This is a genomic window from Sinimarinibacterium thermocellulolyticum (genome assembly GCF_040327995.1).
In the GTDB taxonomy this organism is placed as follows: Bacteria; Pseudomonadota; Gammaproteobacteria; order Nevskiales; family Nevskiaceae; genus Solimonas; species Solimonas thermocellulolyticum.
On the sequence record NZ_JBEPIJ010000003.1, the window covers coordinates 1 to 114121 of the forward strand.

At 67.8% G+C, this 114121-nt stretch carries 100 protein-coding genes and 1 tRNA gene (1 of these 101 cut by a window edge); 58 read left to right on the forward strand and 43 right to left on the reverse strand.

Annotation, left to right across the window (positions count from 1 at the left end):
- From ABSH63_RS03245 to ABSH63_RS03280, 8 genes are all read left to right on the forward strand, one after another.
- On the forward strand, positions 1-1745 hold a 1745-nt coding region (locus ABSH63_RS03245), incomplete at its 5' end, for a c-type cytochrome (RefSeq protein WP_352887380.1).
- Positions 1746-2603 carry a DUF4334 domain-containing protein gene (locus ABSH63_RS03250; protein WP_352887381.1) on the forward strand — a complete coding sequence of 286 codons (858 nt, stop codon included), beginning with the start codon at positions 1746-1748 and terminating at the stop codon, positions 2601-2603.
- A gap of 20 nt (positions 2604-2623) precedes the next feature.
- Entirely contained in the window at positions 2624-5233 is a 2610-nt protein-coding gene (locus ABSH63_RS03255; protein ID WP_352887805.1) for a DUF1302 domain-containing protein, read from the forward strand.
- Positions 5233-6135, forward strand: a complete 903-nt coding sequence (locus tag ABSH63_RS03260) for an alpha/beta fold hydrolase (protein WP_352887383.1) — start codon at positions 5233-5235, stop codon at positions 6133-6135. The genes ABSH63_RS03255 and ABSH63_RS03260 overlap by 1 nt, the downstream gene beginning before the upstream one ends.
- A gap of 1 nt (position 6136) precedes the next feature.
- Entirely contained in the window at positions 6137-7585 is a 1449-nt protein-coding gene (locus tag ABSH63_RS03265; RefSeq protein WP_352887384.1) for a WS/DGAT/MGAT family O-acyltransferase, read from the forward strand.
- Entirely contained in the window at positions 7582-8769 is a 1188-nt protein-coding gene (locus ABSH63_RS03270) for an acyl-CoA dehydrogenase family protein (protein ID WP_352887386.1), read from the forward strand. The genes ABSH63_RS03265 and ABSH63_RS03270 overlap by 4 nt, the downstream gene beginning before the upstream one ends.
- A 16-nt stretch (positions 8770-8785) precedes the next feature.
- Positions 8786-9580: an SDR family NAD(P)-dependent oxidoreductase gene (locus ABSH63_RS03275; protein WP_352887389.1), complete on the forward strand. Its 795-nt coding sequence runs from the start codon at positions 8786-8788 to the stop codon at positions 9578-9580.
- A 50-nt stretch (positions 9581-9630) separates the two neighbouring features.
- Positions 9631-10770, forward strand: a complete 1140-nt coding sequence (locus ABSH63_RS03280) for an acyl-CoA dehydrogenase family protein (protein ID WP_352887390.1) — start codon at positions 9631-9633, stop codon at positions 10768-10770.
- A gap of 103 nt (positions 10771-10873) precedes the next feature.
- On the opposite strand, the gene ABSH63_RS03285 is transcribed toward ABSH63_RS03280, so the two are convergent.
- The 5 genes from ABSH63_RS03285 to yihA form a co-directional block, all read right to left on the reverse strand.
- On the reverse strand, positions 10874-11827 hold the full coding sequence (locus tag ABSH63_RS03285) for an alpha-L-glutamate ligase-like protein (RefSeq protein WP_352887391.1): 954 nt from the start codon (positions 11825-11827) through the stop codon (positions 10874-10876).
- Positions 11828-11834: 7 nt separating this feature from the next.
- Positions 11835-13364, reverse strand: a complete 1530-nt coding sequence (locus tag ABSH63_RS03290; protein WP_352887392.1) for an inactive transglutaminase family protein — start codon at positions 13362-13364, stop codon at positions 11835-11837.
- On the reverse strand, positions 13361-13972 hold the full coding sequence (locus ABSH63_RS03295) for an ATP-dependent zinc protease family protein (RefSeq protein ID WP_352887394.1): 612 nt from the start codon (positions 13970-13972) through the stop codon (positions 13361-13363). Before ABSH63_RS03295 ends, ABSH63_RS03290 begins: the two co-directional genes overlap by 4 nt.
- An 87-nt stretch (positions 13973-14059) precedes the next feature.
- Positions 14060-16156: an EAL domain-containing protein gene (locus ABSH63_RS03300; protein WP_352887395.1), complete on the reverse strand. Its 2097-nt coding sequence runs from the start codon at positions 16154-16156 to the stop codon at positions 14060-14062.
- Between the two features lie 2 nt (positions 16157-16158).
- Positions 16159-16794, reverse strand: coding sequence for a ribosome biogenesis GTP-binding protein YihA/YsxC (gene yihA, locus ABSH63_RS03305; protein ID WP_352887807.1), 636 nt, complete (start codon positions 16792-16794; stop codon positions 16159-16161).
- A gap of 168 nt (positions 16795-16962) precedes the next feature.
- On the opposite strand from yihA, the gene ABSH63_RS03310 reads away from it, so the two are divergent.
- The 3 genes from ABSH63_RS03310 to ABSH63_RS03320 all read left to right on the forward strand — a co-directional run bounded on the left by ABSH63_RS03310 (position 16963) and on the right by ABSH63_RS03320 (position 19229).
- On the forward strand, positions 16963-17613 hold the full coding sequence (locus ABSH63_RS03310; protein WP_352887397.1) for a c-type cytochrome: 651 nt from the start codon (positions 16963-16965) through the stop codon (positions 17611-17613).
- A 28-nt stretch (positions 17614-17641) separates the two neighbouring features.
- Positions 17642-18298, forward strand: coding sequence for a thiol:disulfide interchange protein DsbA/DsbL (locus ABSH63_RS03315; protein WP_352887399.1), 657 nt, complete (start codon positions 17642-17644; stop codon positions 18296-18298).
- Between the two features lie 91 nt (positions 18299-18389).
- Positions 18390-19229: a M14 family murein peptide amidase A gene (locus ABSH63_RS03320; protein WP_352887401.1), complete on the forward strand. Its 840-nt coding sequence runs from the start codon at positions 18390-18392 to the stop codon at positions 19227-19229.
- Between the two features lie 95 nt (positions 19230-19324).
- Here ABSH63_RS03320 and ABSH63_RS03325 read toward each other — a convergent pair whose 3' ends face one another.
- The 10 genes from ABSH63_RS03325 to ABSH63_RS03370 form a co-directional block, all read right to left on the reverse strand.
- Complete coding sequence (locus ABSH63_RS03325) at positions 19325-20506, reverse strand: L,D-transpeptidase family protein (protein ID WP_352887403.1); 1182 nt, start codon at positions 20504-20506, stop codon at positions 19325-19327.
- A gap of 22 nt (positions 20507-20528) precedes the next feature.
- Positions 20529-21536 carry a YybH family protein gene (locus ABSH63_RS03330; protein ID WP_352887405.1) on the reverse strand — a complete coding sequence of 336 codons (1008 nt, stop codon included), beginning with the start codon at positions 21534-21536 and terminating at the stop codon, positions 20529-20531.
- A gap of 78 nt (positions 21537-21614) precedes the next feature.
- Positions 21615-22544 (reverse strand): LpxL/LpxP family Kdo(2)-lipid IV(A) lauroyl/palmitoleoyl acyltransferase, encoded by a 930-nt coding sequence (lpxL, locus tag ABSH63_RS03335; RefSeq protein WP_352887407.1) that lies wholly within the window; start codon positions 22542-22544, stop codon positions 21615-21617.
- A gap of 163 nt (positions 22545-22707) precedes the next feature.
- Positions 22708-24045 carry a short-chain fatty acid transporter gene (locus tag ABSH63_RS03340; protein WP_352887410.1) on the reverse strand — a complete coding sequence of 446 codons (1338 nt, stop codon included), beginning with the start codon at positions 24043-24045 and terminating at the stop codon, positions 22708-22710.
- Positions 24042-24791 (reverse strand): queuosine precursor transporter, encoded by a 750-nt coding sequence (locus tag ABSH63_RS03345; protein WP_352887412.1) that lies wholly within the window; start codon positions 24789-24791, stop codon positions 24042-24044. The genes ABSH63_RS03340 and ABSH63_RS03345 overlap by 4 nt, the downstream gene beginning before the upstream one ends.
- A gap of 324 nt (positions 24792-25115) precedes the next feature.
- Positions 25116-25973, reverse strand: a complete 858-nt coding sequence (traT, locus tag ABSH63_RS03350) for a complement resistance protein TraT (RefSeq protein ID WP_352887415.1) — start codon at positions 25971-25973, stop codon at positions 25116-25118.
- A gap of 127 nt (positions 25974-26100) precedes the next feature.
- The gene (locus ABSH63_RS03355) at positions 26101-27261 is read right to left on the reverse strand and encodes an osmoprotectant NAGGN system M42 family peptidase (RefSeq protein ID WP_352887417.1); all 1161 of its coding nucleotides are present in this window, start codon (positions 27259-27261) and stop codon (positions 26101-26103) included.
- The gene (gene ngg, locus ABSH63_RS03360; RefSeq protein ID WP_352887418.1) at positions 27261-29042 is read right to left on the reverse strand and encodes an N-acetylglutaminylglutamine synthetase; all 1782 of its coding nucleotides are present in this window, start codon (positions 29040-29042) and stop codon (positions 27261-27263) included. The genes ABSH63_RS03355 and ngg overlap by 1 nt, the downstream gene beginning before the upstream one ends.
- An 11-nt stretch (positions 29043-29053) precedes the next feature.
- The gene (locus ABSH63_RS03365) at positions 29054-30823 is read right to left on the reverse strand and encodes an N-acetylglutaminylglutamine amidotransferase (protein ID WP_352887421.1); all 1770 of its coding nucleotides are present in this window, start codon (positions 30821-30823) and stop codon (positions 29054-29056) included.
- A gap of 29 nt (positions 30824-30852) precedes the next feature.
- Positions 30853-31326, reverse strand: a complete 474-nt coding sequence (locus ABSH63_RS03370) for a MarR family winged helix-turn-helix transcriptional regulator (protein WP_352887423.1) — start codon at positions 31324-31326, stop codon at positions 30853-30855.
- A 239-nt stretch (positions 31327-31565) separates the two neighbouring features.
- Between ABSH63_RS03370 and ABSH63_RS03375 the strand changes: the two genes are divergently transcribed.
- Complete coding sequence (locus ABSH63_RS03375) at positions 31566-31991, forward strand: hypothetical protein (protein WP_352887424.1); 426 nt, start codon at positions 31566-31568, stop codon at positions 31989-31991.
- Positions 31992-32003: 12 nt separating this feature from the next.
- Here the strand turns inward: ABSH63_RS03375 and ABSH63_RS03380 are convergent, their stop codons facing one another.
- The 4 genes from ABSH63_RS03380 to ABSH63_RS03395 all read right to left on the reverse strand — a co-directional run bounded on the left by ABSH63_RS03380 (position 32004) and on the right by ABSH63_RS03395 (position 35423).
- Complete coding sequence (locus ABSH63_RS03380; RefSeq protein WP_352887427.1) at positions 32004-32441, reverse strand: cyclic nucleotide-binding domain-containing protein; 438 nt, start codon at positions 32439-32441, stop codon at positions 32004-32006.
- Positions 32442-32530: 89 nt separating this feature from the next.
- Positions 32531-33952 (reverse strand): NAD(P)(+) transhydrogenase (Re/Si-specific) subunit beta, encoded by a 1422-nt coding sequence (locus ABSH63_RS03385; protein WP_352887429.1) that lies wholly within the window; start codon positions 33950-33952, stop codon positions 32531-32533.
- 3 nt (positions 33953-33955) lie between these two features.
- A complete protein-coding gene (locus tag ABSH63_RS03390) occupies positions 33956-34264 on the reverse strand; it encodes an NAD(P) transhydrogenase subunit alpha part 2 (protein ID WP_110266595.1) in 309 nt (102 codons plus the stop codon).
- A 31-nt stretch (positions 34265-34295) separates the two neighbouring features.
- Positions 34296-35423, reverse strand: coding sequence for an NAD(P) transhydrogenase subunit alpha (locus ABSH63_RS03395; protein WP_352887431.1), 1128 nt, complete (start codon positions 35421-35423; stop codon positions 34296-34298).
- Positions 35424-35600: 177 nt separating this feature from the next.
- Between ABSH63_RS03395 and ABSH63_RS03400 the strand changes: the two genes are divergently transcribed.
- Together ABSH63_RS03400 and ABSH63_RS03405 are read left to right on the forward strand one after the other, a co-directional pair.
- On the forward strand, positions 35601-37673 hold the full coding sequence (locus tag ABSH63_RS03400) for an adenosylcobalamin-dependent ribonucleoside-diphosphate reductase (RefSeq protein ID WP_352887434.1): 2073 nt from the start codon (positions 35601-35603) through the stop codon (positions 37671-37673).
- A gap of 49 nt (positions 37674-37722) precedes the next feature.
- A complete protein-coding gene (locus ABSH63_RS03405; protein ID WP_352887436.1) occupies positions 37723-38481 on the forward strand; it encodes a ribonucleoside-diphosphate reductase in 759 nt (252 codons plus the stop codon).
- A 44-nt stretch (positions 38482-38525) separates the two neighbouring features.
- Here the strand turns inward: ABSH63_RS03405 and ABSH63_RS03410 are convergent, their stop codons facing one another.
- Complete coding sequence (locus ABSH63_RS03410) at positions 38526-39818, reverse strand: MFS transporter (protein ID WP_352887438.1); 1293 nt, start codon at positions 39816-39818, stop codon at positions 38526-38528.
- Positions 39819-39939: 121 nt separating this feature from the next.
- Here ABSH63_RS03410 and ABSH63_RS03415 point away from each other — a divergent pair, with 121 nt between their 5' ends.
- Positions 39940-40185 carry a hypothetical protein gene (locus ABSH63_RS03415; RefSeq protein ID WP_352887440.1) on the forward strand — a complete coding sequence of 82 codons (246 nt, stop codon included), beginning with the start codon at positions 39940-39942 and terminating at the stop codon, positions 40183-40185.
- Between the two features lie 55 nt (positions 40186-40240).
- Here ABSH63_RS03415 and ABSH63_RS03420 read toward each other — a convergent pair whose 3' ends face one another.
- The 5 genes from ABSH63_RS03420 to ABSH63_RS03440 all read right to left on the reverse strand — a co-directional run bounded on the left by ABSH63_RS03420 (position 40241) and on the right by ABSH63_RS03440 (position 46893).
- Positions 40241-41131, reverse strand: a complete 891-nt coding sequence (locus ABSH63_RS03420; protein ID WP_352887808.1) for an OmpA family protein — start codon at positions 41129-41131, stop codon at positions 40241-40243.
- Positions 41132-41871: 740 nt separating this feature from the next.
- Entirely contained in the window at positions 41872-42813 is a 942-nt protein-coding gene (locus ABSH63_RS03425) for a homoserine kinase (protein ID WP_352887442.1), read from the reverse strand.
- A 164-nt stretch (positions 42814-42977) separates the two neighbouring features.
- Complete coding sequence (locus ABSH63_RS03430) at positions 42978-44468, reverse strand: TrkH family potassium uptake protein (protein WP_352887444.1); 1491 nt, start codon at positions 44466-44468, stop codon at positions 42978-42980.
- A gap of 13 nt (positions 44469-44481) precedes the next feature.
- Positions 44482-45858, reverse strand: a complete 1377-nt coding sequence (gene trkA, locus ABSH63_RS03435) for a Trk system potassium transporter TrkA (protein ID WP_352887446.1) — start codon at positions 45856-45858, stop codon at positions 44482-44484.
- Between the two features lie 51 nt (positions 45859-45909).
- On the reverse strand, positions 45910-46893 hold the full coding sequence (locus ABSH63_RS03440; RefSeq protein ID WP_352887447.1) for an AraC family transcriptional regulator: 984 nt from the start codon (positions 46891-46893) through the stop codon (positions 45910-45912).
- 348 nt (positions 46894-47241) lie between these two features.
- On the opposite strand from ABSH63_RS03440, the gene ABSH63_RS03445 reads away from it, so the two are divergent.
- Genes ABSH63_RS03445 through ABSH63_RS03455 form a run of 3 tightly spaced genes read left to right on the forward strand, consistent with a single transcriptional unit; the run spans position 47242 to position 54586 of the window.
- Positions 47242-49095, forward strand: coding sequence for a hypothetical protein (locus tag ABSH63_RS03445; RefSeq protein ID WP_352887449.1), 1854 nt, complete (start codon positions 47242-47244; stop codon positions 49093-49095).
- Positions 49092-51671, forward strand: a complete 2580-nt coding sequence (locus tag ABSH63_RS03450; RefSeq protein WP_352887452.1) for a hypothetical protein — start codon at positions 49092-49094, stop codon at positions 51669-51671. Before ABSH63_RS03445 ends, ABSH63_RS03450 begins: the two co-directional genes overlap by 4 nt.
- Positions 51668-54586 (forward strand): neutral/alkaline non-lysosomal ceramidase N-terminal domain-containing protein, encoded by a 2919-nt coding sequence (locus ABSH63_RS03455; RefSeq protein WP_352887455.1) that lies wholly within the window; start codon positions 51668-51670, stop codon positions 54584-54586. Before ABSH63_RS03450 ends, ABSH63_RS03455 begins: the two co-directional genes overlap by 4 nt.
- A gap of 355 nt (positions 54587-54941) precedes the next feature.
- Here the strand turns inward: ABSH63_RS03455 and fmt are convergent, their stop codons facing one another.
- A complete protein-coding gene (gene fmt / locus ABSH63_RS03460) occupies positions 54942-55856 on the reverse strand; it encodes a methionyl-tRNA formyltransferase (RefSeq protein WP_352887457.1) in 915 nt (304 codons plus the stop codon).
- A 10-nt stretch (positions 55857-55866) separates the two neighbouring features.
- On the reverse strand, positions 55867-56370 hold the full coding sequence (gene def, locus ABSH63_RS03465; protein WP_352887460.1) for a peptide deformylase: 504 nt from the start codon (positions 56368-56370) through the stop codon (positions 55867-55869).
- Between the two features lie 106 nt (positions 56371-56476).
- Between def and ABSH63_RS03470 the strand changes: the two genes are divergently transcribed.
- The 7 genes from ABSH63_RS03470 (at position 56477) to ABSH63_RS03500 (ending at position 64447) form a co-directional block, all read left to right on the forward strand.
- On the forward strand, positions 56477-57652 hold the full coding sequence (locus tag ABSH63_RS03470; protein ID WP_352887463.1) for a LysM peptidoglycan-binding domain-containing protein: 1176 nt from the start codon (positions 56477-56479) through the stop codon (positions 57650-57652).
- 40 nt (positions 57653-57692) lie between these two features.
- Complete coding sequence (gene dprA, locus ABSH63_RS03475) at positions 57693-58865, forward strand: DNA-processing protein DprA (protein ID WP_352887466.1); 1173 nt, start codon at positions 57693-57695, stop codon at positions 58863-58865.
- Positions 58862-59329, forward strand: a complete 468-nt coding sequence (locus ABSH63_RS03480; protein WP_352887468.1) for a Smg family protein — start codon at positions 58862-58864, stop codon at positions 59327-59329. The genes dprA and ABSH63_RS03480 overlap by 4 nt, the downstream gene beginning before the upstream one ends.
- Before the next feature lie 143 nt (positions 59330-59472).
- Positions 59473-61938: a DNA topoisomerase I gene (locus ABSH63_RS03485; RefSeq protein ID WP_352887471.1), complete on the forward strand. Its 2466-nt coding sequence runs from the start codon at positions 59473-59475 to the stop codon at positions 61936-61938.
- Between the two features lie 2 nt (positions 61939-61940).
- Entirely contained in the window at positions 61941-62504 is a 564-nt protein-coding gene (gene tsaC, locus ABSH63_RS03490; RefSeq protein WP_352887473.1) for an L-threonylcarbamoyladenylate synthase type 1 TsaC, read from the forward strand.
- Positions 62501-63418 carry an oxygen-dependent coproporphyrinogen oxidase gene (hemF, locus tag ABSH63_RS03495; protein ID WP_352887475.1) on the forward strand — a complete coding sequence of 306 codons (918 nt, stop codon included), beginning with the start codon at positions 62501-62503 and terminating at the stop codon, positions 63416-63418. Before tsaC ends, hemF begins: the two co-directional genes overlap by 4 nt.
- Positions 63419-63511: 93 nt before the next feature.
- On the forward strand, positions 63512-64447 hold the full coding sequence (locus tag ABSH63_RS03500) for a hydrogen peroxide-inducible genes activator (RefSeq protein ID WP_352887477.1): 936 nt from the start codon (positions 63512-63514) through the stop codon (positions 64445-64447).
- Between the two features lie 9 nt (positions 64448-64456).
- Here the strand turns inward: ABSH63_RS03500 and ABSH63_RS03505 are convergent, their stop codons facing one another.
- Positions 64457-65251, reverse strand: a complete 795-nt coding sequence (locus tag ABSH63_RS03505; RefSeq protein ID WP_352887480.1) for a sulfite exporter TauE/SafE family protein — start codon at positions 65249-65251, stop codon at positions 64457-64459.
- 72 nt (positions 65252-65323) lie between these two features.
- On the opposite strand from ABSH63_RS03505, the gene ABSH63_RS03510 reads away from it, so the two are divergent.
- Genes ABSH63_RS03510 through corA form a run of 3 tightly spaced genes read left to right on the forward strand, consistent with a single transcriptional unit; the run spans position 65324 to position 69496 of the window.
- The gene (locus ABSH63_RS03510) at positions 65324-67255 is read left to right on the forward strand and encodes a lytic transglycosylase domain-containing protein (RefSeq protein ID WP_352887482.1); all 1932 of its coding nucleotides are present in this window, start codon (positions 65324-65326) and stop codon (positions 67253-67255) included.
- Positions 67255-68526 carry a multifunctional CCA addition/repair protein gene (locus tag ABSH63_RS03515; RefSeq protein WP_352887809.1) on the forward strand — a complete coding sequence of 424 codons (1272 nt, stop codon included), beginning with the start codon at positions 67255-67257 and terminating at the stop codon, positions 68524-68526. Before ABSH63_RS03510 ends, ABSH63_RS03515 begins: the two co-directional genes overlap by 1 nt.
- 4 nt (positions 68527-68530) lie before the next feature.
- Positions 68531-69496 (forward strand): magnesium/cobalt transporter CorA, encoded by a 966-nt coding sequence (gene corA, locus ABSH63_RS03520; RefSeq protein WP_352887483.1) that lies wholly within the window; start codon positions 68531-68533, stop codon positions 69494-69496.
- Between the two features lie 97 nt (positions 69497-69593).
- Here corA and ABSH63_RS03525 read toward each other — a convergent pair.
- A tRNA-Ile gene (locus tag ABSH63_RS03525) sits at positions 69594-69670 on the reverse strand.
- A gap of 162 nt (positions 69671-69832) precedes the next feature.
- On the opposite strand from ABSH63_RS03525, the gene ABSH63_RS03530 reads away from it, so the two are divergent.
- The 7 genes from ABSH63_RS03530 (at position 69833) to ABSH63_RS03560 (ending at position 78120) form a co-directional block, all read left to right on the forward strand.
- Positions 69833-71896 (forward strand): putative bifunctional diguanylate cyclase/phosphodiesterase, encoded by a 2064-nt coding sequence (locus tag ABSH63_RS03530; RefSeq protein WP_352887485.1) that lies wholly within the window; start codon positions 69833-69835, stop codon positions 71894-71896.
- Positions 71897-72091: 195 nt separating this feature from the next.
- Positions 72092-72394, forward strand: coding sequence for an HvfA family oxazolone/thioamide-modified RiPP metallophore (locus ABSH63_RS03535; RefSeq protein WP_352887488.1), 303 nt, complete (start codon positions 72092-72094; stop codon positions 72392-72394).
- Between the two features lie 11 nt (positions 72395-72405).
- Positions 72406-73236 (forward strand): HvfB family MNIO-type RiPP peptide maturase, encoded by an 831-nt coding sequence (locus ABSH63_RS03540; RefSeq protein ID WP_352887489.1) that lies wholly within the window; start codon positions 72406-72408, stop codon positions 73234-73236.
- Entirely contained in the window at positions 73229-74005 is a 777-nt protein-coding gene (locus tag ABSH63_RS03545; RefSeq protein WP_352887491.1) for an HvfC family RiPP maturation protein, read from the forward strand. The genes ABSH63_RS03540 and ABSH63_RS03545 overlap by 8 nt, the downstream gene beginning before the upstream one ends.
- 65 nt (positions 74006-74070) lie before the next feature.
- Complete coding sequence (locus ABSH63_RS03550; protein ID WP_352887493.1) at positions 74071-75669, forward strand: peptide chain release factor 3; 1599 nt, start codon at positions 74071-74073, stop codon at positions 75667-75669.
- A gap of 20 nt (positions 75670-75689) precedes the next feature.
- On the forward strand, positions 75690-76859 hold the full coding sequence (locus tag ABSH63_RS03555) for an acyl-CoA desaturase (protein ID WP_352887496.1): 1170 nt from the start codon (positions 75690-75692) through the stop codon (positions 76857-76859).
- A gap of 10 nt (positions 76860-76869) precedes the next feature.
- A complete protein-coding gene (locus tag ABSH63_RS03560; RefSeq protein ID WP_352887499.1) occupies positions 76870-78120 on the forward strand; it encodes an MFS transporter in 1251 nt (416 codons plus the stop codon).
- Between the two features lie 138 nt (positions 78121-78258).
- On the opposite strand, the gene ABSH63_RS03565 is transcribed toward ABSH63_RS03560, so the two are convergent.
- Positions 78259-78939, reverse strand: coding sequence for a hypothetical protein (locus ABSH63_RS03565; protein WP_352887501.1), 681 nt, complete (start codon positions 78937-78939; stop codon positions 78259-78261).
- Positions 78940-78970: 31 nt separating this feature from the next.
- On the opposite strand from ABSH63_RS03565, the gene ABSH63_RS03570 reads away from it, so the two are divergent.
- Complete coding sequence (locus ABSH63_RS03570) at positions 78971-79246, forward strand: acylphosphatase (RefSeq protein WP_352887503.1); 276 nt, start codon at positions 78971-78973, stop codon at positions 79244-79246.
- Here ABSH63_RS03570 and ABSH63_RS03575 read toward each other — a convergent pair.
- Positions 79243-80238, reverse strand: a complete 996-nt coding sequence (locus ABSH63_RS03575; RefSeq protein ID WP_352887506.1) for an acyl-ACP desaturase — start codon at positions 80236-80238, stop codon at positions 79243-79245. The two genes, ABSH63_RS03570 and ABSH63_RS03575, sit on opposite strands and share 4 nt — an antisense overlap.
- 85 nt (positions 80239-80323) lie before the next feature.
- Positions 80324-80875 (reverse strand): GTP cyclohydrolase I FolE, encoded by a 552-nt coding sequence (gene folE, locus ABSH63_RS03580; protein ID WP_352887508.1) that lies wholly within the window; start codon positions 80873-80875, stop codon positions 80324-80326.
- Positions 80876-80937: 62 nt separating this feature from the next.
- On the opposite strand from folE, the gene ABSH63_RS03585 reads away from it, so the two are divergent.
- A complete protein-coding gene (locus tag ABSH63_RS03585) occupies positions 80938-81741 on the forward strand; it encodes a ParB/RepB/Spo0J family partition protein (RefSeq protein ID WP_352887511.1) in 804 nt (267 codons plus the stop codon).
- Positions 81742-81884: 143 nt separating this feature from the next.
- The gene (locus ABSH63_RS03590; protein ID WP_352887514.1) at positions 81885-82679 is read left to right on the forward strand and encodes a M48 family metallopeptidase; all 795 of its coding nucleotides are present in this window, start codon (positions 81885-81887) and stop codon (positions 82677-82679) included.
- Between the two features lie 179 nt (positions 82680-82858).
- Here the strand turns inward: ABSH63_RS03590 and mnmG are convergent, their stop codons facing one another.
- Positions 82859-84745: a tRNA uridine-5-carboxymethylaminomethyl(34) synthesis enzyme MnmG gene (gene mnmG / locus ABSH63_RS03595; protein WP_352887517.1), complete on the reverse strand. Its 1887-nt coding sequence runs from the start codon at positions 84743-84745 to the stop codon at positions 82859-82861.
- A gap of 45 nt (positions 84746-84790) precedes the next feature.
- Positions 84791-85099 (reverse strand): Mpo1-like protein, encoded by a 309-nt coding sequence (locus ABSH63_RS03600; RefSeq protein WP_352887519.1) that lies wholly within the window; start codon positions 85097-85099, stop codon positions 84791-84793.
- A 55-nt stretch (positions 85100-85154) separates the two neighbouring features.
- Here ABSH63_RS03600 and rimK point away from each other — a divergent pair, with 55 nt between their 5' ends.
- The gene (rimK, locus tag ABSH63_RS03605; protein WP_352887522.1) at positions 85155-86060 is read left to right on the forward strand and encodes a 30S ribosomal protein S6--L-glutamate ligase; all 906 of its coding nucleotides are present in this window, start codon (positions 85155-85157) and stop codon (positions 86058-86060) included.
- 286 nt (positions 86061-86346) lie between these two features.
- Here the strand turns inward: rimK and ABSH63_RS03610 are convergent, their stop codons facing one another.
- From ABSH63_RS03610 to ABSH63_RS03650, 9 genes are read right to left on the reverse strand one after another with little or no spacing between them, the layout of a single operon-like run.
- A complete protein-coding gene (locus ABSH63_RS03610) occupies positions 86347-88044 on the reverse strand; it encodes a Na(+)/H(+) antiporter subunit D (RefSeq protein ID WP_352887523.1) in 1698 nt (565 codons plus the stop codon).
- Positions 88037-88297, reverse strand: coding sequence for a hypothetical protein (locus tag ABSH63_RS03615; protein ID WP_352887525.1), 261 nt, complete (start codon positions 88295-88297; stop codon positions 88037-88039). Before ABSH63_RS03615 ends, ABSH63_RS03610 begins: the two co-directional genes overlap by 8 nt.
- A complete protein-coding gene (locus tag ABSH63_RS03620; RefSeq protein WP_434223242.1) occupies positions 88294-89805 on the reverse strand; it encodes a complex I subunit 5 family protein in 1512 nt (503 codons plus the stop codon). The genes ABSH63_RS03615 and ABSH63_RS03620 overlap by 4 nt, the downstream gene beginning before the upstream one ends.
- The gene (locus tag ABSH63_RS03625; protein ID WP_352887531.1) at positions 89799-91271 is read right to left on the reverse strand and encodes a monovalent cation/H+ antiporter subunit D family protein; all 1473 of its coding nucleotides are present in this window, start codon (positions 91269-91271) and stop codon (positions 89799-89801) included. The genes ABSH63_RS03620 and ABSH63_RS03625 overlap by 7 nt, the downstream gene beginning before the upstream one ends.
- Positions 91268-91633 carry a cation:proton antiporter subunit C gene (locus tag ABSH63_RS03630; protein WP_352887534.1) on the reverse strand — a complete coding sequence of 122 codons (366 nt, stop codon included), beginning with the start codon at positions 91631-91633 and terminating at the stop codon, positions 91268-91270. The genes ABSH63_RS03625 and ABSH63_RS03630 overlap by 4 nt, the downstream gene beginning before the upstream one ends.
- Positions 91630-92634 carry a Na(+)/H(+) antiporter subunit B gene (locus tag ABSH63_RS03635; RefSeq protein WP_352887537.1) on the reverse strand — a complete coding sequence of 335 codons (1005 nt, stop codon included), beginning with the start codon at positions 92632-92634 and terminating at the stop codon, positions 91630-91632. The genes ABSH63_RS03630 and ABSH63_RS03635 overlap by 4 nt, the downstream gene beginning before the upstream one ends.
- Positions 92631-92975 (reverse strand): monovalent cation/H(+) antiporter subunit G, encoded by a 345-nt coding sequence (gene mnhG / locus ABSH63_RS03640; protein WP_352887540.1) that lies wholly within the window; start codon positions 92973-92975, stop codon positions 92631-92633. The genes ABSH63_RS03635 and mnhG overlap by 4 nt, the downstream gene beginning before the upstream one ends.
- Entirely contained in the window at positions 92972-93259 is a 288-nt protein-coding gene (locus tag ABSH63_RS03645; RefSeq protein WP_352887543.1) for an MrpF/PhaF family protein, read from the reverse strand. The genes mnhG and ABSH63_RS03645 overlap by 4 nt, the downstream gene beginning before the upstream one ends.
- Positions 93259-93732, reverse strand: a complete 474-nt coding sequence (locus ABSH63_RS03650) for a Na+/H+ antiporter subunit E (protein WP_352887545.1) — start codon at positions 93730-93732, stop codon at positions 93259-93261. The genes ABSH63_RS03645 and ABSH63_RS03650 overlap by 1 nt, the downstream gene beginning before the upstream one ends.
- A 217-nt stretch (positions 93733-93949) precedes the next feature.
- On the opposite strand from ABSH63_RS03650, the gene ndhC reads away from it, so the two are divergent.
- From ndhC to nqrF, 19 genes are all read left to right on the forward strand, one after another.
- Entirely contained in the window at positions 93950-94336 is a 387-nt protein-coding gene (gene ndhC / locus ABSH63_RS03655; protein WP_352887547.1) for an NADH-quinone oxidoreductase subunit A, read from the forward strand.
- A gap of 10 nt (positions 94337-94346) precedes the next feature.
- Positions 94347-94985, forward strand: a complete 639-nt coding sequence (locus ABSH63_RS03660; RefSeq protein ID WP_352887549.1) for a NuoB/complex I 20 kDa subunit family protein — start codon at positions 94347-94349, stop codon at positions 94983-94985.
- Entirely contained in the window at positions 94978-96747 is a 1770-nt protein-coding gene (gene nuoC / locus ABSH63_RS03665) for an NADH-quinone oxidoreductase subunit C/D (protein ID WP_352887550.1), read from the forward strand. The genes ABSH63_RS03660 and nuoC overlap by 8 nt, the downstream gene beginning before the upstream one ends.
- Positions 96719-97222: an NADH-quinone oxidoreductase subunit NuoE gene (gene nuoE / locus ABSH63_RS03670; RefSeq protein WP_434223243.1), complete on the forward strand. Its 504-nt coding sequence runs from the start codon at positions 96719-96721 to the stop codon at positions 97220-97222. Before nuoC ends, nuoE begins: the two co-directional genes overlap by 29 nt.
- Positions 97219-98532, forward strand: a complete 1314-nt coding sequence (gene nuoF / locus ABSH63_RS03675) for an NADH-quinone oxidoreductase subunit NuoF (RefSeq protein WP_352887552.1) — start codon at positions 97219-97221, stop codon at positions 98530-98532. The genes nuoE and nuoF overlap by 4 nt, the downstream gene beginning before the upstream one ends.
- Positions 98529-101213, forward strand: a complete 2685-nt coding sequence (gene nuoG / locus ABSH63_RS03680) for an NADH-quinone oxidoreductase subunit NuoG (protein ID WP_352887554.1) — start codon at positions 98529-98531, stop codon at positions 101211-101213. The genes nuoF and nuoG overlap by 4 nt, the downstream gene beginning before the upstream one ends.
- Positions 101210-102193: an NADH-quinone oxidoreductase subunit NuoH gene (nuoH, locus tag ABSH63_RS03685; RefSeq protein WP_352887556.1), complete on the forward strand. Its 984-nt coding sequence runs from the start codon at positions 101210-101212 to the stop codon at positions 102191-102193. The genes nuoG and nuoH overlap by 4 nt, the downstream gene beginning before the upstream one ends.
- Entirely contained in the window at positions 102193-102756 is a 564-nt protein-coding gene (gene nuoI / locus ABSH63_RS03690; protein ID WP_352887557.1) for an NADH-quinone oxidoreductase subunit NuoI, read from the forward strand. Before nuoH ends, nuoI begins: the two co-directional genes overlap by 1 nt.
- Positions 102753-103259, forward strand: coding sequence for an NADH-quinone oxidoreductase subunit J (nuoJ, locus tag ABSH63_RS03695; protein WP_352887558.1), 507 nt, complete (start codon positions 102753-102755; stop codon positions 103257-103259). Before nuoI ends, nuoJ begins: the two co-directional genes overlap by 4 nt.
- Positions 103256-103564, forward strand: coding sequence for an NADH-quinone oxidoreductase subunit NuoK (gene nuoK, locus ABSH63_RS03700; protein ID WP_352887560.1), 309 nt, complete (start codon positions 103256-103258; stop codon positions 103562-103564). Before nuoJ ends, nuoK begins: the two co-directional genes overlap by 4 nt.
- Positions 103561-105375, forward strand: a complete 1815-nt coding sequence (nuoL, locus tag ABSH63_RS03705; RefSeq protein ID WP_352887562.1) for an NADH-quinone oxidoreductase subunit L — start codon at positions 103561-103563, stop codon at positions 105373-105375. Before nuoK ends, nuoL begins: the two co-directional genes overlap by 4 nt.
- On the forward strand, positions 105372-106910 hold the full coding sequence (nuoM, locus tag ABSH63_RS03710; protein WP_352887810.1) for an NADH-quinone oxidoreductase subunit M: 1539 nt from the start codon (positions 105372-105374) through the stop codon (positions 106908-106910). Before nuoL ends, nuoM begins: the two co-directional genes overlap by 4 nt.
- 47 nt (positions 106911-106957) lie before the next feature.
- Positions 106958-108361: an NADH-quinone oxidoreductase subunit N gene (locus ABSH63_RS03715; RefSeq protein WP_352887812.1), complete on the forward strand. Its 1404-nt coding sequence runs from the start codon at positions 106958-106960 to the stop codon at positions 108359-108361.
- A gap of 125 nt (positions 108362-108486) precedes the next feature.
- Entirely contained in the window at positions 108487-109842 is a 1356-nt protein-coding gene (locus tag ABSH63_RS03720) for a Na(+)-translocating NADH-quinone reductase subunit A (protein WP_352887563.1), read from the forward strand.
- Between the two features lie 188 nt (positions 109843-110030).
- Entirely contained in the window at positions 110031-111248 is a 1218-nt protein-coding gene (locus ABSH63_RS03725; RefSeq protein WP_352887565.1) for an NADH:ubiquinone reductase (Na(+)-transporting) subunit B, read from the forward strand.
- Between the two features lie 11 nt (positions 111249-111259).
- Positions 111260-112063, forward strand: coding sequence for a Na(+)-translocating NADH-quinone reductase subunit C (locus ABSH63_RS03730; RefSeq protein WP_352887566.1), 804 nt, complete (start codon positions 111260-111262; stop codon positions 112061-112063).
- A 10-nt stretch (positions 112064-112073) separates the two neighbouring features.
- On the forward strand, positions 112074-112745 hold the full coding sequence (locus ABSH63_RS03735) for an NADH:ubiquinone reductase (Na(+)-transporting) subunit D (RefSeq protein WP_352887567.1): 672 nt from the start codon (positions 112074-112076) through the stop codon (positions 112743-112745).
- A gap of 11 nt (positions 112746-112756) precedes the next feature.
- Positions 112757-113365, forward strand: a complete 609-nt coding sequence (gene nqrE, locus ABSH63_RS03740) for an NADH:ubiquinone reductase (Na(+)-transporting) subunit E (protein ID WP_352887568.1) — start codon at positions 112757-112759, stop codon at positions 113363-113365.
- A gap of 12 nt (positions 113366-113377) precedes the next feature.
- Positions 113378-114121, forward strand: partial view of an NADH:ubiquinone reductase (Na(+)-transporting) subunit F gene (gene nqrF, locus ABSH63_RS03745; protein ID WP_352887570.1) — the 5' portion only. It continues 480 nt past the right edge of the window; 744 of the gene's 1224 nt are visible here — the first part of the coding sequence; it begins with the start codon at positions 113378-113380; its stop codon lies off the right edge, out of view.

Here is a 114121-nt window from a genome sequence, read left to right on the forward strand (position 1 = left end):
ACCCCGAGCTCGTCGGCGAGCGGGCGCATCCGAAGACCTGCGGCGAGCTGCGCGCGAGCTGGGAGAAGGGCCGGGTGCTGATGGAAGGCCACGGCGCGCAAGGTGCAGGCAACTTCTTCGGCGGTGCCGATACCGTCGGCCAGTTCTCGATCAGTGCGGATCAGTACAACGGCCTGTGGCGGCTCTGGGGTCTGTCCGAGCGCCCGGACAACTTCGACGAGCTGATGGCCGAGCGTTACGGACTGCCGAAGACGCAGCGCCGCAATCCCTATCCGCTGCCGGGCGAGGATCCGAACGCGACCAACGGGGGCAGCGGCCAGCTTTCGGCCTTCTTCACCCAGATCCGCACGCCCGATGGCGGCTGGACCGGCGAGATCGGCCTGACCTGCCATGGCTGTCACAGCAGCCACATCGGCGATCCGGCCGACGGCAGCGGACCGGGCTTGCTGTACGGCCTGGGCAATGCGCTCGCGGATACCGGTCTGACCGGTCGCGACCTCGGTCTTGCCGGCTACTCGCCGATCGCCGTGTTCAGCCTGTTCGGCACCAGCCGCGGTACCAACAACGCGAGCGACGTCAACCTGTTCTTCCTGCTGAGTCAGGACGACGGCGTGCGCCTGGACGCGTATACGCTCGGCGTGCTGCTGTCCGGCATGACCGGGTCCGGCGATACGCCGCAGTGGTGGAACCTCGGCAGCCGGGTGCTCAAGTTCCAGGACGGCTTCTTCGCCGCGGATGCAAGCCGCGTCGACCTGATCTTCTACAACCCGCTCGGCGACGCCAATCGCAACGCCTGGATACGCGAGCACGCACCGGCCGCGAACGACTGGATTCTGTCGCTCAAGGCGCCGGAGTATCCGCTGCCGATCGACACCGCGCTCGCCGAGCAGGGCGCGATCCTGTTCCACAGCAAGGATCTGTGGGCCGAGGGCCTCGACAACCCGGCGCCGCGTCCGGCCGGCGGCAATGGATCATGCGCAAGCTGTCACGGCGCCTACTCGCCGCGCTACATCAATGATCCGAACTTCCTCGCCGATCCCACGCTCGAAGGTGTGGCCAGCTACGTCGTGCCGCTGTCGGTGATCCGCACCGACAGCGCGCGCGTCGATACCAACAACGAGGCGGTCAATCAGTACGGTTCGACCAGCTTCCTCGGTTACTCGGAAACCGTCGGCACCGCGCAGGATTGCGGGCCGCAGCAGCGTGCCGAGATCCGCGGCGAGCGCGAGTTCGGCTATCTGGCGCCGCCGTTGTACGGCGTCTGGGCGAGCGCGCCGTATCTGCACAACGGCTCGATACCGGACTTGTGGTCGCTGCTCAAGCCGGATGAACGCCCGGCGCTGTGGCGGCGCGTGTCGACGCCCGCGCGTGCCGATCAGCAGGGCCGGGTCGTCATGGGCTTCGACACACATTTGCTGCGCGCCTACGACCCCGAGCGCGGCGGCTGGCGCTACGAGACCCTGAGCTGCGGCACCGGCACGCTGCCGTTCATCGACTGCGATCCGCTCGGCGGCGACAGCGATCCGCTGGTGCAGCAGTTTTTGGCGGCGCTCTACGGCAACGTCCTGGTCGCCTGGAACATCGGCAACCTGCCGGTGCTGACGCAGTGGACGCCGCAACAGATCGAGAACCGCAAGATCTATAACACGCATCTGTTCAGTCAGGGCAACGAAGGCCACGACTTCACCGCCGTGCTCACCGACGCCGAACGGCGCGCGCTGATCGAGTATATGAAGACGCTCTAGATGACGACCAATCCACCCGTCAGCGCGGGTCACGCGCGCGCCCGTCGCCTACCGCGACAGCCGCAGCCCAGCGACCGCCTGCTCGCCGTCGGCGCCGCGATCATGCAGGACTTGTACGAACGCGGCACCGCGTCACCCGAAACGACGGCGGCGCGCTTGGCGATGCCGGGTGAGGCATTGCTGAGCTATCTGCGCTCGCAGAAGCTGCGCTTCGCCGGCGCAACCAGGGATGTGCGCCTGATCCGCGCCTTCGCCCAGCTCGGCGTCGGCGGTGCCGATGCCGAGCGACTCGCCCTCGAACTTGGTTATCGCAACGCCGAGTCGCTGCTGCGCGCCCTTCAGCGGCGCTTCGGTTGTCTGCCATCGAGGGCCAGCGGGGCGCCGCGGGCAGCCGAGCGCGCCGCACGACGCATCCGCCACTGGCGTGATCGAGCCGGCGTCGTTACCGCGAACGAGCTGCAGGCAGCGTTCGATGCACTCGATACGGTGCCGCGCGAGGCACTGATCGGCGCCTGGCGCGGCGGCGGCTTCGATACCGGGCATCCGGTGCTGCGCCAGTTGCACCGGTTGCGCTGGGTGGGCAAGACCTTCCACAGCATCGACAAGGTCGATCCGCTGATCTGCCGCGCAGGCGACGGCAGCCACTATGCCGACGACAAGACCATGGGCGGCGGCGCGAGCCTGCAGATGATCGAGTACCGCGGCAAGGTCTCCGCGGCGATGGTCTACGACGCGCGGCCGGTGATCGATCACTTCCGCCGCGTCGACGAGGCGACGCTGCTCGGCGTGATGACCGGCCGCAACACGCTGTACCAGGGGCAGCCGTTCTACTTCTACCTGGAACGCGACCGCGCTTAAAGGGGCTTTTCTTGAACGCAATGAATACGCAGCGCCGGTTGCGACGCGTGGCGGCTGCTGCGCTGATTCTGGTTGGCGCGGATGCCTCCGCACTCAGCTTCGAATTCGGCGACTTAGACGGCTCGCCGGTCGAGGGGGTGCTCAACACGACGATGACGCTTGGCGCGGCAATGCGCATGCAGGACCGCAGCCGGTCGCTGGTCGGCAAGGTGAACCTCGATCCCGACGCCTGCGGCCGGCTTGCGGACGGCACGCTGTTCTACCAGAGCTGCCAGGGCCTGTTCCGCACGCAGACGCATCCCGCGCAGAAGCTGGTCGCCGCGCCCGGCCAGTTCACGATGAACGCCGACGACGGCAACCTCAACTACGACTGCCACGATCTCACGCAGGCGCCGTTCAAGATCACGCAGGACCTGACGCTCACCTGGGGCAGTTACGGCTTCTTCGCCAAGGGCCTGTACTTCTACGACTTCGTCAACGAAGACTTCATCGAGTACCACCCCAACCGGATCACGCCGGAGAACCTGCTCGAAGTCGGCAATGTCTCCACCGTCGGCACCGAGCTGGTGCCGCTGCCGCTGCCGGTGCTCGGCGTGCGCAATGACTCGCGCGCCTGTCCGCCGCAGCGGCGTCCGGGCGCCGGCCCCTGCGGTCTGGTCTACGGCCGCGGCGGCGTCGTGCGCAGCCGTCGCGACGATCCGGCGACGCTCGAACAGATCGGCAGCGATCTGCAACTGCTCGACCTGTACTTCTACGGCAGCCTGCCGCTGCCGGGCGAGCGCGAGCTGGCGTTCAAGATCGGCCGCCAGGCGATCAACTGGGGCGAGTCGACCTATCTGGCCTTCGACTCGATCAACACCGTCAACCCGATCAACGCCAACAACTTCCTCCGCGTCGGCTCGCAGGTGGAGGAAGTGTTCCAGCCGGTGGGCATGGTGTCGCTGTCGAGCTCGCCGTTCTACAACGCGACGATGGAAGTGTTCTACCAGTTCGAGTGGCTGCCGACCGAGGCGCCGCCGCCGGGTTCGTATCTGTCGTTTCTCGACATCGGCACCGACAACGCCGTCAATCACGTCAACCTGAGCTTCGCCTACGCCGCCGAGGACCCGGACGGCGTCGGTCTGCTGCTCGACAACCCGCTGTCCGGCGTCACCAACACCGCGGCGACCGCCCAGCGTCTGCCGGATCGCGAGCCGAGGGACGGCGGCCAGTACGGCGTGTCGCTGCGCTACTACGCCGAGGAGCTCAACAACGGCACCGAGTTCGGCTTCTACTACACGCACACGCATTCGCGGAACCCCTACGTGAGCATGTATGCGGTCGCCGAGGGCTGCGGCAAGCAGGCGACCAACACCGTCGCGTTCATGCTCGCGTGCATCGACGTGCCGCTGTTCCACGCACTACTGCGCGGCACCAACGATCCGCTCGGTGCCAGCGACGATGCGGTGAACTTCGACGCGCTGAAGATCCAGGTCGAATATCCCGAGAACATCGACATGTTCGGCATGAGCTTCAACACCACTGCCGGGCCGCTCTCGCTGCAGGGCGAGATCGCCTTTCGGCCCGATATGCCGATGCAGGTCGATGTCGAGGATCTGGCCTTTGCCGACTTTGGACCGACGCTGACCAACTGCCATCTGCCCGAAGCCGGCTGTGCCGGCAGCGGCAGCGTGACCGGCATCGTCACCGGCCTCTTGCCCCAGCCGCTGGAGAACGCGCTCGCCGGTCTGGTTGGCGCGCTGGCGCAGGCCGGGCTGCCGCTCGACCAGCTCGGCGGCATCGGCACCTTCGCCGATCCAGCCGCCTGCGCGCAGCTTGCCGGGGGTATCGTGCGCGTGCCCGGCACCAACACCTGCCTCTACCCGAGCAGCGATTTCGTCGTCGACGCCGACGGCACGCCCGGCCCATTTCGCGATTCCTTCGATCTGATCGTCGGTCACGCGGTCGGCTCGGGCCGCTCGTTTCCGTCATTCGTCGTGCCGTATCGCGGCGAGGTCATCGGCACCAATCCGGGGGGCGGCTACATCCGCGGTTGGGAATACTTCGACAGCTTCCAGTTCAACTTCGGCGGCACCTACGTCGCCGGTGCCACCGAGAATCCGATCGGCGCCGACCAGGTGATCCTGATCTTCGAGACCGGCGCCACCTGGGTGCCGGATCTGCCACCGCTCGACGTGCTGCAGCTCGAAGCGCCGGGCACCTACCTGCATGCGAGCGCCGGCGCCGACGGCTCGGGTGCCGACCGCTCGCGCCAGGCCTGCTCGACCAACCAGGCCTGCAGCTACGGCGTCGACGGTCTGCGCTTCAATCCGCACCAGCAGGATCTCGGCGGCTTTCCGGACAAACTCTCGTACGGGTATGTGCTGATCTCGCAGATCAGCTACGAGTCGGTGCTGTCCGGCATCAGCGTGCGCCCGTTCCTGTTCTGGAAGCACGATGTCGAGGGCACCGCGCCGGGACTGGCCGGCAACTTCGTCGCCGGGCGCAAGCAGGCGAGCATCCTGGTCGAGACGCGCTACAAGTACGCGTTGTCGTTGAGCCTGGGCTACACCTGGTTCACCGGCGGCGGCGACTACAACCTGAACCGCGACCGCGACTTCGCGCAAGCCTTCATCAAGTACCAATTCTGATGCCGCACTTCCAGACCCGCGACGGCGCCCGCCTGCACTATCTCGACGTCGGTCGCGGCCGGCCGGTGGTCATGCTGCATGCCTTCGGCATGCGCTCGGCGATGTGGCTGCCGTCGGTGCTGCCGTTCGCGCACAAGCACCGCTTCGTGATGCTCGACTTTCGCGGCTTCGGCGGCTCGCATCGCCAGCGCCTCGCTCACGGTGACGTGCTGCGCCAGAACGCCGACGACGTGCACGACCTGCTCGAACAACTGCGGCTGCGCGACGCACGCCTGGTCGGCTTCTCGATCGGCGCTGCCACGGCCCTCGAGTACCAGCGCCGTTACGGCTTCGATCGCTTCGTGCGCTACCTGCATGTCGACCAGACGCCGTGCATCGCCAACAAACCGGACTGGCACTGGCGTCTGATGGGTGCGCGCAACGCCGAGGCCTTCGAGTCAGCGCGCCAGATGCTCGATGCCTTCGACGGCGTCGACGTGGAGCGTCCATTCCGCGCGCTGCCGCTGGCGCTGCGACAGACCTACTGGCGCTGGTTCGGCGGCTTCTTCCGCGCCTGCTTCAGCATTCCCTGGTGGCGCTGGGGCCTGCAGGCGCTCGGTGATCGTCGCGCCGGCAGGCTTTTGGTGCGCGGTGATGCCTGGCCGGTGTATCTCGATGCGATCCGCTCGTTCATCGAGCGCGACTACGACTTCCGCGATTCACTGCGCCGCGTGCGCATCCCGTTCTGGGCGATTCTCGGCCGCAATTCGCCGATCTTCCCGCCGGAAGGACAGCGCCGCATCGCCTGCTACGTACCCGATACACGCATCATCGAGTTCCGCGGCTGCGGTCACGTGATTCCCGCCGAGGCGCCGGCGCGCTGGGTGCACACCCTGCGCCGGTATCTGGCGGCGGAGACCTGAAATGAGCGCACACAAGCTCTCGGTACTCGACGCCTCCTGGCTGTTCCTCGAACGGCGCAACACGCCGATGCACATCGGCGGCCTGAGCCTGTATCGCCTGCCCGACGGCGAATCGCCGGCGTTCGTACGCGAGGTGTTCGATCGTCACCGCAAGGCCGGCACGCTGCGCGCACCCTTCGACCGCAAGCGCGCCTGGCCACGCCTCGCCGCCGGCTTTCCGAGCCTGGTCGAGGACGACGACCTCGACCTCGACCTCGACTATCACATCCGTCACTCGGCGCTGCCGGCCGGTGGCAGCTACCGCGACCTGTTCGTGCTGGTCTCCCGTCTGCACAGCACGCCGATGGACCGGCAACGCCCGCTGTGGGAGTTCCACGTCATCGAGGGTCTGCCCAAGCGCCAGTACGCGACCTACATGAAGGTGCATCACTGTCTCGCCGACGGCAGCGCCGGCGTGCGCATGATGCACGCGAGCCTGAGCAAGGACCCGAGCGCGCGCGACATGCCGGCGATGTGGTCGCAGGCCGCCGACCAGATCGGCAGGATCGGTCGCGAGCACGTGCCGCGTCTGCCGCCGCCTTTGCGTGCACGGATCGCCACGCAGATGCGCACCGCGCCGCAGCTCGCGCGCGTCGCCGCCCAGATGCTGCGCGTGGCGACCGGCCGCCAGCGCTCGCCGCTGCGTACGCCGTGGCAGGCGCCGCCGTCGATCCTCAATGGCAAGCTCTCGACCGCGCGCCGCGTGGTCTGCCAGTCGTGGCCGCAGCAGCGCATCCAGTCGCTGGCAAGCAGTCTCGGCCTGACCTTCAACGACGTGGTGCTGGCGATGTGCGGTGGCGCGCTGCGCGCCTATCTCAAGTCGCACGGCGCGCTGCGGGCGCAGCCGCTGATCTGCGGCGTGCCGGTGGCGATCGAGAGCGACCACGATCACGGCTACGGCAACGCGATCTCGATGGTGTTCGCGAACCTCGGCACGCATCTGGCCGACCCGGCTGCGCGGCTCGATGCCGTGCGCGACTCGGTGCGCGCCGGCAAACAACTGCTGTCGTCGCTGAGCCGTGAAAGCCTGCTCGGCTACACCATGCTGGTGACCACACCGCTGGCGATCGGCCAGATCGCCGGCGTCGCCTCGCTCGTGCCGCCCGCGTTCAACCTGATCATCTCCAACGTGCCCGGTCCGAAGGATCCGCTGTACTGGAACGGCGCGCTGCTCGAACACGTCTATCCGGTCTCGCTGCTGCCGGACGGGCAAGCCCTGAACATCACCTGCCTGAGCTATGCCGGCAGCGTCGACTTCTCGATCACCGCGTGCCGGCGCAGCCTGCTGCAGGTCCAGCGCCTGATCGACCATCTCGAAGACGCACTCGTCGATCTGGAGCGTCTGGTGGCGCCGAGCGCGGCCGGCGCGCGCAAGTCGCGCAAGCGTCCCAACGTCCGGAGAGTCAAATGAGTGCCGCCGTTCCGCCCCTGCCGTCCACCGTGCGCCCGTTGCTGCCGCGCACGCTGTTCAAGCCCGAGCACGAGGATTTCCGCCGCAGCGTGCGGCGCTTCATCGCCGAGGAGATTTCGCCGCACCACGAGCGCTGGGAAGCACAGCAGCACGTCGATCGTGCGCTGTGGAACAAGTCCGGCGAGATGGGCCTGCTGGCGCTGACGATCCCCGAGGAATACGGCGGCATCGGTGCTGACCGGCTCTACAGCGTCGTCTACCTCGAAGAGCTGCTGGCGGCCGGCGCCTCCGGCATCGGCTGGCCTGTGCATTCGGACATCGTCGCCCCCTACGTGCTCAATCACGGGACCGAAGCGCAGAAGCGGCACTGGCTGCCGAAGCTGGTGTCCGGGGAAGCCGTCGGCGCGATCGCGATGACCGAGCCCGGCACCGGCTCCGATCTGCAGGGCATGAAGATGCGCGCCGTCGAGGACGGCGACGAGCTGGTGCTGAGCGGTTCCAAGACCTTCATCACCAACGGCTATCTGTGCGACATGGTCATCGTCGCGGCGAAGACCGGCGACGGCGAGGGCGCAAAGAACGTGAGCCTGGTCATCGTCGAGGCGGATCGGCCGGGCTTTTCCAAGGCCAAGCCGCTGAAGAAGGTCGGCATGAAGGCACAAGACACCTGCGAGCTGCATTTCAACGACGTGCGCGTTCCGCGCAGCAACGTACTCGGCGGCGAGGCGGCGATCGGCCAGGGTTTCATCATGCTGATGAGGGAGCTGGCCTGGGAGCGCATGATCATCGCCGTGATGTGCGTCGCCGGCGCGCGCACGGCCTTCGAGCACACCGTCGAGTACACCAAGAGCCGCAAGGCCTTCGGCCAGCCGGTCGCGAGCTTCCAGAACTCGCGCTTCAAGCTCGCCGAGATGCGCACCGAGATCGAGCTGGGCCAGACCTATGTCGATCGCTGCCTCGAACTGGTGCTGGAAAAGCAGCTCACGCCCGAGGCCGCGGCGGCGGCCAAGTACTGGTGCTCGGACATGATGAACCGCGTCATCGACGAATGCGTGCAGCTGCACGGCGGCTACGGCTACATGTGGGAATGCCCGGTGGCCCGCGCCTGGGCCGACGCGCGCGTAATGCGCATCTTCGGCGGCACCAACGAGATCATGAAGGAATTGATCTCGCGTTCGCTGTGAGCGCAAGCGTCCGGCCATGAGCAAGAAGCGCGACCCCGCAACCGCATTGATCACCGGCGCCAGCGCCGGCATCGGCGCCGCTCTCGCGCGCGAGTTCGCGGCGCACGGGCACTCGTTGCTGCTGGTCGCGCGCTCCAAGCCGCGGCTTGAAGCGCTGGCCGAAGAGATCGAGCGCGATCACGGCGTGCGCTGCGACATCTGCAGTACCGATCTGCACGAGGCGAACGCGCCGCAGCGGCTGTTCGACCACGCGCAGGCCGCAGGCATCGAGGTCGGCGTGCTGGTCAACAATGCCGGCACGTTGCTCGAAGGCGCCTTCGCCGAACTGCCGCTGGCCGACCAGCTCGGTCTACTGCAACTGAACCTGTCCGCGCCGCTCGCGCTGATGCACCTGTTCGTGCAGCGCATGCGGGCGCGGCGCAGCGGGCGCATTCTCAACATCGTTTCGACCTCGGCCTTCAATCCGGTACCCTCGCTCGCGGTGTATGCCGCGAGCAAGGCCGCGTTGCTGTCGCTGAGCGAGGCGCTGGCGCTGGAACTGCGCGGCAGCGGCGTGTCGGTCACGGCCGTGTGCCCCGGCTTCACCGATACGGCGATGATTGAGCGCGACGGCGGCGGCTCGATGCGCCTGCCGCTGATTCCGAACCTGACACCCGAACGGGTGGCGCGCGAGGCCTACCGCGCGGGCATGGCAGGCCGGCCGCTCGTGATCAACGGACTGGGCAACCGCCTGTCCGTCGAGGGGCTGCGGCACACGCCGCTGGCCCTGCGCCGCGAGCTGATTGCGGCGGTCAAGCGCTGGGGGTTCTGAAGACCAGCGCCGTTCTCCACAACGTTCAAGAGTTCATCGAGGAAAACACTATGCAACGCCCAGCCCTGACGCCGGAAATGGAAATGTTCCGGGACAGTGCCGAGAAGTTCTTCAAGACCGAGATCGGCCCTAACGCCGAACGCTGGCGCGAGGCCGGCATCGTCGATCGCGAGGCCTTCCTCAAGGCCGGCGCCGCCGGCTTCCTGTGCATGTGGGCCGACGAGAAGTACGGCGGCCTCGGCATCAAGGATTTCCGCTACGAACAGATCCTGATCGAGGCCAACGCCCGCTACGGCGATCCCGGCTTTTTCATGACGCCGCACAGTCGGCTGATCGGTCCGTACATCGACACCTTCGGTACCGAGGAGCAGAAGCAGCGCTTCATTCCGAAGATGATTAGCGGCGAATGTATCCTTGCCGTGGCGATGACCGAGCCGGACGCCGGCTCCGACCTCGCCGGCATGAAGACGCGCGCCGAGGAGAAGGACGAACACTGGGTGCTCAACGGCACCAAGACCTACATCTCCAACGGCATCCTCGCCGATCTGGTGATCGTGGCCGCACGCACGATCCCGGACAAGCCGCACGCGCTGACGCTGTTCCTGGTCGAGCGCGGCATGGAGGGCTTCGAGCGCGGCCGTCGCCTGAAGAAGATGGGCCTGAAGTCGCAGGACACCGCGGCGCTGTTCTTCCGCGACGTGCGGGTGCCCAAACAGAACGTGCTCGGTCAGGTGCACAAGGGTTTCTATCACCTGATGCACGCGCTCGCCGAGGAGCGCCTACTGTCGGCGGCGGGCAACGTGGTCGCCGCGCGCATCTGTGTCGAAGTCACTACGGAGTTCGTACGCAATCGCAAGGTCTTCGGCAAGCCGCTGTCGCAGATGCAGAACACGCGCTTCAAGCTCGCCGCGCTCGACACCGAGATCGAGGTCGCGCAGACCTTCGTCGACCGCTGCGTGGAACAGCACAACGCCGGCAAGCTCACGGCCGAGGACGCCGCACGCGCCAAGCTGTTCTGCAGCGAGGTTTATGCGCGCGCGGCCGACGAGTGCGTGCAACTGCACGGCGGTGCCGGCTACATGGAGGAGTACGCGATCTGCCGTCTGTATCAGGACGAACGCATCAACCGCATCTATGCGGGAACGTCCGAGATCATGAAGGAAATCATCGCCCGCTCCATCCTCGACTGATCCGGATCGAACATGACTCGGCACTGGCAGGCCCGGCTGCGTGTGCCGGTGATCGCCACGCCGATGTTTCCGGTCTCGAATCCGGCGCCGGCATGATGGTCGTTTACGGCGCGCTGCCGAAGCGCGTCTTGGAGAAGGCGATGCGTGCTTCGGGGCTGGCCTTGCGGTCGGCTTCGCGGTCGATCAGCTCCAGGCGCGAGCGCAGGCCGATGCGGTTGGCGATCTGGATCGACAGGCCCGGGCGTGCATTGAGCTCGAGGATCAGCGGGCCGAGTTGGCTGTCGATGACGATGTCGACGCCGAGGTAGCCCAGCCCGGTCAGCTCGAAGGCGCGCGCCGACAAGCGCAGCACGGTTTCCCAGTCCGGCACCTCGATGCCGGCGATCGGATACATCGTGTCCGGATGCACCGTGACCGCGGCCTCACGCCAGACGCCGTGGGTCGTGCGGCCGCTGCCGATGTCGACGCCGACACCGATCGCGCCCTGGTGCAGGTTGGCCTTGCCGTCGGACAAGCGCGTCGGCAGGCGTACCATCGACAGCACCGGATAGCCGCGATAGACGATCACGCGCACGTCGGGTACGCCGTGATAGGCGACGCGGTCGAACACCGAATGCGCACGCACGCGATACTCGATCATCGCGCGGTCGGGCTGGCCGCCGAGGCTGTACATGCCCGAGAGGATGTTGCTGATGTGGTGGCTCAGCTCGTCGAGCCCGAGCGGCACGCCGCTGGCCTTGCGGTAGCTGCTGCCGATGCGTCCGGTGATCACGATGATGCCGTCGCCGCCTGAGCCGCGCGCCGGTTTGATCACGAAGTCGCTACGGCCGTCGAGGATGCGGTCGATGCGCCGTGCTCCGTGCTGGGTTTCGACCACGCCGTACAGCTCGGGTACGGCGATGCCGACGTCGATCGCGAGCTTTTTGGTCAGCAGCTTGTCGTCGACGCGCGGATAGAAGCGACGCGGATTGTTCGGGCCGATGTACAAGGCATTGCGCGCGTTCATGCCGAGTACGCCGAGGCGGCGCAGGTGCCGCGGCGAGGCCATCCACTTCATACGCGGCTCACGGCTTGATCGCTTCGGTGAGCGCACGGAAGCGCATCAGCTCGGTCACCCGGTAGCCGGTGTAGCGTCCGAGCAAGAGGGTCAGCGCCAACACCAGGAGCAGAGACTCGGGGAACACGAAGACGAAGTGCTCGACGCGCTGGTCGAACATGATCAAGTAACAGCCCGCGGCGACGATCAGGCTGCCGATGCCCTGCTTGATCGCATCGGCCGGGCCGTGTTCTTCCCAGACGATGGACATGCGCTCGATGGTCATCGCCAGGATCACCATCGGGAACAGGGCGACCGAAAGTCCGACATCGAAGCGCAGCCGCTGCGACAGGATGCTGACCAAGGCCATCAGCAGGATCACGATGATCACCACGGCGGCGAGGCGTGGCACCAGCAACAGCTTCAGGTGTTCGAGGTAGAAGCGCACGGCCAGCCCGAGGGTGACGATGACGCTGAACAGCAGCAGGCCGGCGACGAGGTCGGTCTCGCGAAACGCGAGCGCGATCAGCACCGGCATGAAGGTGCCAAAGGTCAGTACGCCAACGACGTTGCGCAGGAACACGATCAACAGCGCGCCGACCGGAACCAGCAGCAGCGTGCGATAGACGTTCTGCGTGTGTACCGGCAGTGCCAGCAGCGAGTACGAGCTCACCGCCGACTGGCTGAGCTGCGCCTGGCGCGTCGCGGTTTCCAGCGCCGCCTCCATCGTGCGCGTGACCGAGAAGCGCAGCTCGGCATTGCGGCCGCGCTCGATCGAATACACCGGCGTGTCGCCATGCCACCAGACCAGAAAGTCCGGCGGATACCCTTGCGCACCGGTGTCCGGGTCGATCGGAATCCAGCGCTCGCCGTTGTTGACCTCGATCCAAGCCTCGACCTGTGCGCCGCGCGTGCCATCGACCAGGCGCACGCCGCGCGACATGCGTGCCGGGATGCGCGCGCCGGCGAGCACGAAGATCGCCGTGCGCACGCGATCCTCGCGCGTGGCCTGACGCGGCAGCAGCAATTGCACGTTTTCGTCCGGTGTCGGGCGCGCCAGCACCTGCATCAGCAGCGAGGAAAAGGTCGAGATGTCCGCCGACTTGCTGCGCACCTCGTCGAGGATCGCGTTCACCGCTTGCCCGTGCAGCTCGTCGTAGGCTGGTGCCGTCGGCAGTGCCGGCACCGCCTGTTCGAGGGTCTGCGTCTGGTGCGGGGTCACCGTTGTGCGGTAATACAGCACCTGACGGCCGCTCGGCCGCCGCGTGCTCCAGATCGCGACGCGGTTATTGCCGCGCCGCTCGGTTTGCAGACCGTAGCCGCGCGAGACGAAGTTTTCGTCGAGTAGGGTGAAGCCGGGCGGATCGAAGGGGATCGCCAGCTCGGCCTTGGCGGCGCCGCCGGTGGCCTCGAAGGACAGTCGCGCCTCGACGATCCAGCTCTGCACCTCCTGCGCCGGCGTCAGCGGGTAGCCGAGCGTGCGCACCTTGTAGACGATCAGCAAGACCGCCGTTGCGGTCAGGAGTGCCACCAGCACCGGCAAGTGCCACCGCCTCATTCTTCCTCCAGATCATCGACATCTGGTTCGGGGTCCAAAGCCGATGCCCGTTCGGCCTGTTCGCGCACATTCTCGCACGCCGGCTCGCGCGTGTAGATGATGTCCGAGTCGACGAGGATGTGATCGCGCAGGTAGTTGCGACCGACCAGCACCGGGTAGTTGAAGCCGCTGCGGTCGATCAGGCTGAACTGGCGCTCGCGATAGATGTCGCCGACGCACAGGCCGAGCTTGACCACCGGTCGGCGCTGGCTCTGGCCGCCATGACGGCGGATGCGCACGTGACGTGCGAGGGGCGCCTCGACGATCTCGATGCCGTCGAGGTGTTCGTCGCGGATCGCAAAGCGCACCCACTTGGCGCCGTCGCGCGTGAAGTATTCGATGTTCTCGGCGGTGATCGACGAGGTCGTCGCGCCGGTGTCCAGCTTGGCCTTGAGGCGAATGCCTTTGTCGCCGACGGCGACCCACTCGATCCAGCCGAAGATCTCCTTGACGCGCTCGTTTCGGTCGCCGGCGGCCGCGCTCGGCGCCAAGACCAGCAACACGATCGCGGCCAGCGCGTGGCGCCGGCGCGCGGTACGACGCGAGTGATCAGCGAAGTCCTGAATCATTGTTTCCCTTACAGAAAATGCACACCTTGCGTGACCATGGCGAAGACCGAAACTGTCCGGCGCCCGCTGCAACTGGCGCGCACGGCTTCAAGTCATCATCGGCCCGATCTTGTTCACCGCGGTGCCCTGGACGAAATCGACTCCGGCGTCACGCAGGGCGCCCATCGCCCCCTCGGACTCGACATTGATCGCGCAGGTTCGACGCCCCAGCAGGTGCGCGGCCTCGCAGATCCACTTCAGGTGCGCTCGGTCGAGCGCGTCGGACTCGATGTTGCGGGTCACACTGGGATGGATCTTCATGTAATCGATCGGCAGGTGGCGCAATTGCGTGATGCCCGTCGTCGTGTGGCAGCGGTCGATCGCAAAGCGCACGCCAAGCGGACGCAGCTGCTCGATGAAGCGCTGCAACACCGAGCTCTGGCCGACGGCGAAGCCCTCGTCGATTTCGAAGCACAGGCGTTCCGTATCGACCGGCGAGTTGCCGATGATCTCGAAGGCCGACGCTGCGAACTCCGGGTTGAGCAGGCTCTGCGAGGCGAGGTTGAGACTCACCATGGCGTGGGTTTCGAGCAGCTCAGGGTGATTCTCCAGCACGCGGAGCAGATGGCGCAAGGTCCACAGGTCCACCCGGTGGGACTGCTGCAGCCGCTCGACCGCCGGCAGGTAGTAGCCGGGTTCGAGCCAGACGCCGTCGTCGTCCTCGACGCGCAGGAAGAACTCGACCAGCGGCTTGTGCGATGCGTCCGCGAGCGGTCGCAGTTCCTGCGAGATCAGGTGCGCGCGACCGTCCTCGAGACGCGGTGTCAACCAGTCGAGCCAGGCCTGGTCGTCGCGCCGGCGCGCGCCCGGTGCATCCGCCGGCACCTCGTGCAGCACGCGGTTGCCGCCGCGGTTCTTGGCTTCGGCGAGCAAGGTCTCGGCCTGGCCGAGCAACTGCGCGCGCGTGCCGCCGCTGCGCGCGATCGGCAGCACGGCGATGCTGAAGGTGCAGGCGATGCGCTTGCCGTTCCACACCAGCTCGTTGGCCTGCGCGTGCGCGCGGATGCGCTCGGCGACCCGTAGCGCGTGTTGCAGATCGCTGCCGACGAGCAGCGCGGCGAAGCGGCTGTTCGACGGCCGGTACCCGGAGCCGGCATCGGTCAGTGCCATGGCAAAGTTCTTTGCCGCGTGCCACAGCGCCTGCTCGCCGGCCCAATAGCCGGCCTGATCGTTGATGCGGTCAAGCTCGTCGACGCGCGCGTAGATCAGCGCGTGCTGGATATTGTTGTCGACGGCGTCGGCAACGAGTTCGTCGAGACGCCGCTCGAACGGTTCACGCGACAGCAGCTTGGAGCTCCATGCGTCGATCTGGGCGTCGGCGAGCGACAGTGCCGGACCCGCCGATGGTTCCGGCGCCGGCGCGTCGGCGCGGCTGAAGCGCACCGCGCAGCCCAGGCTCTGGCCGTTGCCGTCGATGATGGCGCTGGCGGTGACGAACACCGGCACCGGCTCGTTCTCGTGATTGACCAGCACCGCCTGACGAATCTGCGGAATGCCGCCGGGTGCGGCAGTGACCGCGGACAGGAAGTTGCGCAGCGGATGGTCGCGGAAGGCGCCGACGCCGTCCACGAAGAGCGGCGCGATATCTTCGAAACGCTTGCCGACCAGACTCTCTCGCGGCGAGCGCAGCAGCGTCGCCGTGGCGGAGCTTACGCCGGTGACCGCACCGACCGCATCGGTCAGCAGGATCGCGTCCTGGCTGATGCCGAGCGCCGCGTCGCGTGCGCGCAGCGCGGCCGCGTGTTCGGCGCCCAGGCGCGACAGCTTGTCGCGCAGGCTGCGGTTCATTTGCATCATCGAGTGAAGCTGCGTGAGACGCTTTTGGTTTTCCTCGCTCAGCGCGCGCAGTTGCTCGTCGCTACGCGCGCGCGCCGCTGGCCGCCGCTGGCGCCGGCGGGCGAACAGCCGCTCGAGCGGCGCACGCACGCTCCAACGCCAGACCAGGTAGGCGAGCAGCAGCAGCGCCAGCCCCTGTGCGACCGCGGTGCCGCGCGCGAGCGGTCGAATGGCGCCATCGAGCCGGGGATCCAGCACCAGCATCTGAACGGTTGCCATCAGCGCGGCGCCTGCCACGATCGCCGATGTCCATGCGGCGAAGCGCTTGGCGCGGCGGTGCCCCAATGTCCGCCTCAGCATGCGTGACATGGTCAGTCCTTTTGTTGGAGCGTTTCGATCTTACCGCCGCTCGCGAGCAGGCGGCTCGCCCGTTCACGTAGCTCGTCAATCCCGAACAGTGTCTGTGCGGAAAACAGCTGCACGCTGACGCCGGGGACTTGCGCCAGGGTGCGGCGCACCGCGAGCAGCGCGTTCTTGGCAGCGCCATGGCCGAGCTTGTCCGCCTTGGTCAGCACGACATGGCAGGGCAGGGCGCGCCGGACCGACCAGTCGAGCAACTGCCGGTCCTGCGGCATCAGCGGATGGCGCACGTCCATGAGCTGCACGATGCCGCAGATGTTGACGCGGCTATCGAGATAGCGGCCGATCAGCTCCCCCCAGCCGCTGCGCAGCTCGCGCGAAACCTTGGCGAAGCCGTATCCGGGAAGGTCCACCAGCCGCCCCTGCGGTACTTCGAACAGGTTGATCAATTGCGTGCGGCCGGGCGTCTTGCTGACACGTGCCAGCGCTTGTTGGCCGCAGAGGCGGTTCAGCGCGCTGGACTTGCCGGCATTCGAGCGACCAGCGAACACCAGCTCCGGCCGCGCGTCGTCGGGTAGTTGCGCGAGCGCAGCACAAGACCGCAGGAAGCGGGCGCCGGCGAAGGGGTTGGATGCGCGGTCGTTCATGGCGGCGGCAGGGCGTCGATGTCGCCAAGCATAGCCGCGCGGCCGTCGGCGCGTGCCAATGACGGTGCTGGCCATGTAAAATCGCGCGCTGGTCCACGTCCGAGTGAGCCGCGGGCCCGTTTGTCGGCCTGCGCGCTGCGGGCCATGATCTTCCGGAGTCGTAACGACATGAAGCGTGTTTTGCTGGCTGCCTTCCTGTGCGCCCCGCTCTTTGGCGTCGTCGCAGCCCCAACCGAGGCAACGGGCACCGACCCGTTCACCCAGGGCAGTGCAGAAGCCGGCGCCGCCAAGGCCGCGCCCTGCGCCGCGTGTCATGGCCCGGGCGGCAACAGCTCGAACCCCGAGTGGCCCAAGCTCGCCGGTCAGAACGCGCGCTACACCTTCGAGCAGTTGCAGCACTTCAAGAACGGCGTGCGCAAGAACCCGCTGATGGCGCCGCAGGCCGCCGGCTTGTCCGAGCGTGACATGCGCGATCTCGCCGTCTACTTCGCGCAGCAGCCGGCTTCCCCCGGCGTCGCCAGCGAGAACGCGGTCGCACGCGCCGAGCCGCTGTACCGCGGCGGTGATGCCAAGCGCGGCATCCCGGCCTGCGCCGCCTGCCATCTACCTGACGGGGCTGGCGTCGCCGCTGCCGGCTATCCGCGCATCGGCGGCCAGCATGCGCGCTACACCGCTGTGGCACTGCGCCGACTGCGCGCCGAGCACGCGGCAGCGAGCGAACCGCTGCCCGGGAACTTGGGCGTAATGGCTGCGGTCGCAGCCAAGCTTTCGGACGAGGACATCGACGCGCTGGCCTCCTACATCAACGGCCTGCAGTAACGGCCTTACGCAAGGACTCGGATACGACATGCGCTCTTTGCTTCGCGGTCTTGCCGCCGCTGCCCTCGGCATCGTCGCCATCGCCTGCTCCGCGCAGGATGGCAGCGCAAAGTTCGAGGAAGGCAAGCACTATCAGAAGGTCCGCAAGATTCAGCCGCCGAGCGATCCGAAGCGGATCGAGGTCGCCGAGTTCTTCATGTATAGCTGCCCGCACTGCTATGCCTTCGATCCGACCATCTCGGCCTGGGCCAAGACCCGGCCCGCGGATGTCGACTTCGTGCGCTACCCGGTGACCTTCGGCCGCGAGATCGGTCGCGTGCATGCCCGCGCGTTCTACGCGGCCGAGGCGCTCAACGTGTCCGAACAGGTCCACATGCCCATCTTCCAGGCGATCCACGAGCGTCACCTGCCGCTGAACAACGACGCGCAACTGCAATCGGTGTTCAACAGCGTGACCGGCGTGCTGCCCGACGTCCTGTCGGCCACGCTCAAGGGGTTCGCGGTCGACTCGCGCGTGCGCAGGGCCGAGCAGATGGCGATGGACTACGGTGTCACCAGCGTGCCGACGATGGTGATCGGCGGCAAATACGTGACCAGCGCGGCGATGGCCGGCAGCTTCGACGAAGCCACCAAGGTCATCGATTTTCTGGTCGACAAAGTACGGCGCGAACGTGCCGGCGGTTGATTCCGGCCTGCGCAGACTCCGGGCCCGGCTGATCGCCGGGCTTTTTGTTGTCGTGTCGGCCGCCGCGCCTGCGACTGAGCCACCGCCGGCAGTGCCGCTGTCGACGCTGGAGAAGACCTGTGAGCTGATCGGCGCACGCCTGCGCAGCGTCGGAGTCGAGCGCTGCCTGCGCGCCGGTTTGCACATCGCCGAGGGCGCGAGCCGCGAAGGCCTGCCGCTGCTATACCGCGACTATCCCGCGAGCTCGCGGCGTACCACGCCGCAGCGCGTGCTGATGATCGGCGGCATCCACGGCGACGAGCTATCGTCGGTGAGCATCGTGTTCAACTGGATGGAACGGCTCGAACGCAGCCGTTTCCAGCCGCTGCACTGGCGCGTACTGCCCTGCGCGAATCCGGACGGCCTGCTGCGCCGGCCGGCGACGCGCATGAACGCCGCCGGCGTCGATCTCAACCGCAACTTCCCCACGCGCGACTGGTCGTCTCAGGCCATGGCGTACTGGGAGCGCCGTACCGGTCGCGACCCGCGCCGCTATCCCGGGCCGCATGCGCTCTCGGAGCCGGAGACGCAATGGCTGGTACGCGAGATCCGCCAGTTCAAGCCGGACGCGATCGTGTCCGTGCACGCGCCCTTTGGCATCCTCGACTTCGACGGGCCGCGCGAGCCGCCGCAGCGCTTCGGCTTCTTGCACCTGCACCAGCTCGGCACCTATCCGGGCTCGCTCGGCAACTTCGCCGGCATCAACCTCGGCCTGCCGGTGATCACGCTCGAGCTGCCCTACGCCGGCATCATGCCCACGGCGCGCCAGCAGGCGAGAATCTGGGCCGACATGCTGACCTGGCTGGAGCGCAACCTGCCGGAGGAGGCGCCGCTGTACTTCCGACTCGACGACCATCCGTGGAACGGCCCAGAAGCAGTTCCCAGTCAGTAGGTTCCAGCTTCCAGTAACAGACGACGGCATCCGGTCGCGTCTGGAAACTGGAAACTCAGCGCAGGCGGCGCAGCGCCTGCGTTCTGGAAACCGCTTTACCGATTGACCTCGCGGATGATCTTCCAGTCGCCGTTGTTCTCGCGGCGCCAGAACTGCTGCTTGCGTGTGGTCACCGCGTAGTTGTCCGAGCTGTATTCCATCGTGAACTCGGCGAGCAGCACGTTGTGTTCGGCGCCGGGGTAGCGGAACAGACTGATGTCCGAGAGGCGGATGTCGATGAACTTCTTCGCGCCGTTGACGCGGCGCTTGTGTGCGGCGAATGCGGCGCGCCCCATACCGTCGGTGCTGAAGTCGTCCGCGTAGTAGGCGAGGTAGGCTTCGGTGTCGCGCGCCGACCATTTCGCGCGCCAGTCCTCGATGCGCCGCAGGAATGCGTCCCGCAGCGGCACCACGGAATCGGCCGGTACCCATTCAAGCTCGTCGCTGAGAATCACCGGCGTGGCGCCGAAGCGGACGTGGCTGCGCAGGGTTTCGAGATCGGCGTTCGCCATCGTCACGCAGCCTTCGCTCGAACGCGGCGGGCGGCTGTAGGTGTCGCGCGGTACGCCGTGCAGCCAGATGCCGGAGCCGGTGCGGCGCAGATGACGGTCCCAGGCGTTGGGATAATCGAGCGGCAGGGCACCGGCGCCGTAGAGTTCGGGTAGCTCGGCGTCGTCGATCCAGTGCGTGATGTGGTACAGGCCGACCGGCGTGCGCAGATCCCCGGTGACCTGCTTGCCCGAGCCGTTGCGGCCGATCGCCGCGTAGTGGTGGCGCAGCAGCTTGAGCGCGCCGCTTTGGTTTTCGAGCAGGTACAGGCGCGCGCGTTGCAGGTCGACGACGATGGCGTGCTCGAAGCCGTTGCCGAGCTGCAAGACCGCATTGGGGACGAGCCCCGGGGCGGGCACGGCTTTCTCCCCCGCCAGACGCACGCGCGCTTCCTCGGCGAGATCGCGCAGGCGTGCATCGGTGCTCATGCCGGTGCTCATCAGGCTGCCGCCCTTGGCGCCCGACAGCGCGGCCAGCAACTCGCCGTAAATGAGCTGGGCGAGACGGAAGTTGGGTTCGCGGCGGGTCAGCGATTCGAGCGTCGACAGCGCCTCGCTCGAGCGGCCGGCGCGCAGCAGCTCGACCGCCTCGTTGAACTGCTTCTCCGGGCCGGGATCGAGCGCGGCGACGACGCCGACCCAGCATCCCAGTGCGGCGCACAGCAGTGCGCTGAGCTTGCCAGCGGTCATCGAGTCGACTTGCTTGGTGTTCTCAGCGGGTGTATTCGCGCACGATCTTCCAGCCACCGGCGGTCCGGCGCATGTCGAGCACCTTGGTGACGACGTCGGAATACGTGTCGGAGACGTACTCCTGGCGGAAGCGCACGTGTGCGCGGTCGGGGGTGTCGCCGGCGCTGAACGACGGTTCGACGACGCGCACGCTGATCTTTGCCGGGGCTTGGATGCGTTCGCGCCGCTGCGCCTGCCAGGCGGCGCGCGACAGCCCGCCCTCGGGTACGAAATCCTCGGCGTAGGCGGCGAAGTAGGCATCGAGGTCTTGCGCCGACCAGGCCGCGGCCCAGGCCTCCACACTGCGTTGCAGAGCTGCGCGGCTGTCGGCGCTGAGCGTTGCCTGGCGGGCGGGCGCAGCGGCCGGCGCCGTCGTCTCCGGTGTCATCTCCGGTGTCGGCGCCGGTGTGGCCGCCGGAGCAGCGGCGATGGGTGGCGGCGACGTGGCCGCGACCGCGGCGGCTGCCGGCGCGGAGGCGCCCTCGCCTCTGCTCGCATCGATCTGATTGAGCAGCGCGAGCTTGTGCCGGAGTGCCTGGTTGGATTCGTCGAGCTGTAGCGCGCGGCTATAGGCCGCACCGGCGAGCGCGGCGTAGATGTCGCCCAGGTTCTCGTGTGCGGTGGCGTAGCTCGGGTGCGTGGCCAGCGCCGCTTGCAGCGCGTCGCGCGCCTTCTCGTATTCGCCCTGTGCGGCGTAGAGCACGGCGAGGTTGTTGTAGGGCTCGGGGAGCTGCGGGTAGTCGCGCGTCAGGTCGGCGAACACGCGAATCGCCTCCTCGCTGCGTTCCAGTCGCACCAGCGCGAGCCCGCGCGCAAAGCGCGCCTCGGCGTCCTGCGGGTTGCTCGCCAGATGCTGGTCGAGCAGCGACAGCGCAGCGGCGGCCTGACCCTGCTCGATCATCGTCTGCGCCTGCGCGGCGACACCGGCGGCAAAAGCCGTGGGCGCAAGGACGAGGGCCGCGAGCGCGGCATAGCGGCGGAGCGCGGACATGCGGATCAACCCCGGGGTGTTCGACATGGCGACGAACTATAGCAGCACCGGGCCCTTGGGCTCGCACGTCTGCGCTGCTCAGCGGCGCTGCCGACCATAGACGGGCGGTACCCCGGGTGGCAGCCCCTTGTAGCGCTTGTGGACCCAGAAGTACTGCGTCGGCGCGAACGCGATGCCCTGCTCGATCACGCCATTGATGCGTGTGGCGTCGAGCACCTCGTCGCCCTGGGGAAAGCCTTCCAGTGCCGGCAAGATGCGGACGTGGTAGCGGTTGCCGCGGCGCTCGGGAAAGTAGGGGACGACCTTGGCCCGTCCCATCTGCGCAAGGCGCGCGGTCGCGCTGACCGTGCGCACCGGCACGCCGAAAAACGGCGCGTATACGCTCACGTTTTCCTTGAGCGCCTGATCCGGCGCGTACCAGATCGGTCGACCGCCGCGCAGCGCGCGCACCAGGCTGCGCACATCATCGCGCGGCAGGGCTGGCAGACCAGAGCGGTTCTCGCGCCAGCGGTGCATCAGGTAATCCATGACCGCGTTGTTGTAGGGGCGGTACATGGCGTGGAAGCGAACGCCGGCCAGGCACAGGAAGCGCGCACCCAGTTCGAGCGTGGTGAAGTGTCCGGTGAGTAGCAGAACGCCGGAGCCGTCGGCCATCGCCGCTTTGAGGTGAGCGATGCCGGTGACCTCACCGCGGCGGCGCAGCCGCCAGTCCGGCGCGAACCAGGCCAGCGCCGTTTCGAACACGCCGCGGCCCATATCGGCGAAGTGTGCGCTGGTCATGCGCTCGATCTCGCGTTCCGCGGCCTGCGGGAAAGCGATGCGCAGATTGGTACGCACGACCTCACGGCGGCCGCGCAACAGCCGGCCGATGCCGCGGCCGAGCACGGCGCCGAGCATGGCCTGCAGCGGGATCGGCAGCCAGCTCAGCAACCAGACGCAGCCGACGCCGGCCCAAGTCGGCCAGTGACGCGGATGCAGCAGCGCGGGCGAAAAGGCGGTGTCGGCCATGCCACATTGTAGTCCGCGGCTCGATGCAGTCCGATCGGCCGCATCGACAATCCGAAGCGGAGCCACGATGACATTCGCTTGTCGTCGCACCGATGCGCGCGGGCGATGGCGGCGCGTCCGGATCGGCGCCAGCCCTTCTCAGGCGCCCTAAGCGTCCACACGCTCAGGTCAGCCACAGCGCCAGCACGAAGATCACGCCGCTCCACAGCATCGCGACGAGCGAATAGCCCATCACCGCGCGCGCGGCGATGCCGGCGACGCTCAGCACCGGCAGCAGGATCAGCGGCTGGATCAGGTTGGTCCACTGATCGCCGAGCGCCACGCTCATTGCCACCCGCGGCAGGTCCGCGCCGAGCTGCTGCGCGGCGCTCATCATGATCGGGCCTTGCACCACCCACTGCGCGCCGCCCGAAGGGATGAAGAGGTTGAGCAGGCCGGCGCTGAAGAAGCCGAGCAGCGGCAAGGTCTCGGCGCTGGCGAGCGTCGTGAACAGGCCGACGATCAGGTTGGCCAGGCCGGAGCCGGCGATCAGGCCGGCGATGCCGGCGTAGAACGGATACTGCAGCAAAAACGGCGCGGCGATGCTGCCGCCGGCGAGGACGGTCTCGCCGTAGGCGCGCAGATTGCCGGCGCACAGGATGCCGAGCATCAAGAGCGTGAAATTCACCGAGTTCAGCGTCAGTCCCGGACCGGGGCCGGCAAAATGCCGGGTGATCGCAACCAGGCCGATCACCACCAGAACGCCGGCCAGAGCACGAGAGCGATCGAGGCGGTCCGCCGGCGTGGGATGCGTCTCGCCGGCAGGCGGGGGGGCGTCCTGCGCCGCGCCGAGCAGGGCATCGGGCATCTCCTGCACGTCCTCGTCGGACTGCGGATGCAGGCGCATCAGTATCCACGGCAGGCTCGCGATGACCAGTACGGCGGTGACCAGGTTCCAGGTCGCGAACACGGTCAGCCGTGTCGGGATCAACCCGACCTGCGCTTCGAGGAAATGCCCAGGCGTCGCCAGCGTCAGCGGAATCGAGCCCGACAAGCCCTGATGCCAGACGACGAAACCGGAGAACGCCGACGCCACCAGCAGCGGATAGTGGACACGCACGCCGCGGCGTCGGCAGGCCTCGCCGATCGCGCGCGACAGAATGCCAGCCGCGACCAGCGCCAGCGACCACGACAGCAGGGCGAGCACGCCGGTGACGACGCTGACGACTGCATACGCCATGCGCGGGCCGTGCACGCGGCCGGCGATGCGCAGCAAAAGGCGGCGCACCACCACCGTGCTGGCCAGCGCGTAACCCAGCAGCAAGGTCAGCGCGATCTGATTGGTAAAACTGAGCAAGGTCCAGAAGCCGTCGCTCCACAGGTCGACCGCTTCGCCAACGCTGGTCGGCGTGGCGCAGAGGGCGAAGAAGAAGGTCAGCAGCGTCAACAGCACCGCGATGACGAAGGCATCCGGCATCCAGCGCTCGAAGAAGCGAACCAACGCGGTGATCAGACGCGTCATCGCAGATCCGGATCCCGGTCTTCGTCCAACGGCCTGCGCCGGCCTTCGTCCTTGAGCGAGAACGGCGTGAAGTGGGTATCGGTATCGAAGGTGTCGACGCCTTCGGCGCGCTTGAGCCCGTTGACGATCGCGTAGGTCACCGGCGTCATCACCACCTCCACCGCGACCTTCATCGTGAAGTTGAAGACCACCACGGCGATCAGCGCCTCATTGGTCCAGATACCGAAGAAGGCGATCGGATAGAAGATCAGCGAGTCCGCCCCCTGGCCGCAGATCGTCGAGCCGATGGTGCGCATCCACAGATGGCGCCCCTGCGTCCACAGCTTCATCTTCGCCATCACGTAGGCGTTGACGAAATCTCCGATCCAGTACGCGAGGATGCTCGCAGCGACGATGCGCCAGGTATTGCCGAAGACGATCTCCAGCGCCGGCTGCAGCGTCGCGTTCCACGGCTCGTCGGGGTGCGCGGGAATCGCCAGCACGATCGCCGACATCACCGTCGCGAAGATCATCGCACCGAAGCCGGCCCAGATCGCACGCCGCGCACGCGCATAGCCGTAGACCTCGGTGAGCACGTCGCCGAAGATGTAGGCGACCGGGAAGAACAGATTGCCGGCGCCGAACGCGAACGCGCCGATCAGCGGCAGCTCGACCACGCCGACCTTGCCGGGCCCGATCAGATTCGAGCAGAGCAGCACGGCGACCATGCCGGCGACGAGAAAGTCGTAGTAGCGGAAACTGAGCATCAAAGGCTCCGGCGCGCCAGGGCGATGAGGGGTCGCGGCCCACTCGGCTCGGCATCTTAGCCTCGGTGGGTCGACCCGGCCTGGGACATCCGCCGTCGCAGGTGGCCGCCGCGCCCGCGAATGCTTGCGAAGCGGCGCGGCTCACCCGCGCGGGCAAGGACGTGGTGGCTGAAACGGTGCATGGGCGAGATCGTCCGGACCACGGCATCTTGCCTCAAGTGTGCCGCTTCCCGCGTGGTCGGTCTGCGGGCATCGCCGCACTCGGGCACGCAAAAAAAGCCCCGCGGAACGGCGGGGCGTGACCACGCGCAGAGTGATCGTCCGCTACATCGGCAACAGCTGCGTGACCACCGACTCGATACGGGACTCGATCAAGGGCAGAGCCTCTTCCTCTTTCATGGCCATTTGATTGGCCCAAGCCGACAGCCGCACCCCGTGCGGGAAGTAGTGACTGGTGCGCGTCATGGTCGCCCCAGAGGTGTTGCCCATCGACGTGCCGCCGCCGGAGGCCATGCGCGCGTTGCCGGTGCTCGCGCCATCGCGCGTGCCCGAGGCCGAATCGGTCGCGACCGTGAACTGAATGGGCTTGGCGTTGTACTCCTCGAGGACGAAATCAATGATCGCGGCATACTCGCGCGGGCGGGAGGCGTTGGCGATGCCGGCGGCGACCAAGCCGCCAATCATGCCACCCGCGGCTACCCCGCCGAGGTTGCTGTTCGAGGCGCGCGCGACCGCCATCCCGGCGCCGATTCCGACCGCAGCGCCGCTGATCGCGCCAAGGCCGTTCGCGACGTTCGCGCCGCCCGATTCCGGCTCGACTTCGCCGAAGTAACGCAGCGAGGCGCGCAGGCGGAACTTCGCCGTATCGGGATCGTTGACGACCTGCCAGCCCTGTTGCTGCGCGGCCGTTCGCATCGTGTTCAGGAAATTCAGATTCTGAGCGTCGCTGATGTTGCGCCAGGAAATGTAGACGGTGCGGGGCCCGCTGACCGGCTCCAGCTGAGGGGGCGGCACGACCCAGACCGTCCCGCTGCGCGGCTCGGCGAACTTGTTGGCCGTGATTTGACCCATGCCACGCGAGACCGTGGCGCAACCGGCGCTGAGTGACGCGGCCACAGCCAATACAACCAAGCTCGATGTCTGAACGACTTTCATAGCCCCCCCAACGATGATGATGGTCAACGCGATGCTCCCTGCTCCGCAGCCCCGGCCCTCCTTGCCGGTGGCAGGGTCGACTGTACGCGCTTTCGTGCGACCGGGCTAGGAGGCGCACGCAGCTTGCTGTGGCCCAGTTCTCGATTCGCTGCCCCTACAGGAACTCCTTGGGATGCGGCAGCGGCGCCGGCGCTTCGAGATCCTCGGGCTTGTACTGATGAGGGAAGCCCTCGATCGGGCCGATCGCGCGTCGGTCGCGGGCGATCACCGGGCCGTTCTGCGCGTACAGTGTCAGCAGTTCGGCGACCGCGATCAGCGCCGAGACGTGCGTACGCTCGTAGCCATGCGAGGAATCGCCGCCGAAGCCGATCAGCGCGTGGCGGATGTCGAAGCCGGCGCGCAGCGCAGCCGCGGAGTCGGAGAAGTAGTACGGGAACACGTCGCGCTGATGCTCGATCTGATGGCGTTCGCACAGGCCGATCAGCTCGCGCGTGAGGTGATAGTCGAAAGGCCCGGACGAGTCGCAGATGGCGATGGTGACGCCGTGTTCGCGCGAGTTCTGCCCGGTCGCCGGAATCGCGATGTCGATGCCCACCATCTCGCTGATGCGCTCGTCGAGGATCGCCGAGGCGCCGAAGCCGACTTCCTCGGTCACGGTGAACATCGGGTGGAAGTGCACCGGCAGCGTGATCTTCGATTCGGTCAGCGCCTTGAGCGCGGCGAGCAGCGCGGCGACGCCGGCCTTGTCGTCGAGATGGCGCGAGGCGATGTAGCCGTTCTCGTGCAGCTCCGGCTGCGCATCGACGGCAATGAAGTCCCCGACGTTGACGCCGAGTTTGCGCAACTGCTCCACCGATTGCGCATCCTCATCGATGCGCAACTCGACATGCTCCCAGCCGATCGGCTGCGTGTCGACGGCTTCGTTGTAGGCATGACCCGATGCAAGCAGCGGCAGGATCGTGCCGCGGTACGCGCCGCGATCGGTGAACAGCGTGACCCGTGCCCCCTCGGCGAAGCGGCTCGACCAGGTGCCGAGCGGCAGCATCGTGATGCGGCCGTTGGGCTTGAGCGCACGCACGATCGCGCCGATGGTGTCGAGGTGCGCGACCACGGCACAGGCCGGACGGTCGGTCTCGCCCTTGAGCGTCGCGCGGATCGCGCCGCGGCGCGTTAGCTCGTAGGGCACGCCGATCTCCGAGAGCTTCGCGCAGGTGTAGTGCACGACCTCGTCGGTGAAGCCGACCGGACTCGGAATCGCCAGCAGTTCGAGCATCGTCGTGCGCAGGTAATCGGTGTCGATCGCGAGCTTCTGCATCAGTACAGCTCCTGGGGTTCGCGGGTGACGCTGAACGGAAACAGAAAGTCGAGAAAGCGTTCGGCGGTCGGCTGCGGCTCATGATTGGCAAGTCCGGGTCGCTCATTGGCCTCGATGATCACGTAGTCGGGCTTGGTCGGTGCCGCGACCAGCAGGTCGAGGCCGGTGACCGGGATCTCCAGTGCCTTCGCCGCCTCGACCGCGGCGCTGCAGAGCTGCGGATGCAGCACATGCGTGACATCGTGCAGCGTGCCGCCAGTGTGCAGGTTCGCCGTCTTGCGCACGGCGAGCTGCTTGCCCTCATCGAGCACGTCGTCCATCGCGTGTCCGGCCAGGCGCACGCAGCGCTCGGTCTCGGCGTCCATCGGGATGCGCGACTCGCCGCCGGTCGCCGCTTCGCGCCGCCGCGACAGCTTCTCGATCAGCTCGCGGATGCTGTGTCGGCCGTCGCCGGTGATCACCGGTGGCTTGCGCACCGCGGCGGCGACGACCTTGTAGCCGATGACGACGATGCGCAGATCCTCGCCCGGGCAATAGCGCTCGATCAGCACGGTTTCGCCATGCCGGCGCGCGTTGCCAATCGCCGCGCGCAGGCTGTCGACATCGCGGATGTCGACCGAGATGCCCTGGCCTTGCTCGCCGTCCGCCGGCTTGACCACGACCTCGCCGTGCTCGTGCAGGAAGGCGGCATCGGCCTCGCTGCCGTCGGCGGTGCGCTGCTCCGGCGTGTTGAGGCCGGCATCGCGCAGAATGCGGCGCGTGATGCGCTTGTCCTGGCAGCGCGACATCGCAATCGAGGTCGTGAGCTGCGACAGCGACTCGCGGCAGGTGATCGAGCGGCCGCCGAAGGTCAGGCGGAAGTAGCCGGCCTCGGCGTCGAGAATCTCGACGCGCACCCCACGCCGCCGCGCCTCGTCGACGATGATGCGCGCGTAGATGTTGAGGCCGTCATCGTCGGCAATCGTCGGGCCGGTGAACAGGCGCTCGTTGATCGCGTTCTTGCGCTTGATCGCAAACACCGGCACGCGCTCGAAACCAAGCTTCTCGTAGAGCGCGATCGCCTGCTCGTTGTCGTGCATTACCGACAGGTCCACGAACGCGCGCTCGCGCGACTTGAAACGCATTGCCAGATCGCAGGCGAGTGCCTGACCGATGCCCGGATGCGGCGCACCCGGATCGACCGCCAGACACCACAGGCTCGATCCGGCCTCGGGATCGCCGAAGGCGTTGACATGATCGACGCCGGTCACCGTACCGATCACCCGCTGGCTCAGCGCGTCCTCGGCGACGAGGTAGACGATGTTCGGCGAGTCACGGTGCGTCCACAGAAAGCCCGGATCGGCCGGCACCATGTGCCGCGACAGGTAGATGCGGTTGATTGCCTCGGCATCTTCGAGCGTCTGCAGTGGACGGATATGCAGCCCCGGCGGCAGTGCCGGCGCGTCGAATTCGGCCAGCGGCAGGCGGAAGGTATGCGAGGGATCGAGGAACAGGTGTTGCGGCGACTGCGCCAGAATCACGTGCGGATCACGCACGTAGATGGCGATGTTGCGCGAGCCCAGGCGCTCGTTCTGCACCGCCGCGGCGACATCCTCGGGGCGCTCAAAGGTGTGCGCGAGAATCAGCTTGCCCCAGCCGCATTCGAGCGCGACGTTCTCGCGGTTGGGCTGGGCGTCGCCATCGAAGCCGTAACGGTGATGGGCGAGACTCGCCGGCCCGTCGACGGCATCGGGGTGCGCCGAGGCCAGCGGCAGGTTCACGACTTTCTTGCTTCTGCTCATCCTTGAGCTCCTCAAATCCCGTGCGCCTGCAGCCAGCCTTCGAGTGCGGCGAGCTGCCACAGCTTGGACCCGCGCAGCGGCGTGATGTGTGCTTGCGGATCGGCATACAGGGTTTCGATGTAATCGCGCCTGAACAGGCCGCGATCGCGCGCCGCCTGCGCGTCGAGCAGCGAGCGCGCGTAGTCGAGGAAATCGCCCTGCAGATACTTGAGCGCGGGCACCGGGAAGTAGCCCTTGGGACGGTCGATCACCGCCGCGGGAATCACCTGGCGCGCCGCCTCCTTGAGCACATGCTTGCCGCCGTGCGCGATCTTGTGGCGGCCGGGAATGCGCGCGGCGAGTTCGACCAGCTCGTGGTCGAGGAACGGCACGCGCGCTTCGAGTCCCCAGGCCATCGTCATGTTGTCGACGCGCTTGACCGGGTCGTCGACCAGCATGATCGTCGTGTCCAGGCGCAGCGCCTGGTCGATGGCTTCGCTCGCGCCGGCCTGCGCGAAGTGCGCACGGATGAAGGCGCGCGAATGGTCTTCGGTCGCCATGCGCGGATCGACCACGCGCAGAAACTCCTCGTGGCTGCGGTCGCAGAAGGCCGCGTCGTAGGTCGCCAGTGCGTCCTGCGTTTCCAGCATCGGCGGATACCAGTGATAGCCGCCGAAGACTTCGTCCGCGCCCTGGCCGGACTGCACCACCTTGCTGTGCTTGGATACCGCTTCCGACAGCAGGTAAAAGGCGACGCAATCGTGCGAGACCATCGGCTCGCTCATCGCCGCGAGCGCTTCCGGCAGCCACGGCAGCAGCGTGCGGCTGTCGATGAAGATGCGTTCGTGCTGCGTCGCGTAGTGCTGGGCGATGATGTCGGAATAGCGGAACTCGTTGCCCTCTTCGCTGCCGACGTCTTCGAAGCCGATCGAGTAGGTGCGCACGTTGGCGTCGGCCTCGCTCATCAGGCCGACGATCAGGCTCGAATCGACGCCGCCGGACAGCAGCGCACCGACCGGGATGTCGGCGACCAGCCGGCGCTTGACCGCGGTGCGCAGTGCCGCCAGCGTCATCTCGCGCCAGTCATCGAAGCTGCGGCGCTCATCCTCCGCCGTGCGTGCGTAGTCCGGCTGCCAGTAGCGCTGCTGGCGCGTCGTGCCATCCGGCTCGACCGACATCAGCGTTGCCGGCGCGAGCTTGCGCACACCCTTGAGCATCGTCTGCGGCGCCGGCACCACGGCGTGGAAGTGCAGATAGTGATGCAGCGCGACCGGATCGATGTCGGTGTCGACATCCTTGGCCTTGAGCAGCGCCGGCAAGGTCGATGCAAAGCGCAGACGCTTGTCGGTCAGCGAGTAGTACAGCGGCTTGATGCCGAGGCGGTCGCGACCGAGCAGCAGGCGGCCGCCGTCGCGCTCCCAGATCGCGAAGGCGAACATGCCGTGCAGGCGCTGCACGAAGTCCGCGCCCCAGCAGTGATAGGCCTTGAGCAGGACTTCGGTGTCGCCGTCCGACCAGAAGCGATAACCCTTGGCCTTGAGTTCGGCGCGCAACTCGGGGTGGTTGTAGACCGCGCCGTTGTAGACGATGCCGAGGCCGAGCTCGTTGTCGAGCATCGGCTGCTGCGCGTGCTCCGACAGATCCATGATCTTCAGGCGCCGGTGGCCGACGGCAAGCGGACCGGCGCTGAACGTGCCGGCGCCGTCGGGGCCGCGTCGCGCCATCGTCGCGGTCATTGCGGCGACGGCATCGGTGTCGGCGAGTCGTCCATCGTAGCGGCGCTCGCCGGCGAAACCACACATAAAAACCTCCTGTTGTCGGGGGCGGCGCCTCAGGCCGCCGTACTGGTCTGCTCCTGCGGCGCGGCCGCAACGTCGACGCTGCGCATCAGCGCAGCGATACGGTCCACGGCATCGAGCAGCCCGGCGCGTTCACTGGCGCCGAGCGCGGCGAAGCCGCGCAGGAAATCCGCGTGCATCAGCGGCGGCGCCTTGGCCAGCAGGCTGCGACCGCGCGGCGTCAGCGTCACCAGCACGCGCCGCCGGTCATCGTTCGCTCGCGCGCGCCGCAGCAGGCCGCGGGCTTCGAGGCGATCGAGAATCGATGTGACCGTGCCCTGCGTCAGGCTCACGCGCTGGGCGAGGCGCCCTGCCGTCGGCGGCTCGCGCTCGTCGCGCAGCGCTTCGAGCAGTAACAGCTGCGGCAGCGTCAGGCCTGATTCGTGCTCGATGGTCTTCGAGTACGTGTCGAGCGACTGGGCGATGCGGCGCAGCGCGCCGAGCAGGTGCAGGGTATCCGGTGACATGGCAGATGCTTTGAACGCAAAACATTATGCCGGAGAAATGCTTTGAATGCAAAATAAAGCCCGTGCGCGCTGCGAACGCGAATCGACGCTCGCGGTGCGCAAGAGGTCAGGACTCGCGGAGCGCCAAGCCAACCCGCGGGTGACTCGCAGTCCAGGTGCTTCGGGGTTGGCCTTACTCCGTCGGGCAGGCGACCTCACTGCATGGGGCCAAGGTGGCAGCCCTCAGGTCAGTGCCGTCGTTGTTATTGATCCCCATAATCTTCACCCTTCCCGAGCCGGCGTCGGGAAGAAACGGCGGCTCGTTCGTCTGCAGGCTCGCTGCGTTGCTGTTGGATCCTCGGTCAACAATGCCGCGGATGCGCTCCTCACTCTCGATATCGCAGCCCTATGCGCCGATCTGCGCTTCATTCAGCCTGGCGCTGGCGCTGATGCTCTCACGCGGCACGGACGGTAGCCTGATGTCGGCGCCGGACTGCGTGCTGCGCAGCGGTGACCGCATTCTGTTCTGCGGCCGCGACGGCACGCGCGGCGACATGGAAATGGGTGCTCTACACTCGCAAGGCCTTGGAATAGCCGTCACCAGTAGCGACGTGCCGGACGCTCTGGTCTGGCGCCGGCTCAGCCAGCGGCGCGGCAGGATTCCAACTGCGGCGGACGGTTCGTGACGCAGCGACGATTCACTGCGCGCGCAGCCGCTTGACCAGATACCGCGCCAGATTGCGGTACAGCAGGCAGCCGACGCTAGGATTCTGCGTGGTGATGGCGCGGAACTGCCCGTTCGGCAGGAAGAACAGGCGCGCGCTTTCGAGCGCGCGTGCGGTTGCCGAGATCGGCTGACCGTCGAGCAGCGAGTACTCACCGAGGCAGTCGCCGCGCGTGAGCACGGCGAGCTGCGTCTCCCCGCCGTCATTGTTGCGCCGGTAGACGCCGATCGACCCAGACAGCAGCAGGAACAACCCGAGACCGCCGCGCACGTCCTGGAACCGCAGCGGATCGCCGTCCTTGAGCGTCAGCGACATGCCGCGCGCAGCGAGGTCCGTCGGTGCCGCCGGCGACAGGTCCTTCACGATCGGCGAGACGCGCAGGGCCTCGACATCGATAGCGGTGTCGGTCATTGCAATCCCCCGGCAGCCATGCTGATGCGTTCACGCCCAAACGACGAGGCCCCGTTGCCGGGGCCTGGTCGTGTGCGCAGGGCCGGGCTTCAGTGGCCGCCGCCTTCCAGCGACTTGACCGCCTGGATCATCGCGACCATCACCTTCTGCGCGTCGCCGTAGACCATGTTGGTGTTGTCGGCGAAGAACAGCTCGTTCTCGACGCCGGAGTAGCCCTTGCCCTGACCGCGCTTGACCACGTAGACCTGCTTGGCCTGGTCGACGTTGAGGATGGGCATGCCATAGATCGGGCTGGACTTGTTGGTGCGCGCCGCCGGGTTCACGGTGTCGTTGGCGCCGATGACGATGGCGACGTCGGCCTCCTTGAACTCGTTGTTGATGTCGTCCATGTCATAAATGATGTCGTAGGGCACGCCGGCCTCGGCGAGCAGTACGTTCATGTGGCCGGGCATGCGGCCGGCGACCGGGTGGATCGCGAACTTCACCTCGACCCCGGCATCCTGCAGCAGCTTCACGAACTCGTAGAGCTTGTGCTGGGCCTGCGCGACCGCGAGACCATAGCCCGGGGCGATGATGACCTTGGACGCGTAGCGCATGTTGATGCCGGCGTCGCCGGCGTCGATCGGTTTCATGCTGCCCTTGATCTCGCCTTGGCCCTCTGCGCCGGCGGCGCCGAAGTTCGAGAACAGCACGTTGCTCACCGAGCGATTCATCGCCTTGGCCATCAACAGCGTCAGCAGCGTGCCGGCACTGCCGACGACCATGCCGGCGACCATCAGCGCGGCGTTGCCGATCACGTAGCCTTCGAAGCCGACGGCAAGACCAGTGAAGGCATTGAACAGCGAGATCACCACCGGCATGTCGGCGCCGCCGATCGGCATCGCCATCATCACGCCGTACACCAGCGACAGCACGAAGAAGCCGGCGATCAGCGGCATCGGCACTTGTCCGTCGTTGAACACGGTCCAGCCGCCGATGGCGAGGATGGTCAGCAGAATGAGGCCGTTGACCGCCTGCAGTCCCGGGAAGCGCCAGGTGCCGTCGATCTTGCCGTCGAGTTTTGCCCAGGCGATCAGCGAGCCGGACAGCGACACCGCGCCGATGATGCCGCCGAGCACGGCCATGATCAGAATCTCCAGGCCATGCGCCTTGTGGCCGAACAGCTCGATCGCGGCGATGGCCGCGGCGGCGCCGCCACCCATGCCGTTGTAGAGCGCGACCATTTGCGGCATCGCGGTCATCTCGACCTTCTTGCCGCTCCACCAGGCCCAGCCCAGGCCGAGCGCGAGCGCGACCACCGCGAGCACGATGTTGGTCGTCAGGTGCGGCTCGGCCTTGGGATTGACATCGGCGATGTACAGGAACGCGACGATCACCGCGACGACCATGCCCAGGCCGGCGACGACGATGCCGGAACGGGCGGTGACCGGGCTCGACATGCGCTTGAGCCCGTAGATGAACAGCAGCGTGGCGACGATGAACGCCGCGTCGATGATGAGTTGCGGATTCATGGCTCAGCCCTTCTTCTTGTCCGACGGCTTGAACATTTCCAGCATGCGCTCGGTGACCACGTAGCCGCCGGCGGCGTTGCCGGCGCCGAGCAGCACGCCGAAGAACCCGATCGCCTGTTCGAGCGTGGAGCTGGCGTTGAACAGCGCCCACATCGCGCCGACGACGACGATGCCGTGGATGAAGTTGGAGCCGGACATCAGCGGCGTGTGCAGGATCGCCGGCACGCGGCCGATGATCTCGTAGCCGGTGAAGGCCGCGAGCATGAAGATGTAGAGGGCGACGAAGCCGGTGATGGCGGTGGTTGCGTCCATGTGAGTTCCCCTGTGAATCAGCGCGTGCCGATCAGGCGCCTTCGACGGCTTTCCTCGCGGCTTCGTTCTTGATCTCGCCGCCGTGCGTCAGCACGGTCTTGGCGAGCACCTCGTCGGTCCAGTCGATGCGGATCGCGCCGTCCTTCACGAACAGCTCGATCAGGTTGTACTGGTTCTTCGCGTACAGCTCGGAGGCGTGCTCGGCGAGCGCCGACGGGATGTTCAGCGGCGCGAGGATGGTCACCTGTCCGACCTGCACGGTCTCGCCGGGCTTGCTGTACTCGCAGTTGCCGCCGCCTTCACCCGCCATGTCGACGATGACGGCGCCGTTCTTCATGCCCTCGACCTGGGCCTTGGAGATGAGCTTGGGCGACGGCCGCCCCGGGATCGCGGCCGTGGTGATGACGATGTCGGCCTGCTGGATGTGCTTGGTGACGACCGCGGCGACCTTCTCTTTTTCCTCGGCCGTCAGCTCGCGCGCATAGCCGCCTTCGCCGCGCGCATCGACGCCGGTGTCGACGAACTTGGCGCCGAGCGACTCGGCCTGCTCCTTGGTTTCGGGGCGTACGTCGTAGCCTTCCACCATCGCCCCGAGGCGGCGCGCGGTGGCGATCGCCTGCAGACCGGCGACGCCCAGGCCCATGACCAACACCTTGGCCGGACGGATCGAGCCGACCGCCGTGGTCATCATCGGCAGGATGCGCGCCAGATTGGTCGCGCCCAGCAGCGCGCCGTAGTAACCCGACAAGGCAGCCTGCGACGACAGCGCGTCCATGGCCTGCGCACGGGTGATGCGCGGCACCAGCTCCATCGCGAAGCAGGTGATCTTCTTGTCACGCATCAGCTTGACCAGATCCGGCTCGCGGTGCGCATAGACGAAGGACAGCAGGATGCTGCCTTCCTTCATCGCGTTGACGACGTCGGCGGCCGGCGGCTGCACCGCGACGACGATGTCGGCGTCCGATACCAGCCCCTGCGGGTTGGCCGCGATCGCGACTTTCTTGTAGGCCTCGTCCGGAATGCGGCTGGCCGTACCGGCCCCGGCCTGCATGTGAATCTCGCAGCCCAGCCTGACCAGCTTGTCGGCGACGGCGGGCACCATCGCCACGCGCCTTTCGTGGGCGCGCGTTTCCTTGAGCACGGCGATCTTGACCGGCATGTACCAATCCCCTGTGACGAGTATCGAGTTCCCCCAAGCCCTCCGGCCGGCATCCGGCCGAGGCACAAGGAGGCGCAAGTCTAGCGGATGACCTGGGGAATAACACCCAGTCACCCGGTCGGCACGAGCGCGGCGTGCGGTGTAACATGGACCCGCCAGAGCATGAGTGGCTCGCGGATGAAGCCTCGTGCGTCGCAAAAGGACAGCCTGTCCCTGCCGCTGCAAGCGGCCTCGGCGGCGATCGCAAAGGCCAAGTACTTCCAAGCCGGCGAGGACCTCGACGGGCTGCGCCGCCGGCTCGCGCGTGCGCTGGCCACGAGCGAGGCCGATCCCGGCCGCTGGGAGGAAGCTTTCTACCGTGTGCTGCACCACGCCTGGCCGGGCGGCCGCATCATGGCCAATGCCGGTGTGATGGCATCCAGGCCCGCGGCCTCGACCATCAACTGCACGGTGTCGCGCACCATCGACGACTCGATGGCCGGCATCATGCAGGCGGCGAGCGAGGCGGCGCTGACGCTCAAGGCCGGCTGCGGCATCGGCTACGACTTCTCCACGCTGCGCCCGCGCGGTGCGCGGGTCTGCCGTGCCGGCGCGACCACCAGCGGCCCCTTGCCGTTCATGGACGTGTTCGACGCGATCTGCCGCACCGTCTCCAGCGCCGGTGGCCGTCGCGGCGCGCAGATGGCTTGCCTGGACATCGGCCATCCGGACATCGAGGCCTTCATCACCGCCAAGCGCGAAGCCGGACGTCTGCGCAGCTTCAACCTATCGTGCCTGATCAGCGACGCCTTCATCCAGGCGGTGCGCAGCGACGCCGACTGGCCGTTGGTATTCCCGGCATTCGCACCGGAAATGGGCGGCGCGCTGGTGTGGCGGCACTGGCCGCGGCGTGATCCGGCCTACACGGTGGACCACGAGGGCCGCACCGCCTGCCGCGTCTACCGCACGGTCAGGGCACGGTCGCTGTGGCAGCTCGTGCTACGCTCGACCTACGAGTATTCCGATCCCGGCTTCATCCTGATCGACGAGATCAACCGCACGAACCCATTGTGGTTCTGCGAGGACATCCGCGCGACGAACCCTTGCGGCGAACAGCCCCTGCCGCCGTTCGGCGCCTGCCTGCTCGGTTCGGTGAATCTCGCCTCGCTGGTGCGGCGGCCGTTTTCACGCGAAGCGCATTTCGATTTCGACGGCTATGCGCAGGTGGTGCGGGTATTCGCGCGCATGCTCGACAACGTCGTCGAGCTGCACGGCCTGCCGCTGCCCGAGCAGCGCGCCGAGATCGTCCGCAAGCGCCGCCACGGCATGGGCTATTTCGGGCTCGGCTCGGCGCTGACCATGCTCGGCATCCGCTACGGCTCGCCGGAGTCGGTGGCATTCACCGAGCGTGTGACGCGTCTGCTCGCCATCGAGAACTGGCGCGCGGCGCTGGAACTCGCGCGCGAGAAAGGTCCGGCGCCGGCGCTGGCCGAGGACGTGGAGATCACGCCGTCCTTGCTCGCGCAGCAGCCGGCGCTCGCGAACGATGGTATCCGGCCCGGGACGATGCTGCCAGCGCGCGTGCTGCATGCGCGCTACTCGACGCATCTGCAGCGCATCGCCCAAGCCGATCTCGAACTGGTCGCGCAGCTCGCCGAGGTCGGCGCGCGTTACACGCACGCAACCTCGATCGCGCCGACCGGCACCATGGCCGCTTCGGTTGGCAACAACGCCAGCAATGGCATCGAGCCGAGCTTCGCGCACCAGTACACGCGCAACATGATCGTGCCGGGCGAGAAGGCCAAGCGTGCGGTGCGCATGGAATCGTACGAGCTGCTCGCCTATCGGCATCACGTTGACGCCAAGGTCGATGCCGACGATCTGCCCGAGGTCTTCACGGCAACCGCCGCCGGCACCGATCCGCGCGAGCACATCGCGGTGCAGGCCGCGGCGCAGCGCTGGGTCGATGCGGCGATTTCCAAGACCATCAACGTGCCGACCGATCTCGGCTTCGCGGACTTCGAGTCGCTCTACGACGCCGCGATCGACCAGGGGCTGAAGGGCTGCACGACCTTCCGCTTCAATCCCGAGGTGCATCAGGGCGTGCTGGTGACGGATCGCGATCTGGCCGCCACCGAGTATGAGTTCCGTCTCGCCGACGGCCGCAGCGTGCGCCTCCCCGGCGACGCCCAGGTCGAATACGAAGGCGGCATCTACACCGCGGCGAATCTCTACGACGCCCTCAAGGAAGGGTTCTACGGCAAGCTCTAACAGCAGCTTCCAGTTGGCAGTTTCCAGTCAACGGTGACGGCGAAAAGGCATGACCAAGAAAACCAAATCCACCCGCATCGACCAGCCCATCGTCGGCTGGTCGGTGCTGCGCCGGGCGCCGGCGAACGAGATCGCCGACCTCGACCCTTTGTCGCTGCGCATCGACAAGCGCGAGGACGGGAGCTGGGAGTCGGTCACGACCAAGATCACGCTGACCTCGGCCAGCGGGACCAAGACGATCTACTTCGTCATCGGCTTCGGCGTCGTCTGCGGACGCATGAACGGCAAGCCGGTCTGCATCGAGCGGCCGCTGGAGTTCTTCGTGCCGGCCGGGCAGACCGCGGCCGAGCATCAGTGGGTGTCGGCGACCATGCGCACGCTGTCGCTGGCGGCGCGCGGCGGCTTCCTGGTCAAGGCCCTGGCCGATCTGCGCAAGGTGTCCTGGGACCGCGGCCCGGTCTGGTACGGCAAGAACCGCGCCGGCAAGAGCCTGGTGCACGACTCCGAGGTCGCCGCCATCGCCTGGGCGATCCAGCAGGAACTGACCAAGCGCGGGTTTCTCGACGAACACGGCAACGAGCGCCCGCTCGCGGCGCTCGCCGCGCGGTACGCGCGTATGCGCCAGTACCGCGACGCGCTGCCGCTCGACAATCCGCATATTGCGGTGAACGCCGCCCGGGCCGATGCCGTGCCCGTGTCGACCGTGCCGGTCGTCGACCGCTGCCCCGACCCCGACTGCCGCGGCGAGATGGTGATGAAGGACGGCTGTCCGACCTGCCTGGACTGCGGCTACTCCAAATGCGGCTGAGGTGCGCCTGGTCTGGGTGTGCGCCGTGCGTCCGATCCCGGCTCTTAGGCCCGGTTACCGGACCAGTCCAGATCCTTGGTTTCGCCGGTCGCCCACATCGCGGCGAAGCTCAGCAGTGCGGCGGCCGTGAGGTAGTAGCCGACGAATTCGAGGCCGTGGTTGCGGGCGAGCCAGGTCGCGATGTACGGCGCCAGTGACGCGCCGAAGATGCCGGCGAGGTTGAAGCTCAGCGAGGCGCCGGTGTAGCGCACCGCGGTCGGATACAGCTCAGAGAGGATGGTGCCGAGCGGGCCATAGGTGTAGCCCATCAGCGTGAGGCCGATGATCAGCGTCGCCAGCACGCCGGCGGTGCCGGAGTGCAGCAGCGGTGCGAGCACGAGGCCGAACACGGCGATGCCGGCGCTGACCCACAGCAGCGTGCGGCGACGGCCGTGGCGGTCGGCGTACAGCGCCGAGAACGGGATCGTCAGGCCGAAGAAAACGATGCCGACGAGCTGCAGCACGAGGAACTCGCTGCGCGAATAGCCGAGCGCGGTCGTGCCCCAGGTCAGCGTGAACACCGTCATCAGATAGAACAGCACGAAGGTCGCCAGGGCGATCGCGGTGCCGAGGATCAGCGCGCGGCCATGGTGGCGCACGACACTCGCCATCGGCAGGCGCACGCGCGCCTCCTGTTCCAGCGCCTTCTGAAACACCGGCGTCTCCGCGATGCGCAACCGCACCCACAGGCCGACCAGCACCAGCACCGCGCTGGCCAGAAACGGGATGCGCCAGCCCCAGGAAAAGAACTGCTCGTCGCTGAGCACGCCGGAGAGGATCAGGAAGATTCCGCTCGACCCGATGAAGCCCAGCGGTGCGCCGAGCTGCGGGAACATGCCGTACCAGGCGCGCTTGCCGGGCGGCGCGTTCTCGGTCGCCAGCAGCACGGCGCCGCCCCATTCGCCGCCCAGCCCCAGGCCCTGGCCGAAACGGCACAGCGCCAGCAGCAGCGGCGCGACGATGCCGACTTGCGCGTAGGTCGGCAGCAGGCCGATGACGACGGTCGAGATGCCCATCGTCAGCAGCGCCGCGACCAGCGTCGCCTTGCGGCCGATGCGATCGCCGAAGTGGCCGAACAGCGCCGAGCCCAGCGGTCGTGCGAAGAAGGCGATCGCAAAGGTGGCGAGCGACTGCAGCATCGACGAGGTCGGATCCCCGGCCGGGAAGAACAGCGTCGGGAACACCAGCACCGCGGCGGTGGCGTAGATGTAGAAGTCGAAGAACTCGATCGTCGTGCCGATCAGGCTCGCGAACAGCACGCGTCGCGGCGAATTGCCGCCGTTGTGGACAGCGCTCATCGTGTGGAAATCTCCCGGCCGGTTGCTCCGGCGCGCGCCGATTGTGCGGCAGGGCTGAGGGCGCGCGCCACGGCAAAGAAATCCGCGATGATGGGCGCCCGGTCCAGATCGGAGAATGCCCATGCGCCCGCTGTCCTTCGCGCTGCCTGCCCTCGTGCTCATGGCGTTGCTCGGCGCCTGCCAAGACCGCGACCCGCCGCCGCCGATGGAGCCGGTCGAAGGTCGGAAGGAAACCCGCGGCATCCGCAACACCGAGGCCATCGGCTACGCCGGCGATGCCATCGCCGACGAGGTCGACGCCGCGCTCGATGCCATGGATGAACGCACCTCGCAGCTCGACGCTGCCATCGAAGCGCAGACGCCATGAAAAATGCGGGCGCCGCGTTCGCGACGCCCGCATCGGCGATACGCTCGAAGCCGCGTCAGTCGCGGACTTTCAGCTCCACGCGCCGGTTGAGGCTGCGGCCTTCCTCGGTCTCGTTGCTGGCGATGGGCTGCGACTCGCCGTAACCCACCGGCTGCATGCGGCTGGCCGGCACGCCCTGATCGACCAGATAGCGCTTCACCGCATTGGCGCGGCGCTCGGACAACCCGAGGTTGTACGCCTCGGTGCCGATCCAGTCGGTATGTCCCTCGACGTCGACGTTGATGTTCGGATAGGCCTTCAGCGTACCGGCGACGTCGTTGAGGATCAGGCGCGCCTCGGGGGTGAGCCGGTCGGAGTCGAATTCGAAGTTCACGCCGCGCAGGATGAAGCGGCCTTCGAGCGCGCAGCCGCGCTCGTCGACGCGTTCGCCCGGCCGCGGCTTGCGACAGTCGCCTTCGGGCGCGCAGCCGTCCGGCAGCACCTTGAGGCCCGGCGGCGTGTTCGGGCATTCGTCGAGATAGTCGGGGATGCCGTCACCGTCCGAATCCAGCGGGCAGTTGTCGGGACCGACCGGAATGCCGGGCGGCGTGTCGGGACACCGAATCTCCGGCGCCGCGGCCGGGGCCACGTAGGGCACCGTCGCCGGCGCGGCTGCCGGCGGCGCCGGACGCTCGGCTGGCGCGAAGGTGTAGCGCAAGCCCAAGCCGAGTTGGTGGGCCTGATACTCGGTGCTCAGCGTGCCGCCGTCGCGGGTACGGTACTCCGGGTCGTTGGCGCCGGCGTAGCGATAATCCAGCGACAACGCCGCACGCTCGGACAGCGCAAAACCGACGCCGGCGCCCAGTTGCCAGGCGAAGCCAGTGTCGTCGGCATCCTCGTCGCCGGAGATGCTCGAACGCTGCACTCCGATACCGCCGCCGAGGTAAGGGTACGCTGCCTTCGGGATTGAAGTCCTGCCAGACGTTGGCCATCGCCCGCAGCGTGTCGAGACTGCTGCTGGAGCGTACCGTCGTGCTGCTGCCGCCCGCGGAGGTCAGCGTGACCTCGTCCCAGTCGTTCTCGCCATAGGCGAGGCTGAACTCCGGGCGCAGCCCGGTCATGGTGCGGTAGCCTAGCACCAGTTCCGCCGCCCAGCCGGTCTCGTAGCTAATTTTCGTGCGCAGACGCTCGCCGGGGGTGGGATCGGTGGGGTCGGTGCCAGGCGTGCCGCCACCGACGAGGCCGAGCAGGCAGCCTTGCGGGCTGAGCCAGCGAGCCCAGGCCGAGCAGGTCGCCGAGCAGGCAAGTCTGCCCCGGCGTTCCTGGCGCGCCCGGGTCCCCCGGAATCACGATTTCGCCGTCCGACTCCGCCAAGGCGCTGGCGTAGCCGCCGATCCCGTAGTACCAGCCGGCGTCGGGGGCCGCGGCCCAGGCCGTCGCGCTGGTCAGCAGGCTCACCGTCGCCAGACAGCCGGCTGCGCAGCCGAGCGCCACGGATTCCCAACATGATTTCTCCGCCATCGATGCACTCCACCCCGACAAGGTCTTGTGTTTTGCGTCGCCGCGGTGTTCAGCCGCCGAGCGCAGAGACTGGCGACTGGGTAGCGAGCTGATCGCTGGCCATCATTCTAGGGGCCGGCCGCCCCGGCTGGGGAGTGGGGTGGGCGCGCGTCACGAGGGCGACCCGGTGCGCTGGCGCGGGGCCGGCTACCACGCCGGCGGCGCGTGCTCGCGGTGGTGGACCAGGATGCGCCGGTACGGTTCCGGATCCTTGATGTGCACCACGTCGCCTTCGCGCGGGAAGGTCCAGTCGTAGAGCCTTGACAACCAGAAGCGCAGCGCGGCGGCGCGCAGCACCAACGGCCACTGCGCGCGTTCGGCCTCGCTCAGCTCACGGCGCGCGCGGTAGGCCGCGGTCATTGCCTGCCAGCGCGCCGGGTTGAGTCGGCCGTCGGGCTCGAAGCACCAGTCGTTGAGTGTGACCGCGAGATCGTAGGCCAGCGCGTCGTTGCAGGCGTAATAGAAATCGATGACGCCGGTCAGGCGATCGTCGACGAACAACACGTTGTCGCGGAACAGGTCGGCGTGAATCACGCCCTGCGGTAGCGCACCCAGATCGAGCCGCGCCTGTGCCGCGAGCTCGTCCTCGATCAGCGCGCGCACCGCGGCGTCCGTCGTCTTCTGCGCCAGCAGGCGCCCGGTTTGTTCGCGCCAGGCCGCGCCGCGGGCGTTCGCGCAGCGGCCCGGGTAGGACAAACCGATCACGTGCAGCTCGCCGAGCGCCCGACCGACCTGTCGGCACTGTTCCAGGTCGGGGAACAGCACGCTCTGGCCGGTGAGCCGCCGCACCAGCGCGGCCGGCTTGCCATTGAGGCTGGTGAGCGCGCCGCCGGCGCGCGTGTGCAGCGGCATGGCGCTGGCAAAGCCGTGTGCCGCCAGATGCTCCATCAAGCCGAGGAAGAACGGCAAGTCGTCGACGTTGAGCCGCTCGAACAGTGTCAGCACCCAGCGCCCGTCCGTCGTGTCGACGAAGTAGTTGGTGTTCTCGACGCCCTCGCCGATGCCCTGAAAACCGATCAGCTCGCCGACCGGATACTGCTTCAAGAATTCACGCAGCTCGGCGTGGCTGACTTTGGTGAAGACGCTCATGAGACGCGAAACGTGAGACGTGGGGCGGAGCTTATGCTGGTTTGGGAAGTCGCGGCCATGGGTGAGCCGCGTAGCCGCGAACGCTGCGCCAGGGATGGCGCGGCTGGACCGCTGCGCGCAGCAGGATTGTGCAGCACCCGGGGCCGCGGTTTGACGGGCCGCCTTCACCGCCGCCAGAACGCCGGCGTGAACACGATCAAAAAAGTGAAGATTTCCAGGCGTCCGGCGACCATGGTCACGATCAGCACCCATTTGCCGAAGTCGGTGAGGTGCGCCATCGTCGCGTTGACCGAGCCCAAGCCAGGGCCTTCGTTGTTGATCGCCGCGGCGACCGCCGAGAACGCGGTGACCGGGTCGAGGCCGGTGGCGATCATCACGAAGGTCAGCAAGATGGTCAGGCCCACGTAGACCGAGAAGAAGCCGCCGACCGCGTAGACGATGTCGTCGGGCACGCTGCGCTCGCCGAACTTCAGCGCGATGGTCGCGTTGGGGTGCAACAAGCGCTGCAGCTCGCGCGCAGCCTGTTTGAGGAACAGCACCAGGCGCGCCACCTTGACGCCGGCCGCGGTCGAGCCGGCGCAGCCCATCATGAAACCGGATAGCACGATCAAAAGCGGCACGTAGAGCGGCCACGGCGTCGGATCTGCGGTCGCGAACCCGGCGTTGGTGCCGTAGGCGATGAGCTGGAACATGCCCTTGCGGATCGCGGTGCCGGCATCCTCGTAGGTATCGAACCACCACAGCGGAACGCACACCAGCACGCCGAAGGTCACGACGATGAAGAGGTAGGCGCGAAACTCGGTGTCGCGCAGATACGTGAGCAGCGAGCGTCGTCGCCAGGCGACGAAGTGCAGCGTGAAGTTGGTCGCACCGATCAGCATGAAGGCCATGCACGCGAGCTCGATCGGCAGGCTCTGGAAGTGGCCGATGCTGGCGTCGTAGTTCGAGAAACCGCCGGTCGAGACCGTCGACATGGCATGACACAGGGCGTCGAAGAAACTCATGCCCAGCAGCCAATACACCAGGGTGCAGAGCGCCGTGATCGTCACGTAGATGAGCCACAACGCGCGCGCGGTGCTGGCGATGCGCGGCGTGAGCTTGGTGTCCTTCATCGGCCCCGGCGTCTCGGCGCGGAACAACTGCATGCCGCCGACGCCGAGCATCGGCAAGAGTGCGACGGCGAGCACGATCACCCCCATGCCGCCGAGCCAGTGCAGTTCGACGCGGTAGAACAGGATGGACCGCGGCATGTGGTCGAGCCCGCTGGCGACGGTGGCGCCGGTCGTCGTCAGTCCCGAGGTCGCCTCGAACATCGCATCGACGACGGTGAACCAGCCCGCGTCGCACAGATAAAACGGGATCGCACCGAAGGTCGAGAGCACGACCCAGAACAGCATCACCACCAGAAAGCCGTCGCGGATCTTCAGATCCGCCGTCGCCCGCCGCACTGGAAACCAGATCGCCGCGCCCGCCGCCGCGGTGATCGCAAGGCCGGCGAAAAACGCGCCGAGCTCGCCTTCACCGCGCAGCAGGCTGATCAGCAGTGGCGGCAGCATGGTGCTGGAGAACACCATCAAGAGGATGCCGGTCACACGCTGCACCGCGGCGAAGCGGTGCGGCGACGAACGGATCCCATGCGCGGACGCGGCGGCCATTTGTGGCGAGCGTTCAGAAGAAGTTCAGACCAACTTGGAACAGCTTCTCGACGTCCTTCACGCACTTCTTGTCGACAATGAACATGATCACGTGATCCTCGGCTTCGATCACGGTGTCATGGTGTGCGATGATGACCTCGTCGCCGCGCACGATGGCGCCGATGGTCGTGCCCGGCGGCAGCTTGATCTCCTCCAGCCGCCGGCCGACGACCTTGGAGTTGTGGCGATCGCCGTGCGCGATCGCCTCGATCGCCTCGGCGGCGCCGCGGCGCAGCGAATGTACCTTGACCACGTCGCCACGGCGCACGCGCGAGAGCAGCGCCGACACCGTCGACTGCTGCGGCGAGATCGCGATGTCGATGCTGCCGCCTTCCACCAGATCCACGTACGACAGCCGGTTGATCAGGCACAGCGCCTTGCGCGCGCCCATGCGCTTGGCCAGCATCGCGGAGAGGATGTTGGCCTCGTCGTCGTTGGTGATCGCGCAGAAGACGTCGACGTCCTCGATGTTCTCCTCGCGCAACAGCGCCTCGTTGGCGGCATCCCCGGTGAGCACGATGCTGTGCTGGAGCTGTTCGGACAGGAACTCCGCGCGCTCCTTGAACTTCTCGATGATCTTGACCTGGATCTTGCTCGATTCGAGCGCGCGCGCGAGGCGCAGGCCGATCTTGCCGCCGCCGGCGAGCATCACGCGCTTGACCGGTTTGTCGAGCCGGCGCAGCTCGGCGATGATCTTGGGGATGTGATCGCGCGCGGCGACGAAGAACACCTCGTCCTCGGCCTCGATGATGGTGTTGCCCTCGGGAATGATCGGACGCCCGCGTCGGTAGATGGCCGCGACGCGCGCGTCGATCCCCGGCAGATGCTGCGGCAGTTCCTTGAGCTGGCGCGACACCAGCGGGCCGCCGTAGTAGGCCTTGACGCCGACCAGGCGCACGCGAGCGTCGGCAAAATCGACGACCTGCAGCGCACCCGGATACTCGATCAGACGCTGGATCAGGTCGGTGACGAGCTGCTCGGGCGAGATGCGCAGATCGACCGGCAGGGCGTCGTCGCCGAACAGCTTGTCCTCCTTGAGGTAATCCGCCGCGCGCACGCGCGCGATCTTGGTCGGCGTGTTGAACAGCACGTTGGCGATCTGGCAGGCGAGCATGTTGGTCTCATCGCTGCCGGTGACGGCGATGATCATGTCGGCGTCGTCGGCACCGGCCTGGCGCAGCGTGCTCGGGTATGAGGCATGCCCGAGCACGGTGCGGATGTCGAGCCGCTCCGCCAAGCTCGCCAGCGGCGCGCCATTGAGATCGACGACGGTGACGTCGTTGCGCTCGCTGGCGAGGTTCTCGGCCAGCGTCGAGCCGACCTGACCGGCACCGAGAATGATGATCTTCATGCGGCGCGCACCTTACGCCCGCTCATGTTGCGGTGCAATACATGTCGGCCTTCAGCCGCGCCCGAGCTGCTGGCGGCGCCAGGCGCCGGGCGCTTGCCCGGTCCAGCGGCGAAAGGCGTTGTGGAAGGTGCTTTGCTCCGTGTAGCCGAGCAAAAAGGCGATCTGGGTCAGCGACAGGCTCGCGTCGCGCAGCAGGTTCTCGGCGGCGTGCAGCCGCACTTCGTCGAGTACCGACTGGAATGGCCGGCCGAGCGCGCCGAGGTGGCGTTGCAGCGTACGCGTAGAGGTGCCGAGCGCGGCCGCGGCCTCTGCGAGCGAGACGCGGCCATTGGCGAGGTTGCGCGCGAGCACGCCCTTGAGCTCAGTCAGCAGCGGCGGCTCGCCTTCGAGAATGCGCAAGAGCGACTGCGCGCGTGCCTCGACCTGCTGGCGCAGATCCTCGTCGGCCGAGGCCACCGGCAGTTCGAGATAATAGGCGGGGAACACCATCTTGCTGTGCGGCTGGCCGAAGCGCAGCTCGCCGCCGAATACGCGTTCGAAGGCGCGTGTGTCCGGCGGCGCCGCAAAGTGGAGGTGGGCGTCGAAGCGCAGATCCGGCCGGTCGGCCAGCCAGCGCATGAACGTCGCGCGCGCGGCCAGCATGAACTGCGCCACCGCGCCGGAGGGCGGCGTGGCGTGCGGCCAGATCCACAGCAGGTGCACGCGATCGCCGACGCGCTCGACGCGCGGCTGGCCGATCTGGCCGAGCAGGCGGATGTAGCGCGCGAGTTGTGCGGCGACTTCGCCGAGCGTCGCGCAGTTCATCAGCACGTGGCCGAGCACGCCCAGGTGGCGCAGGTGCAGGCTGGCGCCGGCTTTGAGGGGCAGGTCCGGCTCACCGAGCGCGGCGATCGCGCGGTCGAACATGTCGATCCACTCGGCGAGCGGGATCTCTTCGTGGCCGCGCGCGGCTTCGAGCTGGCGCACGCGAAGCTCCGGATACAAGGCGACCGGATCGATGCCGCGCGCGCAAGTAATCGAGCAGGCCGCGTGCATACAGCGACGCAATGACGCCGCCGGGGATCGGATTGCCTGCTCGGGGAGATGCCTGCGCCACCACGGTGGCGCGATTTCTCAAGCAAACGGCGGCTTTCGTCAAGACACCGTGCGTGTCGGGCCAGAAAATGAACGTGCCGTCGGGTTGCCGAGCGCTGCGCACGGGCGCGCACGGGCGCTCGATTCGGCACGCCATGGGTGACGGTGGAACGTCCCCGAATGGCGCATGAGGGCGACACGGCCAGGATGGGCCCGGTTGCCGGTCGCGGCCACGGGCCGCGGCGGTGCGAACGCTGGGCGCGTGGCGAACGCAGGATGCGTCGACCGCGTTCCCGTGAGAGGAGAGTGATGCGGTACTTCCACCCGAGCAAGGTGCGCGGCCATGCGCTGCTCGTGCTGGCCTGCGCGTTTTTGAGTGCCTGCGGTGGTAGCGGCCGGGTCGAGGTTGGCGGGGGTCCGATGGATCCGGGCGTGCCCGGCGGCGAGGCCTGCGTCGCCGAGCACTGGTGTGCCGGGGCTGCGAGCGTCATCGTCACGCCGAGCCAGCAGCACATCGACGGCGTCGACGAGGCGCGCCTGTACGTCGGCAGCAAGCTGCAGCAGTTCAATCTGGGCGGTTTCGGGGTCAATCCGCTGCAGAACCTGCCCAATCCCTTTGCCCAGTTCGGCCCTGCACTGACCCAGCCGGCGCAGTTGCCGGTGTACGAATCCGCGCGTCACGGCGAGGCCGAGCATACGTATCTGCGGCTCTTGCTGCTCGAGGTCGACGGCGCGCGCGTGGTGTTCGTGACCCTCGATGCCATCGGCGCCGGCAATCTGATCCAGGATGGTGTGCGCGCATCGATCGTCGAGGCGAGCTGTGCGCGCCAGGCCTGCGTCGATCCCGATCACATCCTGTTCGGGCAGACGCACACGCATGCCGGCGCCGATCTGCAGGGTCTGTGGGGCGGGGTGCCGCAGGACTGGATCGACCACACGCTCTACGCCGCCGCCGCGCAGGCGACGCGCGCGGCGATCGACGCACGGCGGCGCGCGCGCGTGCGCATCGCTTCGGGTCAGACCTCGGACTTCAACAACTACCGGCGGCCGCGCGTCGATCCGAGCCACGATGCCGATGCGCACCTGGCGCTGCTCACGGTCGAATCGACCCGCGGCGAGGCGATCGCGCAGCTGCTGCAGTATGCGGCGCATCCCACCAGCATCAACGAGGACCCGCGCATTCCGCACGCCGACTACGTCTACGGCGCGATGCGCCGGCTCGAACGCCGCGGCGGCGTGGGCCTGTACTTCAACGGCCCGATCGCCGACGCCTCGCCCGCCGGCGGCGCGTGCAGCTTCGACGAGCCGAACGCCTACGAGCGCGTGCGCTGCCGCGGCGAGGCGCTGGCCGAGTTCGCACTCCGCCAGCCGTCGCGCGACGTCGCGCCGCAACTTTCGGTGCGCAGCGTCACCGCGACGCTGCCGGTGACCAATCCGTTGTTCGCGGCGGTGGCGCCGATCGGCGCGTTCAACCGCTACTACGACTTCACGCCGACGCTGGTCACCGACATCCCGGTGCTCGGCGAGATTCTCGGCGAGGTGCAGACCGAAATCGGCCAGGCGCCGACGGTCGCGCAGACCCTGGTCACGCGCGTGAGTCTGGGCGGCGCCGGCGGCGTCGAGATCGCGACGATTCCGGGTGAAGCCACCAACACCTTCGGCGAATTCATCCGCGCGCTCGCCGAGACCGCCAACCCCGGCGCGACGACGATGCTGCTCGGGCTCACGCAGAACAGCTTCGGCTACATCCTGCCGGAGGAGGAGTTCAGCTATGTCGATGGCTCCGGCGATGCCGGCTTCCTGATTCCATTCACCGGCTACGAAGAATTCGTCTCGCTCGGCCCGCTGACCGCGCCCTTGCTGCGCTTGCAGGCCTATCTGCCGCTGTTCGACGCCGAGCCGCCGGCCTACGTGCCGACGTACCTGCGCAGTTGCGTGGACAGCACCGCGAGCAGCGAGTGTCTGATCGCGGAACTGGCGCGCGACCTCGAGTACGTGCAGAGCGCGCAGGCCGCCAATTGCCGCGATGCCGGGGCCCCGGAAGCCTTCTGCGCGCTGCTCGATCCGCAAACGCCGCTCGCCGGTGCGTGCCTGCAACTGGGCCTTCTGCCCGCCGAGTTCTGCGGATTGCTCGGCGACGACGAGCCAGCGTCGAGCCCATGAAGCGCAAGGTCGCACTGCTGCTGTGGGGACTCACGCTCGCCGCCTGCGATGGTGGCGGGTCATCCAGCGCCGGAACGCCGACGCCGAGCGCTACGCCGAGTCCCAGCCCGGCTCCGAGCGCGACGCCGACCCCCACGCCGAGCCCGAGCGCCACGCCCACGCCGAGCGCAAGCCCCACGCCCAACCCGACGCCGACTGCCACGCCGAGCCCCACGCCGACCCCAACCGCATCGCCGACCCCGAGCCCCACACCCGGCGACGTCGGTCGCGGCGAAGGGGTCATCGGCGCGCTCGCCGATCTGGGTGCCGACAGCCATGCGCTGATCGATGCGGTCCTTGCCGGCGATGCCGAGCGCGGTGCGGCCGCGTTGCAGACCGCGCTGGCCAATCTCGGCGCCAATCTGGCCGAGCTCGGGAACGCGCAAGACCTCGAATCCTTACTCGGACTCGACGAGAACCTGCAGACGCTGCTGGCCCGCGCGGTGGCGGCCGAGCGCAGCGCGGAGGCAGTAGTGCTGCAAGGGGCGCAGATCACGGCGTGGTCGGTCCCGAGCGCGGTCGGTGTTGCGCATCCCTACCCGTCCGGCGCGCTGCTCGAACAATGCCCTTCGCCGCTGGATCAGGTCTGCGACCCGATCATCGCGCTGCTGCGCTCCCTGGTGCCGAACGGTGGGCCAGTCCGCGACGCGCACAATGGCACGCTGATCTATCCCGTCGCCGGGCAGGGGATCAGCGGTGTGCCCATCGACCAGATCGCCGCCTACGCCTGGCGCGATGGCGCCTGGGTCGAGATTCCGGTTCAGGTCGACGAGCGCATGCCGTACTTCCTCGCCAACGGCAACAGCACCTTCTCGATCTACTCGGGCACCGACTACGAGCTGTCCTATGTCTGGGACACTGAGTCCTGGGGCATGACCCAGGGCGACTGCCGCCGTGAGTACGACACCAACGGCACCGACGACGGTGTCAACGAAGGACTGCCGGCCGCTGTCGCCGATCCGGTCGCCGGCCTCGATGCCGACGACGAGATCGTCTTCATGGCCGCGGACGCGGGCGGCATCGCGCCTGCTGGCAGCCATCCGGCCGACACGATCCCCGGCAGCGGCCAGCAGGTCACCTTGTTCGACGTGCTGTCGCCGTCGACGCTGCGCACGGTCTACCTGTTCCGCCGCGCGAGCGGCACGACGCCGAGCGCGCCGCACTACGTGCACTACACGCGCGACGCGAACGCCGATGAGTGGATCGATCGTCACCGTTTCGCCGACGACGATCCGGAGAAGCTCGGCACCAGCAACACCAACTACGGCGCTAACCTAACCGGCACGATCTGCGTCGATTCGCTCGACCAGTACTACGGCGACCGGACGACCTGTACGGCGCGCGAAGGCGGCGGTTTCATCTGCCCGTCGAACGATCGCTTCCCACGCGACGGCGTGACGGTGACGACGGCGAACTACCGCTGGCGGGCCAGTGGCCGCTGGATGGTGCGTGACCTGCGCATCCGCGCGCCGGGCGATACCGTGCCCACGGCGCCGGACGCGCAGGCGGCCTATTGGAACACCCGTCCCGACCTGATCGACCGCTGGAAAGGGCGTGCCTTCCAGCAGTCGCCGGATTCGGTGGTCTCGCTGGTCGGCTTCGAGGACGAGCAGGTCAACTGGGAGGCCAATTCGAGCCTGATCGGCGAGCGCTGCGGTCCGGTGCGCTGTATCCGCGAAGTCTGGGGCGCGGACTCCGGGACGAACGTCACCAAGACCGAGACCTTCTACCGCGACGCGATCAGCTACCGCTACCGCGTGCGCGTGCATCCGATCCCGCCGGACGGTCTGTACGCCGCCTGGGACTACAACCGCGCGGCGATGGTGCCGACGCCGGATGAGCGCGAGGCCGGCGTTCCGGGCGGCCGCTACTACTCGATCCTGCGGCCGCAGGGCGTGCCGATCGACGGCGTCAACGACGAGCTCGGCAACGTCGATGGCTTCGCGCCGCTGTTCGGCTTCTGCCCGTCCAGCGATGGCGTGTCGCCGCCCAACGCCGACGGCCGCTGCCCGGCCTTCATCGACGTGCCTGATCCGAGCTTCAACCCGCCACTGGCTTTCGACAACTGGGAACAGGTGTCCGGAAAGGGCGATGGCGGCGCCCTGGTCTACACCTTCCTGATCCGCGGCGCGACCTCCCTGCTCAATCCGCTGGTGGTGCCGTACTACCGCGACGATGCCTGCCTCGACGATGGCACCGGTGACGATCCGGTGCCCCGGCCGTTTCCGGGCGACAACTCCGGCGACGAGCGCGTGCGCGAGGCTTACGTCGCCCGCGCGCGTGCGCAAACCGGCAACGCCGCGCTCGAGTACGCCGACCTCGACTGCCACCAGCGCCAGGGCGCTCACGCCGCGCACGGCGTGCACTTCTTCGCGCTGCATGACAGCGACAACGCGCTTTTGGGCCTGCCGCTGACCGAAGTCGACGGCGAGCAGTGGCAATTCATCGTGCCAGCAGACCGCCCGCGCAACCTCGCCGAGCCGTACGCGAACGTCGCGCGCTTCCCGCTGCGGGCCATCGTGGCGCCGGCGCCATGAGCGGCGTCGGGCCCTTCCTGCGGCGGGCGCTGCCGGCAGCGGTGCTGATGCTCGCGGCCTGCGGCGGCTCGCAGCCGACGTCCGGCGGATCGTCGCCGACACCGCCACCGGCGAGCGGCGAGATCAAGGTCCGCGTCGGCGTCGGCATCACCGACATGACGCCGGAAGTCGGCTACTGCGCCGGCCAGTACTGCGACTTCGCCACCGACACGCTCGGCGGACTAATCGACGGCGATCTCGATCCGTTCCTGACGCACAAGCTCAAGCACGCGAGCTACGGCGTGCAGTCGCGGCTGACGGCGCGCGCGATCGTCGTCGAAGGGGCCAACGGCAAGCGCATCGCCCTGCTCAAGACCGACAATTACCTCGCGCAGGACATGCTGCAGCGGCGCGTCGCGCAACTGCTCGAAGACGGCGATTCTGGCATCGGCCACGCGCAAATCCTGCACCACGTCACCCACAACCACAGCTCGGCGTACGCATCGACGCTCGCCGCCGGCGTGTGGCTGTTCCAGGACGTGTTCGACGCACGCTTCTTCGAGCATCAGGCGCGGCAGATGGCGGCGGCGATCGAGCAGGCGGCGGCGAATCTCAAGCCGGCGCGCATGGCGGCGATGCAAATCCAGCACCGCATCTACAAGGGCAACGTCGTGCGCCTGGCGACCGCGATCGACGGCACGCCGGCCGGCTATCCACTGGAATACGGCGACCGCGGCCTGGTCGTGATCCGCTTCGATGACCTGTCCGATCCCGAACAGCCGCGGCCGCTCGCCGCCTGGGTCAACTGGGGCGAGCATCCGGAGAGCCTGGATCCGCACGATCTGCACAGCGCCGATTTTCTCGCCGCGCTCGAACGCTTCGTCGACCGCGAACTCGGCGCGCCGCTGGTGTTCAGCCAGGGCGATGTCGGCAGCGCCGAGAACAGCGGCGACCGTGCCGAGATCCTCGCCGACGACGGCTCGGTCTGCGGCCGCTGGCCGAGCGAGGCCGAAGCGCCCGAAGCCGATACCTGCGCCGACGGCGAAGGCACGATCCGCGACTGGAACCACCGGGGCTATGTGCAGACCGAGCGCAACGTGCGCTACCTCGCCGACGACATCTTGCGCGCCTGGGATCTCGCCGGCACGGCGCAGGCGACGGTGCCGTTCTCGTCCGACTTCACCGTCGACTGGCGCTCGGCGTGGGTGCCCGGGCCGCTGTCGCATCCGCTGCCGACGGTGTCGAACTGCAACACCGAGCTGAGCTTCGGCGGCGATGTCGGCGTGCCGGTGCTCGGCCTGCCGGATTGTTCGCGTAACGGTGTGCCGGGAGAGAACCCGCTCACCGGCATCAGCGCGACGATCTACGCGACGCTCAAGGCCGAAGGCGTGCCGGTGCCGGATCACTACAGCGCTCCGAGTGTCGGCCTCGTCGAGGAGAACGCGCGCATACACCTGCAGGCGATGCGCCTCGGCGATATTCTGCTCGCGTCCTGCGCCTGCGAGCCGCAGGCCGACCTGATCCTCAATCTCGAATCGCGCGCGAACGACATCACGGGGGACATCTACGCCGGCTTCGACTGGGCCTGCCTGATCGGCGAGTTCCGCGACGACCCGCGGTACGCCGAGGCCTGCGCGATCCAGGCGCGATACTTCGATCCGCTCGATCCCGAGAACAACGCCGGCGAGATCCCCGGTGACAACTTCGCGCCCGAGGCGATCGCACGCATGCGCGCCCAGGTGCACAACGACGCGCGCGGCTGGGACGCGCCCGAGAACGTGTTGCGCGCCCAAAGCGAGCCGGCGGACGCGACGCAGATCTGGGGCAACTTCACCCGCGAGGAGATCCAGGATCTCGGCGTGCCGGGTTATCGGCTGGTCGTCGGCGTCGGCCACGCCGGCGACTACAACGGCTACACGGTGAGTTATCGCGAGTACATGAACCGCGATCACTACCGCAAGGCGCTCACCGCCTACGGCCCGCACACCGCGGACTACATGGTCACACGGTTGGTGCGCATGGGCGCCGCGCTCAAGGGCGGCCCCGAGCTCGCGCCCGAACCACTCGACGTGCTGGCCACGGTCGATGCGCTGCGGCAAGAGACGCTGGCGCGCACCGTCGGCGCCGCCAGCGCCGTCGCCTACGACACCTGGCAGGCCGGCCTGCCCAACGACGCCGGCGAGCCGGAGCCGCTGCAACAGCCGGCCGACATCACGCGCTTTACCATGGCGCAGTTCGTCTGGCGCGGCGGCTCCACCGCGGTCGACAACCCGCGCGTGGTCGTGCAGCGGGAGACCGCACCAGGGCAGTGGACCGACCACGCCGACCAGAGCGGCGAGGTGATCACGCGTGTCGAGTTTCCGGACGGCGTGCCCGGCGTGCTGCGCACATACGCGGGCATGCAGGAATGGATCTGGACCGCCGGCTTCGAGGCCTACAGCGCGCATCCGGCGCGGCTGGGCTCGACCCCACCGGGGCGTTACCGCTTCTGCGTCGAGGGCCGCACGCGCCAGGCCTTCGCGACCAAGAATTACGCGTTCTGCTCCGAGCCGTTCACCGTCTCGGTCTGGGACGGGATCGGCATCGAGAATCTAAGCGTGGCGGACGACGCGATCACCTTCGACGTCGCGCCCATCGTCTACCCGCGCACGCCAGGCGAGACGGCCTTCCCGTTCATCGCCGACAACGGCAGCGCGCGCATTTGCGACACCTGCTCGTTCCGGCCCTGGGCGCGGCAGGGCGTGTTCGATCGCGCTGTCGTCGAACTGGTAGGGGATGCAGGGGGTGGTGGTGTAGACGGTGTCAGGGAGTTGCCGGCGTCCTGCGACGCACAAGGTAGAAGCTGCCGCGTCGAGGTGACGCTGGCACCGGGGGATCGTGCCACCGTGCGAGTGTTCGACCGTGATGGGAACAGCGGAAGCATGGTGGCGCGGTAGGGGGAGATAGCTCCGCGGGACCGTCGGGGGGCGGTTCCGCGGAGCCTGTCTTTTTCCTCTTGCCGTCGCACTCGCCGCCTGCGGGCGCACAGGAACGCCGGACATCGCCGCGTCAGCGCCTGATCCTGCGCCATCGCCGAACGCCTCGGCATCGAGACCTTCGTGCTCGACGACGGCTGGCCGGCGCGCTCCGGAGACCAGTGACCGGACGCCGCCGTCGACGACGGGCGCTGCGCCCAGCCACGTCACGGCGATCCGATGTTCGCGTCGCGCTTCCCGGATCCCGAATTCAAGGCGATGCGTGTGTGTTCCGCATCGAACGCGAATACTGAGCGCTTGACAGGATCGTCAGCGCTCAGGTGAAACGCCGCCCGTGCAGGCGGCGCGCCGCCATCGCCTCGCGGGCCGAAAGCGGCCGTCCGCCGGGCCACTGCAGGAGGTCGAGCTGCAGGCTGCCGCTGCCGCAGGCCACGCGCAGCATGCCGTCGGTGACGATCGTGCCCGCGGGTGCGTCGATGGCGGCGGCCGGCCGCGCCGCGAGCACGCGCACGCGCTCGCCGTCGAGCTCGCTCCAGGCCATCGGCACCGGATTGAAGGCGCGCACGCGGCGCGCCAGCGTCTGGGCATCGGCGGACCAGTCGATGCGCGCCTCGTCCTTGCTCAGCTTCGAGGCGTAGGTCGCGCCCTGCGCCGGCTGCGGCGTCTCGTGCAGGCGTCCGGCCGCGAGCGCATCGAGGGCGTGCACTATCAGCCGGGCGCCGAGCGCGGACAGGGTGTCGTGCAGTTGTCCGGCGGTGGTGTCCTCGCCGATCGGCACCGCCTCACGCAGCAGCATCGGTCCGGTGTCGAGGCCGGCGTCCATGCGCATGATGGTGATCCCGGTCTCGCGGTCGCCGGCTTCGATCGCGCGCTGGATCGGCGCCGCCCCGCGCCAGCGCGGCAGCAGCGAGGCGTGGATGTTCAGGCAGCCGTGGCGCGGGATGTCGAGTACCGCCTGCGGTAGGATCAGCCCGTAGGCGACGACCACCATCACCTCGGGCGACAGTGCCCGCAGCTCGGTCTGTGCTTCGGCGCGCAGCTTTTCCGGCTTGAACACCGGCAGGCCGAGCGCCTCGGCACGTAGCGCGACCGGCGACGGCGTGAGCTTGCGGCCGCGCCCGGCCGGGCGGTCGGGTTGGGTGAAGACGCCGACGATCTCGTGCCCGGCCGCGTGCAGCGCCTCGAGCGTGGCGACCGAAAACGCCGGCGTGCCGGCGAAGACGAGGCGCATCGTGCGACCCTCAGGCGGCCTGCTGTTTGCGCAGCTTCTTGAGTAGGCGTTCGCGCTTGATGCTGGACAGGCGGTCGATGTACAGCTTGCCGTCGAGATGGTCGATCTCGTGCTGGATCGCCTGCGCCAGCAGGCCGTGGGCTTCGATCTCCCAGGGTTTGCCGTGGCGGTCGAGCGCGCGCAGCTTCAGCCGTGCGTAGCGTTCGACCTTCTCGCCGACGCCGGGCACCGACAGGCAGCCTTCGTCCATCATCTCGGCATCTTGCGGCTCGCTGATCTCGGGATTGATCATGACCATCGGCGCCGGCTGGGTCTTGTCCTCGGTACAGTCCATCACCGCGACGCGCAGCGGCACGCCGACCTGCGTCGCCGCGAGGCCCACGCCGGGCGCGGCGTACATGGTCTCGAACATGTCGTCGATCAGCTTCTGCAACGCCGCGTCGAACTCGCGCACGGGGGCGGCCTTCTGGCGCAGGCGCGGGTCGGGATGGTGGAGTATCGTGAGCAAAGCCATGTGCGGGCGAGGACCCTGTGTAGAAATGACCCTCAAAGTTGACGGCAAACGATTGAGCCGTCTACAGTTTGGCCGTTCAGGCGCAACCTGCGGGGAAGGTGCCGCCATGCCCGATTATACCGGTTCGAGGACCTTGCTCGGCATCGCTGCCGTGGCGATGTCGTGCCTGGTCGCCTGTGCACAGACCGGTGAACGCAAGCGCTACGCGCCGGCGCCGGCGGAGGCCGCAACGGTACCGCAGCAAGGTCCGGTGGGCACGCCGATGGCCGCGGCCGAAGCGCCCGAGGCGCGTTCCCGCGAGGCGGTGCGGGTGCGCGAGGATGCGCCGCTGCGCTACGTCGTGCAGCGCGGCGACACGCTCTGGGACTTGTCCAAGCGCTTCCTGCTCGAACCCTGGCAGTGGCCGGAAATCTGGTACGTCAACGACCAGATCGCCAACCCGCATCTGATCTACCCCGGCGATGTGCTGACGCTGATCTGGCGCGACGGTCGCCCGATGGTCCTGCGCGAGGACCTACGCGAGGACTTGAACCTCGAACGGCTGTCGCCGCGGGTGCGCGAACTGCCGCTCGAAGCGGCCATTCCGACCATTCCGATCGAAGCGATCCGCGACTTTTTGCGTCGTGTCCGTGTGGTCACGGCCGAGGATCTGCGCCGCGCACCCTACGTGCTCGGCTTCGCCGATCCGCGCCTGGTCGTCGGCGCCGGCAGCGAGGTCTATGTGCGCAACCTGCCGGTCGCGGAGCGGTACCAGTACGACGCTGTGCGTATCGGCAACCGCTACGTGGATCCCGACAGCGGCGAGTTTCTCGGCTGGGAGGCGATTCCGGTCGCCGACATGCAAGTCCGCCGTTACGGCGAGCCGGCCACGGCGATGGTCGCGCGCAGCTACCGTGAAATGCGCGCCGGAGACCGCTTGCTCGAGCCCGAACCGGAGGACTTCTCCACGCACTTTTATCCGCGTCCGGCGGCGGCGGACCTGGTGGCGCGCATCATCTCGGTGTTCGACGGCGTCTCGCAGATCGGTCAGTACCAGGTCGTGACCTTAAGCCGCGGTGCGGACGACGGCCTCGAGGTGGGGCACGTCCTCGACGTGTTCCAGTCCGGACGTCGCACGCGTGATCCGTACAGCGGTGTGCACACGCCGCTGCCAGAGGTGTTCGCCGGCCGGGTGATGGTGTTCAAGCGGCAGGCGCGCGTGAGCTTCGCGCTCGTGGTCGACGCCGAGCGCGAGATCCACCTCTTCGATCGCGTGCGCGGACCGCAGCCCGCGGGCGGCTAGGCCCGGGTCCGTTTGCGATCGCCGGCACTTCGCTACAGCGGTGGATGCACGGGCACTGAGGGCTTGGCTGGTCCTGTGCCGCGCGCCGGGACTGGGTAGCGCGGCGGTCCGCAGACTCCTCGAATATTTCCCGGACGCCGAGGCGGCGGTCTCGGCGAGCCGCGCGGCGCTGTCCGCGGCCGGGCTCGGCAGCGAGCAGATCGATGCCCTGCAGCGGCCCGACGAGCGCTTGCTCGCGCGCGATCTCGCCTGGCTCGATCATCCCCAGCGGCGCCTGTTGAGCTGGCTCGACGCCGACTATCCGACCGCGCTGCGCGAGATCGCACAGCCGCCGGTGCTGCTGTTCGTGCACGGCGATGCCGACTGGCTCGGCGTGCCGCAGATCGCGATCGTCGGCAGCCGCAACGCCACGCCGCAGGGCCTGGAGAATGCGCAGGCTTTTGCCGCCGAGCTCGCCCGCCGCGGGCTGGCCATCACCAGCGGGCTGGCGCTGGGCATCGACGCTGCGGCGCATCGTGGCGCCCTCGCCGCCGGCGGCGGCACCATCGCGGTCTGCGGTACCGGGCTCGATCGCGTCTATCCGGCGCGGCACAAGGACCTCGCCCACGCCATTGCCGCCAGCGGCGCGCTGGTGTCGGAGTTTGCGCCCGGCGTGGCGGCGTTGGCCGAGAACTTTCCGCGCCGCAACCGTATCATCAGCGGACTGTCTCTCGGCGTACTCGTGGTCGAGGCCGCGCGCGAGTCGGGTTCGCTGATCACCGCGCGCCTGGCCCTGGAACAAGGCCGCGAGGTTTTCGCGATCCCGGGTTCGATCCACAATCCGATGGCGCGCGGCTGTCATGATCTGATCCGCCGCGGCGCCAAGCTGGTCGAGACCGTCGACGACGTGCTCGAAGAAATCGGCCCACTGCTGGGCATGAGACGTGCGAAACTGGGCACCGCGACACAGCCGGTGCCGAGCGCGGGCGGTGACGATGAGATCGAGCGCGCGCTTTTGCGTGCGATGGGCGACGATGCCGTGTCGGTCGACACCCTGGCCGCGCGCGTCAGGGCCCCGGTGGCGGCGTTGCAGGCGGCGTTGACGCGCCTCGAACTCGCCGGCGCGATCGCCGGCATGGCCGGTGGCCGCTACCAACGGCTGGTGCGCGGCGCGCGCGCAGGTCGCGGCGCAGACCAACCCACAGACAGCATCGGGAACGAAGTACCGCGATGAAAGAAACGGTCCTGGACGTGTTGATGTACCTGCTGGAGAACTATCAGCAGGGCGAATTCACCGACGCCGACAATCAGGATGCGCTGCACGAGGAACTGGTCGCCGCCGGCTTCGCCGACGATCAAGTGCGCCAGGCCTTTGCCTGGCTCGACGGCCTCGCCGCGCAGCGCCAGCTGCCGATCGTCTTCGGCCCCGGCGGGGCGATGCGCCTTTATGCGCGCGAGGAGGCCGCGAAGATCCCGCTGGACTGCCGCGGCTTCCTGCTCTATCTCGAACAGCTCGGCATCCTCGACGCCGGCCTGCGCGAGCTGGTGATCGACCGACTGATGGCGCTCAAGGAGGAGATCGACTTGGAGCGCGTCAAGTGGGTGTGCCTGCTGGTGCTGATGAACCAGCCGGATGCCGAGGAGGCCTTCGGCCACCTCGAAGAGATGGTCTACTACCAGGGCGAGTTCACCCATTGACGGCGCCGCGCGCCCGCGCGTGCGCGCACGCGATTGGCCTAGACAGTCGCGCGAGCTTGCGCTTATAAGGCGCCCACCGCGGCCGCTGTCCGGCGGCTCCCCCCGCGCCGGATCCGCGTCAACAGGCCCTTATGCCGAGTTACATGAGCAAGAACCTGGTCATCGTCGAGTCGCCCGCCAAGGCGAAGACGATCAAGAAGTATCTGGGCAAGGGCTTCGAGGTCCTCGCCTCCTACGGTCATGTGCGCGACCTCGTGCCCAAGGACGGCGCCGTCGACGTCACCAACGGCTTCGACATGAAGTACCAGGTGATCGAGCGCAACGAGAAGCACGTCAAGGCGATCGCCGCGGCGCTCAAGGACGCGGACGAACTCTGGCTGGCCACCGACCCCGACCGCGAGGGCGAGGCGATCTCCTGGCATCTGGTCGAACTCCTGCGCGAGAAGAAGCTGCTCGCCAACAAGCCGGTCAAGCGCGTGGTGTTCTACGAGATCACCCAGCGCGAGGTGCAGAACGCGATTAAGAACCCGCGAGAGATTTCCGACGACCTGGTCAACGCGCAGCAGGCGCGGCGCGCGCTCGACTACCTCGTCGGCTTCAATCTGTCGCCGCTTTTGTGGCGCAAGGTGCAGCCGGGCCTGTCCGCCGGCCGCGTGCAGTCGCCGGCGCTGCGTCTGATCTGCGAGCGCGAGGAAGAGATCAAGGCCTTCGTCCCGCGCGAGTACTGGACACTTCAAGCCAGCGCGCAGAAGAAAGGCGAAAAGGACCCGCAGGCATTCACGGCCAAGCTGGTCGAGCTGCAAGGCCGCAAGGTCGAGCAGTTCACGCTGACCAACACGGTCGCGGCGCTGACCGCGAAGAACATCATCGCCAAGGCGGCAGAAGGCGAGCTGGTCGTCACCGCCGTGGACAAAAAACAGCGTCGGCGCAGTCCGGCGCCGCCGTTCACGACCTCGACGCTGCAGCAGGAAGCCAATCGCAAGCTCGGGTTTTCCGCGAGCCGCACGATGCGCGCGGCGCAGCAGCTCTACGAGGGCGTCGATCTGGGTGGCGAGACCGTGGGCCTGATCACCTACATGCGCACCGACTCGGTGAGTCTCGCCCAGGATGCGCTCGCCGACATCCGCAAGACCATCGCCGCGCAGTTCGGCGCAAAGGCGCTGCCGGACGAGCCGCGTCACTACAAGACCAAGTCGAAGAACGCGCAGGAAGCGCACGAGGCGGTACGGCCGACCTTCGCCTCGCGCCTGCCCAAGGATGTCGCGCCGTTCCTGACGCCGGACCAGGCCAAGCTCTATGAACTGATCTGGAAGCGCACCATCGCCTGCCAGATGCAGCAGGCGGTGTTCGACACGGTCGCGGTGGAGCTGGCCGCCGGCGCGGGCAACACGTTCCGCGCCACTGGCTCGGTGCTGGTCGAGCCGGGATTCATCGCCGTGTACAGTCAAGGCACCGACACCCCCTCCGGCAAGGACGAGGACGAGGATGACAAGCGCCTGCCGGCACTCGAAGTCGGCGAGCGGGTCAAACTCCTCGATCTGATCGTCGACCAGCACTTCACCGAGCCGCCGCCCCGCTACACCGAGGCCAGCCTGGTCAAGACGCTGGAGGAGTACGACATCGGCCGGCCGTCGACCTATGCCAGCATCATCTCGACGCTGCTCGCGCGCGATTACGTGCGTCTCGACGGCAAGGCCTTCGTGCCGACCGACGTCGGCATGATCGTCAACAAGTTTCTGACCGAACACTTCGCCCGCTACGTCGACTACGAGTTCACCGCGCATCTGGAGGACGATCTCGACGCGGTGTCGCGTGGCGAAAAGCAATGGAAGCCCTTGCTCGCCGAGTTCTGGCAGGCGTTCAAGCAGCGCATCGACGAAAAGCAGGAGTTGAGCCGGTCGGAAGTGTCCGAGTCGCGCCAGCTCGGCATCGATCCGGTGTCCGGCAAGCCGGTGTCCGCGCGCCTCGGTCGTTACGGCCCTTACGTGCAGATCGGCACCAAGGATGATGCGGACAAGCCGCGCTTCGCCAGCTTGCGCGCCAATCAGCGCATCGACACCTTGACGCTGGACGAGGCGCTGGCGCTGTTCGCCCTGCCGCGCAAGCTGGGTCAGTTGCCCAGCGGCGAGGAGGTCGAGGTCAACATCGGCCGTTTCGGCCCCTATGTGCGTTACGGGTCGAACTTCGTGTCCCTGAAGAAAGACGATGATCCGTACACCATCGAGCTGCCGCGTGCGATCGAACTGATCGAGCAGAAAGCCGCGGCGCTCGAGGCGGCGACGATCAAACGCTACGGCGACAGCGGCATCCGCATCGTCAAGGGGCGCTTCGGTCCGTACATCACCGACGGCAAGCGCCGTGCGCGCATCCCCAGGGGCCGCGACCCCGAGAGTCTGAGCGTGCTCGAGTGCGAGGCCTATCTCGCCGAGGCGGAAAAGCCGGCAGCTACGGTGCGCGCGCGCAAGGCCGCAGACAAGGACGTGGCCGCGACGGCCCCACCGAAGAAGGCTGCGAGCAAGGCACCGAACAACGCGGCGAAGAAAACGGCGAGCAAAGCCGCCAAGAAGGTGGCCAAGAAGGCCGTGAAGACGACTAAGGCGAAGCGCTGAACATGGCTTGGGACATTGCACCGTGGCATTTGCGCCGCGCGCTCGATGCGCTCGCGGACGGCGGCGTCATCGCCTGTCCGACCGAGGCAGTCTGGGGCTTGTCGTGCGACCCGCTCGACCGCCACGCGGTGCTGCGTCTGCTCGATCTCAAGCAGCGTGACTGGCGCAAGGGCCTGATCCTGGTCGCCGCCGCTTTCGACGATCTGCCCGACTTCGTCGAGCTGCCGTCGCACAACGCAATGAAACGCGCGACCGCGACCTGGCCGGGGCCGGCCACCTGGATCTTCCCCGCAGCGCCCGATGCGCCGCGCTGGCTCACCGGCGAGCACGACGGCATCGCCGTGCGCGTGACCGCGCATCCGCTGCTGCGCGCGCTGTGCGAACGCTTCGGCCCCCTGGTGTCGACCAGCGCCAACCGTAGCGGCCGACCGCCGGCGCGTTCGATCACCGAGGTGCGGCTGCAATTCCGTGACACGCTCGACGCCATCGTGCCCGGCGCGCTCGGTGGTCTGGCCAAGCCGACCACGATCCGCGACGTACAGACCGGGCACATCCTGCGCCGATGAGCGCGATCGACGCCGCCGCCGTCGAAACCTATCTGTGCGCGCTGCAGACCCGTATCTGCGATGCGCTGTCGGCGATCGACGGTGGTGCGTTTGCGACCGACGACTGGCGCAAGCCCGCCGACAGCCCGCTGCAGGGGCGCGGATGCACGCGCGTGCTCAGCGACGGCGCGGTGTTCGAGCGTGCCGGGGTTGCGTTTTCGGACGTGAGCGGCGCGCGCCTGCCGCCCTCGGCCTCACAGAGCCGACCGGAACTGGTCGGCCGCGCGTTCCGCGCGATGGGCGTGTCGCTGGTGATCCATCCGCGCAATCCGCACGTGCCGACCGCGCACGCCAACGTGCGCTTCTTCGTCGCCGATGAGCCGGGCCAGACGCCGGTGTGGTGGTTCGGCGGCGGCTTCGACCTCACGCCCTACTACGGCTACGACGAGGACGCCCGCCACTGGCACGCCGCTGCGCGCGACGCCTGCGCGCCGTTCGGCGCGCACGTGTACCCGCGGCTCAAACGATGGTGCGACGAGTATTTCTTTCTCAAGCACCGCCTCGAGCCGCGCGGCATCGGCGGCTTGTTCTTCGACGACTGGCGCGAGGGCGGCTTCGATGCGAGCTTCGCACTGATGCGCAGCGTCGGCGATCACTTCCTGCCGGCCTATGTGCCGATCGTCGAGCGGCGCCGGCACACGCCTTACGGCGAGCGCGAGCGCGACTGGCAGCTCTACCGGCGCGGGCGCTACGTCGAGTTCAATCTGGTCTGGGACCGCGGAACGCTGTTCGGCCTGCAGTCCGGCGGCCGCACCGAATCGATCTTGATGTCGATGCCGCCGCTCGCCGCCTGGCGCTACGACTACGCGCCGGAGCCGGGCTCGCCCGAGGCCGAGCTGTGCGAGCGCTATCTCAAGCCGCGGGACTGGGTCTAGACCAGACAGCGGCTGCAGCTCGCGGCTTGCAGGGCGGGGGCCTGCTTTGCTGTCACCGGCAGACTGCAACCGCCGTTGTTCTAAACTCGACCCATGACCCTGACCGAACTGCGATATCTCGTGAACCTCGACAAGGAGCGGCACTTCGGCCGCGCCGCGGAGCGCTCCTTCGTCTCGCAGCCGACGCTGTCGGTCGCACTCAAGAAGCTCGAGGACGAGCTCGGCGTGATCCTGTTCGAGCGCAATCGCGGCGAGGCGCGGCCGACGCCGGTCGGCGAGCGCATCATCGCGCAGGCGCGGCGCGTGCTGTCGGAGGCGCGGCTGATCGAGGATCTGGCGCGCGACGGCCGCGACGAGATCACCGGACCGCTGCGCCTGGGCGCGATCTACACCGTCGGCCCCTATCTGTTGCCGAGCCTGGTGCCGCTGCTGCGCCAGCGTGCGCCGCAGATGCCGCTCATCATCGAGGAGAACTTCACCGCCAAGCTGCTGGAGCAGTTGCGCGACAACGAGCTGGACGTGATCCTGGTCGCGCTGCCGGTGGATCTCAATGGCCTGCTGGCCTGGCCGGTCTACGACGAGGACTTCGTCGTCGTCATGCCGCCGGATCATCACTGGGCGCACACGGCGAAGATTCCGGCCAAGCAGCTCGCCGGCGAAAAGCTGCTGCTGCTCGGCCCCGGACATTGTTTCCGTGAGCAGGTGATCGAGGTCTGCCCGAAGTGTGTCGACGCCGACGCCGACGGCCCCAAGCCGCAGACCGGTAGCTCGTTGGAGACGATCCGCCACATGGTCGTCAGCGGGCTGGGCATCACCGTGCTGCCGCGCTCCTCGGTCGAGAATCGCCCCGAGGACAGCCTGCTGGTGTCGCGGCCCTTCGTGCCGCCGGCGCCGACGCGGCGCATCGCCTTGGTTTGGCGCAAGACCTTCCCGCGGCGCAAGGCGATCGGGCTGCTGCGCGATACGATTCTCGAATCCGGCATCAAGGGCGTGACGATGCTGCCGGACGCGGACGCGCCGGGCGAATGAAAGCGCCGCTCAGCCGAGCGACAGCCGGGCGCCGACGAGCAGCAGCAGCAGCGCGAATCCGCGTTTGAGCATCCCTGCCGGCAGACGATGCGCGAGCCGCACGCCGAGCGGCGCGCACAGCACGCTGGCCGCCGCCAAGGCGATGAAGGCGCTCAGGCTGACATAACCGAGATGCGGCGCCGGCACGCCCGGCGCGTGCCAGCCGGCGACCATGAAGCCGAGCGCGCCGGCCCATGCGATGGGGATGCCGCCGGCGGCTGCGCTGCCGACGGCGCGGAGCACCGGCAGTCCGCGCGCACTCAGGTATGGCACGCTCAGCGAGCCGCCGCCGATGCCGACCAGCGCCGACAACAGGCCGATCGCAGCGCCGGCACAGACGAGCTCGATCGACCCGGCGCGCAAGCCCGCCGTGCACGCACTGCCGTGCCGCGGCAGGCTCATCTGCACGGCGACCAGGATCGCGCCGATGCCGACGATGCGCCGCAAGACCTGGCCGCTGAGCGCGTCGGCGACGAAGGCGCCGGCGAGCGCCCCGAGCGCAAGGCCCGGGGCGAAGTGCCGCAGCGCCGGCCAGTCCACGGCGCCACGACGATGATGGGCCAGCGTCGAGGCGATCGAGGTGGCCGCGATCACCGCCAGCGAGGTGCCGATCGCCACCTGCATGAAAACGTCTTCGGGCACGCCCTGCAGCGGCAGCACCAGAGCCAGCGCCGGCACCATGATCAGGCCGCCGCCGACACCGAACAGCCCGGCGAGCACACCGGCGAACGCGCCGGTGCCCAGGAAGATCAGCCACTGCTCCATCGTCGGCAAGCTCCTGCGGCGGGCGTGTTCGGGCGGGTCGACTACAATGCGGCGCGCGCATCCTACCCGATGATGAAGCGGATCCCTTCCCTGCTGCTGCTCGGTGTGCTCGCATCGCTGCCCGGCTTTGCGCACGGTGCCGATGTCCGCGCACAGTTTCGCGCGGCGCTCGATGCCGCCGAGCGCGGCGTCGTGGCGAGTGCGGCGGACAGCGCGGCGCTGCGCGACTACCTGCTATACCCGGATCTGCAGGGCGCGCGTCTTTTGGCGCAGCTGCGTCAATCCCCGGCACCGGCGCTCGATCGCGCGATCGCCGCCTTCCTCGCCGGGCAGCCGACCCTGCCGGTGAGTGCCGAGCTGCGTCGTGCCTGGCTGCTGAGCCTGGCCGAACGCGGCCTGTGGCACGACTACCTGCGCCACTACGAGGCCGACGCCGCGACGCCCGATCTGGTCTGCCACCACTACCAGGCGCGCATCGCCACCGAAACGCAGACGCAGCTTCTCGCCGACCAGTTGCGCGACTTCTGGCAGGACGCGGCGCAGATGCCGCAGTCCTGCGCAGCGCCGTTCGACTGGCTCAAGACCCAAGGGCGGCTGACGCCGGATGCGATCGAGCGTCGCGCGCGCAAGGCGCTGGCTAACGGCAACGTCGAGCTCGCCTCGTGGCTGATCCGCGGCCTGCCGCCAGAACGCGCCGCGCCGCTGCGGCAATGGGTATCGCTGCTGCGCGATCCGGCCGCGGCGCTCGAGCGTCTGGCCGCGGATCCGAAAGCCCCGATCGAATTCGCTGCCGTCGAGGCCGCCTTCGCGCGGCTGTCGCCGCGCCGCCCGAGCCTGGCCGCGGCCCGCCTGCGCGCCCTCGGCCGCGAGCGCTTCGGCGCCGGCGAATACGCCGAGTTGCAGCGCTGGGTCGCGCTCGGCTTGTCGTGGGACCGCGACGCCGATGCGCTGGCCTGGTTCCAGGTGCTGCCCGAGTCCCATGCCGACGCGCGCGTGCACGAGTGGCGCGTGCGTGCCGCGCTGTGGCAGCGCCGCTTCGATCTGGCGTCGACCTGGCTGCAGGCGATGCCCCCGGCCATGGCGGCCGAACAGCGCTGGACCTACTGGCGCGCGCGCAGCGCAGAACTGCTCGGACACGTCGCAGAGGCACGGCCGATCTACGAGCGCCTGTCCGCGGAAAACGGCTACCACGGCCTGCTCGCCGCCTGGCGCCTGCAGCGTCCGTACCGGCCTTCGCCGCGGGCGTTCACCGACGACCTGATCGTGCAGAGCGAGCTGCTCGAACGCCGCGAAGTGCAGCGCGCACGCGAACTCTTGCTCGCCGAGCGCGACCGCTGGGCGCACATCGAATGGCGCCGCGCGACTGTCGATCTCGATGCCGCACACAAGCTCCAGGCCGCGCGTCTGGCTTCGCACTGGGGCTGGCACGTGCAGGCGGTCAGCCTGCTCGCCGCGCTCGACATCCACGACCTGTTCGAGCTCAGCTATCCCGATCCTTACGCCGAGCCGATCCGGCGCCACGCGCGCGCGCTCGGCGTGCCCGCGGAGGTGATCTACGGCGTCATGCGCCAGGAAAGCCTGTTCGATCCGCGCGCGGTCTCGCCGTCGAACGCTTACGGGCTGATGCAGCTGCTGCTGCCGACGGCCCGCGAGGTGGCGCGCCGGCGCGGCGACCCGCGCCCGGATCGCGAGGATCTGATGCAGCCTTCGATCAACATTCCCCTCGGCGCCAGCTATCTGCGCGAGCTGCACACGCGCTTCGGCGGCCAGTGGCTGTTGGCCTTGGCCGGCTACAACGCCGGCCCCAATGCGGTCAGGCGCTGGCTGCCGCAGCCGCCGCTGCCGGCGACCATCGAGCCGGACATCTGGATCGAGAACATCCCGTTCAACCAGACGCGCGGCTACGTGCAGAAAGTGTTGTGGCACATCGCCGTGCACCGCTGGCGCGACGGCGGCGAGCCGCAGACGCCGGCACAGTGGTTGCAACCGGTGCGCGCGCGGTGATCAAGCGCTACCTCGTCGGCGGCGCCGTGCGCGACCGTCTGCTCGGCCTGCCGCCGGCCGAGCGCGACTGGGTCGTCGTCGGTGCGACGCCGGACGAGATGCGCGCGGCCGGTTACCAGCCGGTTGGTCAGGACTTCCCGGTGTTCCTGCACCCTGAAACCCGGGAGGAACACGCGCTGGCGCGCACCGAGCGCAAGACGGCGCCGGGCTACCGCGGCTTCGTCTTCCACGCCGATCCCGACGTCAGCCTCGAAGACGATCTGCGCCGGCGCGATCTGACCATCAACGCGATCGCCCAGGACGAGGACGGCAAGCTGATCGACCCTTACGGCGGATGCGCCGATCTCGACGCACGCGTGCTGCGCCACGTCTCCGCGGCCTTCGTCGAGGACCCGGTGCGGGTGCTGCGCGTCGCCCGCCTGCACGCGCGCTTCGCGCCGCTGGGCTTTCGCGTCGCCGACGAAACCCTGGCGCTGATGCGCGCGATGGTCGACGGCGGCGAGGTCGACCATCTGGTGCCCGAGCGCGTATGGAAGGAAATGAGCCGTGCGCTGATGCTCGAACGCCCCAGCGTGTTCTTCGAGACCTTGCGCGCCTGCGGCGCGCTCGCGCGCATCCTGCCGGAGGTCGATGCGCTGTTCGGCGTGCCGCAGCGCGCCGACTATCACCCGGAAGTCGACACCGGCGTGCACACGCTGATGTGCGTCGACGCCGCCGCGCGCGCCGATGCGCCGCTCGTGGTGCGCTACGCCGCGCTGGTCCACGATCTGGGCAAGGGCGTGACACCGCGCGACGAATGGCCCTCGCACAAGCAGCACGAGCATCGCGGCGTGCCGCTGGTCGCGCGCGTCAGCGAGCGCCTGCGCGTGCCCGCCCTGCTGCGCGAGGTCGCCGTCGTGCACACACGCGAACATCTCAACGTACACCGCGCGCGCGAGCTCAAGGCATCGACGCTGCACGACTTGCTCGAACGTCTCGGTGCGCTGCGCCAGCCGGATCGCTTCGCCCTCATCCTGCAAGCCTGCGAGGCCGATGCGCGCGGGCGCCTCGGCTTCGAGGACAGCGCATACCCGCAGACCGATTATCTGCGCGCGGCGGCCGCGATCGCGCGCGGACCAAAGGCGCGGGATATCCTCGCGCTCGGGCACCGCGGCGCGGCGGTGGGCGCGATCCTGCGGTCACGACGGATCGAGGCGCTGCGGCGGTGGATGGCGCGCCAGAGGCCGAGCCCGAGCAGCGGTGACGGACCCGATCCCGGCGCAACGGAGTGAATGCATGATCCGGCTCTTTCGTATCGACGACGGTGCCGTGCAGCCCCTCGAATGCGGCGCCGATGCGCTAGAGGCTCACATCGAGCAGGCACACTGGATCGACGCGCAGGCCCCGGACGAGGGTGAGCGCGCCCTGCTCCAGCGCCTGCTGCAGGTCGATCTGCCCGATGCCGACGAGGTCGACGAGATCGAGCCCTCGGCGCGCTGCTTCTGCGATCCGGCGGGAATTCACGTCTATTCGCTGTATCTGGCGGTCAGCGAGGGACGGCACCGTCTGGTCACCGTCGCCTGCATCCTGCAGAGCCGGCGGCTGATCACGATACGCGACGAGGAACTGGCCGATTTCCGCCTGCTGCGCATGCGCATACGCCGCCGACAGATCGCCGCGGCGTCGCCCGCCGATCTATTGATGACACTGCTCGAGCAGAAAGTCGAAAACCATGCCGACATGCTCGAAGACCAGCATCGCGAACTCGAACGCGTGAGCCAGACCGTCCTCGAAGACCGTCACGCCGATCTGGGCGCCGCCATCGCCCGGCTCGCGCATCTGGAGGACAGCAACGGCAAGGTGCGGCTGTGCCTGATGGACACGCAGCGTGATCTGTCATTTCTGCTGCGGCATCTCGATCAGGGTGCCGCGCGCGTCGACGCCATGCGCGAAACGATTCGAGACGTCGAGACGCTGATGTCGCACACCACGTTTTTGTTCGACAAGATCAACTTCCTGATGGACTCGACGCAGGGCTTCATCAACATCGAACAGAATCAGATCATCAAGATCTTCTCGATCGCCGCGGTCGTGTTCCTACCGCCGACCCTGGTGGCCAGCATCTACGGCATGAACTTCGACCACATGCCCGAGCTCAAGTGGCTGCTGGGCTATCCGTGGGCGCTGGGCTTGATGCTGTTGTCGGGTATCGCCCCGTATCTCTATTTCAAGCGCAAGGGCTGGTTGCGGCGATCGCGTTGAGCCGGGGTGCAGGCGGCGCCTTGACCCGTGCCGATGCCCGCACGCGCCGCCCGTTTTGGGCGCGACGTCCTGTCGAGAGCCAGGCGGCTGGCTTGGCTGGTGGGCCCGCTCGGACTTGAACCGAGAACCAAAGCATTATGAGTGCTCTGCTCTAACCGATTGAGCTACAGGCCCTTTCACTGACCGCGGCGCGCTGCGCCGGCGGATCTGCGCGGCCATTTTAGCCTTGCGGCGGCTGGCGGCGGCGGGGGGGCGTCGGCGTCGAAGCTGGGGCTAGAATGCGGCCGTGGCCCAGCCGGACGTCAGCGTCGTCTGGCCGGGCGTAGGACGCCGGGTATGACGGTTCGCACCAAGTTCATCGCCGTGATCGTGCTGGTGAATCTCGCCATGGCGGTGGCGGGTGCGCTGATCCTGTCGTCACTCAGGTCCGAGCGTAGCATCGAGCCCGAGTTGCGCGGTCACGCCAATCGCGTGGCGATGACGGTGGTGATGGACAACGCCCTGCTCGAGGTGCACGCGCAGGCCGAACGTGCGCGTCGCCTGCAGCGCGAGGGGGCGGATCCGACGCCGGCGCTGACGCAATTGCAGCAAGAACTCGACGGTGTGCGCGCGCAGCTGCGCTTCTTCACCGGCGTGCACGACGAGGCCGTCGCCGGCCTGCGTCGCGAGGTCGAAGAGACCGCGGCCGAGATCCGTGCCCTGCTGCTGCAAGGGCCGTTGTCGGGCGAAGCGGCCGAGCGGCTCAGCGCGCTGACATTCGCGCTCCAGTACCGCGCCGCACGCATCTTCGCGGCGATCGTCGACAGCAACAACCGCGACGGACTGACATCCGCACTGGATGGCTTCGCGCGCCACCGTGAGCAGGTCGGTATCGCGCTGATGGGGGTCGCCGCTGCCTTCTTGGTCACGCTGGGTCTGAGCGTCTGGGCGTATCGGCGGCTGATCCGCCCGCTGGGGGCGGTCACCGGCAGTCTCAACGCGGTGCTGACCGGCCATCAGCCCACCGAGTCGCTGCAGGAGTCGAGTGACGAGTTCGGCGACATCGTGCGCGCGATCCGTAAGCTGCAGGCGCAGGCCGAGCACATCCGGCGCATCGCCTACGAGGACCCGGGAACCGGCCTGCCGAATCGCAATCGCTTGGACGCGGAGTTGCGCGAGGTGCGTCGTCTGCGCCCGATCGACGGTACCCACGGCCTGATTCTGATCGGCATCGACACCTACGAGACCCTGCGCAGCGGCTTTGGCTTGCGCGTCGCCGAGGCGGTGATGCGCGCCGCAGCCCAGCGCTTGTATGCGCTCGATCCGATGCCGGTTTCGGTGTTCCGCATCGAGCCGCACGTGCTCGGCATCCTCGTCGACCGCGGGATCGCCGAGGCGGTGACGCGCGCCGACCTCAAGCGCATCACCGCCGAGGCCTTCAAGCGGCTCGGCTCGCCGCTGGAGGTCGAGGGCCAGCGTTTCGTGCTCGGCCTGGCCGCCGGCGCCGCGATCTATCCCGACGACGCCCGCGATGCCGAGGAGTACGTCAACGTCAGCCTGGAGGCGCTGCGCCACGCGCAGACGCAAGCGCAGGGTGCGCTGTGCTTCGGCGAACGCGGGCACACGCACCGTCTGCGCAAGCACCTGGCCTTGGCCGAGCAGATCCGTATGGGCTTGCGCGAGGGCCAGTTCGTGCCCTTCTTCCAGCCGGTGATCGACGTCGCCCATGGCAAGGTCGTCGGTGCGGAAATGCTGGTGCGCTGGCGTCAGCCCGACGGTCGCGTGGTGCTGCCCGGCGAGTTCATGCTGATCGCCCAGAGTTCCGAGGTCATCCGCGAGATGACGCGCAGCGTGCTGATCCAGGCCTGCCGCGCCGTCTGCGGCTGGTCCGAACGCGGCTACGATCTCAACATCTCCTTCAATCTGTCGGCCAAGCTTCTGTCGCCGCACATCCTGCAGATCTGCCGCGATGCGCTGTCCGAATCGGGATTGGCGCCGTCACGACTGATCGCCGAGATCACCGAGACGGCCTTGATCGGCAATCTCGACTCCAGCGCCGAGATTCTCGACGCCCTGCGCGACAGCGGCGTCAAGCTGTGTCTCGATGACTTCGGTACCGGCTATTCGTCGCTGACGCACCTGTACCGCTTCCGCATCGACCGCATCAAGATCGATCCGGTCGTCGCCCGCGCCGCGGCGCAGAATGCGCGCGCCGCCGAGATCATCCGCTCGATGAGCGAGCTCGCGGTGCGCATCGGCATCGCCATCGTCGTCGAGGGCGTGGAGACCGAGGAGGATGCCCAGCGTCTGCGCGAACTCGGCTGTTCGCTGCAACAGGGTTTTTTGTACACGCGCGCGCTTGCGCAGGAACAGTTCGTCGAGTGGGCACGCAGCTTCGAGGCGCGCGCCCACGCTGCATAGCCGAGCCGCTCCGTCACGCGCTGGTGCTCGGCGGCGCGCGGCGCTATCGTGGGGCCGGCGGCGGGATCCAAAAACGCCGGATGTCCGTATCAGGGCGCGAGCGTCGTCGTGTCGGTGCCCGCACGATCGGCGCGGTATTGTGGCGGCGCTTGGCCGCCGTGGTTCGGGGCGCACCCTTACTTCAGGAGATCGAACATGAACAGCACACGCAAACCCTTGATCGCCGCGCTCGGCGCGGCCTTCGCCCTCGGCGGCATGGCCGCGCCCGCGTCGGTCTTCGCCGCCTCGGATCTGGGCGCCGGCTACATGGTGGCCGCGGCCGGTGACAAGAAGTCCGGCGAGGCCAAGTGTGGTGAGGCCAAGTGCGGCGAGAAGAAGGCCGAAGGCGCCTGCGGCGAAGGCAAGTGCGGCGAGGCCAAGTGCGGCGAGAAGAAGGCCGAAGGTGCCTGCGGCGAGGCCAAGTGCGGCGAAGGCAAGTGCGGCGAGAAGGGCAAGTGAGTCCTGCCGCGGTGCGCGGCGCAGGCTTGGGCCTGCGCCGCGCGCTGCTCTCGCCGCTCGCCGAGCGCGCCGACGCCGTCGCCGACTTTCTCGAGGTGGCGCCGGAGAACTGGATGCGCATCGGCGGCCGGCTCGGCCGCCAGTTCCGCGCGCTCACGGAGCGCTATGCGTTCGCGACCCATGGTCTGTCGCTGTCGATCGGCTCGCCAGCGCCGCTCGACGAGGACTTCGTCCGCGAGATCAAGGACTTCCTCGACCGACACGGCATCGCCGATTACAGCGAGCACCTGACCTGGTGTTCGGACGATGGTCACCTGTACGACCTGATGCCGATTCCGTTCACCGTCGATGCGGTGGATTACGTGGCCGCGCGCGTGCGCCGCGTACAAGACATACTCGAACGCCGCATCGCCCTCGAAAACGCGAGTTACTACGCGCCGCTGGCGAGCGAGCTCAGCGAGCTGGAATTCATCAACGCGGTGGTCGAGCGCGCCGACTGCGATCTGCTGCTCGACGTCAACAATGTCTACGTCAACAGCATCAATCACCGCTACGATCCAGTGCAGTTTCTCGACGGCCTGCCACGCGAGCGGGTGCGCTACATGCACATCGCCGGACACTACGTCGAGGCCGAGGACCTGCGCGTCGACACCCATGGCAGTAGCGTGATCGAGCCGGTGTGGGCGCTGCTGCAACACGCCTATGCGCGTTTCGGGGTGAAGCCGACGCTGCTCGAACGCGATTTCAACATCCCGCCGCTCCCGGTGCTGCTCGGTGAGGTCGAGCGCATCCGCACGCTGCAGGCGGCGGCGCTACCGGCGCAGCGCGTGGTCAATGGCTGAAGCTTGGACCGATTTTCGCGCGCGCCAGCTCGCGTTCTCCGCGCACCTGCGCGATCCGCGCCGCAACGAGGTCGCCGACATCGAAGACCGGCGCCTGAAGATCTACCGCGAGCTGTTCTACAACAACGTCGAGAACTGTCTGGCCGCGGCCTTTCCGGTACTGCGCAAGCTGTCCAGCGACGCGGTCTGGCACGAGCGGGTGCGCGACTTCTACGCTCGCCACCGCTGCAAGGCTCCGCAGTTCCATCGCCTGCCCGAGGAGTTCCTGCGTTTCCTCGAAGAGGTGCGCACCGAGCATCCCGACGATCCGCCGTTTTTGCGCGAGCTGGCGCATTACGAATGGGTGGAGCTCGCGCTGTCGGTGTCGCCGCTGGAGCTGAGCCCTGAGCTGGCGGACCCCAACGGCGATCCGCTGGCGCAGCCGCCCGTGATCTCGCCGCTGGCCTGGACGCTGGCCTACCGCTATCCGGTGCACCGGATCGGTCCGGACTTCCAGCCGAGCACGCCCGGCGCGGAGCCGACCTGGCTGATCGTCAATCGCGATCGCACCGATACCGTGCGGTTCATGCAGATCAACGCGGTCACGGCGCGACTGATGACCCTGATCGAGGCGCGGCCCGAGGCCAGCGGACGCGATCTTTTGCTCGACATCGCCGCCGAGCTCGCCCATCCCGACCCCGAGGCCGTCGTCGCCGAGGGTGCGCAGATCTTCGAGCGTTTGCGCGCGCGCGACATCCTGCTGGGCACCCGCCGCCCCGCGGCTGGCTGAGCCTGGTCGGCGCTGCCCGCGGCGCAGCCGGTTAGAATGCGCGGCCCCCAAGCGCAGATCCAAGCATGAATGCAGTCGCCGAACAGGCGGCGCGTCGCCGCACGTTCGCCATCATTTCGCATCCCGACGCGGGCAAGACCACTCTGACGGAAAAGCTGCTGCTGTTCGGCGGCGCGATCCAGCTCGCCGGCACGGTCAAGGGACGCAAGGCCAGCCGCCACGCCACCTCGGACTGGATGGCGCTGGAGCAGCAGCGCGGCATCTCGGTGACGACCTCGGTGATGCAGTTCCCGTACAACGGCTGCATCGTCAACCTGCTCGACACGCCGGGCCACGAGGACTTCTCCGAGGACACCTACCGCACGCTGACCGCGGTCGACTCGGCGCTGATGGTGATCGACGCCGCCAAAGGTGTCGAGGCGCGCACGATCAAGCTGATGGAAGTCTGCCGGCTGCGCGACACGCCGATCATCAGCTTCGTCAACAAGCTCGACCGCGAGGGCCGACCGCCGCTGGAGCTGCTCGACGAGATCGAGAAGGTGCTGGGCCTAAAGTGCACGCCCGTCACCTGGCCGCTGGGCATGGGTCGTGACTTCAAGGGCGTCTATCACCTGCTCGAAGACCGCTTCTACCTCTACGCCGGCGACAAGCACCGTGTCTCGGAGATCGAAACCGTCGACGGGCTACATGCCGCGGGCCTGACCGAGCGGTTCGGTGGCGTCTACCAGACTCTGCTCGATGAGATCGAGCTACTCAAGATGGCCGGCACCGGCTTCGACCTCGACCAGTACCGCACCGCGCAGCAGACACCGGTGTTCTTCGGCTCGGCGATCAACAATTTCGGTGTGCGCGAATTGCTCGATGGCTTCACCCGCTGGGCACCGCCACCGCAACCGCGGCGCGCACTCGTTGCTGGCGGCGAGCGCACGGTACAGCCGGAAGAGCCGGCGTTCAGCGGCTTCGTGTTCAAGATCCAGGCGAACATGGACCCCAAGCATCGCGACCGCGTCGCCTTTTTGCGCGTCTGCTCGGGCGTTTATCGCCGCGGCATGCTGCTGCACAGCGTGCGTCTGAACGCCCCGGTGCGCATCGCCAACGCGCTGACCTTCATGGCCGCCGAGCGCGAGACCGTGGACGCCGCCTATCCCGGCGACATCATCGGCCTGCACAACCACGGCACGATCGCCATCGGCGATTCATTCTCGGAAGGCGAGAACTTGCGCTACACCGGGATTCCCAACTTTGCACCGGAGCTGTTCCGCCGCGTCGTGCTCAAGGATCCGCTCAAGGCCAAGCAGCTCAGCAAGGGCCTGGACCAGCTCTCCGAGGAGGGCGCGACCCAAGTCTTTAGGCCGATCACCAACAACGACATCATCCTCGGCGCGGTCGGTGTGCTGCAGTTCGACGTCGTGCAGTACCGGCTCAAGGACGAATACGGCGTCGACTGCGTGTTCGAACCGGTACAGGTGCATTGCGCACGCTGGATCGAAGCCGACACCGTGCGGCAGCTCGAAGCCTTCGTCGACAAGAACGAAACCCGCGTCGCCCGGGATCACTACGGGGATCTCGTCTATCTGGCGTCCAGTGCCGTCAATCTGAGCATGACGCAGGAACGCTACCCCGACATCCGATTTCTCGATACCAAGGAACACGGCAGCTCATAGCCGTTTGCACCGAGCTTCACATGGATACGCCGCTCAGCTCCCGCCGCATCGACCCCGCCAGTTGGCCGATGCTGGTTCTGTTCATCACCATCCACCTGGCCTGCCTCGGCGCGATCTGGACCGGGGTGTCGTGGTCGGACGTCAGCCTGTGCCTCGCGCTGTACGCGATCCGCATGTTCGGCGTCACCGGCGGCTATCACCGCTACTTCGCGCACCGCGCGTACAAGACCGGGCGGGTGATGCAGTTCCTGCTGGCCTGTCTCGCGCAGTCCTCGCTGCAGTCGGGCGCGCTGTGGTGGGCGGCCAAGCACCGCGACCACCACAAGCATTCGGACACCCCGCTCGACAGCCATTCGCCGCGGCATTACGGCTTCTGGTTCTCGCACCTGGGCTGGATCTTCAACGCGCAGGCGCAGCAGGCCGATTACGCGCGCGTGCCGGAGTTCCTGCAGTACCCGGAACTGCGCTGGCTCGACAAGCACCACTGGATTCCGGGCACCGTTCTCGGCCTGACGGTGTTTCTCGTCGGCGGCTGGTCGGCGCTCATCGTCGGCTTCTTCTGGTCGACGGTGCTGCTTTGGCACGCGACCTTCTGCATCAACTCGCTGGTGCACGTCTTCGGCAAGCAGCGCTACCTCACTGGCGACGACTCGCGCAACAACTGGTTGTTCGCGCTGCTCTCGCTCGGCGAGGGCTGGCACAACAACCACCACTACTACATGGCCTCGGCGCGCCAGGGCTTCAAGTGGTGGGAGATCGACATCACCTGGTACGTGCTGCTCGGCTTGCAGAAGCTCGGACTGGTTTCGGAGTTGCGCGATCCGCCGGCGCACGTGCTCGCCGGCGAGCGGCCGCTGACCGAAGGGCTCAAAGAGCGCGTCGCTGCGCATCTGGCGCATTCGTTCTGCGCCGACCGCATCGTGCGTCGCATGCAGAAGCGCTGGGCCGAACTGAACCCCGGCGCGAGCTTCGACGAATGGCGCCGGCGCTGGGCCGAGCAACTCGCGCACGGCCGCGAACACGTGGTGCATCTGGTGCACGCCGAACTGCCGAGCTTCGATCAGCTCTATCGTCGCGCGCGCCGCAACTTCGCGCGCACGCCGGCGATGGAGGAGATCGTCCTGCGCGCGCGCGAGAAGCTCGCGCAGGCGGTGATCGCACGCCTGGAGCCGGTCGCTGTCCGCGCCTGATCCGACCGCCTTGCCGCGCCGCGACCCATACGCGGCGCTGCGCTACCCGGAGTTCGTCGCGCTGCTCGTCGGCAGCTTCCTGCTGACCGCTGCGCTGATGATCCAGCAGATCGCGTTGGCCTACGAGCTGTATCGGGTCACCCGCGATCCGCTGGCGCTGGGCCTGATCGGGCTCGCCGAGGCGGTGCCGTTCATCGCGCTGGCGCTGTTCGGCGGTCACGTCGCCGATCGTTTCGACAAGCGCCGCATCATGCAGCTCGCGCTGCTCGTCATGTTGGTGGCGTCCGCGGTGCTCGCGCTGATCGCGTGGACGCCCATGCGCGAACGCCTGTCGCAGACCGCTTGGCTGTGGCTGGTCTACGCGATGATCGGCGTGCTCGGCTTCGCGCGCGGCTTCTATTCGCCGGCGATGGCCGCGCTGCGCCCGTTTCTCGTGCCGCGCGCGATCTACGGCAACAGCGCGACTTGGAGCGGCACCTTCTGGCAGGCGGCGGCGATTCTCGGGCCGGTCGCCGGCGGGCTGGCCTACGCCGCGTTCGGGTTGGCTGGCAGCTTGATCGCCGTGATGGCGCTGATCGTGTCGGTGCAGCTGCTGCTACTGCGCATCGAACCGCGACCGGTGTCGCCCGATCCGGTCGGCGTGCAGACGGTGTGGGCGAGTCTGCGCGAAGGGCTCGGCTACGTGCGGCGCACGCCGATCATCCTCTACGCGATCACGCTGGACATGCTCACCGTGCTGTTCGGCGGCGTGGTCGCGATCCTGCCGATCTTCGCCGAGGACATCCTCGAGGTCGGCCCGGAGGGTCTGGGCATCCTGCGCGCGGCGCCCGCGGTCGGCGCGCTGCTGACCATCATCACCTGCACGTACTGGCCGCCGCTGGAGAAAGCCTGGCGCAATCTGTTGCTGGCGGTGCTCGGCTTTGGCTTGGCGACCCTGGTGTTCGCGGTGTCGGAGCTGTGGTGGCTGTCGATCGCCGCGCTGTTTCTCACCGGCGCCTTCGACAGCATCAGCGTCGTCATCCGCAACACCATCCTGCAGACCACGCCGCCGGATCACCTGCGCGGCCGCGTGCAGGCGGTCAACAGCATCTTCATCTCGGCGTCGAACGAGATCGGCGCGTTCGAATCGGGCCTGGCCGCGCGGCTGATGGGCACGGTGCCATCGGTGATCTTCGGCGGCGTGGTCACGATCGGCATCGTCGCCGAGATCTGGCGGCGTACGAGAACTCTGCTATTGGTCAATCTGGCGGACGGGCGCTGAGCGCTCAGCCGACGTGGGCGTGATGAGCGTTCGCCCAGCCTGGCCCGGTAGCGGACTTGCGACGGCGCGCGGACCGGCGCTCTCCACCGGCTGCTCGCCGGCGGCGTCGCGATGCCGCAGGCCCTTGCGTCCGCGGCCTTACGACTTCTGCTGCGCGGTGTTGATGACGGCGGCGGCGAGCGAGAACGGCCGCTCGCCGATGCGGCGACGCAGACGCTCCGGTAGATGGCGCTTGTCGAGCTGCAGCACCGACACCTGCGCGAACCCGTCCGGCGCCTCGCCGGCCCAGGACTCCGCCAGCGGTTGCTCGGCTGCGCGTCGTGGGCGGATACCGAGCGCGGCGAGCTTGTCCTGTTGCGGCAGCAACTGATGGCTACCGTCGGCGAGCGAGGCGGTGGACGCCTGGACTTCGATCCAACTGTTGAGGTCGAGCTGTAGCAGCGGTTCGGCGAGCGTGCGCAGCGCCGGCACTTCGAGCGCACGCGTGGCTGCGCGCTGCACCAGGCTGCCGGCGCGCTGCGCGAGGGTCAGCGCCGGGCGGCCGTCGCTGCCGAGCGCCGGGCGCGCGGCGGCGGTCGCGGCGTGCTGCAGCGCCGGGCGTAGCGCGCTGGCGAAATTGGTCTGCAGATGCGCGCGCAGGCGCACACGCTCGCCGTCGGCGTGCGGCTCGCGGACCAGTTGGAGCTGCAGCCGCCACAGCGGCAGGTTCTGGCCGACCGGCAGTTCGGCGGCGAACGCGAGCCGACGTTCGCCGTCGGCGGACGGCGCGGGTCCCGCGCCGACGAGCTGGCCGATGCGCCGGCGGATTCGCCTTAACATAGCAAGTCCGGGTTTTCGCTGGGCGAAAGGGGTGAAGGCATCATATCGCTTCGCGGTGCGCGGCCGGGTGCAGGGTGTGTGCTTCCGCCAGTCGACCGCCGAACTCGCCAATCGGCTCGGGCTCGACGGCTGGGTGCGCAATTGCGCGGACGGCAGCGTCGAGGGCCTCGTCGCCGGTGAGGCCGAGGCCTTGGCGCAGTTGCGCGACTGGTTGCGGCATGGACCGCCGGCGGCGCGGGTCGATGAGCTGTCGTGGACGGCGGCGGACACCGCGCCGTCCGAGCCGGGCTTTCGCGTGCGGCGTTAGCCGCCGCGGCCGGCCGCCATCTCGAAGGCGCGCTGATAAATGAAATCGAACGAGAAGCTGCGGGCCTGCGCTTTGGACTCGACGTACTCGGCCATGCGCTGCAGGCGCTTGGGCAGTTGCATGATCTTGTCCTGTGCGGCACGGCCAACGGCCGAAAGGCCGTCGAGCTTGTCGATGGCCCAATGCTTGAGCAGGTCCTCGATCAGCTTGAGGTATTCGCGCGGCCCGTAGATGCCGGCGCGGCGCTCGACTTCCGACATCTGTGCATACCCGGCGATGTTGTGACCGGGCATGGCCAGCGACGGCGCGATCGACGCCAGCGCGGCGAGCGCGCGATTGGTGTCGACCTTGAGCACCGCGGCGAAGCTGTCGCGGTAGAAGACGTAATGCCGCGATTCGTCGGCGCAGATGTGGGCGAGGATGCGCTGCAGCTTGGGTTCGTACTGGCCCGCCAGGCGTCCGGCGTTGGCGTGCGAGGTCTGCGTCGCCTTCTCCTGCAGGCTGGTATAGGCGAGCAGGCGGTAGGGGTCGTCCTTCCAGTCGGGATTGAAGCCCGATTCGATGTACTGGTACTGCATCTGCTCGAGCGCGCGCATGTCGAACAGGCGCGCGTCGCGCACGTAGTCACGCAGCACGCAGCCGTGGCGATCCTCTTCGGCGGTCCACAGATTGTTCCATTCTGCCCAGACGCCGTCGTGGCCCATGTACTGCGCGACGAGGCGATGGAAATGCGGCAGGCCCTCCTCGGTCAGCAGGTTCAGCGCCAGGGCCACGCGCACGCTGTCCGGTAGGCCGCGCGCGCGCTCACGCAGGGCGACGAGCTCGGCTTCATGCTCGGCGTCGCTGCGTTCGTGCGCCGGCAAGAGATCGGACGGCATCCACAGCTTGCGGCTGTCGCGATGCCGTTGCATGTACTCGGCGATCTGCGGCGAGATGCTTTCCAGCACCTCGCGCTGGGCGGCCAGATCGGGGTTCTTGACGGAAGACAGCATGGTGGATTCCTCGGTGCGTCGACGTATGCCGGCAAGCATGTACGTGCGCAAAGTTTAACCAGATTCAAGCGCAGGGACACGCCGATCAGCGTCCGCTGCTGCGGATCAGCTCGAGGAATTCCTGGCGCGTGCGCGGGTCGTCGCGGAAGCGGCCGAGCATCACCGAAGTGATCATGCGCGAACTCTGCTTTTCGACGCCGCGCATCATCGCGCACAGATGCTGCGCCTCGATGACGACGGCCACGCCCACGGCGCCGGTCACCTGCTCGATCGACTGGCCGATCTGCTGGGTCAGGTTCTCCTGGATCTGCAACCGGCGCGCGTACATGTCGACGATGCGCGGGATCTTCGACAGGCCGATGACCCTGCCGCTCGGCAGATAGGCGACGTGCGCGCGTCCGAAGAACGGCAGCAGGTGGTGTTCGCACAGTGAGTACAGTTCGATGTCCTTGACGATGACCATCTCGTCGTTGGCGGACTCGAACACCGCACCGTTGACGATCTCGTCGAGGTCCTGCTCGTAGCCCTGGGTGAGGAACTCCATCGCGCGTGCGGCGCGATGCGGCGTGCGCAGCAGGCCCTCGCGGTCCGGGTTCTCGCCGATCGCTTCGATGATCGCGCGGTAATGCTCTTCCATGGCGGCTCGTGATCTCGTGTGAACGGGCATTATTCCACGATGACGCCGCTACAATTGCGCCGATGCTAAGTGCCTCCAAGTCTCCCGGTGTCGTGCGCGAGGTGCCGATCGACCTGATCCGGCCCGGCACGCAGCAGGCGCGGCGCTACTTCAACCCGGACGCGCTGGCCGAGCTCGCCGAAAGCATCCGCGAATCCGGTGTCGTGCAGCCGGTGGTGCTGCGTACGCGCGTCTGGGGCTTCGAGCTGCTCGCCGGCGAGCGGCGCTGGCGCGCGGCGCAGCAGGCCGGATTGCACGAGATCCCGGCCATCGTGCGCGACGATCTGTCGGACAGCGAAGCCTTCGTCATCGGCCTGATCGAGAACCTGCAGCGCGAATCGTTGACGCCGATGGAAACCGCCGCGGGCCTCAAGCGCCTGGGCGAGCTGTTCGAGCTGACGCACGAGCAAATCGGCGAGCGCATCGGCAAGTCGCGCGAGTACGTCAGCAACTATCTGCGTCTGCTCAACCTCGCGCCGCCGGTGCAGGCGCTGGTCAACGAGGGTCACCTGCATCCCGGGCACGCCAAGGTGCTCGCGGCCCTGGCCTTCGACGAACAGCTGCGCTGGGCCGACGAGATCATCCGCTTGCGCCTGTCGGTGCGGCAGCTCGAACGCAAGCTCGCGGCGGCGCGCGCGCGCAAGATCGTGTTCAAGCCCGGCAAGTCCGGTGACTGGAAGGTGCTCGAACGCGAGCTGTCGGACCACCTCGCGTGCCCGGTGACGGTGCAGGCCGACAAGGCGGGCAAAGGTGAGCTGCGTATCCGCTTCCACTCGCTCGACGAGCTCGATGGCGTGCTCGCGCGCATCGGCTATAGCGCGCGCTAGCGCCGGCGCCGCAGCGGCGGAGGATTTATCTACAACGGCCGGGGATAAGCTTGTGGATAAGCCCGATGTGCGGCGCAGCAAACGTCGCAGGATTCAAGCCCGGCTCCGGGCATGAACAAAAAATTACCGCCCGCCGGCGCGCGATGACCGCCGCCCCCAGCCCCAAGCCCGGCGCCCGGGCTGCTGCTGCGCCCGGCATGCAGCTGGACCTGTTCCGCGCCGAGCCGCTCGTGCGCGAGCGCATCAGCGCGCGGGCGCGTCGGCTGCGCATTGAGGTGCGCCCAGACGGCGAGGTGGTGCTGGTCTATCCGCGCTGGGTACCGCGCGCCGAGGCGCTGGCCTTCCTGCGCGCGCGCGAGGCCTGGGTGCGCGAGAAGCTCGCCGAACTCGGCGAGCGCGTGCCGGCGCCGCCGCATGCACGCTGGGACGGCACCGACGAGATCCTGCTCGACGGCCGCCTGGTGCCGGTGTGCGTCGAGCCGGCGACGCTGCGCCAGATTCAGGTGCGCATCGAGCCGGAGGTGGTCACCGTGTTCGCGCCGCCGGCGATCTGCCGCGATGCGCCGCGGCTCGAACGCGCGCTGCGCCATGCGCTGATGCGAAAGGCGCAGCGGCTAGCGCGGCAACTGCTCGACTTTGAGGCCGCGCGGCTCGGCGTGCAGTGGCGCGAGCTGCTGCTGCGCGATCCGCGCACGCAGTGGGGCAGTTGCAGCCCGGACGGCACGATCTCGCTATCGTGGCGTCTGGTGATGGCGCCGCTGGCGGCGTTTCGCTACGTGGTCGTGCACGAGCTGTGTCACTGCGTGCACATGGATCACTCACCGCGCTTCTGGGCGCTGGTCGAGCGGCAGATGCCGGATTTTGCGACGCACAAGCGCTGGCTGCACGAGCACGGGGCGCGCCTACTGCATTACTTGCCACCGCGGCGGCGCAGCTGAGCGCGGCGGAATAGATGAGCCATCCCGTTGGGCAACGGCAGGGCTCGGGGGCGCGACGGTGTGCGGGGCGCGGGGCTCGGTTCAGGATCATCGCCGCACACCTGCCGTGTGCGAACCTGAGCAGCATGCGCCGTGGCGCCAGATGCAGCGTGAACGCCGGGGCTGGCGACGGCAAGCCCTCAAAGCGCCTTCAAGGCACCGCGCTTTTTCAAGTGGATCATCAGCAGCGAAACCGCCGCCGGGGTGACGCCGGAGATGCGCGCGGCCTGGCCCAGGGTCTGAGGCCGGTGCGCTTGCAGCTTTTGTCGCACCTCGTTGGAAAGACCGCCGATGCTGGCGTAGTCGAGATCGGCCGGCAGCACGGCCGCTTCATAGCGGCGAGCGCGCGCGATCTCGGCCTGCTGGCGCTGCACATAGCCGGCGTACTTGACGTCGATCTCCACTTGCTCGGCCACCGTGGGATCGATGTCCGCGGCGAGCAGGCCGAGGCGCTGCAGCGCCGCGCACGAGCCCTGCGGCCGGCGCAGCAGGTCGAGCCCGGACAAGCCGGCGTCGTCCGGGGCTTCGCCGAACACCTCGACCAGCGCCGGCTCGCGCAGCTGCGCCGGCTTGAGCCACAGCGCATCGAGCGACGCGCGCGTGCGCTCGATCGCCTCATGCTTGGCGTTGAACGCGGCCCAGCGCGCGTCGTCGACCAGACCCAGCGCGCGGCCGATCGGCGTCAGACGGCGGTCGGCGTTGTCCTCGCGCAGCAGCAGCCGGTGCTCGGCACGCGAGGTGAACATGCGGTAGGGCTCGGTGGTGCCGCGCGTGATCAGATCGTCGACCAGCACGCCGAGGTAAGCCTCGTGCCGCTGCGGTTCCCAGGGGGGCAGCCCGCGCGCCTTGCGCGCGGCGTTGAGACCGGCGAGCAGGCCCTGTGCGGCAGCCTCCTCGTAGCCGGTGGTGCCGTTGATCTGGCCGGCGAAGTACAAGCCGCCGATGACCTTGGTCTCCAGCGAGCGCTGCAGGTCGCGCGGGTCGAAATAGTCGTACTCGATCGCGTAGCCGGGCCGGGTGATGCGCACGTTTTCCAGCCCGCGGATCGTGCGCACGAAGCGCTCCTGGATGTCGTAGGGCAGCGAGGTGGAGATGCCGTTGGGATAGACCTCGCGCGTGTTGAGCCCCTCGGGCTCCAGGAAGATCTGGTGGCGGTCGCGGTCGGCGAAGCGGCTGACCTTGTCCTCGACGCTCGGGCAGTAGCGCGGGCCGCTGCCCTCGATCGCGCCGGTGAACATCGGCGAGCGCGCGAAGCCCTCGCGGATGATCTCGTGCGTCGCCGGGTTGGTGTGGGTGATGTGGCAGCTGACCTGGCGCGGATGATCGGCGACGCTGCCGATGAACGAGAACACCGGCGTCGGCGTGTCGCCGGGCTGCTCGTCGAGCACGTCCCAGGCGATCGTGCGGCCGTCGAGCCGCGGCGGCGTGCCGGTCTTGAGGCGACCGACGCGCGGATGCAGCTCGCGCAGGCGCGCGGCGAGCGCCAGCGATGGCGCATCGCCGGCGCGGCCGCCGGCATGGTGGGTCAGGCCGACATGGATGCGCCCGCCGAGGAAGGTGCCGGTGGTTAGCACGACGCAGGGCGCATGGAACGACAGGCCCAGCCGCGTCAGGACGCCGCGAACCTGCGTGCCGTCGACGATCAGATCCTCGACCTCCTGCTGGAACAGCGTCAGGTTCGGCTGGTTCTCCAGCGCCTCGCGCACCACCCACTTGTAGAGCATGCGGTCGGCCTGGGCGCGCGTCGCGCGCACCGCCGGACCCTTCGAGGCATTGAGGATGCGGAACTGGATGCCGGCGCGGTCGGCGGCACGCGCCATCAGGCCGCCGAGTGCGTCGATCTCCTTGACCAGATGGCCCTTGCCGATGCCGCCGATCGCCGGATTGCAGGACATCTGGCCCAGCGTCTCGATGTTCTGCGTGATCAGCAGCGTGCGCGCGCCGGTGCGCGCCGAGGCCAGCGCAGCCTCGGTGCCGGCATGCCCGCCGCCGACCACGATCACGTCGAAACGATTCGCGTCGTGCATGTGCTCAAAACCCGTACTGGCCGGCACCGTCGGTCACGATCATGTTCAGAACTCGATGCGGCCAGTGAGCATCTGCCACCACATCTTCCAGTCGCCCTTGAACGACATCCACGGGTACTTGAAGGTGGCGGGCTTGTTGTGCTCGAAGAAGAAGTGCCCGACCCAGGCCCAGGCATAGCCTTGGATCAGCCCGATCAGCAGCAGCCAGGGATTGAGCGTGACCACGGCAGCGATCGCGAGCATGATGCCGATGCTGCTGCCGACGAAGTGCAGTCGCCGGCAGGTGCGGTTGGAGTGCTCTTGGAGGTAGTACGGGTAGAAGTCGTCGAAGCGCTTGAAATCGGTTGCCGTCATCGCCGAGCCTCCTTCACATGAACGGCCGATTATAGGGCCGCCACGCCAAAGACCCATGAAAATCGCGATCCTGTCGCGCAACCGCCGCCTGTACTCGACCCGGCGCCTGAAAGAAGCCGCCGAGGCGCGCGGCCACCAGGTACGCATCATCGACGTGCTGCGCTGCTACATGAAGCTGCAGCCGGGCAGGCCGGAGATCTGGTACGGCCAGCGTCGCCTCGCCGGCTTCGACGCGGTGATCCCGCGCATCGGCGCCTCGGTGACCTTCTACGGTACCGCCGTGCTGCGCCAGTTCGAGATGATGGGTGTCTACACCCTCAACGAATCGGTCGCGATCGCGCGGGCCCGCGACAAGCTGCGAGCGCTGCAACTGCTCGCCCGCCGCGGTGTCGGTATGCCGGCGACGGCCTTCGCCCATTCGCCGGACGACACCGACGGCGTCATCGGCCTGGTCGGCGGTGCGCCGCTGGTGATCAAGCTCGTCGAGGGCACGCAGGGGCAGGGCGTCGTGCTCGCCGAGAACCAGCAGGCGGCCCGCTCGGTGATCGACGCCTTCCGCGGGCTCGACGCCTACTTCCTCGTCCAGCAGTTCGTCGCCGAGGCCGGCAACGCCGACATCCGCGCCTTGGTGGTCGGCGGCAAGGTCGTTGCCGCGATGCGGCGCACGGCCAAAGCCGGCGACTTTCGCGCCAACCTGCACCGCGGCGGCAGCGCCGAACCGGTCAAGCTGACGAGGGACGAGCGTCGCGCCGCCGCGCGCGCGGCACGCATCGTTGGCCTGAACGTCGCCGGCGTCGATTTGCTGCGCACGCCGCAGGGCTCGATGGTGATCGAGGTCAATGCCTCGCCGGGGCTCGAAGGCATCGAGGCGGCTTCGGGTGTCGACGTCGCCGGCCGCATCATCGAGTTCGTCGAGCAGAACGCGCGTCCGCATCGAACGCGCACCCGGGGCTCGGGTTAGCCGGTGTGGGGCGACCGTCCCGGAAGCCATCGTCCGGCATGTCGGCGAGAAGATGAAACGCGCTGGCCATGCCCTTGCTCCTCGCCTTCAGCACGATCTCATCCCCGCGACGAAAGATCTCGATCTGCGGTGTGTCGAGAGGAAATTGCTTGGGCAGCCTTACCGCCTGGCTGCTCCCGGACTTGAAGACTCGAGCCATGGTCATGGCCGGGCGCGTATAGGCGTACCAGTGAACAGGCAAGCCCAGCGTCGACTGGCTCCGGTTCCGGAGCCGCGGCAACGCCCACTACCGCATCAGACCTGCCACCAGGAACAGCCCCAGCAGCACCGCCGTCCACAGCACCATGGTGCCGGTCGTCCAGGCATCGGCGATGCGGCCGTTCGGGCGCAGTACGACGCTGGCGTGGGTGGCCGAGCGCAGCGCGAAAGCCCAAAGTGGCGTCAGCACGCGGTCGCGGGCGGCGGCGAGAACCGACACGGTGCCGTTCCAGACGGCCGGCGCGAGGCGGCGGTAAGTCCAGTCGAAGTCGAGGTTCAGCGACGGGACCTCCGGCGGATACCAGCCGCGGCGGTAGAGCACGGCGAAGCCAGCAGCAGCAAACAGCAGTAATTGCAATTGCGTGATGACGTGCGTCGTCGTGTAGGCGTCGTAGTCGACGTCGAAGGGCAGCAGCGCGTACAGCGGCGCGGGGTACAGGCCGATGGCGATGCACAGCGCCGCGGTGAAGCCCATGGCGAGCAGCATGTTCAGCGGCGCCTCGTCGCAGCGCTTGCCGGAGTCGTGGGCGAAGAAGCTGAAGAACGGGATCTTGATGCCGGAGTGGTCGAGCACGCCGGCCGAGGCGAACAGCAGCATCAGCCAGACGACCCACAGGTGCTCCTCGGCGACCGCGGTCAGGATCATCGACTTGGTGACGAAGCCGGACAGCAGCGGGAACGCGGAGATGGACATCGAGCCGACGATGCAGAACGCCGCGGTCCACGGCATCGACTTGTACAGGCCGCCGAGTTCCGAGGCCTTGATCGTGCCGACGCGGTACAGCACCGCGCCCATCGCCATGAACAGCAGCGACTTGTAGAGGATGTGCGCGAAAGCGTGCGCGGCGGCGCCGTTGATCGCCAGCTCGGTGCCGACGCCGATGCCGCAGACCATGAAGCCGAGCTGGTTGTTGAGGCTGTACGCGAGCACGCGGCGTAGGTCGTTCTCGATGACGGCGAAGAAGATCGGGAACAGCGTCATCGCCACGCCGATCCAGATCAGCTCTTCCGTGCCCGGGAAGCCGCGCGCCAGCGCATAGACCGCGAGCTTGGTCGTGAACGCCGACAGCACGACGGTGCCGGTGACGGTGGCCTCGGGGTAGGCGTCCTGCAGCCAGTTGTGCAGCAGCGGAAACGCGCACTTGATGCCGAAGGCGAGGAAGATCAGCAGCGCGCCCGGCTCGGCGAGATCCATGCGCTCGAAGTCGACGCTGCCGGTGGCCACGTAGCGCACCGCGATGCCGGCAATCAGGATCACGCCGGAGCCGACCTGGATGATCAGGTAACGCATGCCCGCGCGATAGGCGCGCTCGGTGCGCCGCGCCCAGATCAGGAACACCGATGAGAGCGCCGTCAGCTCCCAGTACAGCATCAGCGTGACGAGGTCGCCGGCGAGCACGGCACCGATCGCGGCGCCGGCATAGACCGTCGCGGCCACGTGCTGCAGCGTGTCCTTGAGGTGCAACGCGTAGATCACCGCGAGCCAGGCGGCGATGTGGAAGATCACGGCGAAGACGAACGACAGGCGATCGATGCGGATCGTCTCCATCGCCATGCCGAAGAACTGGATCGCGCCGCTGTCGCCGTCGGGCAGAACGATCAGCAAGGCGAGACTGGCAGCCGGCAGAAGCAGCATGAGCAGCTTGCGCGGCCAGTCGCGCAGCAGCGGCAAGAGCAGGCCGCCGCCGATCATCAGCAACGCGGGATTGAAGAGCGCCTCAGTCATCGCTGTCTCCGCGCTCGTAGTAATCCTCCGGGCGTTTGATCAGCCGCCGCAGCGCCTTGGCGCTGAGCACGATGAACACGTAAGCGCCGAAGCCGAAGAAGGCGAAGAAGCCGAACCAGTGCTCGAACGCGAAGTGTCCGTGCTTCTCGTAGAACAGCTCGGCGAGCAGCAGCGCCGCACACAGCGCGTACAGGCCCAAGACCAGGCGCGTGACGTTGCGTGGACGATCGAGCCAGCGTTCGCGATCGTTCATTCCGGCTCCCAGCTGTAGCCGAGACGCTCGGCGAGCGGCTCGACCAGGTGGTCTTCGAAGAAGAACAGGAAGAAGCAGGCCAGCGCGGTGAGGCACAGCGGCACGACGCAGGCCCACGGGGCTTCGCGGATCTTGCGCGTGCGTGCGGCGCGGGCTTCGCCGGAAGGGTCGTCGGCGGCCGCCGGGGCGCCGCGCTCGGGCATGAAGAAGGCACGGATTGGAATCGGCATCAGATAGGCGATGCCGAGCAGCGAGCTGACCAGCAGCACGCCCATCATCACCGGCGTGCCGGCCTCCACCGCGCCCTCCATCAGCAGCAGCTTGTCCCAGCTTCCGGCCAGCGGCGGCAGGCCGATGATCGACATGCCGGCGAGCGTGAAGGCAGCGAAGGTGAACGGCATCTTGGGGCCGAGGCCGTCGAGTTCGCTGACCTTGCTCTTGTGCGCGGCGACGTAGATCGCACCCGCGCAGAAGAACAGCGTGATCTTGCCGGCGGCGTGGGTGAGGATGTGCAGTGCGCCCTCGATCAGCGCGTCCTGCGAGGCCAGCGCGGCGCCGAGCACGATGTAGCTGAGCTGGCTCACCGTCGAGTACGCCAGCCGCGCCTTCAGGTTGTCCTGCCGGATCGCGATGATCGCGGCGACGACGATGGTGAAGGCTGCGACCCAGGCCATGGGCTGGCCCACGGCGGAGAAGCGCATCGCGTCCATGCCGAAGAAGTAGATGGTGATCTTCATCACCGTGAACACGCCGGCTTTCACGACCGCGACCGCGTGCAGAAGCGCGGAGACCGGCGTCGGCGCGACCATCGCCGACGGCAGCCAGCGGTGGAAGGGCATCAGCGCGGCCTTGCCGATACCGAAAAGGAAGAGCGCGTAGAGAATGCCCAGCGTCTGTGGCGACGCATGTCCGGCAAGGATGCCGCCGTCGCGGAAGTCCAGCGTGCCGGTGAGTGCGTAGGTCCACACCAGCGCCGGCAGCAGCAGGCCGATCGAGGTGAGTAGCAGGGTGATCAGATACACGCGAGCGCCCTTGCGTGCTTCCGATGTGCCCTTGTGCGCGACCAGCGGCCAGGTCGCGAGCGTCAGCACCTCGTAGCCGACGAACAGCGTCAGGCCGTTGCCGGCAAAGGCAATGACCATCGCGGCGAAGATCGCGATGGCGAAGCAGAAGTAAAAGCGCGTCTGGTTTTTCTCCTCGGCCGCGCGCATGTAGCCGATCGCGTAGACCGAGGTCACCGGCCACAGGCAACCGGCGACGCTGGCGAACAGTAGGCCCAGCGGCTCCATCTCGAAGGCGAAGGACAGGCCCGGCATCCAGGTCCATAGTTCGAGGCGCGGACGCTCGTCGACGTAGGCCCACAGGCTGACGACCAGCGCGGCGAGCGCGACCCCGGCGATCAAGGTGGCGGTCTCGCGCAGGTTCGGGTGCTTGCGCAGCGCCAGCAAGCCGATGGCGCCGGCCAGCGGCAGCGCCATCGCCAGCAGCATCAACTGCGGGTTCACGATGCCCCTCCGAGCAGTCCGCGCGCGGCAACACCGGCGACATCGGCGAGGCCGGCACTGTCGACCGCGATCCACAGCGTCAGCAGCACCAAGAGCCAGGCGGCGACGCTCATGCCGGGCGCGGCCGGCGCGGCCTCGCCGGCCGGCGGTTCACGGAACCAGGCGGCCTCGATGATGCGACCGACGTAGACCAGCGCGAGCAGCGAGCTGACCAGCATCGCCGCGAGCACCGACCACTGTCCGGCGCTGATCAGCGCCTGCGCCAGCGCCCACTTGCTGACGAAGCCCGCGGTCAGCGGCACGCCGACCAGGCCGAGCCCGCCGAGCAGCAGCGCGGCGAAGGTGCCGGGCATGCGTTTGGCGAGTCCGGCGTAGTGATCGAGCGTGCTGCCTTGGGTGCGCAGCATCACGATGCCGGCAACCGCGAACAGCCCGCCCTTGATCAGGCCGTGGTTGAACAGATGCAGGAAAGCCGCGGTGAGGCCCTGCACGTCGGCGAGGCCAATGCCGGCGACGATGTAGCCGATCTGGCCGATGCTCGACCACGCGAGCAGGCGCTTGACGTCGTGCTGGAAGCAGGCGACCGCCGAGCCGACGAGCATGCCGATGACGCCGAGCGTCAGCAGCACCTCGGCCAGCGGCAAAGTGTCGCCGATGAAGTCCGTGCCAAAGACGCCGAAGGCATAGCGCACAAAGGCGTAGATCGCGATCTTGGCGCCGGCGCCGGCGAGCAGCACGCTCGCGGCGCTCGATGCCTGCGAATAGGCATCGGGCTGCCAGGCGTGCAGCGGGAATACGGCGGCCTTGATCGCAAGGCCCACGGCGATGAAGCCGAGCGACGCGGTCAGCGCACGATTGCCGTAGAGCGCCGGCACGCGCTCGGCGAGATCGGCCATGTTCAGCGAGCCGGTCAGCGCGTACAAAAGGCCGATGCCGATCAGTACGAAGGTGCCACCGACGGTGCCCATCACCAGATAGCGGAAGGCGGCAAGCAGCGCGCGGCGGTGCCGTCCCATCGCAATCAGCGCGTAGCCGGACAGCGAGGAGATTTCGAGAAAGACGAAGACGTTGAACGCATCGCCGGTGATGCCGATGCCGAGCAGACCGGCGAGGTACAGGCACAGACAGGCGTAGTACAGGTAAATGCGCGGGCGCTCGATCTCGGCCTCGACCGCACGCGGCGCGTAGAGCGCGACCGCGACCGCGAGCAGACTCACCAGCAGCAGCGGCAGCGCATTCGCCGCATCGACCACGTACTCGATGCCGAACGGCGCCGGCCAGCCGCCGAGGGCGTAGCGCAGCACGCCGCCGTCGATGGTCTGCACGAACAGTTGCGTAGAAATCACCAGCGCCGAGAGCGTCGTCAGCGCGAAAACGCCCCATGCCGCGCGTGGATGGCGCACGAGCACGCACGCCGGTGCGGCGAGCAGGGGAATCACCACCTGCAGCGCGGGCAGATGCTCGATCATCTGGCGCCGCTCTCCGCGTCGTCGCGCTTGAGCGCGTCTTGCTCTTCGGTCGTGCCGTAGGCTTCGTGGATGCGCACCGCCAGCGCCAGGCCCAGCGCCGTCGTCGCCACGCCGACGACGATGGCAGTGAGGATCAGCACGTGTGGCAGCGGATGCGAGTAGGTGGTGAACGCGGGATCGAGAATCGGTGCGGTGCCGCCGCGCACCTTGCCCAGACTGATGAACAGCATGAACACCGCGACCTGGAACACGTTCAGGCCGATCATCTTCTTGACCAGGTTGGCGTGGCTCATCACGACGTAGAGCCCGACCATCATCAGCACGATGGCGATCCAGTAGTTGTAGTAGCTCAGCAGGCTCATGAGCGGCCGACTCCACGACCGATGCCACGGCCGGCAAAGCCGTAGAACAGCATGATCATCGCCGACGTCACCGTGATGCCGACGCCGAGCTCGACCAGCAGGATGCCCAGATGCTGGCCGGCCACCGGGTCTTCGGCGGCCAGAAGGTCGTAGTCGAGGAAGGCGCCGCCGAGCAGCAGCGTGGCGACCCCGACGCCACCGTAGAGCAGCACGCCGGCCGCCAGCAGCGGACGTAGCGCGCGCATCGGCACCGCAGCGCGTGCGGCATCGAGGCCGAAGACCAGCGCGTACAGGACCACGCCGGCGGCGAAGATCACGCCGGCCTGAAAGCCGCCGCCGGGACCGTAGTCGCCGTGGAACTGCACGTACAAGCCGAACAGCAGGATGAAAGGGATCAGCAGCTTGGCGATCACGCGCAGCACGCGCTGACGGTCGCGCATCGGCGCCGCCCGTTCCCGGACCTCGCGCGGCGCGCGCTGACCGAGCAGCATCAGCACGGCGACGGCGGCGGTGAAGATGACGACGACCTCGCCGAAGGTGTCGTAGCCGCGATAGCTAGCGAGCACCGAGGTGACGACGTTGGGCACGCCGATCTCCTCGACGGAGCTCACCAGATAGCGCTCGGTGACCGGATGGGTCTGCACCGGCGAATCCTCGATCCCGAACGCGGGCAGATCGCCGCTGGCATGGACCAGCAGCGCACCGGTGGTCAGCGCCACCAACAGCGCCGGCACGCTGCGCGCCGTCGGTGTGAGCTTCTCGCGCGTGCGCGTGAGCGCCAACGCGCCGAGCAGCAGCACCGTGGTCATGCCGGCGCCGACCGCCGCCTCGGTGAAGGCGACGTCGACCGCATCCTGCATCACGAAGATGCAGGCGCTGGTGAGGCTGAAGATGCCGGACAGCATGGCCACTGCGAACAACTGGCGGATCTTGGCGATGGCGATGCCGCTGCAGAGCAGGATCGCGAACAAGGCGACGTCGATCAGCATCCAGCCGCTCATGGGGTCTGGGCTCCATCGCGAGCGTGTGGCTTGCCGGTGCGCGGCTTGAGTCCATCGCCGAGCGCCGCCTGCGCCAGTGCGTGGCTCGCCGTGGGGCTGGTGAACAGCAGGAACAGCAGAATCAGCAGCAGGCGCAGCGCGGTGGCGAATTCCTCGCTGCGCAGCAAAAGACCGAGGATCACCAGACCCGCTCCGGCGCTGTCGGTGATGCTGGCGGCGTGCGTGCGCATGAAGAACTCGCTCAGGCGATGCAGACCGGCGGCGCCGGTGAGCACGAGCAGTACGCCGGCGCCCAGCGCGAGGTCGGCGGTGATCTGCAGGATCGATTGCAGCAGGCTCACAGATCGTCTCCGTGCTCGCCGCTGGCCGAGGCGCCGAACTCGCCGTAGTGGCTCAGCTTGAGCACGGCGACGGTACCGATGAAGTTGATGAGGGCATAGACCAGCGCGATGTCGAGGAAGTGTGGCCGACCTGCGAGAAAGCCGACCACGGCGATGAACAGCACGGTCTTGGTGCCGAAGCTGTTGACCGCGAGGATGCGGTCATAGAGCGTTGGCCCGAACACGGCGCGCGCCAGTGCGAGCAGCATTGCGACGAGCAGGCCGAGCGTTGCCGCCAGCAGCATCAGCGCAGCCCCGCCCGGCGCAGGCGCCGGATCATCTCGCCGGCCTCGATGTTCGCGAGCGCACGTACATCGAGTGCGTGGACCTCGATATGGCGCTCGTCCACCGTCATCGACAGTGTTCCCGGCGTCAGCGTGATCGAATTGGCGTAGGTCGCGCGCTCGACGTCGCTGAGTCCCTCGACGTTGGCGCGGCCCAGCCCCGGCGTGATCGGCGCACGCGGCTGCCAGATCAGCCGGCTCACCGCGAGCGCCGACAGCAGGATCTGGCCGCCGAGCCACAGCCAGTAGCGCGGCACGCGCAGCAGCCAGTGCAAGGGCTTGGCCTCGTCATCGACGATGTCCATCCGTTTCGCCAGCCACGCGACCAGCAGCACCGAGAACGCGCCAAAGCCGAAGAACATCGGCACGTAATGTCCGGAGAGCAGCAGCCAGAACGCGGCAAGCATCACGGTCAGACCAATCAGCTGCGTCATCCGTGATCCTTAGTCGAGCGTCAAAGCGGGTTCGAGAACCCGGATGGTTGCCGAATGCGCTCGCAGCGTCAACGACGAAGTCCGCGTTCTGCGGCGCCATTTGACGCGCGCGGCCGCATGAGGTTTTGATAGAGGCGCGGAACACGGACAGCTCGAGCGGCCGCAGTGCGAGGCCCGTTCGTTCCGTTCCGCGGCTCATCGCAGCGAGGGGCAAGCCATGCAACTTGGCCAGCTGGCACTGTACGCGGCACTCGTCTTCGGACTGTGCGCGCTGATGCTGGGACTCTCCTGGGTCCTGGGCCAGAGGACCGCTGCGTCCCGCTTCGGCCGCGAACCCTACGAATCCGGCATCGTCTCCACCGGCGGCGCGCGCCTGCGGCTGTCGGCGAAGTTCTATCTCGTCGCGATGCTGTTCGTGATCTTCGATCTCGAGGCGGTCTATGTGCTCGCCTGGGGGGTGGCCGCGCGCGAAGCCGGCTGGGCCGGTTACATCGAGATCATGGTCTTCCTCGGCATCCTGGTCGCGGCGCTGGTCTATCTGTGGCGCTGCGGTGCGCTCGACTGGGCGCCGAGGTCGCAGCATCCCGCCGACCGACGTTACTGAGGTGCGTTCGATGGAATACAGCCTCAAGCGCATGGACGATCCGCGCGCGGCGCCCTCGCTCGACGAGCAGGTGCGCAAGAGCGTGTTCCTCGGCAAGCTGGAAGAACTCGCCCACCACGCCGTCAACTGGGGGCGCAAGAACTCGCTGTGGCCGTTCAACTTCGGCCTGTCGTGCTGCTACGTGGAGATGGCGACCGCGTTCACCAGCACGCACGATCTCGCGCGCTTCGGTTCCGAGGTGATCCGCGCGACGCCGCGCCAGTCCGACGTGATCGTCATCTCCGGCACGCCGTTCCTGAAGATGGCGCCGGTCATCAAGCTGCTCTACGAGCAGATGCTGGAACCCAAGTGGGTGATCTCGATGGGGTCCTGCGCCAACTCGGGCGGCATGTACGACATCTACTCGGTGGTGCAGGGCGTCGACAAGATCCTGCCGGTCGATGTCTACATCTCCGGCTGCCCGCCGCGCCCGGAAGCCTTCCTGCAGGCGCTGATCCTGCTGCAGAACGCGATCCAGTCGGAGCGCCGCCCGCTGTCGTGGATGGTCGGCCCGCAGGGCGTGACCAAGATGCCGGCGCTGTCGATGCGCGATGCCAAGCACGCCGAGCGCATGGCAGCGACCGACTTGAGGACGCCGGATGATGTCTAGCGCCGTCCTTAAGCAAGCGCAGCCGACCGGCGTCGTCGGCGAGCTGCTCGCGCGCTTCCCGGGCGAGGGTCTGATCGAACAGGCGACGGCCGACGGCATGCCCACGCTGTGGGTGCCGGCGTCAAAGTTGCTCGCGGTGTTGAAGACGCTCAAATGTGAGCTGCGCCCGCCCTATCGCATGCTCTACGACCTGACCGCGGTCGACGAGCGTCAGCGCCAGCATCGCAGCGGCCTGCCGGCGGCGGACTTCACCGTCGTCTATCAGTTGCTGTCGATCGAGCGCAACGCCGATGTCCGCATCAAGGTCGCGCTGACCGGGGACGCGCCGAGTCTGCCTTCGATCACCGGCCTGTGGCCGAACGCCAACTGGTACGAGCGCGAGGTCTGGGACCTGTTCGGCATCCGCTTCGACGGTCATCCGCATCTGGTGCGCATCATGATGCCGCGCACCTGGGACGGCCATCCGCTGCGCAAGGATCACTTTGCGCGGGCGACCGAGGCCGAGCGCCTGGTGATGGACCAGGCGCGCGTCGAGCGCGAGCAGGCGGCGCTGAAGATCGACCCCGCCGAGTGGGGCATGCGCGAGGTCGCCGAGGACCACGACACGATGGTGCTCAATCTCGGGCCCAACCATCCGAGCGTGCACGGCGTGTTCCGCATCATGCTGCAGCTCGACGGCGAGCAGATCGTGCAGGCGGTGCCGGACATCGGCTACCACCATCGCGGCGCCGAGAAGATGGGCGAGCGCCAGTCCTGGCACACCTACATCCCGTACACCGATCGCATCGACTATCTCGGCGGGGTGATGAACAACCTGCCATATCTGATGGCGATCGAGCGCATGGCCGGCATCACCGTGCCGCCGCGCGCGCAGACCATCCGCGTGATGCTGTGCGAGTTCTTCCGCATCACCTCGCACCTTCTGTTCTACGGGACTTATGCGCAGGACGTCGGCAGCATGAGCCCGGTGTTCTTCATGTTCGTCGACCGGCAGAAGGCCTATGACGTCATCGAGGCGATCACCGGCTTTCGCATGCATCCGGCGTGGTTTCGCATCGGCGGCGTCGCCGCCGACCTGCCGAACGGCTGGGAGCGACTGGTGCGCGAGTTCCTCGACTGGATGCCCAAGCGCCTCAAGGACTACGAGAAGATGGCGCTGAAGAACACCATCCTCAAGCGCCGCAGCATCGGCATCGGCCGTTACAGCACCGCCGAGGCGATCGACTGGGGCGTGACCGGCCCGGGCCTGCGCGCGACGGGGCTGGCTTTCGACTGGCGCAAGGCGCGACCGTACTCGGGTTACGAGCACTTCGACTTCGAGGTGCCCACCGGCAAAAACGGCGATGTCTACGACCGCTGCCTCGTGCGCGTCGAGGAGATCCGCCAGTCGCTGCGCATCATCGAGCAGTGCCTGAACCACATGCCGTCCGGCGACTACAAGGCGCGTCATCCACTGACGACGCCGCCGATCAAGGACCGCACGATGCAGGACATCGAGACCTTGATCCATCACTTTCTCAACGTGTCCTGGGGCCCGGTGATCCCGGCCGGCGAATGCACGATGACGGTGGAGGCGACCAAGGGCCTGAACAGCTACTACCTGATTTCCGACGGCGGCACCATGAGCTACCGCACGCGCATCCGCACGCCGAGCTTCGCGCATCTGCAGATGATTCCGCATCTTGCGCGCGGACTGATGGTGCCGGACCTGATCGCGATCATCGCCAGCATCGATTTCGTCATGGCGGACGTGGACAGATGACATGTTGAGTCCCGACGAAACCCGCGAGATCGACGTCGAGCTGTCGCACTACGAGCAGCCGCAGGCGGCGACGATCGAGGCGCTGAAGATCGTGCAGAAACATCGCGGCTGGGTCAGCGACGAGGCCGTGGCCGACATTGCCGCAAAGCTGGGCAGTTCGCCCGCGGACGTCGACGCGGTCGCGACCTTCTACAACCTGATCTACCGCCGGCCGGTCGGCCGCCACGTGATCCATGTCTGCGATTCGGTGTCGTGCTGGATCATGGGTCAGCCGCGGCTCACCGAGATGCTCAAGCAAAGGCTCGGCGTCGAACTCGGCCAGACGACCGCCGACGGTCGCTTCACGCTGCTGCCGATCTGCTGTCTGGGCACCTGCGATCGCGCGCCGGCGCTGATGATCGACAGCGACACGCATCGCGACCTCGAATCGGTCGATGCGGCGCGCCTCGACGCGATCCTGGAGCGTTACACATGACGCAACGCACGCGCCCGCCGGACAAGCCGCTCACCGATCGCATCCGCCCCGAGCACCCGCCGTACGGGCTCGCGGATTACGAACGCCACGGCGGTTTCCAGGGCTTGCGCGCGGCCTTGAAGATGGCACCGCAGGACGTCACCGGCTTGATCAAGGCCGCGGGCCTGCGCGGTCGCGGCGGCGCGGGCTTTCCCACCGGCGTGAAATGGGGCCTGGTGCCGATGGGCGCGGACGCGCCCAAACAAAAGTACATCGTCGCCAATGCCGACGAGATGGAGCCGGGCACGTTCAAGGACCGTTTGCTGCTCGAAGGTGACCCGCTGCAGCTCATCGAGGGCATGATCATCGGCGGCTATGCGATCGGCGCCAGCGTGGGCTACATCTTCCTGCGCGCCGAATACGTGCTCGCCGCCGAGCGCCTGCGTGCGGCGATCCGCGAGTGCCGTGCGCGGCACCTGCTCGGTCGCGACATCCTCGGTAGTGGTTTCGACTTCGAGCTCTACCTGCACACCAGCGCCGGCCGCTATATCTGCGGCGAGGAGACGGCGCTGATCTCATCGCTCGAAGGCAAGCGCGCGATTCCGCGCGCCAAGCCCCCGTTTCCGACCACCGCTGGCCTGTTCGGCAAGCCGACGGTGGTCAACAACGTCGAGACGCTGTGCAATGTGCCCCACATCGTCCACTACGGCGCCGACTGGTTTCGGCGCCTGTCGCGCTGCGGTGACGGCGGCACCAAGATCTACGGCGCCTCCGGCAAGCTGCGCCGCCCCGGCGCCTGGGAACTGCCGATGGGCACGACGGTGCGCGAGATTCTCGAAGAGCATGCCGGCGGCCTGCGCGCGGGCCTGAAACTGCGCGGCTTTCTGCCGGGCGGCGCCAGCACCGACTTTCTCACCGCCGAGCATCTCGACCTGCCGATGGACTTCGATTCCGTGGCCAAGGCCGGCTCGCGCATGGGCACCGGCACCATGATCGTGCTGGACGATCAGACCGATGTCATCGGCATGGTGCGCAATCTGATGACCTTCTTCGCGCGCGAGTCCTGCGGCTGGTGCACGCCCTGCCGCGACGGCCTGCCGTGGGGCGAGAAAATTCTCGCCGGCCTGCACACCGGCCGCGGCCAGCCGGAGGATCTCGACGTGCTGCGCCAGCTCACGCGCTGGCTCGGTCCCGGCCGCACCTTCTGCGCGCACGCGCCCGGTGCGATGGAGCCTCTGCAGAGCGCGCTCAAGCACTTCCGCGTGGACTTCGAGCGCGCGGCGAACCGCGGCGTGCCGATCGCCGCGACGGCGCTGCAGGAGAGCCGATGACGATCTCGCGCAAGCCACCGGACGCGACGATCCAGATCGACGGCAAGATCCACGCCGTCGATCCCTCGCGCAACCTGCTCGAGGTCGCCCTCGAACTGGGCTACGACCTGCCGTACTTCTGCTGGCATCCGGCGCTGGGCAGCGTCGGCGCCTGCCGCCAGTGCGCGGTCACCCAGTTCAAGGACGAGAACGACACCCAGGGCCGCGTGGTCATGGCGTGTATGACGCCCTGCACGGACAAGGCGCGCTTCAGTCTCGCGCACGCAGACGCCGTGACCATGCGCGCGGCGGTCATCGAGTTTCTGATGACCAACCATCCGCACGACTGCCCGGTCTGCGAAGAGGGCGGCGCCTGCCATCTGCAGGACATGACCGTGATGATCGGACACGCCTACCGGCGCTATCGCCATACCAAGCGCACGCATCTGAATCAGGATCTCGGCCCCTTCGTCGGCCACGAGATGAACCGCTGCATCGCGTGCTACCGCTGCGTGCGCTTCTATCGCGAATACGCCGGCGGTGACGATCTGAACGTGTTCGGCGCGCATCACCACGTCTATTTCGGCCGCGCGAGCGACGGCGTGCTCGAAAGCCCGTTCTCCGGCAACCTGGTCGAGGTCTGTCCCACCGGCGTGTTCACTGACAAGCCCTACGGTGAGTCGTACACGCGCAAGTGGGACCTGCAGCAGGCGCCCAGCGTCTGCCATCACTGCGCGCTCGGCTGCAACCTCATGCCCGGCGAGCGCTACGGCCGCATCAAGCGCGTCGAGAACCGCTACCACGGTGCGCTCAACGGCTACTTCCTCTGCGACCGCGGGCGCTACGGCTATCAGTACACCAACGCGGACGATCGTCCGCGCCGTGCGCTGCTCGAGGGTGCGCCCATCGCCGCCGCGGCCGCCGCGGCGCAGCTCGGCGCATGGATCGAGCAGGGGCGCGTGCTCGGCATCGGTTCGCCGCGCGCCTCGCTCGAAGCGAACCATGCATTGCGGGCGCTCGTCGGGGACGCGAACTTCCATCGCGGCGTCGCCGCAAGCGAGGCAGCCTGCGACGATGCTCTCGTGCAGATCCTGCGGCAGACGCCGGCGCGCATCGCCTCGATCCGCGAGGCCGAATCCGCCGACGCCGTGCTGGTGCTCGGCGAGGACCTGCTCGCGACCGGCGCGCGTCTGGCGCTGGCCTTGCGCCAGTCGGTGCGCAACGCTGCCTTTGCGATGGCCGACGCCGCCAACGTGCCGCGCTGGCAGGATCATTCGGTGCGCCTACTCGCGCAGCACGCGAAGTGTCCGCTGTTCGTGCTCAGTGCGCGCGCAACCGGACTCGACGACATCGCGAAGCGCACGTATCACGGCCGGCCCGCCGATCTCGCGCGGCTCGCGCAGGAGATCGTGCATCTGTTCGACTATACGCAGCCGCGTGCGCCGGGACTCGACGACGACGCGATTCACCTCGCGCACGACATCGCCACGGCCCTCAGAACCGCGCAGCGGCCGTTGATCGTCGCCGGCACCTCGGCGGGATCGGTCGCACTGTTGCAGGAGGCCGCGAATCTGTGCGTGGCCTTGGACAAGGCCGGGGTCGCGCCATCGATCGCGCTGCTGCCGCGCGCGGCCAACAGCGTCGGCACGGCGCTGCTCGGCGGTGACGATGCCGACGCCGCGCTCGCGCGCATCGAGGCCGGCGAGATCGACACGCTGGTCGTGCTCGAAACCGATCTGTATCGCCTCGCGCCGGCGGCGCGGGTCGATGCCGCGCTCGCGCGCGTTGAGAACCTCGTCGTGCTCGACGCGCTGGCGACGCCAACGACCGCGAAGGCCACGCTGCTGCTTCCGGCCGGCAGCTTCGCCGAAACCGACGGCACGCTGGTGAACTACGAGGGTCGTGCGCAGCGCTACTTCCAGGTGTTCGTGCCGGACGGCGACGTGCGCGAATCCTGGCGCTGGCTGCAGCAGGCCGCGCCGGCCGCCGGTCTGGATCTGGGTGACACGCTCGATGCGCTGATCGAGTGCTGCGCGCAAGCGCATCCGCAGCTCGCCGGCATCGTCGATGCGGCGCCGTCGGCGCGCTTTCGCCTCGCCGGCAGCCGCATCCCGCGCCAGCCGCACCGCTACAGCGGCCGCACGGCGATGCACGCGCACCGCGACATCCACGAGCCGCGCCCGCCGCAGGATGCGGACACGCCGCTCGCGTTCACGATGGAAGGTGCCCGCAGCGGCGCACCGCCGGCTCAGATTCCGATCTTCTGGGCGCCGCGCTGGAACTCGGTACAGTCGGTCAACAAGTTCCAGCACGAGATCAACGGCCCGCTGCGCGGCGGCGATCCCGGCGTGCTGCTGCTGGCACGCGAGGCAAGCGCCACCTACTACGAGCGACCAGCGTGGCAGCCGGCGCGAGAACTGGAAGTCGTCTGGCTGCACGAGCTGTTCGGGTCGGAGGAGCTGTCGGCGCGCGGCGCGGCGATTGCAACACGCGTGCCCAGGCCTTACGTCGTCGTGCATCCGGATCACGCCAATGGACTGGCCGACGACACGACCGTGATCTGCGACTGCGGCGGCCAGCGCTGGCATGCAAAACTGCGGATCGACGCAACGATGGCCGCCGGCGCCATCGGCGTGCCGTACGGTCTGCCCGGTGTGCCGGTGCTGCCGGTAGATGCCCGCGTCATGCTGGTGCCGGCATGAGCGACGCATTCAATCCACTGCTGGTCGGCACCATCCTGACCGCCGTCGTCGGCACCGCCGCGCTGCTGATCTGGGTCGAGCGGCGCATGCTCGGCCTGTGGCAGGACCGCTGGGGACCCAACCGCGTGTGGTTTCTGGGCATCGGCCAGGTCGTCGCCGACATGATCAAGATCTTCACCAAGGACGACTGGGTGCCGCCGTTCGCCGACCGCGTGGTCTTCGTCATCGCGCCACCGATCGCCATGATCACGGTGTTGCTGGCCTTCGCGGTGGTGCCGATCGCGCCGGGCGTGCACATCGCCGCGAACTGGAACGTCGGCATCTTGTTCGTGCTCGGCATGACCTCGCTCGCGGTCTACGCCGTGCTGCTCGGCGGCTGGGCGTCGAACAACAAGTACGCGCTGATCGGCGCGATGCGCGCCGCGGCGCAGTCGATCAGCTACGAGGTGTTCATGGGCCTGGCGCTGATCGGTGTCGTCATCCAGGCCGGCAGCTTCGATCTGGCTGACATCGTCGAGGCGCAGCGCGACGGTTGGTTCATCATCCCCCAGGCGCTGGGGTTCCTGCTGTTCATGATTGCCGGGCTGGCCGAAACCCACCGCCTGCCGCTGGACCTGCCCGAGGCCGAACACGAGCTGACCGCGGGTTTTCACACCGAGTATTCGGGCATGAAGTTCGGCATGTTCTTCGTCGGTGAATACGTCGCGGTGATTCTGGTGTCGTCGCTACTGACCACGTTGTACTTCGGCGGCTGGCTCGGGCCGACTTTCGGCTGGACCCTGTTCGGCTGGGAATTCATGCCGCTGCTGTGGTTCTGCATCAAGACCGGCGTTTTCATCCTGTTCTTCATCCTGCTGCGCGCGGCGATTCCGCGGCCGCGCTACGACCAGCTCATGCGCTTTGGCTGGCTGGTGCTGCTGCCGCTGGCGCTGCTGAACACGGCCGTCACCGGTGCCGTCGTGTTGTGGAGGGCCGGTTGATGTCGACGCCAACGCCGTCCGGTCTGCGCCTGCTGCTCGAAGGCTTTTACACGCAATGCCTGTCGCTGTGGCGCGTGTTCCTGCACCTGTTCCATCGCCGCTCGACGATCGAGTACCCGGAGCAGATGCCCTACCTGCCGCCGCGCTACCGCGGGCGCATCGTGCTGACGCGCGACCCCGACGGCGAGGAGCGCTGCGTCGCCTGCAACCTGTGCGCGGTCGCCTGCCCGGTCGGCTGCATCGCCCTGCAGAAGGCGGAGCGGCCCGAGGACGGGCGCTGGTATCCCGAGTGGTTCCGCATCAACTTCTCGCGCTGCATCTACTGCGGCCTGTGCGAGGAAGCCTGCCCGACCTACGCGATCCAACTGACGCCGGACTTCGAGATGGCCGAATACGACCGCCGCAACATGGTCTACGAGAAAGAGCACCTGCTCATCAGCGGGCAGGGCAAGCAACCGGGCTACAGCTTCTACAAGGTCGCCGGCCTGTCCGTGTCCGGCAAGCCCAAGGGTGCGGCGCAGAACGAAGAGCCGCCCGTCGATCCGAGGAGCCTGCTGCCGTGACGCTGCTGTTCTACGGCGCGTCCGCCGTGGCGCTGGCCGCGACGCTGCTCGCGATCACGCGCGCGCATCCGGTGCACGCGCTGCTGTACCTGATCGTCTCGCTGCTCGGCGCAGCCGGCGTGATGCTCGCGCTCGGCGCGCCGTTTGCGGCGATGCTGGAGATCGTGGTCTACGCCGGCGCGATCATGGTGCTGTTCGTGTTCGTGGTGATGCTGCTCAATCTCGGACCCGATGCCGCGCGCGGCGAGGCGCCTTGGCTGCGGCCGCGCTACTGGATCGGGCCGGGCCTGCTCGCCGCGGCGCTGCTGCTGCAGTTGCTGGCGGCGTTGTGGACGCTCGATGCGCCGGCCGGCGGCGCCGAGGTCGCCCCCAAGGCCGTCGGCGTGCTGTTGTTCGGGCCGTACCTGCTCGCAGTCGAACTCGGCTCGATGCTGCTGCTCGCCGGTCTGGTCTCGGCCTTCCACATCGGCCGGGCGCGGCCGGCGCGCGGGGGCGGCGCATGACTACGGTGCCGCTGGCACATGCGCTGGCCGTCTGCGCGGCGCTGTTCGCGCTCGGTCTGGCCGGGCTGCTGGTGCGCCGCGGCCTGCTGTTCTCCTTGATGTGCCTGGAGATCATGCTCAACGCCGCGGCTCTGGCCTTCGTCGTCGCCGGCAGTCGCTGGGCGCAGGCCGACGGGCAGGTGATGTTCGTGCTGGTGCTGACGCTCGCCGCCGCCGAGGTCGCCGTGGGTCTGGCGCTGCTGCTGCAGATTCATCGCCGCTTTAGATCGCTCGATCCAGATGCGGTGGCGGGGATGAAGGCGTGAATCCGGCCACGCTACTGCCTTGGGTGGTCTGGCTGCCGCTCTCGAGCGCGGCGGTGCTGCTGCTGTGGACGCGCATCCCGCGTGTGGGCGTCACCCTGCTCGGCACCGGCTCGATCACGGCTGCGGCGCTGCTGACGGCGTGGCTCGGCGCGCAATGGCTCGATGTACGCGAGCCGTTTACCGTCGTCTTGTGGCAATGGCTGCAGCTCGACAGCTTTGCGCCGCGCATCGCACTGCAGTTCGACGGGCTGGCGCTGACGATGACGGGAATCATCACCGGCGTCGGCGCGCTGATTCACAGCTATGCCTCGGGTTACATGCGCGACGACCCGCACTACCGCCAGTTCTTCGCGTACATGAACCTGTTCGTCGCGATGATGCTGGTGCTGGTGCTCGCCGACAATCTGCTGCTGCTGTACCTCGGCTGGGAAGGCGTGGGCCTGTGCTCGTATCTGCTGATCGGCTTCTGGAATCACGACCCGGCCAACGGCGCGGCAGCACGCAAGGCCTTCATCACCACGCGCGTCGGCGACACCGCGATGGCGATCGGCCTGTTCCTGCTCTATCGCGAGCTGCACACGCTCGACATCACCGGCGTGCTGACGGCGGCGCCGCTGGTCTGGGCCAACGATTCCTGGACGCCGACCTTGATTGCGCTGCTGATTCTCGGCGGCGCCGTCGGCAAGTCGGCGCAGTTGCCGCTGCAGGCCTGGCTGCCGGACGCGATGGCCGGTCCGACACCGGTCTCGGCGCTGATCCACGCGGCGACGATGGTGACCGCCGGCGTCTATCTGATCGCACGGCTCAATGGCCTGTACCTGCTGGCACCCGAGGCGCTGGCCCTCGTCGGCTGGATCGGCGCGATCACGCTGCTGCTCGCCGGCGCGGCGGCACTGGTGCAGACCGACATCAAGCGCGTGCTGGCGTACTCGACGATGTCGCAGATCGGCTACATGTTCCTCGCGCTCGGCGCCGGCGCCTGGCAGGCGGCGATCTTCCACCTGATGACCCACGCCTTCTTTAAGGCGCTGCTGTTCCTCGCGTCTGGCAGCGTGATCCTCGCCTGCCATCACGAGCAGGACATCTTCTGCATGGGCGGGCTACGCCGGAGATTGCCGCTGGCGTTCTGGAGTTTCGTCGTCGGCGGTTCGGCGCTCGCGGCGCTGCCGCTGGTCACCGCCGGCTTCTGGAGCAAGGAGGCGATTCTCGCCGGCGCCTGGTCGAATGGCCATCACGCGTGGTGGGCGATGGGCGCGGCCTGCGCGTTCCTGACCGGGCTTTATACGTTCCGGCTCGTGTTCATCGTCTTCCTCGGTCGCGAGCACACGCACGCGCACGACGCGGACACTGTGCGCATGCGCGTGCCGCTCCTCGCGCTGATGCTGTTGTCGGTCGTCGGCGGGGCGATTGCGCTGCCGCTCGCCGGCGTGCTGCCGGATGATCCGGCCAAGCCGGCGAGCCATGTGCCGGAGATTCTCGCCGTGGCCGCCGGGCTCGCCGGTATCGTGCTGGCCTGGTTTTGGTACGGACGCGGCGCCGGTGTTGCGCCCGACGACACACCGCTGCGTGCGCTGGTCAAGTCCGGCTGGGGTTTCGATGCGCTTTACGACGCATTGCTCGTGCGCCCGGTGTACGCGCTGGCGCGCGTCAATCGCCGCGATGTCGTCGACCAGGTCTATGACGCTGTCGCGATCGCACTGATGGGGCTGCACCGGCTTGCACTCAAGCCGCAGAACGGTCGACTGCGCTGGTATGCGGCAGCGATGGCGGCGGGCGTGGTCGTTCTGCTCGGGGCCGCCACATGGACATGACGCCGGGCCTGAGCGCCTGGCTGCTGCCGGCGCTGATTCTGATTCCGTTCTTCGGCGGACTCGCGGCCTGGTACGCGGAACGCTGGTCGCTGACCTGGCCGCGCTGGGTCGGCCTACTGAGCATGGGCGCGACCTGCCTGCTCGCGGTCTGGATCTGGCTGCACGCAGACGTGCCACCGGCCGTCCCACCCCACGGGTCACCTGAGTGGATCCTCGAATTCCGCGCCGAGTGGATTCCGCGCTGGGGCGTGAGCTTCCACCTCGGCATCGACGGTCTCGGCCTGTTGATGGTGCTGCTCACCGGCGTGCTGGGCGTCTTGTCGGTGGCTTGCTCGTGGCGCGAGATCCAGCAGTACGTCGGGTTCTTCCATCTGAACCTGCTGTGGAACCTCGCCGGCGTCATGGGCGTGTTCATGGCGCTGGACCTGTTCCTGTTCTTCGTGTTCTGGGAAGCGATGCTGGTGCCGATGTACTTTCTGATCGCGCTCTGGGGCCATTCGAGCCGCGGCGGGCGCTCGCGCGTTTATGCGGCGACCAAGTTCTTCATCTTCACCCAGGCCTCGGGCCTCTTGATGCTGGTCGGCATTCTCGCGCTGGTGTGGCTGCACCAGCAGAACACCGGGCAGTGGAGCTTCAGCTACGCCGAGCTGTTGTACACGCCGCTCAGTGCGACGCAGGAAATGCTGCTGATGCTGGCGTTCTTTGTTGGCTTCGCGGTCAAGCTGCCGGTGTTCCCGCTGCATCCGTGGCTGCCGGACGCGCACTCGCAGGCGCCGACGGCCGGTTCGGTGGATCTCGCCGGTGTGCTGCTCAAGACCGGTGCCTACGGGCTGCTGCGCTTCGTGCTGCCGCTGTTTCCGAATGCATCGACGGACTTCGCGCCGGTGGCCATGGCGCTGGCGATTCTGGGCATCCTCTACGGCGCGAAGATGGCGCTGGTGCAGACTGACATCAAGCGTCTGGTTGCCTACACCAGCGTCTCGCACATGGGCTTCGTGCTGCTCGGCATCTATGCGGGCACGACGCTGGCGCTGCAGGGCGCGCTGCTGCTGATGCTCGCGCACGGCCTTGCCACCGGCGCGCTGTTCATCCTCTGCGGCGAACTCTACGAGCGCCTGCACACGCGCGAGCTGTCACGCATGGGCGGACTCGCGCATCGTGCGCCGCACTATGCGACCGCGCTGATGTTCTTTGCGCTCGCCTCGCTCGGCCTGCCTGGCCTTGGCAACTTCGTCGGCGAGTTCCTCGTGCTGTTCGGCAGCTTCTCCGTCGCGCCGTGGATCACCGCACTCGCCGCGACCGGCCTGATTCTCGCGGCGGTGTACTCGCTGTACATCGTGCAGCGTGCATTGCACGGACCGCCGGCCGACGACACCTGCGTCGAGGATCTCACCGCGCGCGAGAAGCTGATGATGGGCTTCGTGATGCTCGCGCTGCTCGCGCTCGGCCTGTATCCGCAGCCAGTGATCGATCTCGCCTTCGCGCCGCTGGCGCAGATCGCCAACTGGTATGCACTCGGAGTGCCGCCGCCGTGAGTCCTGGATTGCAGGCCGAGCTTCTCGCCGGCGCGCCGTTGATCCTGATGGCGGCCGGCATCGTGCTGGTGATGCTGTTGATCGCCGCGCGTCGCGATCATCGTGCGATCGCGCAACTGACGACGCTGGGCTTCATCCTCGCCTTCGGCGCCTGCCTCGTTGCGCAGCCCACGGTCGAAATCACGCCGCTGCTGATCGTCGACGATTACGCGCGCTTGGCGATGGCGCTGTTCGCCTTGGCCGGCGCGATCACGGTGCTGCTGGTCTACGGCTATCTCGCACAGCACGACGGCTGGCGCGAGGAGATGTACTTGCTGCTGCTGCTCGCGGTGTTCGGCGCGATGGTGCTTGCCGGGGCGCGCCATGCGGCGAGCCTGCTGCTCGGCTTGGAGACGCTCGGCATCGCGCTGCTTGGCATGATCGCGTATCCCTTGCTGCGCAAGCGCCCGCTCGAAGCCGGCATCAAGTATCTGGTGCTGTCGGCGGCGTCGACGGCGACGCTGCTGTTCGGCTTCGCGCTGGTCTACGCGGCGAGCGGCAGCCTGCAGTTCGACACGCTCGGCGCCGCGCTCGCGCAGGCCAGCGGCGATGACCGCGTCATTGCGCAGGCGGGGCTCGGTCTGGTCTGGGTCGGCTTTGCCTTCAAGCTGTCGCTGGTGCCGTTTCATCTGTGGACCGCCGATGTCTACGAAGGCGCGCCGGCCCCGGTCACCGGCTTTCTGGCGACGGTGTCCAAAGGCGCGGTCGCCGTGGTGTTGCTGCGCTGGCTTGATGCGGCAACGCTCGCGCAGACGCCGATGCTGGCGCAGGCGCTCGCGGCGCTGGCTATCGCGAGCATCGCCGTCGGCAATCTCGCCGCCCTGCAGCAGAGCAACGTCAAGCGCCTGCTCGCGTACTCGTCGATCGCGCACTTCGGCTACCTCTTGGTGCCGTTTCTCGTTGGTGGGGCGACCGCGCGCGAGGCGGTGCTGTTCTATGTCGCCGCCTATGCGGTGATGACGCTGGGCTGCTTCGGTGCGATCGCGGCGCTCTCGAGCGGCGCCAATGCCGAGGACGCCGATCATCTGTACGACTATCGCGGTCTGTTCTGGCGCCGGCCGCTGGTGACCTCGGTATTCACGCCGATGCTGCTGGCGCAGGCCGGCGTCCCGCTCACCGTCGGCTTTCTCGCCAAGTTTTACATCCTCGCCGCCGCGGTCGAGCAGCACGCCTGGACGCTCGCGGTCGCCGTCGTGCTCGGCAGCGCGGTCGGCCTGTACTACTACCTGCGGCTGGTGGTCGTGCAGTTCCTGCCGCGACCCGGCGGCATGCGGCCGGAGACCGTCTGGTCGGAGATCACGGTCGCGCGCGGCGTCGCGCTGGCGCTACTGCTGGTCGCACTGATCGGCGCCGGCGTCTGGCCGCAGCCGCTCGCAGACGCGGTTGGATTGGCGCTGGCGGCACTGGCCTGAGCACGCTGCCGCAGTCGGCAATTGCCCTTACTGAACCGGCGCTTGCGCGTCGGCCCGGTGGCGATGCCGGGACTGATTGACTAAAATCCGCCCGCTTTGCAACCCAGATGACAGGTGGCCCGCTCGTGGATGTCACGCGCATCAAGCTCAAAAAGGGCCTCGACCTGCCGATCCAGGGTGTCCCGGAACAGCGCATCGAAGACGCCCCGGCGGTGACCACCGTCGGTGTCGTCGGCGCCGATTACGTCGATCTCAAGCCGACGATGTACGTCGAGGTCGGTGACCGGGTAAAACTGGGTCAGCCGCTGTTCGAGGACAAGCGCCGGCCGGGCGTGCTGCATACCGCACCCGGTGCCGGCGAGGTCGTTGCGATCAATCGCGGCGCGCGCCGCGTGCTGCAGTCCGTCGTCATCCGCCTCGACGGCAACGACGAGATCACGTTCAAGTCCTGGTCCGCGGACCAGCTCGGGACGATTGCGGTCGACGAGGTGCGCGAGCAGTTGCGTGTTTCCGGCCTGTGGACGGCGCTGCGTACACGCCCGTATTCGCGCGTGCCCAAACTCGACGCCACGCCCGCGGCGATCTTCGTGCCGTGCATCGATACGCGGCCGCTGGCTGCCGATCCGGCCGTGGTGCTGCGCGGCCAGGAAGACGACTTTCGCAACGGTCTGACCGTGCTGTCCCGGCTCACGGACGAGCTCTACGTCTGCAAGGCGCCGGGTGCCGCGATTCCGGTGCCCGAGCTGCCGCAGATCCGCCTCGCCGAATTCGAGGGGCCGCATCCGGCCGGCCTCGTCGGCACGCACATGCACTTTCTCAAGCCGGTCGGAGCGACGCGCTCGAACTGGTATCTCGGCCCGCAGGACGTGGTCGCGATCGGCCGGCTGTTCACGACCGGGCGCATCGACCCGACGCGTATCGTCGCCCTGGGCGGTCCGCAGGTGATCAGGCCGCGCCTGCTGCGCACCCGCCTGGGCGCCTGCCTGTCGGAGTTGATCACGGCGGAGATCAAGCCGGGCGAGGCACGCCCGCTGTCCGGCTCGGTGTTCGGCGGTCGCGAGGCGCGCGGTTGGGGCAATTACCTGGGCCGCTACAACGCCCAGATCACCGTACTGGCCGAGGGCCGTGAGCGTCGCTTCCTCGGCTGGATCAATCCGGCCGGTGACCGCCACTCCGTGCTCAACGTGTTTTTTTCCGCGTTCAGCCGCGGGCGACGGCGCATGGCGATGAACACCTCGACCAACGGCTCGCCGCGCGCGATGGTACCGATCGGCAACTACGAGAAAGTGATGCCGCTGGACATCCTGGCGACACCGCTGCTGCGTGCGCTGCTGGTGCGCGACACCGATGCCGCGCAGGCACTCGGCGCGCTGGAGCTGGACGAGGAGGATCTGGCCCTGTGTTCGTACGTCTGCGTCGGCAAGCACGACTATGGTCCGATCCTGCGCGCCAACCTCGAGCAAATAGAAGCCGAAGGCTGAGCCGCTCGGGGCGTGTCTGGACGGGCGCGCCCCGGCCCGCGCGGGTGGCTGCGGACGTCCGGGCGGGTCGCATGAGTCCCATCCGTGACCTCATGGACGGGTCGAACGCATGCCGAGGACGGGCTGCGGAGCTTGATCAAACGACGCCCCGGCAGCGCTGCCGGGCCGTCAACCAAGGCAGGTGAGATATGTCAGCACTGCGAAACTTTCTCGACCGGGTGGAGCCGCTGTTCAAGAAAGGCGGCCGCTTCGAGAAGTTTTACCCCTTGTACGAGGCGGTGGATACCATCGCCTACTCGCCGGGCGATGTCACCCGAACCGCGCCGCACGTGCGCGACGGCATCGATCTCAAGCGCGTGATGATCTATGTCTGGCTCGCGACGTTTCCGGCGATCGCGGTCGGCTGCTGGAACGTCGGTTACCAAGCCAACACCGCGCTCGCCGAGCTCGGTCGGACCCAGGCCGATGGCTGGCTGGTGGCGATGCTGCATCTGGTCGGCGCCGGCTTCGATCCGAGCAGCATCTGGGACTGTTTCTGGTACGGCTTCTGGCATTGGTTCCCGATCTACGTGGTGACCTTCGTCGTCGGCGGTTTCTGGGAGGTGCTGTTCGCCACCGTGCGCCGCCACGAGATCAACGAAGGCTTCTTCGTCACCTCCATCCTGTTCTCGCTGATCCTGCCGCCAACGGTGCCGCTGTGGCAGGTTGCGCTCGGCATCAGCTTCGGTGTCATCATCGGCAAGGAGATCTTCGGCGGCACCGGCAAGAACTTCCTCAATCCGGCGTTGACCGGCCGCGCCTTCCTGTACTTTGCCTATCCGGCTCAGCACTCCGGTGATGCCGTGTGGACGGCGGTCGACGGCTACACCTCGGCGACGACGCTGGGCATCGCCAAGCTCGGCGGGCTCGACGCGGTCAAGGACACGGGCCTGACCTGGATGCAGACCTTCATCGGCATCGAGCAGGGCAGCATCGGCGAGGTGTCCGCGCTGGCGATCTTCATCGGCGGCGCCTTTCTCCTTTACACCGGCATCGCCAGTTATCGCATCGTCTTGGGCATGCTCGCCGGCATGATCGGCATGACGCTGCTGTTCAACCTGATCGGCTCCGAATCCAATCCGATGTTCGCGTTTCCGTGGTACTGGCATCTGACCGTCGGCGGCTTCGCCTTCGGCCTGATGTTCATGGCCACCGATCCGGTGTCGGCGGCGCATACCGATGTCGGGCGCTGGATCTTTGGCGCGTTTTGCGGCGTCATGGTGGTGCTGGTGCGCGTGCTCAATCCGGCATTTCCGGAATCGGTGATGCTGGCGATCCTGCTCGGCAACATCTTCGCGCCGTTGTTCGACTACGCTGTCGTGCGCGCCAACGTCGCACGTCGCCAGCGCCGCTTGGCGACGACCTGAGGGATTTGCTCATGGCCATCAAGGACACCAAAGCCAACGCCCTGATCGTCGCCGGCGTGCTGTGCTTCGTCTGCTCCCTGCTGGTGACGGTGGCGGCGATCGCGCTGCGTCCGGTGCAGCAGGCCTCCAAGCTCGACGACAAGCGCAAGAACATCCTGCGCGTCGTCAACATGTACGAACCCGGCATGGATATCGACGAGGCGTTCAAGCAGATCACGCCCAAGGTCGTCGAGCTGGATACCGGTGAGATCGTGGATGGCATCGATCCGGCCACCTTTGATCAGTACGCCGCCGCCAAGGACCCGGCGCAGGGTGGTCGATCGATCCCTGCGGATGCCGACATCGCCAAGGTCAAGTACCGGCCCCGGTACGCGACGGTCTATTTCCTCTACAACGAGGACGGCACGCCGCGCACGGTGATCCTGCCGATCAGCGGCTATGGCCTGTGGTCCACGCTGTACGGTTTTCTCGCCGTCGAGGCCGACGGCAATACCGTGGTCGGCATCAACTTTTACCAGCATGCGGAGACACCGGGACTGGGTGGTGAGGTCGACAACCCCAACTGGAAGCAGTTGTGGCCGGGCAAGAAGCTCTACGACGAGCAGGGCCAGCTCGCTCTGCACCTGGTCAAGGGCGGCGTCGATCCGAACGCGCCGGACGCCGAGCACAAGGTCGACGCGCTCGCCGGCGCGACGCTGACCTCGAACGGCGTCAGCAACCTGATCCGCTACTGGATGTCCGAGGACGGCTTCAAACCGTTTCTCGACAAGCTCGCCGCGCAGCACGCGGGCGCCGCCGCCGCGCCCTCCGCTTGAGGTCCACGCCATGTCCGACATCAATGCCAAGAAGATCGTCCTTTCGCCGATCGCCGACAACAACCCGATCATCCTGCAGGTGCTCGGCATCTGCTCGGCGCTCGCCGTCACCAGCAAGCTCGAAACCGCGCTGATCATGTGCGTCGGCCTGACGCTGGTCACCGCGCTGTCGAACCTGTTCTACAGCACGATCCGTAACTACGTACCGTCGAGCGTGCGCATCATCGCGCAGATGACCATCGTCGCGACGCTGGTGATCCTCGTCGATCAGACGCTCAAGGCCGTGGCCTATGAGCAGTCCAAGCCGCTGTCGGTGTTCGTCGGCCTGATCATCACCAACTGCATCGTCATGGGCCGGCTCGAAGCCTTCGCGCAGTCGAATCCGCCCTGGCCCGCGTTCCTGGACGGCCTCGGCAACGGCCTCGGTTACTCGGCGATCCTGATCGTGCTCGCCGTGATCCGCGAGCTGTTCGGCTCCGGCAAGCTCATGGGCGTCGAGATCCTGCCGCTGGCGACCGAGGGCGGCTGGTACGTGCCCAATGGTCTGCTGCTGCTGCCGCCGTCAGCGTTCTTCCTGATCGGCCTGATCATCTGGGCGGTGCGCACCTGGAAGCCCGAGCAGGTGGAGAAGCCGGACTTCCGCATCCAGGCTGGCCAGGCGCACGGCGCCGAAGCGCACTGAGGAGGCGTCCCATGGAGCACTACGTCAATCTCGCGATCCGCACACTGTTCGTCGAGAACCTCGCGCTCGCGTTCTTTCTCGGCATGTGCACCTTTCTCGCAATCTCGAAGAAGATCGAGACCGCGATCGGTCTGGGCGTTGCCGTCATCGCCGTGCAGTCGCTGACGATGCCGCTCAACAACCTGCTGTTCCAGTACGTGCTCAAGCCGGGCGCGCTGAGCTGGGCCGGTTTGCCGAACACCGACCTGTCCTTCCTCGGGTTGATCCTGTACATCGGCGTGATCGCCGCGAGCGTGCAGATCCTGGAGATGACGCTGGACAAGTACGTGCCGGCGCTGTACTCGGCGCTGGGCGTGTTCCTGCCGCTGATCACCGTGAACTGCGCGATTCTCGGCGGTTCTCTGTTCATGGTCGAGCGCGACTACACCTTCCCCGAGGCCTGCGTCTACGGCGTTTCTTCGGGCGCATCGTGGGCGCTGGCCATCGTGCTGCTGGCCGGCGTGCGCGAAAAGCTCAAGTACTCGGATGTGCCCGCAGGTCTGCAGGGTCTGGGCATCACCTTCATTTCCGCCGGGCTGTTGGCCTTCGGGTTCATGGCTTTCTCCGGCATCCAGCTCTAGGACGCACTCGACATGGTTCTCGAAATCGGCCTGGGGGTCGCGGTCTTCACCGGCGTCATCCTCGCGCTCGTCGTCGTCATCCAGTTCGCCAAGAGCCGGCTGGTGCCTGCCGGCAACGTCAAGCTCGTGATCAACAACGAGCGCGAGCTCGAGGTGCCGGTTGGCGGCAAGCTATTGCAGACGCTCGCTGCCTGTGGCCTGTACGTGCCCTCGGCCTGCGGCGGCGGCGGCTCCTGCGCACAGTGTCGCGTCAAGGTCTTCGAGGGCGGCGGCAACATCTTGCCGACCGAGCTCAACCACATCAGCAAGCGCGAAGCGCGCGAGGGCGAGCGCCTGTCCTGCCAGGTCGCGGTCAAGCAGAACATGAAGATCGAGATTCCGGAGCATGTCTTCGGCGTCAAGAAGTGGCAGTGCACGGTGCGCTCCAACCGCAACGTCGCGACCTTCATCAAAGAGCTGGTGCTGGAACTGCCGCCCGGCGAGCGCGTGAATTTCCGCGCCGGTGGTTACATCCAGATCGAATGTCCGCCGCACGAGGTGCACTACAAGGATTTCGACATCGAGCCACAGTTCCGCGAGGACTGGGACAAGTTCAACCTGTGGCAATACAGCTCCAAGGTCACCGAGCCGCTGGAGCGGGCCTACTCGATGGCGAACTACCCCGAGGAGCTCGGCATTATCATGCTCAACGTGCGCATCGCCAGCCCGCCGCCGAAGCTGCCGAACGTGCCGCCGGGCAAGATGTCGAGCTACATC

Bases quoted from the DNA above. Each gene is read 5' to 3' on its own strand.
- ABSH63_RS03250 (WP_352887381.1), top strand. From the start codon at position 1,746: ATGACGACCAATCCACCCGTCAGCGCGGGTCACGCGCGCGCCCGTCGC.
- ABSH63_RS03255 (WP_352887805.1), top strand. From the start codon at position 2,624: ATGAATACGCAGCGCCGGTTGCGACGCGTGGCGGCTGCTGCGCTGATT.
- ABSH63_RS03260 (WP_352887383.1), top strand. From the start codon at position 5,233: ATGCCGCACTTCCAGACCCGCGACGGCGCCCGCCTGCACTATCTCGAC.
- ABSH63_RS03265 (WP_352887384.1), top strand. From the start codon at position 6,137: ATGAGCGCACACAAGCTCTCGGTACTCGACGCCTCCTGGCTGTTCCTC.
- ABSH63_RS03270 (WP_352887386.1), top strand. From the start codon at position 7,582: ATGAGTGCCGCCGTTCCGCCCCTGCCGTCCACCGTGCGCCCGTTGCTG.
- ABSH63_RS03275 (WP_352887389.1), top strand. From the start codon at position 8,786: ATGAGCAAGAAGCGCGACCCCGCAACCGCATTGATCACCGGCGCCAGC.
- ABSH63_RS03280 (WP_352887390.1), top strand. From the start codon at position 9,631: ATGCAACGCCCAGCCCTGACGCCGGAAATGGAAATGTTCCGGGACAGT.
- ABSH63_RS03285 (WP_352887391.1), bottom strand. From the start codon at position 11,827: ATGAAGTGGATGGCCTCGCCGCGGCACCTGCGCCGCCTCGGCGTACTC.
- ABSH63_RS03290 (WP_352887392.1), bottom strand. From the start codon at position 13,364: ATGAGGCGGTGGCACTTGCCGGTGCTGGTGGCACTCCTGACCGCAACG.
- ABSH63_RS03295 (WP_352887394.1), bottom strand. From the start codon at position 13,972: ATGATTCAGGACTTCGCTGATCACTCGCGTCGTACCGCGCGCCGGCGC.
- ABSH63_RS03300 (WP_352887395.1), bottom strand. From the start codon at position 16,156: ATGTCACGCATGCTGAGGCGGACATTGGGGCACCGCCGCGCCAAGCGC.
- yihA (WP_352887807.1), bottom strand. From the start codon at position 16,794: ATGAACGACCGCGCATCCAACCCCTTCGCCGGCGCCCGCTTCCTGCGG.
- ABSH63_RS03310 (WP_352887397.1), top strand. From the start codon at position 16,963: ATGAAGCGTGTTTTGCTGGCTGCCTTCCTGTGCGCCCCGCTCTTTGGC.
- ABSH63_RS03315 (WP_352887399.1), top strand. From the start codon at position 17,642: ATGCGCTCTTTGCTTCGCGGTCTTGCCGCCGCTGCCCTCGGCATCGTC.
- ABSH63_RS03325 (WP_352887403.1), bottom strand. From the start codon at position 20,506: ATGACCGCTGGCAAGCTCAGCGCACTGCTGTGCGCCGCACTGGGATGC.
- ABSH63_RS03330 (WP_352887405.1), bottom strand. From the start codon at position 21,536: ATGTCCGCGCTCCGCCGCTATGCCGCGCTCGCGGCCCTCGTCCTTGCG.
- lpxL (WP_352887407.1), bottom strand. From the start codon at position 22,544: ATGGCCGACACCGCCTTTTCGCCCGCGCTGCTGCATCCGCGTCACTGG.
- ABSH63_RS03340 (WP_352887410.1), bottom strand. From the start codon at position 24,045: ATGACGCGTCTGATCACCGCGTTGGTTCGCTTCTTCGAGCGCTGGATG.
- ABSH63_RS03345 (WP_352887412.1), bottom strand. From the start codon at position 24,791: ATGCTCAGTTTCCGCTACTACGACTTTCTCGTCGCCGGCATGGTCGCC.
- ABSH63_RS03355 (WP_352887417.1), bottom strand. From the start codon at position 27,261: ATGCAGAAGCTCGCGATCGACACCGATTACCTGCGCACGACGATGCTC.
- ngg (WP_352887418.1), bottom strand. From the start codon at position 29,042: ATGAGCAGAAGCAAGAAAGTCGTGAACCTGCCGCTGGCCTCGGCGCAC.
- ABSH63_RS03365 (WP_352887421.1), bottom strand. From the start codon at position 30,823: ATGTGTGGTTTCGCCGGCGAGCGCCGCTACGATGGACGACTCGCCGAC.
- ABSH63_RS03370 (WP_352887423.1), bottom strand. From the start codon at position 31,326: ATGTCACCGGATACCCTGCACCTGCTCGGCGCGCTGCGCCGCATCGCC.
- ABSH63_RS03380 (WP_352887427.1), bottom strand. From the start codon at position 32,441: ATGACCGACACCGCTATCGATGTCGAGGCCCTGCGCGTCTCGCCGATC.
- ABSH63_RS03385 (WP_352887429.1), bottom strand. From the start codon at position 33,952: ATGAATCCGCAACTCATCATCGACGCGGCGTTCATCGTCGCCACGCTG.
- ABSH63_RS03390 (WP_110266595.1), bottom strand. From the start codon at position 34,264: ATGGACGCAACCACCGCCATCACCGGCTTCGTCGCCCTCTACATCTTC.
- ABSH63_RS03395 (WP_352887431.1), bottom strand. From the start codon at position 35,423: ATGCCGGTCAAGATCGCCGTGCTCAAGGAAACGCGCGCCCACGAAAGG.
- ABSH63_RS03400 (WP_352887434.1), top strand. From the start codon at position 35,601: ATGAAGCCTCGTGCGTCGCAAAAGGACAGCCTGTCCCTGCCGCTGCAA.
- ABSH63_RS03405 (WP_352887436.1), top strand. From the start codon at position 37,723: ATGACCAAGAAAACCAAATCCACCCGCATCGACCAGCCCATCGTCGGC.
- ABSH63_RS03410 (WP_352887438.1), bottom strand. From the start codon at position 39,818: ATGAGCGCTGTCCACAACGGCGGCAATTCGCCGCGACGCGTGCTGTTC.
- ABSH63_RS03415 (WP_352887440.1), top strand. From the start codon at position 39,940: ATGCGCCCGCTGTCCTTCGCGCTGCCTGCCCTCGTGCTCATGGCGTTG.
- ABSH63_RS03425 (WP_352887442.1), bottom strand. From the start codon at position 42,813: ATGAGCGTCTTCACCAAAGTCAGCCACGCCGAGCTGCGTGAATTCTTG.
- ABSH63_RS03430 (WP_352887444.1), bottom strand. From the start codon at position 44,468: ATGGCCGCCGCGTCCGCGCATGGGATCCGTTCGTCGCCGCACCGCTTC.
- trkA (WP_352887446.1), bottom strand. From the start codon at position 45,858: ATGAAGATCATCATTCTCGGTGCCGGTCAGGTCGGCTCGACGCTGGCC.
- ABSH63_RS03440 (WP_352887447.1), bottom strand. From the start codon at position 46,893: ATGCACGCGGCCTGCTCGATTACTTGCGCGCGCGGCATCGATCCGGTC.
- ABSH63_RS03445 (WP_352887449.1), top strand. From the start codon at position 47,242: ATGCGGTACTTCCACCCGAGCAAGGTGCGCGGCCATGCGCTGCTCGTG.
- ABSH63_RS03450 (WP_352887452.1), top strand. From the start codon at position 49,092: ATGAAGCGCAAGGTCGCACTGCTGCTGTGGGGACTCACGCTCGCCGCC.
- ABSH63_RS03455 (WP_352887455.1), top strand. From the start codon at position 51,668: ATGAGCGGCGTCGGGCCCTTCCTGCGGCGGGCGCTGCCGGCAGCGGTG.
- fmt (WP_352887457.1), bottom strand. From the start codon at position 55,856: ATGCGCCTCGTCTTCGCCGGCACGCCGGCGTTTTCGGTCGCCACGCTC.
- def (WP_352887460.1), bottom strand. From the start codon at position 56,370: ATGGCTTTGCTCACGATACTCCACCATCCCGACCCGCGCCTGCGCCAG.
- ABSH63_RS03470 (WP_352887463.1), top strand. From the start codon at position 56,477: ATGCCCGATTATACCGGTTCGAGGACCTTGCTCGGCATCGCTGCCGTG.
- ABSH63_RS03480 (WP_352887468.1), top strand. From the start codon at position 58,862: ATGAAAGAAACGGTCCTGGACGTGTTGATGTACCTGCTGGAGAACTAT.
- ABSH63_RS03485 (WP_352887471.1), top strand. From the start codon at position 59,473: ATGAGCAAGAACCTGGTCATCGTCGAGTCGCCCGCCAAGGCGAAGACG.
- tsaC (WP_352887473.1), top strand. From the start codon at position 61,941: ATGGCTTGGGACATTGCACCGTGGCATTTGCGCCGCGCGCTCGATGCG.
- hemF (WP_352887475.1), top strand. From the start codon at position 62,501: ATGAGCGCGATCGACGCCGCCGCCGTCGAAACCTATCTGTGCGCGCTG.
- ABSH63_RS03500 (WP_352887477.1), top strand. From the start codon at position 63,512: ATGACCCTGACCGAACTGCGATATCTCGTGAACCTCGACAAGGAGCGG.
- ABSH63_RS03505 (WP_352887480.1), bottom strand. From the start codon at position 65,251: ATGGAGCAGTGGCTGATCTTCCTGGGCACCGGCGCGTTCGCCGGTGTG.
- ABSH63_RS03510 (WP_352887482.1), top strand. From the start codon at position 65,324: ATGAAGCGGATCCCTTCCCTGCTGCTGCTCGGTGTGCTCGCATCGCTG.
- corA (WP_352887483.1), top strand. From the start codon at position 68,531: ATGATCCGGCTCTTTCGTATCGACGACGGTGCCGTGCAGCCCCTCGAA.
- ABSH63_RS03530 (WP_352887485.1), top strand. From the start codon at position 69,833: ATGACGGTTCGCACCAAGTTCATCGCCGTGATCGTGCTGGTGAATCTC.
- ABSH63_RS03535 (WP_352887488.1), top strand. From the start codon at position 72,092: ATGAACAGCACACGCAAACCCTTGATCGCCGCGCTCGGCGCGGCCTTC.
- ABSH63_RS03545 (WP_352887491.1), top strand. From the start codon at position 73,229: ATGGCTGAAGCTTGGACCGATTTTCGCGCGCGCCAGCTCGCGTTCTCC.
- ABSH63_RS03550 (WP_352887493.1), top strand. From the start codon at position 74,071: ATGAATGCAGTCGCCGAACAGGCGGCGCGTCGCCGCACGTTCGCCATC.
- ABSH63_RS03555 (WP_352887496.1), top strand. From the start codon at position 75,690: ATGGATACGCCGCTCAGCTCCCGCCGCATCGACCCCGCCAGTTGGCCG.
- ABSH63_RS03565 (WP_352887501.1), bottom strand. From the start codon at position 78,939: ATGTTAAGGCGAATCCGCCGGCGCATCGGCCAGCTCGTCGGCGCGGGA.
- ABSH63_RS03575 (WP_352887506.1), bottom strand. From the start codon at position 80,238: ATGCTGTCTTCCGTCAAGAACCCCGATCTGGCCGCCCAGCGCGAGGTG.
- folE (WP_352887508.1), bottom strand. From the start codon at position 80,875: ATGGAAGAGCATTACCGCGCGATCATCGAAGCGATCGGCGAGAACCCG.
- ABSH63_RS03585 (WP_352887511.1), top strand. From the start codon at position 80,938: ATGCTAAGTGCCTCCAAGTCTCCCGGTGTCGTGCGCGAGGTGCCGATC.
- ABSH63_RS03590 (WP_352887514.1), top strand. From the start codon at position 81,885: ATGACCGCCGCCCCCAGCCCCAAGCCCGGCGCCCGGGCTGCTGCTGCG.
- mnmG (WP_352887517.1), bottom strand. From the start codon at position 84,745: ATGCACGACGCGAATCGTTTCGACGTGATCGTGGTCGGCGGCGGGCAT.
- ABSH63_RS03600 (WP_352887519.1), bottom strand. From the start codon at position 85,099: ATGACGGCAACCGATTTCAAGCGCTTCGACGACTTCTACCCGTACTAC.
- rimK (WP_352887522.1), top strand. From the start codon at position 85,155: ATGAAAATCGCGATCCTGTCGCGCAACCGCCGCCTGTACTCGACCCGG.
- ABSH63_RS03610 (WP_352887523.1), bottom strand. From the start codon at position 88,044: ATGACTGAGGCGCTCTTCAATCCCGCGTTGCTGATGATCGGCGGCGGC.
- ABSH63_RS03615 (WP_352887525.1), bottom strand. From the start codon at position 88,297: ATGAACGATCGCGAACGCTGGCTCGATCGTCCACGCAACGTCACGCGC.
- ABSH63_RS03625 (WP_352887531.1), bottom strand. From the start codon at position 91,271: ATGATCGAGCATCTGCCCGCGCTGCAGGTGGTGATTCCCCTGCTCGCC.
- ABSH63_RS03630 (WP_352887534.1), bottom strand. From the start codon at position 91,633: ATGAGCCTGCTGAGCTACTACAACTACTGGATCGCCATCGTGCTGATG.
- ABSH63_RS03635 (WP_352887537.1), bottom strand. From the start codon at position 92,634: ATGAGCGGCTGGATGCTGATCGACGTCGCCTTGTTCGCGATCCTGCTC.
- ABSH63_RS03645 (WP_352887543.1), bottom strand. From the start codon at position 93,259: ATGCTGCTGGCGGCAACGCTCGGCCTGCTCGTCGCAATGCTGCTCGCA.
- ABSH63_RS03650 (WP_352887545.1), bottom strand. From the start codon at position 93,732: ATGACGCAGCTGATTGGTCTGACCGTGATGCTTGCCGCGTTCTGGCTG.
- ndhC (WP_352887547.1), top strand. From the start codon at position 93,950: ATGCAACTTGGCCAGCTGGCACTGTACGCGGCACTCGTCTTCGGACTG.
- ABSH63_RS03660 (WP_352887549.1), top strand. From the start codon at position 94,347: ATGGAATACAGCCTCAAGCGCATGGACGATCCGCGCGCGGCGCCCTCG.
- nuoC (WP_352887550.1), top strand. From the start codon at position 94,978: ATGTCTAGCGCCGTCCTTAAGCAAGCGCAGCCGACCGGCGTCGTCGGC.
- nuoF (WP_352887552.1), top strand. From the start codon at position 97,219: ATGACGCAACGCACGCGCCCGCCGGACAAGCCGCTCACCGATCGCATC.
- nuoG (WP_352887554.1), top strand. From the start codon at position 98,529: ATGACGATCTCGCGCAAGCCACCGGACGCGACGATCCAGATCGACGGC.
- nuoH (WP_352887556.1), top strand. From the start codon at position 101,210: ATGAGCGACGCATTCAATCCACTGCTGGTCGGCACCATCCTGACCGCC.
- nuoI (WP_352887557.1), top strand. From the start codon at position 102,193: ATGTCGACGCCAACGCCGTCCGGTCTGCGCCTGCTGCTCGAAGGCTTT.
- nuoK (WP_352887560.1), top strand. From the start codon at position 103,256: ATGACTACGGTGCCGCTGGCACATGCGCTGGCCGTCTGCGCGGCGCTG.
- nuoM (WP_352887810.1), top strand. From the start codon at position 105,372: ATGACGCCGGGCCTGAGCGCCTGGCTGCTGCCGGCGCTGATTCTGATT.
- ABSH63_RS03715 (WP_352887812.1), top strand. From the start codon at position 106,958: ATGGCGGCCGGCATCGTGCTGGTGATGCTGTTGATCGCCGCGCGTCGC.
- ABSH63_RS03725 (WP_352887565.1), top strand. From the start codon at position 110,031: ATGTCAGCACTGCGAAACTTTCTCGACCGGGTGGAGCCGCTGTTCAAG.
- ABSH63_RS03730 (WP_352887566.1), top strand. From the start codon at position 111,260: ATGGCCATCAAGGACACCAAAGCCAACGCCCTGATCGTCGCCGGCGTG.
- ABSH63_RS03735 (WP_352887567.1), top strand. From the start codon at position 112,074: ATGTCCGACATCAATGCCAAGAAGATCGTCCTTTCGCCGATCGCCGAC.
- nqrE (WP_352887568.1), top strand. From the start codon at position 112,757: ATGGAGCACTACGTCAATCTCGCGATCCGCACACTGTTCGTCGAGAAC.